This is a genomic window from Bradyrhizobium iriomotense, assembly GCF_030160715.1.
Classification (GTDB): Bacteria; Pseudomonadota; Alphaproteobacteria; order Rhizobiales; family Xanthobacteraceae; genus Bradyrhizobium; species Bradyrhizobium iriomotense.
On the sequence record NZ_BSOW01000014.1, the window covers coordinates 56,366 to 168,692 of the forward strand.

General features: G+C 64.4%; 103 protein-coding genes, 1 tRNA gene and 1 pseudogene (2 of these 105 cut by a window edge). 61 read left to right on the forward strand and 44 right to left on the reverse strand.

The genetic code is table 11. From position 1 onward, the window contains the following. The 6 genes from QQL28_RS20590 to QQL28_RS20615 form a co-directional block, all read left to right on the forward strand. Positions 1 to 585, forward strand: the 3' portion of a protein-coding gene (locus QQL28_RS20590; protein WP_284268188.1) for a metal ABC transporter permease. 282 nt of this gene lie to the left of the window's left edge; only the last 585 of its 867 coding nucleotides appear in the window; its start codon lies beyond the left edge, outside the window; it ends in the stop codon at positions 583 to 585. Continuing rightward, positions 585 to 1,454, forward strand: coding sequence for a metal ABC transporter substrate-binding protein (locus QQL28_RS20595; RefSeq protein ID WP_284268190.1), 870 nt, complete (start codon positions 585 to 587; stop codon positions 1,452 to 1,454). Before QQL28_RS20590 ends, QQL28_RS20595 begins: the two co-directional genes overlap by 1 nt. 54 nt (positions 1,455 to 1,508) lie before the next feature. Then, positions 1,509 to 2,570: a CobW family GTP-binding protein gene (locus tag QQL28_RS20600; RefSeq protein ID WP_284268192.1), complete on the forward strand. Its 1,062-nt coding sequence runs from the start codon at positions 1,509 to 1,511 to the stop codon at positions 2,568 to 2,570. Then, the gene (locus tag QQL28_RS20605) at positions 2,570 to 3,589 is read left to right on the forward strand and encodes a WD40 repeat domain-containing protein (RefSeq protein WP_284268194.1); all 1,020 of its coding nucleotides are present in this window, start codon (positions 2,570 to 2,572) and stop codon (positions 3,587 to 3,589) included. Before QQL28_RS20600 ends, QQL28_RS20605 begins: the two co-directional genes overlap by 1 nt. A gap of 30 nt (positions 3,590 to 3,619) precedes the next feature. After that, positions 3,620 to 4,336, forward strand: a complete 717-nt coding sequence (locus tag QQL28_RS20610; RefSeq protein WP_284268195.1) for an MgtC/SapB family protein — start codon at positions 3,620 to 3,622, stop codon at positions 4,334 to 4,336. Positions 4,337 to 4,417: 81 nt separating this feature from the next. Beyond that, positions 4,418 to 4,750 (forward strand): hypothetical protein, encoded by a 333-nt coding sequence (locus tag QQL28_RS20615; protein ID WP_284268444.1) that lies wholly within the window; start codon positions 4,418 to 4,420, stop codon positions 4,748 to 4,750. Between the two features lie 103 nt (positions 4,751 to 4,853). Here the strand turns inward: QQL28_RS20615 and QQL28_RS20620 are convergent, their stop codons facing one another. The 5 genes from QQL28_RS20620 to QQL28_RS20640 all read right to left on the reverse strand — a co-directional run bounded on the left by QQL28_RS20620 (position 4,854) and on the right by QQL28_RS20640 (position 8,854). Continuing rightward, a complete protein-coding gene (locus tag QQL28_RS20620; RefSeq protein ID WP_284268197.1) occupies positions 4,854 to 6,296 on the reverse strand; it encodes a homospermidine synthase in 1,443 nt (480 codons plus the stop codon). Positions 6,297 to 6,344: 48 nt separating this feature from the next. Beyond that, positions 6,345 to 6,731 (reverse strand): RidA family protein, encoded by a 387-nt coding sequence (locus tag QQL28_RS20625; protein ID WP_284268199.1) that lies wholly within the window; start codon positions 6,729 to 6,731, stop codon positions 6,345 to 6,347. A gap of 88 nt (positions 6,732 to 6,819) precedes the next feature. Continuing rightward, entirely contained in the window at positions 6,820 to 6,990 is a 171-nt protein-coding gene (locus QQL28_RS20630; RefSeq protein WP_284268201.1) for a hypothetical protein, read from the reverse strand. Positions 6,991 to 7,000: 10 nt separating this feature from the next. Continuing rightward, the gene (locus QQL28_RS20635; RefSeq protein WP_284268203.1) at positions 7,001 to 7,585 is read right to left on the reverse strand and encodes a GNAT family N-acetyltransferase; all 585 of its coding nucleotides are present in this window, start codon (positions 7,583 to 7,585) and stop codon (positions 7,001 to 7,003) included. A 126-nt stretch (positions 7,586 to 7,711) separates the two neighbouring features. Continuing rightward, positions 7,712 to 8,854: a type III PLP-dependent enzyme gene (locus QQL28_RS20640; protein ID WP_284268205.1), complete on the reverse strand. Its 1,143-nt coding sequence runs from the start codon at positions 8,852 to 8,854 to the stop codon at positions 7,712 to 7,714. On the opposite strand from QQL28_RS20640, the gene QQL28_RS20645 reads away from it, so the two are divergent. Continuing rightward, a complete protein-coding gene (locus QQL28_RS20645) occupies positions 8,853 to 9,041 on the forward strand; it encodes a hypothetical protein (protein WP_284268207.1) in 189 nt (62 codons plus the stop codon). The genes QQL28_RS20640 and QQL28_RS20645 overlap by 2 nt on opposite strands. Before the next feature lie 489 nt (positions 9,042 to 9,530). Here QQL28_RS20645 and QQL28_RS20650 read toward each other — a convergent pair whose 3' ends face one another. Beyond that, on the reverse strand, positions 9,531 to 9,785 hold the full coding sequence (locus tag QQL28_RS20650) for a hypothetical protein (RefSeq protein WP_284268209.1): 255 nt from the start codon (positions 9,783 to 9,785) through the stop codon (positions 9,531 to 9,533). Positions 9,786 to 9,920: 135 nt separating this feature from the next. Here QQL28_RS20650 and QQL28_RS20655 point away from each other — a divergent pair, with 135 nt between their 5' ends. The 3 genes from QQL28_RS20655 to QQL28_RS20665 are packed head-to-tail and all read left to right on the forward strand — an operon-like array spanning position 9,921 to position 13,761. Then, positions 9,921 to 12,011 (forward strand): M3 family metallopeptidase, encoded by a 2,091-nt coding sequence (locus QQL28_RS20655; RefSeq protein WP_284268211.1) that lies wholly within the window; start codon positions 9,921 to 9,923, stop codon positions 12,009 to 12,011. After that, positions 12,011 to 12,649 (forward strand): DUF1007 family protein, encoded by a 639-nt coding sequence (locus QQL28_RS20660; RefSeq protein ID WP_284268214.1) that lies wholly within the window; start codon positions 12,011 to 12,013, stop codon positions 12,647 to 12,649. Before QQL28_RS20655 ends, QQL28_RS20660 begins: the two co-directional genes overlap by 1 nt. After that, positions 12,640 to 13,761 (forward strand): nickel/cobalt transporter, encoded by a 1,122-nt coding sequence (locus tag QQL28_RS20665; RefSeq protein WP_284268216.1) that lies wholly within the window; start codon positions 12,640 to 12,642, stop codon positions 13,759 to 13,761. The genes QQL28_RS20660 and QQL28_RS20665 overlap by 10 nt, the downstream gene beginning before the upstream one ends. Before the next feature lie 153 nt (positions 13,762 to 13,914). Here the strand turns inward: QQL28_RS20665 and QQL28_RS20670 are convergent, their stop codons facing one another. Further along, the gene (locus QQL28_RS20670; protein WP_284268218.1) at positions 13,915 to 14,313 is read right to left on the reverse strand and encodes an MAPEG family protein; all 399 of its coding nucleotides are present in this window, start codon (positions 14,311 to 14,313) and stop codon (positions 13,915 to 13,917) included. 84 nt (positions 14,314 to 14,397) lie between these two features. Between QQL28_RS20670 and hemH the strand changes: the two genes are divergently transcribed. The 5 genes from hemH (at position 14,398) to QQL28_RS20695 (ending at position 18,132) form a co-directional block, all read left to right on the forward strand. Next, positions 14,398 to 15,432 carry a ferrochelatase gene (gene hemH, locus QQL28_RS20675; protein ID WP_284268221.1) on the forward strand — a complete coding sequence of 345 codons (1,035 nt, stop codon included), beginning with the start codon at positions 14,398 to 14,400 and terminating at the stop codon, positions 15,430 to 15,432. A gap of 10 nt (positions 15,433 to 15,442) precedes the next feature. Further along, the gene (locus QQL28_RS20680; protein ID WP_284268222.1) at positions 15,443 to 15,919 is read left to right on the forward strand and encodes an ABC transporter substrate binding protein; all 477 of its coding nucleotides are present in this window, start codon (positions 15,443 to 15,445) and stop codon (positions 15,917 to 15,919) included. After that, on the forward strand, positions 15,892 to 16,425 hold the full coding sequence (locus QQL28_RS20685; protein WP_284268224.1) for an ABC transporter substrate-binding protein: 534 nt from the start codon (positions 15,892 to 15,894) through the stop codon (positions 16,423 to 16,425). Before QQL28_RS20680 ends, QQL28_RS20685 begins: the two co-directional genes overlap by 28 nt. Positions 16,426 to 16,620: 195 nt before the next feature. Further along, positions 16,621 to 17,613: an SPFH domain-containing protein gene (locus QQL28_RS20690; RefSeq protein WP_284268226.1), complete on the forward strand. Its 993-nt coding sequence runs from the start codon at positions 16,621 to 16,623 to the stop codon at positions 17,611 to 17,613. A gap of 75 nt (positions 17,614 to 17,688) precedes the next feature. Further along, positions 17,689 to 18,132: an NfeD family protein gene (locus tag QQL28_RS20695; protein WP_284268228.1), complete on the forward strand. Its 444-nt coding sequence runs from the start codon at positions 17,689 to 17,691 to the stop codon at positions 18,130 to 18,132. A 227-nt stretch (positions 18,133 to 18,359) separates the two neighbouring features. Here QQL28_RS20695 and QQL28_RS20700 read toward each other — a convergent pair whose 3' ends face one another. Beyond that, positions 18,360 to 19,367: a KpsF/GutQ family sugar-phosphate isomerase gene (locus QQL28_RS20700; RefSeq protein ID WP_284268230.1), complete on the reverse strand. Its 1,008-nt coding sequence runs from the start codon at positions 19,365 to 19,367 to the stop codon at positions 18,360 to 18,362. Between the two features lie 201 nt (positions 19,368 to 19,568). Here QQL28_RS20700 and QQL28_RS20705 point away from each other — a divergent pair, with 201 nt between their 5' ends. After that, the gene (locus QQL28_RS20705) at positions 19,569 to 21,314 is read left to right on the forward strand and encodes an outer membrane beta-barrel protein (RefSeq protein WP_284268233.1); all 1,746 of its coding nucleotides are present in this window, start codon (positions 19,569 to 19,571) and stop codon (positions 21,312 to 21,314) included. A 200-nt stretch (positions 21,315 to 21,514) separates the two neighbouring features. On the opposite strand, the gene QQL28_RS20710 is transcribed toward QQL28_RS20705, so the two are convergent. Next, positions 21,515 to 22,966 carry a glutamate synthase subunit beta gene (locus QQL28_RS20710; RefSeq protein WP_284268235.1) on the reverse strand — a complete coding sequence of 484 codons (1,452 nt, stop codon included), beginning with the start codon at positions 22,964 to 22,966 and terminating at the stop codon, positions 21,515 to 21,517. 150 nt (positions 22,967 to 23,116) lie between these two features. Beyond that, the gene (gene gltB, locus QQL28_RS20715) at positions 23,117 to 27,844 is read right to left on the reverse strand and encodes a glutamate synthase large subunit (RefSeq protein WP_284268237.1); all 4,728 of its coding nucleotides are present in this window, start codon (positions 27,842 to 27,844) and stop codon (positions 23,117 to 23,119) included. 492 nt (positions 27,845 to 28,336) lie between these two features. Between gltB and QQL28_RS20720 the strand changes: the two genes are divergently transcribed. Continuing rightward, on the forward strand, positions 28,337 to 29,110 hold the full coding sequence (locus QQL28_RS20720; protein ID WP_284268239.1) for a hypothetical protein: 774 nt from the start codon (positions 28,337 to 28,339) through the stop codon (positions 29,108 to 29,110). 216 nt (positions 29,111 to 29,326) lie between these two features. On the opposite strand, the gene QQL28_RS20725 is transcribed toward QQL28_RS20720, so the two are convergent. Together QQL28_RS20725 and QQL28_RS20730 are read right to left on the reverse strand one after the other, a co-directional pair. Then, positions 29,327 to 30,097 carry an alpha/beta fold hydrolase gene (locus QQL28_RS20725; RefSeq protein ID WP_284268240.1) on the reverse strand — a complete coding sequence of 257 codons (771 nt, stop codon included), beginning with the start codon at positions 30,095 to 30,097 and terminating at the stop codon, positions 29,327 to 29,329. A 167-nt stretch (positions 30,098 to 30,264) separates the two neighbouring features. Continuing rightward, positions 30,265 to 30,729 (reverse strand): Hsp20 family protein, encoded by a 465-nt coding sequence (locus tag QQL28_RS20730; RefSeq protein WP_284268242.1) that lies wholly within the window; start codon positions 30,727 to 30,729, stop codon positions 30,265 to 30,267. 207 nt (positions 30,730 to 30,936) lie between these two features. Here QQL28_RS20730 and QQL28_RS20735 point away from each other — a divergent pair, with 207 nt between their 5' ends. Then, the gene (locus tag QQL28_RS20735) at positions 30,937 to 31,884 is read left to right on the forward strand and encodes an alpha/beta fold hydrolase (protein WP_284268244.1); all 948 of its coding nucleotides are present in this window, start codon (positions 30,937 to 30,939) and stop codon (positions 31,882 to 31,884) included. Between the two features lie 33 nt (positions 31,885 to 31,917). Here QQL28_RS20735 and QQL28_RS20740 read toward each other — a convergent pair whose 3' ends face one another. Further along, positions 31,918 to 34,668, reverse strand: coding sequence for a di-heme-cytochrome C peroxidase (locus QQL28_RS20740; RefSeq protein WP_284268246.1), 2,751 nt, complete (start codon positions 34,666 to 34,668; stop codon positions 31,918 to 31,920). Between the two features lie 185 nt (positions 34,669 to 34,853). Next, the gene (locus tag QQL28_RS20745; protein ID WP_284268248.1) at positions 34,854 to 36,650 is read right to left on the reverse strand and encodes an adenylate/guanylate cyclase domain-containing protein; all 1,797 of its coding nucleotides are present in this window, start codon (positions 36,648 to 36,650) and stop codon (positions 34,854 to 34,856) included. Between the two features lie 220 nt (positions 36,651 to 36,870). Between QQL28_RS20745 and QQL28_RS20750 the strand changes: the two genes are divergently transcribed. After that, complete coding sequence (locus QQL28_RS20750; protein WP_284268250.1) at positions 36,871 to 37,506, forward strand: LysE family translocator; 636 nt, start codon at positions 36,871 to 36,873, stop codon at positions 37,504 to 37,506. Here QQL28_RS20750 and QQL28_RS20755 read toward each other — a convergent pair. Further along, complete coding sequence (locus tag QQL28_RS20755) at positions 37,503 to 38,255, reverse strand: sulfite exporter TauE/SafE family protein (RefSeq protein ID WP_284268252.1); 753 nt, start codon at positions 38,253 to 38,255, stop codon at positions 37,503 to 37,505. The genes QQL28_RS20750 and QQL28_RS20755 overlap by 4 nt on opposite strands. Before the next feature lie 93 nt (positions 38,256 to 38,348). Between QQL28_RS20755 and QQL28_RS20760 the strand changes: the two genes are divergently transcribed. After that, a complete protein-coding gene (locus QQL28_RS20760; protein ID WP_284268254.1) occupies positions 38,349 to 39,239 on the forward strand; it encodes a LysR substrate-binding domain-containing protein in 891 nt (296 codons plus the stop codon). Positions 39,240 to 39,358: 119 nt separating this feature from the next. On the opposite strand, the gene QQL28_RS20765 is transcribed toward QQL28_RS20760, so the two are convergent. From QQL28_RS20765 to QQL28_RS20775, 3 genes are all read right to left on the reverse strand, one after another. Next, positions 39,359 to 40,324, reverse strand: a complete 966-nt coding sequence (locus tag QQL28_RS20765; protein WP_284268256.1) for a Bug family tripartite tricarboxylate transporter substrate binding protein — start codon at positions 40,322 to 40,324, stop codon at positions 39,359 to 39,361. A 29-nt stretch (positions 40,325 to 40,353) separates the two neighbouring features. Next, on the reverse strand, positions 40,354 to 41,136 hold the full coding sequence (gene hisN / locus QQL28_RS20770) for a histidinol-phosphatase (RefSeq protein WP_284268258.1): 783 nt from the start codon (positions 41,134 to 41,136) through the stop codon (positions 40,354 to 40,356). Positions 41,137 to 41,692: 556 nt separating this feature from the next. Beyond that, positions 41,693 to 42,583 carry an N-formylglutamate amidohydrolase gene (locus QQL28_RS20775; RefSeq protein WP_284268260.1) on the reverse strand — a complete coding sequence of 297 codons (891 nt, stop codon included), beginning with the start codon at positions 42,581 to 42,583 and terminating at the stop codon, positions 41,693 to 41,695. Between the two features lie 314 nt (positions 42,584 to 42,897). Between QQL28_RS20775 and cpdR the strand changes: the two genes are divergently transcribed. The 3 genes from cpdR (at position 42,898) to QQL28_RS20790 (ending at position 44,447) form a co-directional block, all read left to right on the forward strand. Continuing rightward, complete coding sequence (gene cpdR, locus QQL28_RS20780; RefSeq protein ID WP_254105854.1) at positions 42,898 to 43,257, forward strand: cell cycle two-component system response regulator CpdR; 360 nt, start codon at positions 42,898 to 42,900, stop codon at positions 43,255 to 43,257. A gap of 75 nt (positions 43,258 to 43,332) precedes the next feature. Next, positions 43,333 to 43,407, forward strand: a tRNA-Val gene (locus tag QQL28_RS20785). A gap of 650 nt (positions 43,408 to 44,057) precedes the next feature. Beyond that, on the forward strand, positions 44,058 to 44,447 hold the full coding sequence (locus QQL28_RS20790; RefSeq protein WP_284268262.1) for a hypothetical protein: 390 nt from the start codon (positions 44,058 to 44,060) through the stop codon (positions 44,445 to 44,447). 77 nt (positions 44,448 to 44,524) lie between these two features. Here the strand turns inward: QQL28_RS20790 and QQL28_RS20795 are convergent, their stop codons facing one another. After that, a complete protein-coding gene (locus tag QQL28_RS20795) occupies positions 44,525 to 44,974 on the reverse strand; it encodes a hypothetical protein (protein ID WP_284268264.1) in 450 nt (149 codons plus the stop codon). Between the two features lie 701 nt (positions 44,975 to 45,675). Then, positions 45,676 to 46,224 (reverse strand): annotated as a pseudogene (locus QQL28_RS20800) (helix-turn-helix domain-containing protein); the annotation flags it as partial. A 38-nt stretch (positions 46,225 to 46,262) separates the two neighbouring features. Here QQL28_RS20800 and QQL28_RS20805 point away from each other — a divergent pair. From QQL28_RS20805 to QQL28_RS20810, 3 genes are all read left to right on the forward strand, one after another. Next, positions 46,263 to 46,544, forward strand: a complete 282-nt coding sequence (locus QQL28_RS20805; protein ID WP_283038083.1) for a LexA family protein — start codon at positions 46,263 to 46,265, stop codon at positions 46,542 to 46,544. 430 nt (positions 46,545 to 46,974) lie between these two features. Then, a complete protein-coding gene (locus QQL28_RS46145) occupies positions 46,975 to 47,250 on the forward strand; it encodes a helix-turn-helix domain-containing protein (protein WP_431309622.1) in 276 nt (91 codons plus the stop codon). Between the two features lie 474 nt (positions 47,251 to 47,724). Continuing rightward, positions 47,725 to 48,114 carry a hypothetical protein gene (locus QQL28_RS20810; protein WP_284268267.1) on the forward strand — a complete coding sequence of 130 codons (390 nt, stop codon included), beginning with the start codon at positions 47,725 to 47,727 and terminating at the stop codon, positions 48,112 to 48,114. Between the two features lie 23 nt (positions 48,115 to 48,137). On the opposite strand, the gene QQL28_RS20815 is transcribed toward QQL28_RS20810, so the two are convergent. The 3 genes from QQL28_RS20815 to QQL28_RS20825 all read right to left on the reverse strand — a co-directional run bounded on the left by QQL28_RS20815 (position 48,138) and on the right by QQL28_RS20825 (position 50,190). Beyond that, positions 48,138 to 48,602 carry a hypothetical protein gene (locus QQL28_RS20815; protein ID WP_284268269.1) on the reverse strand — a complete coding sequence of 155 codons (465 nt, stop codon included), beginning with the start codon at positions 48,600 to 48,602 and terminating at the stop codon, positions 48,138 to 48,140. Positions 48,603 to 48,628: 26 nt separating this feature from the next. After that, entirely contained in the window at positions 48,629 to 49,000 is a 372-nt protein-coding gene (locus QQL28_RS20820; protein ID WP_284268271.1) for an ElaB/YgaM/YqjD family protein, read from the reverse strand. 77 nt (positions 49,001 to 49,077) lie between these two features. Beyond that, positions 49,078 to 50,190: an AI-2E family transporter gene (locus QQL28_RS20825; protein ID WP_284268273.1), complete on the reverse strand. Its 1,113-nt coding sequence runs from the start codon at positions 50,188 to 50,190 to the stop codon at positions 49,078 to 49,080. A gap of 209 nt (positions 50,191 to 50,399) precedes the next feature. On the opposite strand from QQL28_RS20825, the gene QQL28_RS20830 reads away from it, so the two are divergent. Then, positions 50,400 to 51,203, forward strand: a complete 804-nt coding sequence (locus QQL28_RS20830) for a L,D-transpeptidase (protein WP_284268274.1) — start codon at positions 50,400 to 50,402, stop codon at positions 51,201 to 51,203. A gap of 1 nt (position 51,204) precedes the next feature. Beyond that, the gene (locus QQL28_RS20835; RefSeq protein WP_284268276.1) at positions 51,205 to 51,852 is read left to right on the forward strand and encodes a DUF2865 domain-containing protein; all 648 of its coding nucleotides are present in this window, start codon (positions 51,205 to 51,207) and stop codon (positions 51,850 to 51,852) included. A 144-nt stretch (positions 51,853 to 51,996) separates the two neighbouring features. On the opposite strand, the gene QQL28_RS20840 is transcribed toward QQL28_RS20835, so the two are convergent. Then, the gene (locus QQL28_RS20840; protein ID WP_284268278.1) at positions 51,997 to 54,093 is read right to left on the reverse strand and encodes a methyl-accepting chemotaxis protein; all 2,097 of its coding nucleotides are present in this window, start codon (positions 54,091 to 54,093) and stop codon (positions 51,997 to 51,999) included. A gap of 289 nt (positions 54,094 to 54,382) precedes the next feature. After that, entirely contained in the window at positions 54,383 to 56,476 is a 2,094-nt protein-coding gene (locus QQL28_RS20845; protein ID WP_284268280.1) for a methyl-accepting chemotaxis protein, read from the reverse strand. 266 nt (positions 56,477 to 56,742) lie between these two features. Between QQL28_RS20845 and QQL28_RS20850 the strand changes: the two genes are divergently transcribed. Beyond that, positions 56,743 to 56,898 carry a Thivi_2564 family membrane protein gene (locus QQL28_RS20850; RefSeq protein ID WP_063694217.1) on the forward strand — a complete coding sequence of 52 codons (156 nt, stop codon included), beginning with the start codon at positions 56,743 to 56,745 and terminating at the stop codon, positions 56,896 to 56,898. Between the two features lie 158 nt (positions 56,899 to 57,056). Here the strand turns inward: QQL28_RS20850 and QQL28_RS20855 are convergent, their stop codons facing one another. The 3 genes from QQL28_RS20855 to cysD form a co-directional block, all read right to left on the reverse strand. Further along, complete coding sequence (locus QQL28_RS20855; RefSeq protein WP_284268283.1) at positions 57,057 to 59,222, reverse strand: malate synthase G; 2,166 nt, start codon at positions 59,220 to 59,222, stop codon at positions 57,057 to 57,059. A 412-nt stretch (positions 59,223 to 59,634) separates the two neighbouring features. After that, a complete protein-coding gene (gene cysC, locus QQL28_RS20860; RefSeq protein WP_284268285.1) occupies positions 59,635 to 61,551 on the reverse strand; it encodes an adenylyl-sulfate kinase in 1,917 nt (638 codons plus the stop codon). Positions 61,552 to 61,573: 22 nt separating this feature from the next. Then, complete coding sequence (gene cysD, locus QQL28_RS20865; RefSeq protein WP_080134972.1) at positions 61,574 to 62,368, reverse strand: sulfate adenylyltransferase subunit CysD; 795 nt, start codon at positions 62,366 to 62,368, stop codon at positions 61,574 to 61,576. 244 nt (positions 62,369 to 62,612) lie between these two features. On the opposite strand from cysD, the gene cysG reads away from it, so the two are divergent. The 12 genes from cysG (at position 62,613) to QQL28_RS20925 (ending at position 73,918) form a co-directional block, all read left to right on the forward strand. Then, complete coding sequence (gene cysG / locus QQL28_RS20870; protein ID WP_284268287.1) at positions 62,613 to 64,040, forward strand: siroheme synthase CysG; 1,428 nt, start codon at positions 62,613 to 62,615, stop codon at positions 64,038 to 64,040. Then, positions 64,037 to 64,354 carry a DUF2849 domain-containing protein gene (locus QQL28_RS20875; RefSeq protein ID WP_284268289.1) on the forward strand — a complete coding sequence of 106 codons (318 nt, stop codon included), beginning with the start codon at positions 64,037 to 64,039 and terminating at the stop codon, positions 64,352 to 64,354. The genes cysG and QQL28_RS20875 overlap by 4 nt, the downstream gene beginning before the upstream one ends. 10 nt (positions 64,355 to 64,364) lie before the next feature. Further along, the gene (locus QQL28_RS20880) at positions 64,365 to 66,020 is read left to right on the forward strand and encodes a nitrite/sulfite reductase (protein ID WP_284268291.1); all 1,656 of its coding nucleotides are present in this window, start codon (positions 64,365 to 64,367) and stop codon (positions 66,018 to 66,020) included. After that, on the forward strand, positions 66,007 to 66,522 hold the full coding sequence (locus QQL28_RS20885; RefSeq protein WP_284268293.1) for a DUF934 domain-containing protein: 516 nt from the start codon (positions 66,007 to 66,009) through the stop codon (positions 66,520 to 66,522). Before QQL28_RS20880 ends, QQL28_RS20885 begins: the two co-directional genes overlap by 14 nt. After that, positions 66,519 to 67,250 (forward strand): phosphoadenylyl-sulfate reductase, encoded by a 732-nt coding sequence (locus QQL28_RS20890; RefSeq protein WP_284268297.1) that lies wholly within the window; start codon positions 66,519 to 66,521, stop codon positions 67,248 to 67,250. Before QQL28_RS20885 ends, QQL28_RS20890 begins: the two co-directional genes overlap by 4 nt. 124 nt (positions 67,251 to 67,374) lie before the next feature. Then, positions 67,375 to 68,364 carry a sulfate ABC transporter substrate-binding protein gene (locus tag QQL28_RS20895; protein WP_284268300.1) on the forward strand — a complete coding sequence of 330 codons (990 nt, stop codon included), beginning with the start codon at positions 67,375 to 67,377 and terminating at the stop codon, positions 68,362 to 68,364. Positions 68,365 to 68,402: 38 nt separating this feature from the next. Further along, entirely contained in the window at positions 68,403 to 69,239 is an 837-nt protein-coding gene (gene cysT / locus QQL28_RS20900; protein ID WP_284268302.1) for a sulfate ABC transporter permease subunit CysT, read from the forward strand. A gap of 10 nt (positions 69,240 to 69,249) precedes the next feature. Next, a complete protein-coding gene (gene cysW, locus QQL28_RS20905; protein ID WP_284268303.1) occupies positions 69,250 to 70,161 on the forward strand; it encodes a sulfate ABC transporter permease subunit CysW in 912 nt (303 codons plus the stop codon). Beyond that, complete coding sequence (locus tag QQL28_RS20910) at positions 70,151 to 71,185, forward strand: sulfate/molybdate ABC transporter ATP-binding protein (RefSeq protein ID WP_284268304.1); 1,035 nt, start codon at positions 70,151 to 70,153, stop codon at positions 71,183 to 71,185. The genes cysW and QQL28_RS20910 overlap by 11 nt, the downstream gene beginning before the upstream one ends. 177 nt (positions 71,186 to 71,362) lie before the next feature. Further along, positions 71,363 to 71,866 carry a CAP domain-containing protein gene (locus tag QQL28_RS20915; protein WP_284268306.1) on the forward strand — a complete coding sequence of 168 codons (504 nt, stop codon included), beginning with the start codon at positions 71,363 to 71,365 and terminating at the stop codon, positions 71,864 to 71,866. An 80-nt stretch (positions 71,867 to 71,946) separates the two neighbouring features. Beyond that, the gene (locus tag QQL28_RS20920) at positions 71,947 to 73,128 is read left to right on the forward strand and encodes a DUF3734 domain-containing protein (RefSeq protein WP_284268307.1); all 1,182 of its coding nucleotides are present in this window, start codon (positions 71,947 to 71,949) and stop codon (positions 73,126 to 73,128) included. A gap of 1 nt (position 73,129) precedes the next feature. Then, the gene (locus QQL28_RS20925; protein WP_284268309.1) at positions 73,130 to 73,918 is read left to right on the forward strand and encodes a 3-hydroxybutyrate dehydrogenase; all 789 of its coding nucleotides are present in this window, start codon (positions 73,130 to 73,132) and stop codon (positions 73,916 to 73,918) included. A gap of 235 nt (positions 73,919 to 74,153) precedes the next feature. Here the strand turns inward: QQL28_RS20925 and QQL28_RS20930 are convergent, their stop codons facing one another. The 3 genes from QQL28_RS20930 to QQL28_RS20940 all read right to left on the reverse strand — a co-directional run bounded on the left by QQL28_RS20930 (position 74,154) and on the right by QQL28_RS20940 (position 77,650). Then, complete coding sequence (locus QQL28_RS20930) at positions 74,154 to 74,978, reverse strand: sulfite exporter TauE/SafE family protein (protein ID WP_284268311.1); 825 nt, start codon at positions 74,976 to 74,978, stop codon at positions 74,154 to 74,156. A 336-nt stretch (positions 74,979 to 75,314) separates the two neighbouring features. Next, a complete protein-coding gene (locus tag QQL28_RS20935; RefSeq protein ID WP_284268452.1) occupies positions 75,315 to 76,691 on the reverse strand; it encodes an oligosaccharide flippase family protein in 1,377 nt (458 codons plus the stop codon). 119 nt (positions 76,692 to 76,810) lie between these two features. Then, on the reverse strand, positions 76,811 to 77,650 hold the full coding sequence (locus QQL28_RS20940) for a protein-disulfide reductase DsbD domain-containing protein (protein ID WP_284268312.1): 840 nt from the start codon (positions 77,648 to 77,650) through the stop codon (positions 76,811 to 76,813). Between the two features lie 157 nt (positions 77,651 to 77,807). On the opposite strand from QQL28_RS20940, the gene QQL28_RS20945 reads away from it, so the two are divergent. Further along, complete coding sequence (locus QQL28_RS20945; RefSeq protein WP_284268313.1) at positions 77,808 to 78,548, forward strand: YqgE/AlgH family protein; 741 nt, start codon at positions 77,808 to 77,810, stop codon at positions 78,546 to 78,548. A gap of 131 nt (positions 78,549 to 78,679) precedes the next feature. Here QQL28_RS20945 and QQL28_RS20950 read toward each other — a convergent pair whose 3' ends face one another. Together QQL28_RS20950 and QQL28_RS20955 are read right to left on the reverse strand one after the other, a co-directional pair. After that, positions 78,680 to 79,567, reverse strand: coding sequence for a TauD/TfdA dioxygenase family protein (locus QQL28_RS20950; RefSeq protein WP_284268315.1), 888 nt, complete (start codon positions 79,565 to 79,567; stop codon positions 78,680 to 78,682). 108 nt (positions 79,568 to 79,675) lie between these two features. After that, complete coding sequence (locus QQL28_RS20955; protein WP_284268316.1) at positions 79,676 to 80,455, reverse strand: SDR family NAD(P)-dependent oxidoreductase; 780 nt, start codon at positions 80,453 to 80,455, stop codon at positions 79,676 to 79,678. Between the two features lie 99 nt (positions 80,456 to 80,554). Here QQL28_RS20955 and QQL28_RS20960 point away from each other — a divergent pair, with 99 nt between their 5' ends. After that, positions 80,555 to 81,289: an SDR family NAD(P)-dependent oxidoreductase gene (locus tag QQL28_RS20960; RefSeq protein WP_284268317.1), complete on the forward strand. Its 735-nt coding sequence runs from the start codon at positions 80,555 to 80,557 to the stop codon at positions 81,287 to 81,289. 65 nt (positions 81,290 to 81,354) lie between these two features. After that, on the forward strand, positions 81,355 to 81,729 hold the full coding sequence (locus QQL28_RS20965) for a CsbD family protein (protein WP_284268318.1): 375 nt from the start codon (positions 81,355 to 81,357) through the stop codon (positions 81,727 to 81,729). 152 nt (positions 81,730 to 81,881) lie between these two features. Here QQL28_RS20965 and QQL28_RS20970 read toward each other — a convergent pair whose 3' ends face one another. Together QQL28_RS20970 and QQL28_RS20975 are read right to left on the reverse strand one after the other, a co-directional pair. Further along, positions 81,882 to 83,585, reverse strand: coding sequence for an SGNH/GDSL hydrolase family protein (locus QQL28_RS20970; RefSeq protein WP_284268320.1), 1,704 nt, complete (start codon positions 83,583 to 83,585; stop codon positions 81,882 to 81,884). Between the two features lie 150 nt (positions 83,586 to 83,735). Further along, positions 83,736 to 85,079, reverse strand: a complete 1,344-nt coding sequence (locus QQL28_RS20975; RefSeq protein ID WP_284268322.1) for a lytic murein transglycosylase — start codon at positions 85,077 to 85,079, stop codon at positions 83,736 to 83,738. A 233-nt stretch (positions 85,080 to 85,312) separates the two neighbouring features. On the opposite strand from QQL28_RS20975, the gene QQL28_RS20980 reads away from it, so the two are divergent. Next, positions 85,313 to 86,188, forward strand: coding sequence for a UTP--glucose-1-phosphate uridylyltransferase (locus QQL28_RS20980; protein ID WP_284268324.1), 876 nt, complete (start codon positions 85,313 to 85,315; stop codon positions 86,186 to 86,188). Between the two features lie 224 nt (positions 86,189 to 86,412). Here the strand turns inward: QQL28_RS20980 and QQL28_RS20985 are convergent, their stop codons facing one another. Further along, entirely contained in the window at positions 86,413 to 87,912 is a 1,500-nt protein-coding gene (locus QQL28_RS20985) for a GGDEF domain-containing protein (RefSeq protein WP_284268326.1), read from the reverse strand. A 145-nt stretch (positions 87,913 to 88,057) separates the two neighbouring features. On the opposite strand from QQL28_RS20985, the gene QQL28_RS20990 reads away from it, so the two are divergent. Further along, positions 88,058 to 88,321, forward strand: a complete 264-nt coding sequence (locus tag QQL28_RS20990; RefSeq protein WP_284268327.1) for a DUF7662 domain-containing protein — start codon at positions 88,058 to 88,060, stop codon at positions 88,319 to 88,321. A 104-nt stretch (positions 88,322 to 88,425) separates the two neighbouring features. On the opposite strand, the gene QQL28_RS20995 is transcribed toward QQL28_RS20990, so the two are convergent. From QQL28_RS20995 to QQL28_RS21005, 3 genes are all read right to left on the reverse strand, one after another. Next, positions 88,426 to 89,103, reverse strand: coding sequence for a phytanoyl-CoA dioxygenase family protein (locus tag QQL28_RS20995; RefSeq protein ID WP_284268328.1), 678 nt, complete (start codon positions 89,101 to 89,103; stop codon positions 88,426 to 88,428). A gap of 51 nt (positions 89,104 to 89,154) precedes the next feature. Beyond that, the gene (locus QQL28_RS21000) at positions 89,155 to 92,031 is read right to left on the reverse strand and encodes an EAL domain-containing protein (RefSeq protein WP_284268329.1); all 2,877 of its coding nucleotides are present in this window, start codon (positions 92,029 to 92,031) and stop codon (positions 89,155 to 89,157) included. A gap of 141 nt (positions 92,032 to 92,172) precedes the next feature. Then, positions 92,173 to 93,171 carry an NAD(P)H-quinone oxidoreductase gene (locus tag QQL28_RS21005; protein ID WP_284268331.1) on the reverse strand — a complete coding sequence of 333 codons (999 nt, stop codon included), beginning with the start codon at positions 93,169 to 93,171 and terminating at the stop codon, positions 92,173 to 92,175. 104 nt (positions 93,172 to 93,275) lie between these two features. On the opposite strand from QQL28_RS21005, the gene QQL28_RS21010 reads away from it, so the two are divergent. After that, positions 93,276 to 93,467: a DUF1192 domain-containing protein gene (locus QQL28_RS21010; protein WP_284268332.1), complete on the forward strand. Its 192-nt coding sequence runs from the start codon at positions 93,276 to 93,278 to the stop codon at positions 93,465 to 93,467. A gap of 516 nt (positions 93,468 to 93,983) precedes the next feature. Next, positions 93,984 to 94,493, forward strand: a complete 510-nt coding sequence (gene rcdA / locus QQL28_RS21015) for a protease adaptor protein RcdA (RefSeq protein ID WP_284268334.1) — start codon at positions 93,984 to 93,986, stop codon at positions 94,491 to 94,493. A gap of 124 nt (positions 94,494 to 94,617) precedes the next feature. Here rcdA and rpmE read toward each other — a convergent pair whose 3' ends face one another. Continuing rightward, positions 94,618 to 94,845, reverse strand: coding sequence for a 50S ribosomal protein L31 (gene rpmE / locus QQL28_RS21020; protein WP_284268336.1), 228 nt, complete (start codon positions 94,843 to 94,845; stop codon positions 94,618 to 94,620). A gap of 199 nt (positions 94,846 to 95,044) precedes the next feature. Between rpmE and QQL28_RS21025 the strand changes: the two genes are divergently transcribed. Then, positions 95,045 to 96,895, forward strand: a complete 1,851-nt coding sequence (locus QQL28_RS21025) for an ABC transporter ATP-binding protein/permease (RefSeq protein ID WP_284268338.1) — start codon at positions 95,045 to 95,047, stop codon at positions 96,893 to 96,895. Positions 96,896 to 97,156: 261 nt separating this feature from the next. On the opposite strand, the gene QQL28_RS21030 is transcribed toward QQL28_RS21025, so the two are convergent. The 3 genes from QQL28_RS21030 to QQL28_RS21040 all read right to left on the reverse strand — a co-directional run bounded on the left by QQL28_RS21030 (position 97,157) and on the right by QQL28_RS21040 (position 99,811). Continuing rightward, positions 97,157 to 97,600: a GNAT family N-acetyltransferase gene (locus QQL28_RS21030; protein ID WP_431309623.1), complete on the reverse strand. Its 444-nt coding sequence runs from the start codon at positions 97,598 to 97,600 to the stop codon at positions 97,157 to 97,159. After that, positions 97,600 to 98,628, reverse strand: coding sequence for a peptidoglycan -binding protein (locus QQL28_RS21035; RefSeq protein ID WP_284268340.1), 1,029 nt, complete (start codon positions 98,626 to 98,628; stop codon positions 97,600 to 97,602). The genes QQL28_RS21030 and QQL28_RS21035 overlap by 1 nt, the downstream gene beginning before the upstream one ends. Positions 98,629 to 98,791: 163 nt before the next feature. Next, positions 98,792 to 99,811 carry a flagellar motor protein MotA gene (locus QQL28_RS21040; protein ID WP_284268342.1) on the reverse strand — a complete coding sequence of 340 codons (1,020 nt, stop codon included), beginning with the start codon at positions 99,809 to 99,811 and terminating at the stop codon, positions 98,792 to 98,794. Here QQL28_RS21040 and QQL28_RS21045 point away from each other — a divergent pair. The 12 genes from QQL28_RS21045 (at position 99,810) to QQL28_RS21100 (ending at position 111,760) form a co-directional block, all read left to right on the forward strand. Further along, positions 99,810 to 99,938, forward strand: a complete 129-nt coding sequence (locus QQL28_RS21045; RefSeq protein WP_284268344.1) for a hypothetical protein — start codon at positions 99,810 to 99,812, stop codon at positions 99,936 to 99,938. The two genes, QQL28_RS21040 and QQL28_RS21045, sit on opposite strands and share 2 nt — an antisense overlap. Before the next feature lie 56 nt (positions 99,939 to 99,994). Then, entirely contained in the window at positions 99,995 to 100,813 is an 819-nt protein-coding gene (locus tag QQL28_RS21050; RefSeq protein WP_284268346.1) for a DUF1295 domain-containing protein, read from the forward strand. Beyond that, on the forward strand, positions 100,810 to 101,853 hold the full coding sequence (locus QQL28_RS21055) for an SAM-dependent methyltransferase (protein ID WP_284268349.1): 1,044 nt from the start codon (positions 100,810 to 100,812) through the stop codon (positions 101,851 to 101,853). The genes QQL28_RS21050 and QQL28_RS21055 overlap by 4 nt, the downstream gene beginning before the upstream one ends. 151 nt (positions 101,854 to 102,004) lie before the next feature. Beyond that, entirely contained in the window at positions 102,005 to 102,529 is a 525-nt protein-coding gene (locus QQL28_RS21060) for a hypothetical protein (RefSeq protein WP_284268351.1), read from the forward strand. 113 nt (positions 102,530 to 102,642) lie between these two features. Then, a complete protein-coding gene (locus QQL28_RS21065; RefSeq protein ID WP_284268352.1) occupies positions 102,643 to 103,032 on the forward strand; it encodes a c-type cytochrome in 390 nt (129 codons plus the stop codon). Between the two features lie 314 nt (positions 103,033 to 103,346). Further along, positions 103,347 to 103,628, forward strand: coding sequence for a hypothetical protein (locus tag QQL28_RS21070; RefSeq protein ID WP_284268354.1), 282 nt, complete (start codon positions 103,347 to 103,349; stop codon positions 103,626 to 103,628). Between the two features lie 34 nt (positions 103,629 to 103,662). Beyond that, positions 103,663 to 103,893 carry a hypothetical protein gene (locus tag QQL28_RS21075; protein WP_284268355.1) on the forward strand — a complete coding sequence of 77 codons (231 nt, stop codon included), beginning with the start codon at positions 103,663 to 103,665 and terminating at the stop codon, positions 103,891 to 103,893. 451 nt (positions 103,894 to 104,344) lie between these two features. Continuing rightward, entirely contained in the window at positions 104,345 to 104,518 is a 174-nt protein-coding gene (locus tag QQL28_RS21080) for a hypothetical protein (protein WP_284268356.1), read from the forward strand. Between the two features lie 56 nt (positions 104,519 to 104,574). Beyond that, the gene (locus QQL28_RS21085; RefSeq protein WP_284268357.1) at positions 104,575 to 105,246 is read left to right on the forward strand and encodes a hypothetical protein; all 672 of its coding nucleotides are present in this window, start codon (positions 104,575 to 104,577) and stop codon (positions 105,244 to 105,246) included. Positions 105,247 to 105,992: 746 nt separating this feature from the next. Beyond that, on the forward strand, positions 105,993 to 107,186 hold the full coding sequence (locus tag QQL28_RS21090) for an efflux RND transporter periplasmic adaptor subunit (protein ID WP_284268358.1): 1,194 nt from the start codon (positions 105,993 to 105,995) through the stop codon (positions 107,184 to 107,186). A gap of 165 nt (positions 107,187 to 107,351) precedes the next feature. Then, on the forward strand, positions 107,352 to 110,510 hold the full coding sequence (locus QQL28_RS21095; protein ID WP_284268359.1) for a multidrug efflux RND transporter permease subunit: 3,159 nt from the start codon (positions 107,352 to 107,354) through the stop codon (positions 110,508 to 110,510). Positions 110,511 to 110,632: 122 nt separating this feature from the next. Next, positions 110,633 to 111,760: an AAA family ATPase gene (locus QQL28_RS21100; RefSeq protein WP_284268361.1), complete on the forward strand. Its 1,128-nt coding sequence runs from the start codon at positions 110,633 to 110,635 to the stop codon at positions 111,758 to 111,760. Between the two features lie 434 nt (positions 111,761 to 112,194). Here QQL28_RS21100 and QQL28_RS21105 read toward each other — a convergent pair whose 3' ends face one another. Beyond that, positions 112,195 to 112,327 carry the final stretch of an inositol monophosphatase family protein gene (locus tag QQL28_RS21105; RefSeq protein WP_284268363.1) on the reverse strand. Its footprint extends 659 nt past the window's final position, so only the last 133 of its 792 coding nucleotides appear in the window; the start codon falls outside the window, past its right edge; its stop codon occupies positions 112,195 to 112,197.

Genomic DNA, 112,327 nt, shown 5'->3' on the forward strand with positions numbered 1-112,327 from the left:
AAGGAGGACGCCTCGCTCGCGACCTTTTATCTGGCTTCGCTGGCGCTCGGCGTCACCATCGTCTCGATCAAGGGCACCAATATCGACCTGCTGCACGTGCTGTTCGGCAACATCCTCGCGATGGACGACCAGACGCTGCTGGTGGTGGCGTTCAACGCCACGATCACGCTTCTTGTGCTTGTGGTGATCTACCGTCCGCTGGTGATCGAGAGTGTCGATCCGCTGTTCCTGCGCACAGTGAGTCGCGCGGGAGGACCTGCGCATCTCGCCTTCCTCGCGCTCGTCGTCATCAACCTCGTCAATGGGTTTCAGGCGCTCGGCACCCTGCTTGCGGTCGGGCTGATGATCATGCCCGCCGGCATCGCGCGGTTCTGGTCGCGCGATCTCACCGCGATGATCTGCATCGCCGTCATCGCCGCTGCGGTGTCGGGCTATGTCGGGCTCGTGCTGTCGTTCCAGACGCGGATTCCCTCAGGGCCGGCGATCATCCTGGTGGCGACCGCATTCTATGTCGTCTCCGTGCTGTTCGGCAGCGTCGGCGGGCTGGTCCGGCAGATGTTTCCCGGCCGGCATCTGGAGGCGTGATGCGCCGCCTCCTGCCGCTCGTCGTTGCGTCGCTCTTGATCGCCTCGCCGCTTCAAGCAGCGGAGCGGCTCAACGTGGTCGCGAGCTTCTCGATTCTCGCCGATTTCGTCCGCAACGTCGGCGGCGACCGCGTCAACCTCACGACGCTCGTCGGCGCGGACAGCGACGTCCATGTCTATACGCCAGCGCCGGGGGATGCGAAGCGGATCGCGGACGCAAGGCTCGTCATCGTCAATGGCCTGGGCCTCGAGGGCTGGCTGCCGCGGCTCGTGCAATCCTCGGGCAGCAAGGCGACCGTCGTGACGGCGAGCGCCGGCATCGCGCCGCTCAAGCTCGGCTCGGATTCCGATCCGCATGCCTGGCAATCGATCCCCAACGCGAAAGCCTACGTGACCAACATCGCGGGCGCGTTGGCTGCAGCCGCGCCCGAGGATGCCGAGTTCTTCCGCGCCCAGGCCGAGGCCTATCTGGACAAGCTCGAAACGCTCGACCGCGAGGTGCGCGAGGCGATTGCAAAGATCCCGCCGGAGCGGCGCAAGGTGATCTCGACCCACGATGCCTTCGGCTATTTCGCCGCCGAATACGGTATTCAGTTCATCGCTCCGCTCGGCGTGTCCACCGAAACCGAGCCCAGCGCCCGCGATATCGCCGGCATCATCAGCCAGATCCGGGCCCAGAAGATCCCGGCGGTTTTTCTCGAAAATATCAGCGACGACCGGCTGATCCGGCGGATTGCCGCCGAGACCGGCTCAAAGGTCGGCGGGACCCTGATTTCGGACGGTTTGACGGGCGAAAAGGGGCCTGCCCCCACTTACATTGACATGGTCAGGCACAATATAAAGGCCCTGACCAGCGCGCTTGAGCATTAGGGCAGGGGCCACCCCGCCTCGCGTCGCGCGAAAAAGCCCGATTTCGGAGTAGTTATGTCTGAAGTGACCTCCCCCAAGATTCCTGAAAAGATTCCCGTAACGGTCCTGACCGGCTATCTCGGGGCCGGCAAGACCACGCTGTTGAACCGCATCTTGTCGGAGAACCACGGCAAGAAATACGCCGTCATCGTCAACGAGTTCGGCGAGATCGGCATCGACAACGACCTCATCATCGGCGCCGATGAGGAAGTGTTCGAGATGAACAATGGCTGCATCTGCTGCACCGTGCGCGGCGATCTCGTGCGCATCATGGACGGCCTGATGAAGCGCAAGGGCAAGTTCGACGCCATCATCGTCGAGACCACGGGTCTTGCGGACCCTGCGCCCGTCGCCCAGACCTTCTTCGTCGACGAGGACGTGCAGAAGAACGCGCGGCTCGATGCGGTCGTGACGGTGGCCGATGCCAAATGGCTCTCCGACCGGCTGAAGGACGCGCCCGAGGCCAAGAACCAGATCGCGTTTGCCGACGTCATCGTGCTGAACAAGACCGACCTCGTCTCCAAGCCCGAGCTCGCCGAGGTCGAGGCCCGCATCCGCGGTATCAACCCCTACGCGAAGCTCCACCGCACCGAGCGCTGCTCGGTGGCGCTCGCCGACGTGCTCGACCGCGGCGCCTTCGACCTCGACCGCATCCTCGACATCGAGCCCGACTTTCTGGAGGCCGATGATCATGACCACGACCATGATCATCACCACCATCACGGTCATGACCATCATCACCACGATCACGGCCACGGCCTGAAGCACTATCACGACGAGGAGATGCAGTCGCTCTCGCTCAAGACCGACAAGCCGCTCGATCCCAACGTGTTCATGCCCTGGCTCCAGAACCTCGTGCAGGTCGAGGGCCAGAAGATCCTGCGCTCCAAGGGCATCCTCGCCTTCCACAATGATGACGACCGCTACGTCTTCCAGGGCGTGCACATGATGCTGGAGGGCAATCACCAGCGGAAGTGGAAGGAGGGCGAGCCGCGCGAGAGCCGTCTCGTCTTCATCGGTCGCGAATTGCCGGAACGGGCCATTCGCGAGGGTTTTGAGAGCTGCATCGTCTCGTGATGAAAGAGTTTACGCCGGCCGCCGATTCACCCTCGATCGTCTCCGTCACCGACCGCGTCAAGCCGGTCGCGCTCGGCATGGCGGTGACCTCGGTGCATTTCCTTGGCTCGCGCGCTGCGTTCGTCGGCGGCGAGGAGAACGTTGGGCTGGTTGATGCCAAGGGTGAGGTCAGCACCGTCGCCGTTCACAGCGGCGGCATTCTCTCCACCGCCAGCGACGGCAAGCACCTGGTCTTGGGCGGCGATGACGGCAAGGTCGTCTCGCTCGACGCCAAGGGCGAGGTGACGCTGCTTGCGACCGATCCCAAGCGGCGCTGGATTGACGCGGTGGCGCTGCATCCGGACGGTGCCTTCGCCTGGTCGGCCGGCAAGTTTGCCTTCGTCAAGAGCGGCAAGAACGAAGAGAAGTCGATCGAGGTGCCCTCGACCGTCGGCGGACTCGCGTTCGCGCCTAAGGGGCTGCGGCTCGCGATCGCGCATTACAACGGCGCGACGCTGTGGTTTCCGAACATGGCGGGATCAGCCGAATTCCTGCCCTGGGCCGGCTCGCATCTCGGCGTCAGCTTCAGCCCGGACAACAAGTTCCTGGTCACCGCGATGCATGAGCCGGCGCTGCACGGCTGGCGCCTCGCCGATAACAGGCACATGCGCATGACCGGCTATCCCGGCCGCGTCCGCTCGATGTCCTGGAGTGCCGGCGGCAAGGCGCTGGCGACCTCGGGCGCCGACACCGTGATCCTGTGGCCGTTCGCGAGCAAGGACGGCCCGATGGGCAAGGAGCCGGCGATGCTCGCGCCCTTGCAGGCGCGCGTGTCAGTGGTCGCCTGCCACCCGAAGAGCGACATCTTCGCCGCCGGCTATAGCGATGGCACCGTGCTGATGGTGCGGCTGGAGGACGGTGCGGAGATCCTGGTCCGCCGCAACGGCACCGCGCCGGTCGCGGCGCTGGCCTGGAACGCCAAGGGGACGCTGCTCGCATTCGCCGACGAAAATGGGGACGGCGGCCTCCTCGAGCTTTGATCTGTCATGGTTCTCACCGTATAGGGGGCCATGCGGTTTCTGACGACCTTCCAGTTTGCTGACTTCGCCGACACGCTGATCAGCCTGTTCGCGGCCTTCGTGTTCGGCACGCTGATCGGTGCCGAGCGGCAGTATCGCCAGCGCACGGCGGGCCTGCGCACCAACGTGCTGGTCGCGGTCGGTGCGGCCGCCTTCGTCGATCTCGCCATGCAACTGACCGGCGCCGACGGCGCAGTGCGGGTGATCTCCTACGTCGTCTCCGGCATCGGCTTCCTAGGGGCCGGCGTCATCATGAAGCAGGGCATGGACGTGCGCGGGCTGAACACCGCGGCGACCCTGTGGGCCTCGGCCGCGGTCGGCTCCTGCGCCGGCGCCGACATGGTGGCGCAGGCCGCCGCGCTGACCGTGTTCATCATCGCCGGCAATACGCTGCTGCGGCCGCTGGTCAACGCCATCAACCGCATCCCGCTCAACGAGAAGACGTCGGAAGCGACCTATTACTTCAAGGTCGCGGTGACGACCGAGGCCTTGCCCGACATCCGCGACCGACTGGTCGAGAAGCTGGAAGCTGCGAAATATCTGGTGGCCGATGTCGACGTGGTCGAGATCGGCGACGATATCCCGGAGATCGTCGCAAAGCTGGTCGCGACCGCGGTCGATCCGAACGAGCTGAACGCCGTGGCGGTCGACCTCCAGCGCCAGCCCGGCGTCCGCCACGCCACCTGGGAAGTCAGCACCACCGACTGAGCCCGGTTCCGGGAGGCTGGCCTCCCGGAACTGCGGCCCCGCCATTTCGTTGATATCGCGAATGGACTCGTGGTGATCGAGATGGCCGGTAACGACAAGCGCAGACTTCAACGCGACCTGCTGATCGCCTGCCTGCTGTTCGCGTCGGGCGTCGTGATCTCCGGCCTGTCGCTCGCGCAGATCCGGGCCGAGAGCCGCATGCAGACCGCGCAGGCAACTCAGCCGCTGCAAGGCACGCCGGCGCCGGATGGTCAGAGCAAGATGCCTGCGGAATCAAAGCCCGGCGGCGACCGCCCCACCACCCCGGCGCCCGAGCCGGCGCGCCCCGATCCGCAGACTCAAGGCGCCGCCAAGCCGGTGCTGCCGCCGGCACCGCCTGAGAAGATTGCGCCGCCGATCAAGGAAAAGCAGTAGCGCCGCCACTTGCGTGGCATCACCCCCCGCGAAGCCGGAAGTCGCCGACTCCTTTGCATGGGGTTGTTTTCGATATTTTGGGGCGTCCAAGCGTAGTGCCGCCTCAGCGCACCAGGATGTTCCGGAACTGCCAGGGATCGCTCGTATCGATATCTTCCGGAAACAGGCCCGGACGATCCGTCAGCGGCGTCCAGTCGGTGTAGAAGCCCTTCACAGGGCCGAGATACGGCATCTGGATTTCCAGCAGGCGATCGAAATCCATCTCGTCGGCTTCGACGATGCCTTCGTTCGGGTTTTCCAGCGCCCACACCATGCCGCCGAGCACGGCGGAGGTCACTTGCAGGCCGGTGGCGTTCTGATAGGGCGCGAGCTTGCGGGTCTCTTCGATGGAGAGCTGCGAGCCGTACCAGTAGGCATTGTTGTCATGGCCGAACAGCAGCACGCCGAGTTCGTCGATGCCATCGACGATTTCGTTCTCATCGAGGATGTGGTGCTTTTCCTGCATCTTCGCGGCGCGGCCGAACATTTCATGCAGCGACAGCACGGCATCGTCGGCCGGATGATAGGCATAGTGGCAGGTCGGCCGATAGATCGCCGTGCCCGATGCGTCACGCACCGTGAAGTAATCGGAGATCGAGATCGACTCGTTGTGGGTGACGAGGAAGCCATATTGCGCGCCGCGGGTCGGGCACCAGGTACGCACGCGCGTGTTGGCGCCGGGCTGCATCAGATAGATGGCGGCGCCGCAGCCAGCTTCGTGGGTACGCGCATTCTCGGGCATCCATTTTTCATGGGTGCCCCAACCGAGTTCGGACGGCTGCACACCTTCCGACAGGAAACCTTCCACCGACCAGGTGTTGACGAAGACATCCGGCTCTTTCGGCGATTTGGAGCGCTGGGTGTCGCGTTCGGCGATGTGGATGCCCTTGACACCAGCCTGCCGCATCAAGTCCGCCCATTCGGCCTTGCTCTTCGGCCTGGGGGCATTGAGCTTCAGATCAGCGGCGACATTGAGCAGCGCCTGCTTGACGAAAAAGGAGACCATGCCGGGATTGGCGCCGCAGCAGGAGACGGCCGTCGTCGAGCCGGCGGGGCGCGCCCTCTTGGCGGCCAGCGTCACTTCGCGAAGGGCGTAGTTGGAGCGTGCTTCCGGGCCCTTCGAGGCATCGAAATAGAAGCCGAGCCAGGGCTCGTTGACGGTGTCGATATAGAGAGCGCCAAGCTCGTTGCAGAGCTCCATGATGTCGGTCGAGCCGGTATCGACCGAGAGATTCACGCAAAAACCCTGGCCGCCGCCTTCAGTGAGCAGCGGGGTCAGCAATTCGCGATAATTGTCCTTGGTCACGGCCTTCTGGATGAAGCGCACGTTCTGCTTCTCGCAATGGGCCTTGCGGCCCTCGTCCTTGGGGTCGATCACGGTGACGCGCGACTTGTCGTAATCGAGATGCCGCTCGATCATCGGCAACGTGCCTTTGCCGATGGAGCCGAAGCCGACCATGACGATGGGGCCGGTGATCTTCGCGAAGATCTGCGAGGTGGGGCTCATGGGATGGTTTCTCCAGAAAGTGCTGGCGGACAAATGGTGAGGGGGTGGTCAGGTGCGGCGCTTCGCGGTCACTTCGATCTCGACCTTCATCTCGGGCTTGTAGAGCCCGCTCACGATCAGAAGCGTCGCCGCCGGACGGATGTCGCCGAGCACCTCGCCACAAACGGCGAAATGCGCATCGGCCTCGCTGGCGTCGGTGAGGTAGTAGGTCGCGCGAACGATGTCGGCCATCTCGAAACCACCCTCCTTCAGGGTGGCCTCGATGGTCTTGAAGCAGTTCCGTGACTGGCTCGTGACATCGGCGGGCATTGTCATCGTCGTGTAGTCATAGCCGGTGGTGCCGGCGACGAAGGCGAAGTCGCCCTCGATCACGGCACGGCTGTAGCCGGCGGTCTTCTCGAACGGCGAGCCGGTGGAAATCAGGCGACGGGACATCTGATCGACCTCGACTGAAGGGGTGTTTGGCGGGGTTAAAGGGCCTTTCGCGGCCCTGCGCAACCCCCGAGCGCCCGGTGAAGGGAGCTCAGCGGGGCTGCTGCGTCGTATCCTGCGACGGCGGCGGCGAGCCGCTCCACCGCCGCACCAGGATGTCCCTGACGATCATGATCGCGATCAGGACGAACAGCACCGATGTGATCAGGCTGCGCAGGCGCGGGCGGGCATCGCCGCTGGATGCGGCCGGGGTCTTCGCCATGACGTTCCCCTCAGGCCGCGTGCGCGTGCGGACGCGCTGCGCGCCGTTTGGGCAGCGTCGCGCCGGTCGCGACGATCAAGCCGCTAGCGCCGTCCAGCGCACCGGCCTCGAATTCGAGGCCGAGCAGCCGCTCGCGCTCGAACGGGCCGGGCAGCGAAAGCGCGCCGGTCTTCTCGGCCGAGAAGCCGAAGCGGGCGTAGTAGGGGGCATCGCCGAGCAGGATCACGGCGGCATGCCCGCGCGCCCGGGCGGCGGCCAGCGCTTGAAGCATCAGCGCGGCGCCGATCCCGAGCTCGCGGCAGGCAGGATCGACCGCGAGCGGTCCGAGGACCAAAGCGGGCCTGCCTCCGGCGCTGACGTGCCACAGCCGCACGGTTCCCACGAGGTGTCCTTCGCGCACCGCAGCCAGCGCGAGGCCGGCGGCCGGGGCGCGTCCGTCGCGCAGGCGCTGGCAGGTGCGGCCATGGCGGTTCTCGCCAAAGCAGGCATCGAGCAGCGCTTCACGCGTCGCGACGTCGGCAGCACGCTCCGCACGGATCGCGAACGGAGCGGCTTTCGAGGTGAGGGCGACTTGTGGCTTCCGAAGAGCAGTCATGACACGTCAGTCCTCGCTTGGACCCGCGCACAAGCGTCCGCGGTCAAGCGTCGTCAGAAATCGAAATGTCAGGGAGGGAGCCGGCGGACCGGCTCCCGATTCATCAGGCCTCGACGGCGAGGCGGATCAGATGTGGTAGGTCCTGAGCGGCGGAATGCCGTTGAACGCCACCGACGAGTAGGTCGACGTATAGGCCCCGGTGCCTTCGATCAGCACCTTGTCGCCGATCTCGAGCGTCACCGGGAGCGGATACGGGTTCTTCTCGTACAGCACGTCGGCGGAATCGCAGGTGGGCCCAGCGAGCACGCACGGCGTCATATCCGCCCCGTCATGCGGGGTGCGGATGGCGTAGCGGATCGACTCGTCCATGGTCTCGGCGAGACCGCCGAACTTGCCGATGTCGAGATACACCCAGCGCACCTCGTCCTCGTCGCTCTTCCTCGAAATGAGCACGACCTCGGACTCGATCACCCCGGCGTTGCCCACCATGCCGCGGCCCGGCTCGATGATGGTCTCGGGGATCTGGTTGCCGAAGTGCTTGCGCAGCGCGCGGAAGATCGACCGGCCGTAGGTCACCACGGGCGGCACATCCTTCAGGTACTTGGTCGGGAAGCCCCCGCCCATGTTGACCATCGAGAGGTTGATGCCGCGCTCGGCGCAGTCGCGGAACACCTGCGAGGCCATCGCCAGCGCGCGGTCCCAAGCCTTCACCTTGCGCTGCTGCGAGCCGACATGGAAGGAGATGCCGCACGGCTCCAGGCCCAGACGCTTGGCGAGGTCGAGCACCTCGACCGCCATCTCCGGGTCGCAGCCGAACTTGCGCGACAGCGGCCATTCGGCGCCGGCGCAGTCATAGAGGATGCGGCAGAACACCTTCGCAGCCGGCGCGGCACGGGCGACCTTCTCGACCTCGGCGGCGCAATCGACCGCGAACAGCCGAATGCCGAGCGCGAAGGCGCGCGCGATGTCGCGCTCCTTCTTGATCGTGTTGCCGAAGGAGATGCGGTCGGGCGTCGCACCCGCGGCCAGCGCCATCTCGATCTCGGCGACCGTTGCGGTGTCGAAGCAGGAGCCCATGGAGGCGAGCAGCGCCAGCACTTCCGGCGCCGGGTTCGCCTTGACGGCATAGAACACGCGGCTGTCGGGGAGCGCCTTGGCAAAGCTCTGGTAGTTGTCGCGCACGACCTCGAGGTCGACGACGAGGCACGGCTCGGTGTCGAGGCCATCCTTGCGGCGGTTGCGCAGGAATTCCTGGATACGTTCGGTCATGGCACTCTCCAACGGTCCCAGCGACGGGATCCGCATCAACGTGACGTCGGATAAGAGTGCTCCGGCCACATCGCGCGATGGAGGCGCAACGAAGCCAAAAGACTCAAACCAGACTGTGCTGCCGTGGATTGGTTGGGAGAGTTTCCCGCCCGCACACCTGGCAATGAAGGACAAGCCTTTTCAGTAGCCCGCGCCGGCGTTGGAATGCCGGTAGAGACCAAAAAAGCCCGATCCGTCGTTGCTTTAAGTCGCGTCCCCCGTTGAGAGCGGGGTGCGCCGGTTCGCCTCCGGCTGCCAGTCACGGTTGCAAAAAGTGAAGTCACCTTCGACAAGGCATCTCTTGAGAGAGATGCTGGACGCTCCGGGTTTGCCTTCAGTCTTCAGACCTCAGTCTTCCGACTTCTGCACTTCCGAAGAGCCCCTCGGCTTCTTCACCCCTTGGCGGCTGTCCGGCCTCTTGTCCGGATACCTACCGACTGACACACGACCACAGGCACGTGCGAAATTGGGCAAGAACGCACATAAGCGTTTTGACTCTGCTTCGCAAGAAATTTTTTAGGCTGAGAGCAGAATTGCCTAACGACTGCTTGCGCGGTGCTGCGCGAGCGACGTGCGAAGATGAACGGCTGTTAAGTTTGTGCGGGCTTGCGCGCGCCTCGTGCTCGCGCGCATCGCTTCACGCGCGCTTCGTGAACGGCTCGACGCGTTGAGCCGCACGGATGAACGCTGTCATGACGAGGACGCCGAGCGCGAACAGCACGGCTTGCACGATGTGCGCGCCGGTGTCGTCGAGTCCGAACAGAATCGCGAGCGCCCAGCCGCCGGCAAACGCCGCGCCGAACACCTCGGCGCCGATCAGGATGGCGGCGCTGATGACGGTGATGACGCTCGGCCAGACGATCTGGCGGGAGGAAGAGGCAGGCGCGTTCATGAGCTGGGTCCGTGGTCTTTGAGGGCCGCAATCTCCCCGAAAAGGGGCCCGGGAGCAAGGCCAAATGGCGCAAAAAAGCCCCATCGCGTGCTATAGCTGGCCCCCAACAAACCAGCTCAAAAATCGGGGCAAGCGATGTCAGAAACCCGCCAGACTACCGACGCTCCGCCGGCCGAGACGAACCCGCTGTTGCAGGCCTGGGTCACGCCGTTTGCGACCCCGCCATTCGACGCGATCAGCCCGGAGCACTTCCTCCCGGCCTTCGAGCAGGCCTTCGCCGACCACTCGGCCGAGATCGCCGCGATCGTCCACGACCCGGCGACACCCGACTTCGCCAACACCATCACGGCGCTGGAGCGCTCGGGCAAGCTGCTGACCAAGGTCGCGGCCGTGTTCTACGACCTCGTCTCCGCGCACTCCAATCCGGCGATCCTGGAGATCGACAAGGAGGTCTCCTTGCGGATGGCGCGGCACTGGAATCCGATCATGATGAACGCGGTGCTGTTCGGCCGCGTCGCCCAGCTCCACGAGAACCGCACCGCGCTGAAGCTCACGCCGGAGCAGCTGCGCCTGCTCGAGCGCACCTACACCCGCTTCCACCGCGCCGGCGCCGGGCTCACCGAGGAGGCCAAGGCGCGGATGGCCGAGATCAACGAGAAGCTCGCCCAGCTCGGCACCACCTTCAGCCATCATCTGCTCGGCGACGAGCAGGAGTGGTTCATGGAGCTCGGCGAGGACGACCGCGAGGGCCTGCCCGAGAGCTTCGTCGCGGCTGCCAAGGCTGCGGCAGAAGATCGCGGCATGGCCGGCAAGGCCATCGTCACCCTGTCGCGCTCCTCGGTCGAGCCGTTCCTGAAGGGCTCGGCGAGGCGCGACCTGCGCGAGAAGGTCTACAAGGCCTTCACGGCGCGCGGCGACAATGGCAACGCCAACGACAACAACGAGACCATCGTCGAGATCCTGAAGCTGCGCGAGGAGAGCGCCAAGCTGCTGGGCTATCCGACCTTCGCGGCCTACCGGCTCGAGGACTCCATGGCCAAGACGCCGGACGCGGTGAGGGGCCTCCTGGAGCGGGTCTGGAAGCCGGCCCGCGCCCGCGCGCTCGCCGACCGCGACGAGATGCAGGCGCTGATCGCGGCCGAGGGCGGCAATTTCCAACTCGCGCCCTGGGACTGGCGGTACTACGCCGAACAGCTGCGCCTTCAGCGCGCCAATTTCGACGACGCCGCGATCAAGCCATATTTGACCCTCGACCACATGATCGCGGCGGCCTTCGACTGCGCCACGCGGCTGTTCGGCATCACCTTCGAGGAGCGCAAGGACGTCCCGGCCTGGCATCCGGACGTCCGGGTCTGGGAGGTGAAGGGGCCGGACGGCAAGCACAAGGCGCTGTTCTACGGCGACTACTATGCCCGGCCGTCGAAGCGCTCCGGCGCCTGGATGACCTCGCTGCGCGACCAGCAGAAGCTCGACGGCGAGATCGCGCCCCTGATCATCAATGTCTGCAACTTCGCCAAGGGCGCCGGCGGCGAGCCCTCGCTGCTGTCGCCCGACGACGCCCGCACCCTGTTCCACGAGTTCGGCCACGGCCTGCACGGCATGCTCTCCAACGTGACCTATCCGTCGCTGTCGGGCACCTCCGTATTCACCGACTTCGTCGAGCTGCCCTCGCAGCTCTACGAGCACTGGCAGGAGCGGCCCGAGGTGCTCCAACAGTTCGCCCGCCACTATCAGACCGGCGAGCCGCTGCCCGACGACCTGCTCCAGCGCTTCCTCGCGGCGCGCAAGTTCAACCAGGGCTTTGCCACGGTCGAGTTCGTCTCCTCGGCCCTCGTCGACCTCGAATTCCACACTCAGCCGGCGGCAAGCGCGCAGGACGTGCGCGCCTTCGAGAGGCAAGAGCTCGAGAAGATCGGCATGCCCGACGAGATCGCGATGCGGCACCGGCCCACGCAATTCGGGCACATCTTCTCCGGCGATCACTACGCCGCCGGCTATTACAGCTACATGTGGTCGGAGGTGATGGACGCCGACGCCTTCGGCGCCTTCGAGGAAGCCGGCAACATCTTCGATCCGGCGGTAGCAAAGCGCCTGCACGACGACATCTACTCCACGGGCGGATCGGTCGATCCGGAAGCCGCCTATGAGGCTTTCCGCGGACGCCCGCCGGAGCCGGATGCGCTGCTTCGCCGCCGCGGCCTGCTCGACGACGCGAAGGCGGCCTGATGCGCATGCGCCGCCTGTTCGGCCTGCTGCTCGCCGCCGGCCTCACGCTTGCGGCGGGCGGGGTGCAGGCGCATCCGCATGTCTGGATCACCGCAACCAGCGAGCTGATCTACGCGGAGGACGGCTCGATCACCGGCGTCCGCCACGCCTGGACGTTTGACGACATGTTCTCGGCCTATGCGACGCAGGGGCTCGAGGGCAAGACCAAGGGCAGCTACACGCGCGAGGAGCTGGCTCCGCTCGCCCAGACCAACGTCGAGTCGCTGAAGGAATATGCCTACTTCACCTTCGCCAAGGCCGACGGCAAGAAGGAGCGCTTCAATGAGCCGGTCGACTATTTCCTCGACTACAAGGACCAGGTGCTGACCCTGCACTTCACGCTGCCGCTGAAGGCGCCGCTGAAGCCCAAGCAGCTCGTGCTGGAAGTGTTCGACCGCTCCTTCTTCATCGACTTCCAGATGGCCAAGGACAACCCGGTCAAGCTGGTCGGCGCGCCCGCCGGCTGCCAGATGAAGCTGGAGCGGCCGAATGACGGCACCGCGAGCGCTCAGAAGCTCAACGAACAGACCTTCATGAATGGCGAGAACTCGAACTTCGGCATGATGTTCGCCAACAAGATCACCGTGGATTGCCAGTGACCTCGCTGCTTCGTTCTCCGCTTGCGCGTGCGCTCGGCACCGGCGCGGCCGTTCTTGTCGCCGTTTGGGCCGTCGACGCCGGGCTTCACGATCTCCTGGCGCAAAACCCGTTCGGCGGGCCGCGCCCCGCGGCCGAGCCGGAGGCCGGCGGTATCATCGGCTGGCTGCTGGCCAAGCAGTCGGAACTCTACCGCGAGATGTCGGTGACCATCCGCGCCGCGAAATCCGACGGCTCGGCGGTGTGGACGCTGCTCGCGATCTCCTTTGCCTACGGCATCTTCCATGCCGCCGGCCCCGGCCACGGCAAGGCGGTGATCTCGTCCTACCTCGTCGCCAACCAGGAAACGGCGCGGCGCGGCATCGTATTGTCCTTTGCCTCGGCGCTGATGCAGTCGCTGGTCGCAGTCCTCATCGTCGGCATCGCGGCCTGGGCGCTGAATGCGACGGCCAAGACCATGTGCAGCGCCGAGAAGGTGATCGAGATCGCCAGCTACGCCCTGATCGCGGCCTTCGGGCTGCGCCTCGTCTGGGTCAAGGGCGGCGCCTTCATCCGCGCGCTCCAGGCCTCCCAGCCAGTGCCAGCGATCGCCGGCGTGCCGCATCACCACGATCACGGCCACCATCACCATCATGACGAGCATGGTCATGGTCACGATCACCATGACCACCATCATGGCCATGACCATCACGGCCACGCCCATGCCCATGATCATGTCCATGACGAGCATTGCGGCCATTCCCACGGCCCCGCGCCGAGCGAGCTTGCCGGCCCCGGCGGCTGGCGGCGCGGACTGGCCGCGATCCTCACCGTCGGCATCCGCCCCTGCTCGGGCGCGATCCTGGTCCTGGTGTTCGCGCTCGCCCAGGGCCTGTTCTGGGCCGGCATCGCCGCGACCTTCCTGATGGGGCTCGGCACTGCGATCACGGTTGCGACCATCGCGGTCATCGCCGTCTCCGCCAAGGACGTCGCCCGGCGCCTGAGCGCTGGCCGCGACGGCGGCGGCGCGCTTTTCATGCGCGGCATCGAATTCGCCGCTGCCGGCCTCGTACTGCTGTTCGGCGCGGGCCTGCTGTTCGGCTACCTCGCCGCCGAACGGACGACGTGTTTTTGAGGTGAATTCCCGTGCCCCGGACGCAGCGCAGCGTCCCTTCGACGATGCGCTGCAGAGCCGGGGCCCATATCTCCGCGTTGTCTTTCTCGGTCCCGGCTCTGCGGAGCAGCGCAAGAGCGCTGCACCGCGTCCGGGACACGGCAGAGAGAAACCTCACACCGGCAGAAACCGCTTCAAGGCGGGCATGAAGAAGATCGCGACGTTGATCGCAAAGCCGATGCTCCAGAGGATGGAGCGCAGCGTCGGGCGGTTGCCGAGATAGGTGAAGACGTAGGCGATCCGCACGATCAGGAAGAGCGCGGCGAGCTCGTCGACCAAGCGCTGCGGGGACTCGCGGAATTCGGCGAGCAGCACGGCAATCGCGAAGAACGGGAAGGTCTCGATGCCGTTCTGGTGCGCACCCAGCGCGCGCTGGGAGATGGCATCCTCATAGAAGGCCGGGTCGCGCGGCTTCGCATTGTCGAAACGACCGAACCTGATCCATTTGATCGAGGCGATCGTCGCCAGATAGAGCAGCAGCGCTCCAAATATGCACCATTCCGCGAGCGTCATGGTTCCTTCCCCCTGCACCCCGAAATCCTAGCGAAGTCGCCCCAATCTTGACAAGTTCGGCCCAACGCGCGAACCCGTTGGACCATGACGCGCGTTCTCCCGATCGACACATCGAAGGCCACCGCAGCGCCTGGCGCGCGTGTCGGCGTGCTGCTCGTCAATCTCGGGACGCCCGACACCGCGGATGCCGCGGGCGTGCGCGTCTACCTCAAGGAATTCCTGAGCGATCGGCGCGTCATCGAGGACCAGGGCCTGGTCTGGCAGTTCGTGCTGAATGGCATCATCCTGCGCAAGCGCCCGCGCACCAAGGCGCTCGACTACCAGAAGATCTGGAACACCGAGAAGAACGAGTCGCCGCTCAAGACCATTACCCGCTCGCAGGCCGACAAGCTCGCCGCCGCGCTCGCCGATCGTACCCATGTTGTGGTGGATTGGGCGATGCGCTACGGCAATCCGTCGATCAAGTCCGGCATCGATGCGCTGATCGCACAAGGCTGCGACCGGATCCTGGTGGTGCCGCTCTATCCGCAATATTCGGCCTCGACCTCCGCGACTGTCTGCGACGAGGTGTTTCGCGTGCTCGCCCGCTTGCGCGCCCAGCCGACGCTGCGGGTGACGCCGCCGTACTACGAAGACGAGGCCTATATCGAGGCGCTCGCGGCCTCGATCGAGGCGAGCCTGGCGAGCCTGCCGTTCAAGCCGGAGCTGATTGTCGCCTCCTTCCACGGCATGCCGAAATCCTATGTCGAGCATGGCGATCCCTATCAGGGCCACTGCGTGGCGACGACCGAGGCGCTGCGCCGGCGGCTCGGCATGGACGCCTCAAAGCTGCTGCTCACCTTCCAGTCGCGCTTCGGCAATGATGAATGGCTCCAGCCCTATACGGACGCGACCATGAAGCGCCTGGCGCAGGACGGCGTGCGGCGCATCGCGGTGGTGACGCCGGGCTTTGCCGCCGACTGCCTGGAGACGCTGGAGGAGATCGCGCAGGAGAACGCCGAGATATTCCGGCATAATGGCGGCGAGGCGTTTGCCGCAATCCCCTGCCTGAACGACAGCGAGCCCGGCATGGACGTGATCCGCACCCTCGTGCTGCGCGAGCTGCAGGGCTGGATCTGAGGGGCGTCCCATGAAACGGCGCGACCTCCTGGCACTTCTCGGCGGCGCTGCCCTGTTGCCGCTGCCGGCGGTCGCGCAGCTGGCGCCGGCCGCGATGCGCCGGCTCGGCGTGCTCACGGTGACGGCGGCCGATGACGCGATCGGGCAGATGCGCGCGACGATCCTGACCGATGCGCTCGCAACGCTCGGTTGGAAGGAACAGGACAATCTGCGGATCGACTGGCGCCATGGTGGTGGCGATCGGGCGCTGATCGCGCGGCAGGCCGGCGAGCTGGTTGCGCTCAATCCTGACATCCTGCTCGCCATAGGCACTCCGTCGGTCGAGGAATTGCGCAAGCGCGCCGCGGCAACACCGATCGTGTTCGCCGTCGTCACCGATCCCGTCGGCCAGGGTTTTGTCAAAACCCTTTCGCATCCGGGCGGCAACACATCACCGGCTTCACCGATTACGACGGGCCGATGGCCGGCAAATGGCTGGAGATGCTGACGCAGATCACGCCAAAGGTCTCCCGCATCGCCGTGGTCTACAATCCGGTGACGGCGCCGTTCGCCGGCCTCATGCTGCACGCGATCGAACAGGCGGCGCGCGCGCTCGGCGTGTCGGTCGAGCCGGCGCCGGTCCATGACGAGGCTTCGATCGCGGCGCTCGCGGCCCGCAAGGGCGAAGGCCTGCTCGTCCTGCCTGATTTCTTCACGCTGGCAAACCGCGCGCGCCTCCAGGCGGCGGTCGCCGAGGCACGCTTGCCGGCGGTCTACTGGAGCCGGACTTTCGTCGATGAGGGGGGCCTGATGTCCTACAGCACCGACAGCGCCGAGCAGGTGCGGCGCGCCGCCGCCTATGTCGACCGCATCCTGAAGGGCGCAAGGCCGGCCGATCTTCCGGTGCAAAACCCCACCAAATTCGAGCTTGCGATCAATCTGCGGACCGCACGAGCGCTCGGCGTCACCATCCCGCCGGCGATGCTTGCGATCGCCGACGAGGTTATCGAATAGGGTGCGTCCCCGCTAGGTTGGCGCCGCCCCGTTTCAAGAGCCTCCCCGCCAATACTTAATGGCCGTCGTTCCGGCTTCGTGCGTCTTGTGAAATGATCGCAAGAGGCCGACGTAAAGCGTGCCGCTGAACCGGTCGGGACGGGAATCCGACCAATGAACGGCGCGGGAAAAGCCTTTTCCCGCCTTGGAGGAGCTATGAGCGGTTTCGATATTTTTGCAATTGCACTGGTGCTGCTGGTCATCGTCACGCTGCTTGCCGGCGTGAAGACGGTGCCGCAGGGCTATGACTGGACCATCGAGCGGTTCGGCAAATACACCCAGACGCTGTCGCCGGGGCTCAATCTGATCGTGCCCTATTTCGATCGCGTCGGGCGCAAGATGAACATGATGGAACAGGTGATCGACATCCCCGAGCAGGAGGTGATCACCAAGGACAACGCGACGGTGAGCGTGGACGGCGTCGCCTTCTACCAGGTGTTCGACGCCGCGAAAGCCAGCTACGAGGTCGCCAATCTGAACAATGCGATCACTGTGCTGACCATGACCAACATCCGGTCGGTGATGGGCTCGATGGATCTCGACCAGGTGCTGTCGCATCGCGACGAGATCAACGAGCGCCTGCTGCGCGTCGTCGACGCCGCGGTCTCGCCCTGGGGCGTCAAGGTCAACCGCATCGAGATCAAGGACATCGTGCCGCCGGCCGATCTCGTCGAGGCCATGGGCCGGCAGATGAAGGCCGAGCGCGTCAAACGCGCCGACATTCTGGCCGCCGAAGGTCAACGCCAGTCCGAGATCCTGCGCGCCGAGGGCGCCAAGCAGGGCCAGATCCTCCAGGCCGAAGGCCGCCGGGAAGCCGCGTTCCGCGACGCCGAAGCGCGCGAACGTCTGGCCGAAGCCGAGGCCAAGGCGACGCAGATGGTGTCGGAGGCGATCGCCAAGGGCGACGTCGCCGCATTGAACTATTTCATCGCCGACAAATATATCAAGGCGTTCGGAGAGTTTGCGGACGCGCCGAACCAGAAGATCATCATGCTGCCGATGGAAGCTACGAGTCTGCTCGGTTCGCTGGCCGGCATCGGCGAGATCGCCAAGGCGACGTTCGGGGAGAGTGCGGCGTCCGCTACCGCCGCCGCCCGCCGCGGCTCGGTGCCGCCGGCAGGAAGCTCGCCGCCGGTAGTCCCGCAGTAGGACTCGGCGCATGACCCGGAAAAGTGGATACCGGTTTTCCGATAAGGTCATGCGCCAACTTAAAGAGGTCGTGTCATGACCGACATGTTCGTCACCCTCGGCACCTGGAACTGGCTGATCTTCGGCTTCATCCTGATGGCGCTGGAGGTGTTCGCGCCGGGCGTATTCCTGTTCTGGTTGGGGCTCGCCGCGCTGCTGGTTGGATTGGTGTCGTTCGTTGTCCATCCCTCATGGCAGGCGCAGCTCGTGATGTTCGCGCTGTTCGCCGCCGCCGCAGTGCCAGTGTGGCGGCGCCTGGCGCGCGGCAGGATCGACACGAGCGCGAGCCCGTATCTGAACAAGCGCACCGAGGCGCTTCTCGGCCGCGAGTTCACGCTGGAGAAGCCGATCATCGACGGAAGCGGCACCGTCCGCATCGGCGATACCGTCTGGCGCGTCGCCGGCCCCGATACACCGGCCGGCACGCGGGTGAAGGTGGTGCAGGTGGATGGTGCCAACCTGACGGTGGCGGCGGCGTAGCTCCGGTGTCATTGCGAGCGAAGCAATCCAGAATCTTTCCGCAGCAATAGTCTGGATTGCTTCGCTTCGCTCGCAATGACGTGGAGGCAAACAGGCGTCCGCCAAACCCTCAGCGTCATTCCGGGGCGCGACGAAGTCGCGAGCCCGGAATCCATAACCACCATCGTGAGTATGGATTCCGGGGCGCCGAAGTCGGCGCGCCCCGGAATGACGATAAGAGAGACGGCTTACGCCACGCCCGCCCGTAACAGATCGTGCAGATGCACGATGCCGACGGGCTTGTTCGCTTCGCTCACGATCAGCGTCGTGATCTTCCGTGTGTTCAGCACCTCCAGCATCTCAGTCGCGAGCATGGAGGGCGGCACGGTCTTCGGCTCTGTCGTCATGATGTCGTCGACGGTCGCGGTCAGGAGATCGGGCCGCATGTGGCGGCGCAAATCGCCGTCGGTGATGATGCCGGCGATCTCGCCCGTGGGACTGACGATGCAGACGCAGCCGAGGCCCTTGGCCGACATCTCGACCACAGCCTCCGACATCATCGTGCCAAGCGGCTTGACGGGGATCTCCGCGCCGGTGCGCATGTAGTCGCGGACGAATTTCAGCATCGCGCCGAGTTTGCCGCCGGGGTGGAAATGCGCGAACTCCAGCGCAGTGAAGCCGCGGCCTTCGAGCAGCGCGATCGCGATGGCATCGCCGATCGCGGCCTGCATCAATGTCGAGGTGGTCGGCGCCAGATTGTGCGGGCAGGCCTCGCGCGCCTTGGGCAGCTCGATCACGATATCGGCGGCCTGTCCGAGCGCAGAGCCAGCGTTCGACGTCACCGCGATCATCGGGATCGCAAAGCGTGCCGAATAATTCACGAGGTTTTTCATCTCCGGCTGCTCGCCGGACCAGGACAGCGCCATGATGACGTCGTCGGTGGTGATCATGCCGAGGTCGCCATGGCCTGCCTCGGCGGCGTGGACGAAGAAGGCGGGCGTGCCGGTCGAGGCCAGGGTCGCTGCGATCTTGCGCGCCATGTGGCCGGACTTGCCGAGCCCGGTGACGACGACGCGGCCCTTGGCGTTGCGGATCTTGTCGATCGCCGCCGTGAAGCTCGTAGCCAACGGGCCCTTCAGCGCAGTCGCGAGCGCGCCGATGCCGCCGCTCTCCGTCTCCAGCGTGCGCAGCGCGGATTCGATGTCGGGGGATACGGGGCCGGATGATGGGGTCATCAGCGGTTTCGAGCTCGGCATATTTTGATCCAGGGGAGATATCGGCAAACCCGGTTTTGCCGTGGCCGCCTGCTTAGCACGGCCGCGGCGGGGAGGCGACGCGCGTACGCCCGCCCTCAACGGCTCATTAACCATAATTGTTTTAACTCCATTAACGATGGTTCCCGCGCGCCCGCGGGAGCCGTCGCGAAAGTGACTGAATTCGTTGGAGTTTTTCACATCGTGGGGTCGTCTCCAGGCAGGGGCCGGAGCAAACGCGCGCACGTCGTGCGCGCCGTCTTGCCATGCCTTGTGCTGACCGTGCTGGAGAGCGCGCCCGCGGCCGCCCAGAGCGTCACGCCGGACCTCTTCAATCCGAACCGCGGCGGCTTCGTCTCGCCGGACACGTTGCCAACGCGCCGCACGGCCACGACCACCTTTGCGCAGCCCGCGTCGGATGCCTTGCCGGCGCTGCCCGATCCCAGTGCCGATCCGCGCAAGAGCAAGGATGCACCGGCGCCCTCGCGCGTCGGTCAAGTGCCGACCTATGGCCTGCCCGCCGCCAACGGCTCCGGCGCCTCGGGCTACGACTCGCTCAATCGCAAGCGGCAGCAGCCAAAACTTTATCCGGGGCAGCCGAAGCCGAAGCGCGCGCCGGGTCCCGGCACGCCGCCGCCAAGCGCTCCCGCGCCGGGCATCGGCCAGCCGCGCATCGCGCCGCCGCCATCGGAGACCGCCAACAAGACGCCGGTGCCGGCGGCGATGGCCGGCACCGCGCCCGGTCAGCCGTTGCGCCGGCGCCTCAAGCTCGACGACGATCCCTTCGGCCCCGTCGGCGACTACGCCGGCAGCTTCCTGATCAAGGGGGGGCTCGAGCTCTCCGGCGGCTACGACACCAACCCGGCGCGCCTCAACAAGCCGATCGGCTCGCCGGTCTATGTCGTCGCGCCCGAACTCGTCGTGATGTCCGACTGGGAGCGCCACGCGCTGGTCGCAGACCTCCGCGGTTCCTTCACCGGTTATGGCAACCAGTTGCCGGCAACAATCGACGGCGTCGCCTCGCCCGCGCCCGTCGAGATCAATCGCCCCGATTTCACCGGCCATGTCGACGGCCGCCTCGACGTCGACCGCGATCTCAAGCTGACCTCGCAGCTGCGCCTGCGGCTTGCCACCGACAATCCCGGCAGCCCGAACATCCAGGCGGGCCTGCAAAAATATCCGATCTACGCCACCTACGGCACGACGCTCGGCGTCGACCAGACCTTCAACCGTTTCGAAGTCGCGGCCGGCGCAACGGTCGATCGTACGGCCTACACCAACTCCAAGCTCACCGATGGCGAGACCTTCAGCAACGACGATCGCAATTTCAACCAGTATGGCGGCGTTGGCCGCTTCTCCTACGACCTCAAGCCGGGCTTGAAGCCGTTCGTGGAGATCGAGGGCGACACCCGCGTGCACGACCAGGCCGCCGACCGCAACGGCTACTTCCGCGATTCAAACGGTGGCTACGCCAAGGTCGGCACCTCCTTCGAATTCACGCGCATCCTCACCGGCGAAATCTCGGTCGGCTATGCCGCGCGCAACTATGTCGACCCGCGGCTCAGCCAGCTTTCAGGCTTCCTGACCGCGGGCTCGCTGGTCTGGAACGCGAGCGGGCTGACCACCGTGAAATTCAATTCCGACACACAGATCCTCGAGACGACGCTTGTGGGCTCTCCGGGCATCCTGGTGCACACTTACGCCGTTGAAGTCGATCACGACTTCCGCCGTTGGCTGACTGGCATCGGCAAGTTCACCTACGGCACGTACGACTATCAGGACAACGTGCGTAAGGACAAAACGTACTCGATCGAAGGCGACATCATCTACAAGCTCAACCGCAACCTCTGGATCAAGGGTTCGCTGCGCCACGACATTCTGGATTCGAACGTCCCGCTGTCGAGCTCGCAGGCGACCGTGGTGATGCTGGGGGTGAGGCTGCAGAATTAAACAGGAGACGGACAACCGCTATGCGCGAGAGCTCAGATAGGGCTGCTTGCTCTCACCCTCACTCCGCCGTCATGCCCCGCGAAGGCGGGGCATCCAGTACGCCGCGGCCTACCCGTATACGACTGACGTCTCGGGACAACTGGATCGCCCGCTTTCGCGGGCGATGACAGCTTCTGTAAATCTAGCAGAGGAGCGAATAGCTACCGCGGCAGGTCCGTCTTCCCCATCAGGAACGTGTCGATCGACCTTGCGCACAGACGGCCTTCGCGGATCGCCCAGACCACCAGCGATTGGCCTCTCCGCATGTCGCCGGCCGAGAACACGTTCGGGCGCGAGGTCTGGTAGTCGAGCGTGTTGGCGCGGACGTTGCCGCGCGGGTCGAGCTCGACCGAGAGCAGCTTCAAGAGGCCCTCGTGCACGGGGTGCACGAAGCCCATCGCGAGCAGCACGAGCTCGGCGTCGAGATCGAACTCGGTGCCGGCCATCGGCTTGAACTTGTCGTCGACGCGCACGCAATGCAGCTTCTTGACCTTGCCGTTCTCGCCGGAGAACTTTTGCGTCAGCACGGCGTATTCGCGGATCGCGCCTTCGGCCTGGCTCGAGGACGTCCGCATCTTGAGCGGCCAGTTCGGCCAGGTCAGGCCCTTGTTTTCGCGCTCGGGCGGCGCCGGCATGATCTCGAGCTGGGTCACGGTCTTGGCGCCCTGGCGCAGCGAGGTACCGATGCAGTCGCTGCCGGTGTCGCCGCCGCCGATGACGACGACATGCTTGCCGCCGGCGAGGATGTCGGTGACGCCGCCCAAGGGCTCTTCGGAGTTGCGACGGTTCTGTTGCGGCAGGAAGTCCATCGCGTAGTGGATGCCGTCGAGGTCGCGGCCGGGGATCGGCAGGTCGCGCGGCGCTTCCGCGCCACCGGTCAGCGCGATGGCGTCGTACTCGTTGAGCAGCTCGCGCGGATCGACGCTGCCGGTTGCACCGACATGGCTGTTGTAGTGGAAGGTGACGCCCTCCGCCGCCATCTGCGCGACACGGCGGTCGATGATGTCCTTCTCCATCTTGAAGTCGGGAATGCCATAACGCAGAAGGCCGCCGGCCTTGGCGTACTTCTCGTAGACGTGCACGTCATGACCGGCGCGCGCGAGCTGCTGCGCGCAGGCCATGCCCGCGGGGCCCGAGCCGATCACCGCGACCTTCTTGCCGGTCTTCTCAGTGTTGATCTCGGGCTTCAGCCAGCCGTTCTCCCAGGCGCGGTCGACGATTGCGCATTCGATGGTCTTGATGGTGACCGGGTTGTCGTCGATGTTGAGCGTGCAGGAGGCTTCGCACGGCGCCGGGCAGATGCGGCCGGTGAACTCCGGGAAGTTGTTGGTCGAGTGCAAATTGCGCGCGGCCTCTTCCCAGTTGCCCTGATAGACGAGGTCGTTGAAGTCGGGGATCTGGTTGTTGACCGGGCAGCCCGCCGTGCCCGGTGCGACCGAGCCGGTGCCGTGGCAATAGGGAATGCCGCAGTTCATGCAGCGCGCGGCCTGGTCGCGCGTTTCCTTCTCGGAGAGTGGAACGACGAACTCCTTGAAGTGCGTCAAGCGCTCGGCGACCGGGGTGTACTTGCGATCGTGCCGTTCGATTTCGAGAAAACCCGTGACCTTGCCCATTAAACCCGTAGTCCCTGCCGCTCGTTTTTCGTTTCGCCCCTCATCCTGAGGAGCGGCGCTTTGCGCCGCGTCTCGAAGGATGAAGGCCCGGATGGTGGCCTCATGGTTCGAGACGGCGCTTCGCGCCTCCTCACCATGAGGGGGTTAGACTTACGCCCCGATCGCGATTTTCGGCTCGGCGTCCGCGTTGGCCGCCATTTCGCGCAGCGCGCGCCGGTACTCGACCGGCATCACCTTGCGGAATTTGGGCAGCCATTCCTTCCAGTTCGCGAGGATCTCGATTGCACGCCTGGAACCGGTCGCCTTTTCATGGCGCGAGATCAGGACGTGCAAGCGTTCGACGTCGGAATCGAGCAGGTTCTCGAACACGTCGACCCGGCCATGCGCCTCGAGGTCACCGGAGTGGTTGTAGGTGCCGGCGTTGATCAGCTCTTCCGACAGCACCGGCTCGAGCTCGACCATGCTGAGGTTACAGAGCTTGTCGAAGTCGCCGGCCTCGTCGAGCACATAGGCGATGCCGCCGGACATGCCGGCTGCGAAGTTGCGCCCGGTCTTGCCGAGCACGACCACGATGCCGCCCGTCATGTATTCGCAGCAATGATCGCCCGCACCCTCGACCACCGCGACCGCGCCCGAGTTGCGCACGGCAAAACGTTCGCCGGCGATGCCGCGGAAGTAGCATTCGCCCTCGATCGCGCCGTACATCACGGTATTGCCGACGATGATGCTCTCTTCCGGCACGATGCCGCCGTTGCGCGGCGGCTTGACGATGATCTTGCCGCCCGACAGGCCCTTGCCGACATAGTCGTTGCCTTCACCCTCGAGCTCGAAGGTGACGCCGTGGGCGAGCCACGCGCCGAAGGCCTGGCCGGCGGTGCCCTTGAGGCTGACATGGATCGTGTCATGCGGAAGCCCGGCATGGCCGTAGATCTTGGCCACCGCGCCCGACAGCATCGCGCCGGCGGAACGATCGGTGTTGTTGATCTCGGCTTCGACCTTCACCGGCGCACCGCGGTCGAGCGCGGGCGTTGCCTTCTCGATCAGCTTGCGATCGAGCACGGCCTCCAGATGATGGTTCTGGCGCTCCGAGTGATAGATCTTCTGGCCCTTCTCTTCCTTCTGCTTGACGAACAGCTTCGAGAAATCGAGGCCCTTGGCCTTCCAGTGCGCGACCAGACGGGTCTGGTCGAGCATCTGGGTCTGGCCGACCATCTCGTTGAAGCTGCGGAAGCCGAGGCTCGCCATGATCTCGCGAACCTCTTCGGCGACGAAGAAGAAGTAGTTGATCACGTGCTCGGGCTGGCCGGTGAAGCGCTTGCGCAGGACGGGGTCTTGCGTCGCAACGCCGACCGGGCAGGTGTTGAGATGGCACTTGCGCATCATGATGCAGCCGGCCGCGATCAGCGGCGCGGTCGCAAAGCCGAACTCGTCCGCGCCGAGCAGCGCGCCGATCACGACGTCACGCCCGGTGCGGAAGCCGCCGTCGACCTGGACCGCGATGCGGCTGCGCAGCCGCTCACGCACCAGCGTCTGGTGGGTTTCAGCGAGCCCGATCTCCCAGGGCGAACCTGCATGCTTGATCGAGGTCAGCGGCGAAGCGCCGGTGCCGCCCTCGAAGCCGGCGATGGTGACATGGTCGGCGCGCGCCTTGGCGACACCGGCCGCGACCGTGCCGACGCCGATCTCGGAGACGAGCTTGACCGAGACGTCGCCCGTTGGGTTGACGTTCTTGAGGTCGTAGATGAGCTGCGCCAGATCCTCGATCGAGTAGATGTCATGGTGCGGCGGCGGCGAGATCAGGCCGACGCCCGGCGTCGAATGCCGGACCTTGGCGATGGTCGCATCGACCTTGTGGCCGGGCAACTGCCCGCCTTCGCCGGGCTTGGCGCCCTGCGCCATCTTGATCTGCATCATGTCGGAGTTGACGAGATACTCCGTCGTCACGCCGAAACGGCCCGAGGCCACCTGCTTGATCGCCGAGCGCATGGAATCGCCGTTCGGCAGCGGCTTGAAGCGGTCGGCCTCCTCGCCGCCTTCGCCGGTGTTCGACTTGCCGCCGATCCGGTTCATGGCGATCGCGAGCGTCGTGTGCGCCTCGCGTGAGATCGAGCCGAAGCTCATCGCACCCGTGGCGAAACGCCTGACGATGTCCTTGGCCGGCTCGACCTGGTCGACCGGTATGGGCTTGCGCTTCTCTTCCTCCGCGCTCTTGATCCGGAACAGACCGCGCAGCGTCAACAGACGCTCCGACTGCTCGTTGAGGATCTTTGCGAAGGCGCGGTAGCGCTCCTGCGAATTGCCGCGGGCGGCGTGCTGGAGCAGCGACACCGACTCGGCCGTCCAGGCATGGTCCTCGCCGCGGGTGCGGTAGGCATATTCGCCGCCGACGTCGAGCGCGCTCTTGTAGACCTGTGCGTCGCCAAACGCGTCGGCATGGCGCCGCACCGCCTCTTCCGCGATCTCGGCGAGACCCACGCCCTCGATGCGGGTGTGCGTACCGGCGAAGAACTTCGAGACGAAGTCTGCCTTCAGGCCGACCGCGTCGAAGATCTGCGCGCCGCAGTAGGACTGGTAGGTCGAGATGCCCATCTTGGACATCACCTTGAGAAGGCCCTTGCCGATCGACTTGATGTAGCGCTTGACGATCTCGTAGTCGTCGAGTGCGGCCGGCAGGCGGTCCTTCATCGCGATGATGGTCTCGAACGCGAGATAGGGATTGATCGCTTCCGCGCCGTAGCCGGCAAGGCAGGCGAAGTGATGCACTTCGCGCGGCTCGCCGGATTCGACGACGATGCCGACCGAGGTGCGCAAGCCGACGCGGATCAGGTGATGATGAACGGCGGCGCAGGCGAGCAGCGCGGGGATCGGCACCCGGTCGGTGCCGACCATGCGGTCGGACAGGATGATGATGTTGACGCCTTCGCGCACCGCGGCTTCCGCACGCGCGCAGAGCTCATCGAGCACCTGGTCCATGCCGGCAGCACCGAGGCCGGCGTGGAAGGTGGTGTCGAGCGTGCGCGACTTGAAATGGGAATCGCCGAGATCGGCGATCGACCGGATCTTTTCGAGATCCGCGTCGGTCAGGATCGGCTGGCGCACTTCGAGGCGCTTGGTCGTGGCAAGGCCTTGCAGGTCGAACAGGTTCGGCCGCGGCCCGATGATCGAGACCAGGCTCATCACCAGCTCCTCGCGGATCGGGTCGATCGGAGGGTTGGTGACCTGCGCAAAGTTCTGCTTGAAGTAGGTGAACAGCGGCTTGGGCTTGGCCGACAGCGCCGAGACCGGCGTGTCGTTGCCCATCGAGCCCGTGGCTTCCTCGCCGGTGGAGGCCATCGGCGTCATCAGGATGTTGATGTCTTCCTGGCTGTAGCCGAACGCCTGTTGCCGGTCGAGCAGCGACAGGTTCGAGCGCACGCCGGTGGTCGGCGCCTTCGGCAGCTCCTCCAGCACGATCTGGGTGCGGCTCAGCCACTCCTTGTAGGGATGGCTCTTGGCAAGCTCGGCCTTGATCTCGTCGTCGGGAATGAGGCGACCCTGCTCGAGGTCGACCAGCAGCATCTTGCCGGGCTGCAAGCGCCACTTGGTGACGATCTGGTCCTCCGGGATCTTGAGCACGCCCATTTCGGACGCCATCACGATGCGGTCGTCCTTGGTCACGAGATAGCGCGCGGGCCGCAGGCCGTTGCGGTCGAGCGTCGCGCCAATCTGGCGGCCGTCGGTGAAGGCGATCGCGGCGGGGCCATCCCATGGCTCCATCAGGGCGGCGTGATATTCGTAGAAGGCGCGGCGCTTCTCATCCATCAGCGGATTGCCGGCCCACGCCTCCGGGATCATCATCATGACCGCGTGCGGCAGCGAGTAGCCGCCCTGCACCAGGAATTCGAGCGCGTTGTCGAAGCAGGCGGTGTCGCTCTGCCCTTCATAGGAGATCGGCCAGAGCCGGCTGATGTCCTTGCCGTAAAGCTCGGAGCTCACGGAAGCCTGACGCGCCGCCATCCAGTTGACGTTGCCGCGCAGCGTGTTGATCTCGCCGTTATGCGCGATCATCCGGTAGGGATGCGCCAGCGACCAGGTCGGGAAGGTGTTGGTCGAGAAGCGCTGATGCACGAGCGCGAGCGCGCTCTCGAAATCCGGCTCCTGCAAATCGGGATAGTACTTGCCGACCTGGTCGGCGAGGAACATGCCCTTGTAGATCACCGTGCGGCAGGACAGCGAGCAGGGGTAATAGCCGGCGAGCCCGCGATCCCGGCGCTGGTAGATTGCCTGCGAGATCGACTTGCGCAGGATGTAGAGCTTCCGCTCGAATTCGTCCTCGGTCTTGGCGGCGCCGTTGCGGGCGATGAACACCTGCATGCAGGCGGGTTCGGTCGGCTTGACGGTCTCGCCCAGCGAAGAATTGTCGGTCGGCACGTCGCGCCAGCCGAGCAGCTTCAGGCCCTCGGCCTTGATCTGGTCGGCGATGATGCTCTTGATGACGTTGCGCCAGGCGGTGTCGCGCGGCATGAACAGCGCGCCGATCGCATATTCACCCGGCGCCGGCAGCGTGAAGCCGAGCGCCTTGGTCTTGCGAACGAAGAAGGCGTGCGGGATTTGCACCAGGATGCCCGCGCCATCGCCGGCGCGCGGATCGGCGCCGACCGCGCCGCGATGCTCGAGGTTGCAGAGGATGTTGAGCGCGTCCGAGACGATCTCGTGCGACTTCTTGCCCTTGATGTTGGCGATGAAGCCGACGCCGCAGGAGTCCTTCTCCATGCTCAGGTCGTACAGGCCTTCGGCGGGCGGACGGAACGTATGCTCGCGGTCGGTCGTTTTCGAGGCGACCGTCGCCGACAGCTCTTCTGCCACGAAGTTTGCGCGCTCGAATTGCGACCCGTTCATTGTTCCTGTCCTCTCCATGCGGCAAGCTGCCTCACCGCTATCTTCGGCGCACCTTGGGCGTTCCGCGGGCACCCTCTCTCGGGCCACCGCTCGTCCGTTGCGAGCCGCATTTTCTTAAATTCAGGCCTGGGCGTTCCACGTCCCCGAGAACGGCTTTGGCCTGCATCTTCTTGGCGCTCGAGAGCACCGCTTTTCGTTGCAATCCCTGTGCCGGGATCACAAGCAAAATTAAGACAGCTTTCCTGTCCTAACCATCACCTTGCCAAAATTTTGTCTAGCACACAAGCACGCAAAAGTCCCGATTCCCAAGGTGTCAATCACGCGCTTTCCCGCATCAGGCGTCCCCGATTTGAGGCAAACGCGCCGCGATCCGGCCCTGAGGCCGTCGGAATCCCGGGGGAAGCTTCCGATCAGCCCTTCGAAAGGCGCGCCATGGCTGAACAAGCGAACGAGCGCATGCCGCCCCTAGGGCCTGACAGGAGCGTTCCGACCATGAAGTTGTTCACAGGATGGGTGGCTGCCGCCGCATGTGTGCTGGCGGTATCTGCTGCCGACGCGCAGGGGCTGGGGAACGGAGGACTGCGCGGGCCCACCACCGCGGTCTCGGATTTCGACGGGCCCTATGGTCCGCTCGAAGCGCCGCCGCGCCCCTATGGCTATGGGTACGGCTACGAGTATGAGCGCGGGCCCGCGCCGGCGTTGCTGCCGGCGACCGAGGTCTACGCCGTGCTGCGCGAAAACGGCTTCTCGCCGCTCGGCATCCCGCGCCTGCGTGGGCTGGTCTACACCATCGCGGTGGTCGACCGCCGCGGCGACGACGGCCGGCTCGTGATTGACGCCCGAGACGGGCGGATTTTACGTTTCGTGCCGGCCTTCGGGCCAGGTTTCGGCATGGGGCCGGCCTATGATGAAGGTGCGGTAGCCCCTTACGGGCCGCAGGGCGCGCTGCCGCCGCCGACCGTGATCCGCAGCGCCGCGCCGCGGCCGCCGGCGTCGATCCCGCATGTCGCAAGCCGCACCGTCCCGATTCCGAAGGCAGCCCCGCCGCGCGGCGAGACGCCTGTGGCCACCGCCAGGCCGGCGCCATCCGAGGCCGCACCACACCAGGCCCAAGCGCAGCAGCCGCAAGCTTCACAGCAAGCCGCCGCCGCGCAGGCCAAGCCCGCCGAGGCGCCGCAGTCCGCGGCTCCAACCGTCGGCCAGGCCAAGCCCGCCCCGACGATTTTGCCGACGCAGGAGATGCCCGCGGCGCAGGGGCTGGAGTAGGGCGCGCCGCATCTTGATCGTTCGATCTGCGCTGCGCGCCCCACTCACCGTGTCGTCCCGGCGAAGGCCGGGACCCATACCGCGAGGTCTATCGATGGGCTCGGTGCGAATACCGAACGACGAATCTTCGCCGAACTTCTCCCTGTGGATATGGGTCCGGGCCTGCGCCGGGACGACGTTTGGGGAGGGAGCTGCGCAAAACAAGAAAGTACGCGCTCAGCTCGGCCCGTAGCCCGCCGCCTGCAGGATCAGACTCGCCACTTCCTTCGGACGTGACACCAGCGACAGGTGGCCGGCATCGAGCTCGACGGTGGTCGCGTGCATGCGCTTAGCAAGGAAACGTTGCAGGTCGGGGTTGATGGTGTCGTCATTCTTCGACACCGCGTACCAGCTCGGCTTCGCATGCCACGCGGCGTCCGTGGTGCGGCCGGCGAAGATCGAGGCCGCCGTCGGCCATTGCACGGCATAGAGCTCCTTCGCCTGCTGCGGCGCGACGCCATTGGCAAAATATTTCAGGAACGCGTCCTCGGAGAGCTTTGTGAAGCCGTCGCGCTCGACAATGCCGGCGCGCACCGGGCCGGTCGGGAATTGCTTCGACAGCGCCACGAAATCCTCGTTTGCATCCGGCGCACGCGCGGCGATGTAGACGAGACCGGTCACCTTCGGATCGGTGCCAACCTGGCTGATGACGGTGCCGCCCCAGGAATGGGCGACCAGCACGGTTGGGCCATCCTGTTCGGCCAGCGCGCGTTGGGTGGCCTCGACGGAATCGGAGAGCGACGTCAGCGGGTTCTGCACGGCCGTGACGTGCAATCCTGCCGCCTGCAGGATCGGGATGACCTCGGACCAGCTCGAGCCGTCAGCCCAGGCACCATGCACCAGCACGACATTCTTCGCCTTCACCGGCGCCGTTGATTGTGCATGGGCAAGGGTGATGGGCGCGGCCAGCAGGCTCGCCGCGACTAACAAGGTGCGCCAGACTTTCATGGTCACATTCTCCGTCTGTCTTGGTCCGATGCCAGGAAGGACGGATCGCCAGGCGGCCTTGTTACGCTCCTTCACCGCTCTGTGATGCAGTGCAAGACCAGACAAACAAAAACGCCCCGGGGCACCGGGGCGTTTTCGCAACTTGAAAGTCGAATGCTATGGACGCCTTAAGCGGCCGCCTTCTCGCCCTCGATCACCTGGGTGGCCGACGCGCTGGTGTTGATCGCGATCTGGCGCGGCTTCTTGGCCTCGGGAATTTCGCGCACGAGGTCGACATGGAGCAGGCCGTTCTCGAGCGAGGCGTCCTTCACCTGCACGAAATCGGCAAGCTGGAAGGCGCGCTCGAAGGCGCGTGCGGCGATGCCGCGATAGAGCACTTCGGACTTGCTGTTCTCATTGGCGACTTTCTCGCCCTTGATCGTCAGCGTGTTTTCCTTCGCGACGATGGACAGCTCGTCCTTGGAGAACCCGGAGACCGCAACGGTGATGCGGTAGGCGTTCTCGCCGGTGCGCTCGATGTTGTAGGGGGGATAGCCGGGGCTGCCGTCCGAAGTCGTCTGATCGAGCAGGCTGAAGAGACGGTCGAAGCCGACGGTGGAGCGATAGAAGGGAGTGAGGTCGTAGGTACGCATGGTTAGTCCTCCATTGAGCGACTGATCTGGTAACCCGCCCGCCAATCGGGCCGGGCTTTAGTCTGTGTGCAGCCTGATGCTCGGGTTCCCGAAGCACTGGTAGCGGCCTGCACGAAAATGATATGGGTGGGTCGAAACAGCGTTCAAGAGGGCGATAGCAGCGCCTTTTCGGCGCTCCCGCCCCTTGATTCCTGGCATTTCCTGCCCATGACGCTGGTCTCGATTCCCGCCAATCCCGTTCCCGAAAACGTCGTCAGCGGCACCATCAAAACGCCCGACGGCGCCGAGCTGCGCTTTGCGCGCTGGGCGCCGCCCGCGGGCCGCAAGGGCACGGTCTGCGTCTTCACCGGACGCAGCGAGCAGATCGAAAAATATTTCGAGACGGTGCGGGATCTGCGCGACCGCGGCTTTGCCGTGGCGATGATCGACTGGCGCGGGCAGGGCCATTCCTCGCGCCGCCTGCGCGATCCGCGCAAGGGTTATGTGCGGTCCTTCTCCGACTTCGAGATCGACGTCGAGACCTTCGTGCAGCAGGTGGTGCTGCCCGACTGTCCGCCACCCTTCTTCGCGCTCGCCCATTCCATGGGCGGTGCCGTGATGCTCAGGGTTGCACATTCGGGCAAGCGCTGGTTCGACCGCATGGTGCTGTCGGCGCCGATGATCGACTTGCCGGGCCGCGCCACCTCGTTTCCGTCACGGGTCCTGCTCAAGACCCTGCGGCTGCTCGGGCAGGGCGGCCGCTACATTCCCGGCGGCAACGATCGCATCACTGGCATGGATCCCTTCATCAACAATCCCCTGACCAGCGATCCCGTGCGCTATGCGCGCAATGCGGCGATCCTCGAGGAGGATCCGACGCTGGGCCTTGCCTCGCCGACGATCGCCTGGGCCGACACCGCGTGCCGCGCGATGCACACCTTCAAGGGCATGTCCTATCCGTCCGAGATCCGCCAGCCGATCCTGATGCTGGCGGCCTCCAACGACTCCATCGTTTCCACCGCTGCGATCGAGGAGTTCGCCTATCACTTGCGCGCCGGCTCCCACCTCGTGATCGCCGGCGCCAAGCACGAGATCCTCCAGGAGCAGGATCGCTACCGCGCCCAGTTCTGGGCGGCTTTCGATGCCTTCGTGCCAGGCACGCCGCTGTTCGGGTGAGGGGGCAGCGCGCCTCCAAGCTAAACGAACCGGCTACAATGTCTTCAGATACTCGATCAGGTCGTAGCGCTCGTCGTCGTCCCGGAAGCCGCGGCCGATCACGCCCGGCGGTCGTTGCGCACCTGCTTCGCCTTCGAAGGAATGGCCGCCGACGCTGTTGCCGTTGACTGCGGATCCGTCGGGCCAGGTCGTTGTGAACCGTGTTTCGCCCGTGGCGCACTTTTCACCGTCGACGACGGCAAAGCCCACCTGCTTGGGATCGTAATCACGCGCGCCCATGCAGAATGATTTCGGCCGTTCGGCCGCAGGCTTGAACAGCCAGTAGAGCGAGGGCACCGAGCCGTTGTGCAAGTACGGCGCCGTCGCCCAGATGCCGTCCAAGGGGCGCGTGCGATAGCGCGGCGGGGGAGACGCGGGGTTGGGGCAATTCTGACGCACGCCCCACCACGTCTTCTGCTGCTCGTCGGTCATCTTCGCCTCGCTCATCCATTTCCGCGCGACGAGGTCGACCACTGTCATCAGCGCGAGCGAGTAGGGCATCTCGGCCTTGTCAGCCAGGCCCTTGCATCCCCACCATTCGGTGAGCTGCTGCGCCGGCTTCACGTTCAGGAAGCCCGGCACCTCGACGGTGCGTTTCGTCAGCACGTCGGCCTGCGCCGGATCGGTCTTGATCTCGCTGACGGGAATCTGAACGGGATTGAGCACCTTGCTGCTGCCGCTGTCCTCCCAATGCGACGAGGACCAGAACATCTTTTGCGGATTGTCGTCATGGTACTCCGCATCGTTGATCGGTCCCAGATGACAGCCGGCGCACATCTCTCCATAGATCTTGCGGCCCTTCTCGACGCGTTTGCCCTCGATCTTCCAGGCGCTGTCGCCGAACAGCTGCGACGGCCATTTCGGCGCCTGGAGCCCGCTGAACTTCTTCTCGGCCAGCGTGTCCTTGCCGGCCACCAGATGCTCGATCCACTCCAGGTCCTGGAGCGCGACGGAGGAGCGGAACAGCTTGTCGGCGGCATAGTCGTTGGACAGGTTGAGCAGCGCGGTGACACCGAGGGCTTCGCCGGCGTTGCGGATCAGCGGCTGCTCGATCGAGGCATCGTATTGCGCGTATTTGAGCCACGGCACGGTCCAGATCGGCGGGAAGCTCACCGGCGCATCCTGGGCATGCAGGTTCTTCTCAAAACCGTCGAGGCCGCTGAGCGCAAAGTCCTGTGAGAACACCTGGTTGCCGATGCGGTTGAGCGCGTCGAGCCGGCCGAAACCCTCCTCGGTGTCCTTCTGCTTCTTGTCCCCGATCGTCTTGTCATATTTGCCCTGCCAATCGAGCAGGAACTGACCGACCTCGCCGAGCCTCTGCTTGAGCTCCTTGCGCTCGACGTCGCTGGCGCCAGGGCCGAGCACGCGATCGGCGAAGCGCTTGAAGCGGGTTGGCAGCTTCCAAGTGTAGACAATCGAAAGGCCGGTTACGAGCTCCAGCTTCTTCAGGTCGGTCATCGCTGGTCCGCCGTCGAAGCGCACGTCGACGCCCTTGTAGCGGATATGCCCGGTGTGGCACGCCGCGCAGGTGAGCCCGATCTTGTCGTCCTCGCGGCGGCCGGAGGCGGGATCGATGACACCGGTCAGTCGCGCGAAGCCGACCGGCAGGCCGTCGACGTTCTCGACTGGAGTCTTCCACTCGCCATAGGAGGCGGTCGCCGGCGTCGTGTCGTAAACGTTGGCATAGCCGTAGCGGCGCAGCGTGGTCTCGTCGGTGTGGATGGTCTGCGGGCTCGGGATGAAGCCGAAGCGCTCGAGATAGGCGCTGTCCTTCAGCATGCCGTTTCGGAAGAACAGGTTGAGGGTCGGCTGCTCCAGCGCGACGAACCAGGCGTAGGGCACCGGAAAGGTCGCAGTACCCTGACTGACGTGGTGGAACCAGTGCCGATCCTCCAGTGACCAGTTCTGGTCGAGCCAGTAGGCCGTATTGGTTTGCGGCAGGGCGGGCAGCGGCGGCGGCAATATGGCCTGCAATTTGGTGGGTAGGATCGCGCGGACCTGGTTGGGGAATTCGGCAACGGCCACGACGGCGGCGGCTACAAGGAGCGCAAGAACTGCGGCGGCCTTGGCGATGCCGCGGACCACGTGCTGGCCGCGCGACAGCACGGGCTGGTTGAGCAATCGCTGCACGATCCGGCTGGGGAATTGGCGCGTCTCGAACAGCGTCCTGACTTCGGCGACGCTGAGATAGCGGTTCTTGCGGTCGCCCTTGCCCATGATGCGCAGCAGCACCGGCCACTCGCCCTTCATCAGGATCGGATAGTACCAGCGCTTGTTGTCCGCGCGTTCGAAGTTTGCGCGCATATAGGTGGTGACCTCGCCCTCGTTGAGGCCGCGCTCGACGCCGCCGCAAGGATCGGGATAGTCGCGGCCGAAGCTCGCCAGGCGGTCGATCTCGCCAGGATGCACCTGCGCATGCTCATCGAGGATGCGCGAGCCGGCGCCGTGCTTGTCCAGCGGGCCGTTGCGCAAATGATCGAGCTGCGCGCCCGACCACCAGCTCTTGAGGAGGCGCCAGGGACTGAGACCGTTGGCGATCAGCGCGACCTGATAGATCTCGATCTGCGCCTTGACCTTCCGCCAGCCCACCTCGCCGCTCGCCGCCCCGATGGTCTTCGACAGCGTGCCGAGCGGCACGGTGCCGCCCTTGACGAAGCCTTCGGCGACGAGGCCGCGCAGGAACGGACACGGGTTGTCCGGCGACACCTCGATCGGCGGGGTGAACGGCTTTGCGGGTTCATCCATGGCGCAAAATCCTGAAAGTAACGAATCATGGAAAGGCAACGCGCCGATAGAGCGCAGAAAGTCCTAACAAAGAGAAAGCGCTGGACCGGCAGCTTATACTACTACAGCGTGCAACGAAGTGTGGCCGAATCACTGCGCTGTCAACAGAAGCGCGCGTGACGGCACCACCTGTCGCGGTTTGCCCTTCAGGAATCTGCGGCGCGTTTGACGTCGCTCTGGATGAGGCTGAGCTTGACGAGCGGGACGCCCGCTTTCAGCAGCCCTTCGCGGTAATGGGCGAGGTCCGAAGCCTGCTTCCAGTGAAAATTCCTCAGGTGCCGCTCGACCGTCAGGCTCGGGTAGTTGCTCATCAGCACCTCGGCGGCCTCAGTGGCTTCGTCGGCCCGCCCGAGCTGCGCCAGTGCCGCGGCGCGGATCGCGAGCGCCTGCATGTGGTTCGGATTGATGTAGAGCTGCTCCCGGGCCCACGACAACGTCGCGTCGTATTGGCCGAGCATATAATGGCTGAACGCGTTCAGCGCCGCCCATTGGTAGCGCGGATCGCTGTTGCCGCGCTGCGCCGCCATCGAGAACAGCTCGATCGCCTGGCGATGCTCGCCGATGACGAAGTGGCAGATGCCGAGCACGCCACGCGCGCCCATGTCGTAGGGGTTGAGCGCGACGGCGCGCTTGGCCGCGTCCATCGCAGCCTCGTAGTGCCCGTCCTGCGCATGAACCCAGGACAGGATCGAGAATGCGAAGGAGGAGCGCGGGTCGAGCCGGACGCTGGTCTCGGCCAGATGCATCGCCGCGACCCACATCTCGCGCGAGCCCTTGACCCAGCCGAACTGGATGCTCTGGAGCTGGATCGTCGCGAGATAGGCATGCGCGATCGACAGCTTCGAGTCGAGCGCGATTGCCTCCTTGAACAACGCGATGGCGGTGTCGAAGTCTTCCTTGGTCTGCCGGTAGTAATGTGACAGCCCCTTCAGGAATCGGTCCCAGGCCGTGACGTCGTTGGTCTGGCGCGCCGGAGCCGAGGCTTCGGCGCGAAAAATCTCGGTCGCGATCGCAGCCGACAGGTTGGTCGTGATCTCGTCCTGCATGGCGAAGAGATCGCCGATGTCGCGGTCGTAGCGGCCGGTCCAGAGCTGCTCGCCGGTCTCCGGCGCAATCAGCTCGGCTGTGACGCGGATCTTGCTACCGGCCCGCCGCACCGAACCCTGGATCAGGTAGGTCGCGTCGATCTCGCGCGCGATCAGGCGGGTCGAGAGGTTCTTGCCCTTGAAGGCGAAGGTCGAGTTGCGGCTGAGCACGCGATAGAAGGATTGCAGGGCCAGCGCGTGGATCAGATCCTCGGTGAGGCCGTCGGAGAAATATTCATCGCCCGCGTCGCTTAGGTTGGCAAAGGGCAGCACGCCGACGATCGCGGTGCGATATTGCTGCGGCAGCGCCGAGACCTCCTTGGTCTGGGCTGCCTGCGCAGACCTGCCGTCCGGCATCCAGGTGAAGACGCCGACCGGCTCCTTGATGTTCTTGAAGCGGTGCGCGCCGGCATCGGCCAAGGGCATGTTGAGATGCTTGCCTGCCTCGCCATAGGCCTTGGCCGAGATCGCGAACCCGCCGGGGTTTGCCACCGATTCGAGGCGGACGGCGATGTTGACGTCGTCGCCGAACACCTCGTCCTCGTCGGCAATGATGTCGCCCATGTGGATCCCGAGCCGGAACTGCATGGCGCGGTCGGCGGGCAGGTGCTCGTTGCGCTCCGCCATCAGCATCTGCATCGCGATCGCGGCTTCGGTGGCGCCGACGATGCTGGGGAATTCCAGCAGGAAGCCGTCGCCGGTGTTCTTCACGACGCGGCCGCCATGATTGAGGATGATGGGATGGATCGCGCTGCGATGGGCCTTGAAGGCGGCGTGGGTGCCTGCCTCGTCAGTGCCCATCATGCGGGAATAGCCGGCGACGTCGGCGCAGACGATGGCGGCCAGGCGTCTCTCCATATCCTCGCAGGCTCCAAGGGATCGGGCACCGGCCACCGACGTGGCGGTCGTCCGCGAATCCGTGCATTTCCAGAACCTAGTCCTTATAGAGCACGCGCAGGCAAGCGGAAGTGTGATCCGCATTGCAATTTCGTTGCAAATCCTACGCAAATCCGGTGGTGGACGCGAGCGACCGAACCGACTAAGCCGGCCGCTTGGGCGGCCTTGAGGGACGCGAGACATGCTCGGCATCCACGAACTCTGGCTCTTCATCCTGTCGGGCGTGGCTCTCAACATCACGCCGGGACCAGATACGGTCTATGTCATCGGCCGCAGCTTGCAATTGGGCTGGCGCGGCGGGGCCGCAGCGGCGTTCGGCATCAGTTGCGGCTGCTTATTCCACGTCACGGGTGCGGCAATCGGTCTCTCGGCGCTCTTGATGGCCTCGTCCACCGCGTTCGCGGTCGTGAAGCTGGTGGGAGCTGCCTATCTGGTGCTGACCGGCTTGCAGATGCTGTGGTCGCGGCCGGTGCTCGCGGGTTCCCTGACGGGTGAGGATGGGCGGACGCCGCTCCGGCGGGTTTTCCTTCAGGGCGTCTTCACCAACGCGCTCAATCCCAAGGTCGCGCTGTTCTTCCTGGCCTTCCTGCCGCAATTCGTCGCAGCCGATGCCCCGCACAAGCCGCTCGCCTTCCTGACGCTTGGCCTGATCTTCATCTGCACGGGCACCTTGTGGTCGCTGTTCCTGGCGGCGTTTGCCGCGAGGGCCGCGCTGCGGCTCCGGCGGTCCGACGGAATCATCGCCTGGATCAACCGCGCGCTCGGCGGGCTCTTCGTCTATCTCGGCTTCCGCGTCGCGATGCTGGAAGCGCGCTAAACAAACTCCTTCGCCAGTGCGCTACCGACGAGGTAGAGGCCGAGCAGGATCATCGCGATCAAAAACCAGCGGCGAAATGTTTCGGCCGGCATCTTCGAGCGCAGCGACTGGCCGATGAACATGCCGGCAAAGGCACAGGCCATGGCGACGATGCCCGGCACGGCGTTGGCCGGCGTGAGCAGCCCGCCTGCGGTGAGGTTGAAGGCGAGCGCGAGCGTTGCGACCGTGAAGAACACGCCGAGCGCCTGCACCAGTTCGTCCTTCTCCATGCCGATCGCCTGCATGAACGGCATCGACGGGATCACCTGCACGCCGGTGGAGGCCGAGATCACGCCGGTGACGACGCCGACGGCACCGCCGACCCATTTCTCGTTCTTCGGCGCGACGCGGAACTGGAACTTGTTCAACCCGATGATCGCGTAGATTACCAGCAACAGGCCAAGCACCACCGTGCCATAGCGCGCATAGGGGCCGGTCAGCGCGCCGGCATTGAGCCAGCTTCCGATCACGGTGCCGAGCATCAACGGCCATAGCCGCCTGAGGATGTCGAGCAGGTAAGGGCCGACGAAGGTCTGCCAGATGTTGGTGATGATCGCCGGCACGATGACGATGGCGATCGCCCGGCCCGGCGCCATGGTCACCGCGAGCAGGCCCATCGAGACGGTCGGCAGGCCGAGTCCGATCACGCCCTTGACGAATCCGGCGAGCAGAAAGACGGCGGCAATCAGAATGATGAGGGGGTCGATCATGCCGGCGACATTGACCGATCGTCGGGGAAGGCACAATCTGGAGGTTACGGAGCCAGCCTTCGTCCAGAACGAAGGCTAACGGAGATTTATCCCGTGCGATTTGACCTCGTCGACCTCCAGCTCTTCATCGCGGTGGCGGATCAGCGCAGTATCACCCGCGGCGCCGAGCGCTCGCATCTGGCGTTGGCCTCCGCGAGCGCGAGGATCAAGGGTCTGGAGGACGCGCTCGGCGTTGCGCTTCTGAAGCGCGGGCGGCGCGGCGTGGAGTTGACCGCCGCGGGCGAAAGCCTGCTCGACCATGCGCGGCTCGTCATCCACCAGGTCGAGGCGATGCGCGGCGATCTCGCGGGCTTTGCCAGTGGGGTCAGGGCGAGCGTGCATTTCCTCGCCAACACCTCGGGGCTGTCGGAGCATCTGCCGAAGGCGCTTGCCGGCTTCCTGCGCGATCACCGTGACGTCGCCATCGACATCGAGGAGCGCGAGAGCACCGACATCGCGGCCGCGATCACCGCGGGCGCCGCCGATCTCGGCTTCGCCGCCGAGCACGCGCTACCCGATCACATCGAGCGTTTCCCGTTCAGCGAGGACCGCCTGACGCTGGTGACCTCGCGCCGCGGCCCGTTCGCCGGCCGACGCCAGATCGATTTCCAGGAGGCGGGCAGTTGCGATTTCGTCGGACTGACAAGCGCCACCGCGCTCCAGGTCCATATCTCGAAACACGCCGCTCGGCTCGGCATGCGCCCGCATTTCCGTGCGCGCTTGCGTGATTTCGATGCGATCTGCCAGATGGTCGCCGCCGATGTCGGCGTTGCGCTGGTGCCGGAAGCGGCTGCCCGCCGCTACGCGAAAACGATGCCGATCGCCATGGTCCGCCTGCGCGATCCCTGGGCCAACCGCAAGCTCGTGATCTGCGCGCGGAGTTTCAGGACTCTGGCAAGGCCGGCGAAGATGCTGGTGGAGCATTTGCGCGCAGCGGCGATGTGAGGTGCGCGCAGCGCTGATGTGAACTTACAATGTGGCCGCATGCTCCGCTCTGCTCCCTCCTCCGCAAGGAGGAAGGGAACGCGCCTGTCTCGTGGCGGTATCTTGCGTCAAATCGTCCGCTACTTCGCCGTCTCGACGCCGGCGTCCTTGATCACCTTCGCCCATTTCGCGGTCTCGTCCGCGATGAACTGCCGAAAATGCTCGGGGCTGTCGCCGATGAGTGTCGCGCCTTGTGCAGCGAGCTTCTCCTTCACCGCCGCATCGGTCATCGCTTGCGTCGCGAGGCGGTGCAGCTTGTCGACGATCTCCTTCGGCGTGCCCTTCGGCGCCACCATGCCGTACCAGTTCTCGATCCGTAGGGCCGGAAAACCCGCTTCGGCCGTGGTCGGCACCTCGGGCGCGGTGGGTGCGCGGTCGGGCGAGCCGACGGCGATGGGTTTCAAGGCGCCTGCCTTGATCTGCGGCAGCAGCACGGGGAGATCGAGGAAGGTCATTTGCACCTGCTGGCCCAGCAAATCGTTCACCGCGGGCGCCGCGCCGCGATAGGGCACGTGGACGATGTCGATGTTCGCCGTCAGCTTGAACAATTCGCCGGCAAGATGCGGCAGGCTGCCGGGTCCCGAGGAGGCGAAGTTGAGCTTGCCCGCTTGAGCCTTCGCGAGCGCGACCAGCTCGCTCATGTTCTGCACCGGCACGTTGGTGGCGACGACCAGCATCTCCGGAACGGTTGCGACCAGCGTGACCGGCGTCAGGTCGGCGAGCGTGTCGTAGGCGACCTTCTCCATGCTCGGGCTGATCGCGAGCGCACCCGCGCTGGAAATCGCGATCGTGTAGCCGTCGGGAGCAGCCTTTGCGACCGCATCGGTGCCGAGCACGCCGCCCTGGCCGCCGCGATTGTCGATCACGACCGGCTGGCCGGCGATCTCGGACATGCGCTGGCCGATCACGCGGGCGATGATGTCGTTGGGGCCGCCGGCCGGGAACGGCACGATCAGCTTGATCGGCTTGGCGGGGAAATCCTCAGCCATCGCCAGCGATGGCAGGAGCAGCAGCAATCCAAGGAGAAGCCTGCGTGAGACGGTCATGCAAGCCCTCCGCTCGCTCTTGTTATTGGTTATTGGTTGAGAAGTTTCAGCGCTTCTTCGTGCACGCGGGGATCACCGGCGGCGATGATGCGGCCGCCGCCTTGCGCCGGCTTGCCCTCCCAGGTGGTGACGATGCCGCCGGCGCCGGTGACGATCGGGATCAGCGCCGCGATGTCGTAGGGTTTCAGCTCGGTCTCGACCACGAGGTCGACGTGACCGGCGGCCAGCATGCAATAGGAGTAGCAGTCGCCGCCATAGCGCGACAGCCGTGCGCCCCTCTCGATCCGACCGAAGATGGCGCGGTCGCGCTCGTTCATCAGGAGCGGGCTCGTGGTGTAGGTCGTCGCTTCGGCAAGCGAGGCGCAGCGGCGGACCTGCAGGCGGCGCTCGCCGGACGGGCCTTTATAATTGGCCGAGCCGTTGTCGCCGGAAAACCGCTCGCCGATGAAGGGCTGATGCATCATGCCGAATACCGGCGTGCCCCTGTGCAACAGCGCAATCAACGTGCCCCAGATCGGAAAGCCGCCGATGAAGGATTTCGTGCCGTCGATGGGGTCGAGCACCCAGACGTAGTCGGCGTCCTCCCGCTCATTGCCGAATTCCTCGCCGACGATGCCGTGCTGGGGGAAGTTGGCCTTGATCAGGCGCCGCATGACCGCCTCCGCGGCGCGGTCAGCCTCGGTGACGGGGTCGAAATCCTTGGTCTTGCTCTTGTCGTCGATGGACAGCGAGGTGCGAAAGAACGGCAGGATGGTTTCGCCGGAGGCGGTGGCAAGCCGTCCGATGAAGGCAGAAAAATCGATCACCGTCACAGGCCTGTCCTTGCACCAATCGAAAGCAAAACGAACGCGTGACTATTGCCTATCCCAAATCGCATCGGACGGGCAGCGCTCTCTTGAATTTGCTCCCCGGTATTTTGGATGCGGTCCCCGGTCTGTCCTTACGAGCCATCCACTGACCAAATATCGATCATGGGTTTGAGAGCTTAGTTCCGGGTATGCCTCGTTGGTATGCAAACAGTAATCAACCCATTGAAATTCCTTATCAAAGAAACTGAATCCGGGTTTCTGCGGAGACATTGGAGCCCTGTGTTTTTTGCATGGGAAACGGCTCAAAAGCCCTTGCACTTTGTGCAGCGCAGTCGCATATTGTTGCGGTGCGGTAGCGCCTCGCGTTACCGCTGCCCTCCTTGGGCGTTTCCTCCCTAGACTTGGGCCGCTTGCTCATAACAAGCGGCCCTTTTTTCTTGCCCGCTTTCCGGGTCGATCGTTTTCATTTCGATACGCGCATCAGCGCGAAGCGAAAATCGGATCGCGTGTTGATGCCGCGGCCGTCGCGACCTGCGATGAGCGCAAAAAATATTGAAGCTTATTCGGCCGCAGCCTGGAATGGGCCGAGATCACCGAACGGAATGGTCGTGGCGAGCACGTCCGACAGAATCGCGAAATCTCCCGCGACCTGGTCGAAGCGCGCGCCGCGCTCGCGCCGCCGCTCGTCCATGTAGATCGCGCGGTTGAGCTCGAGCTGCACCGCGTGCAGGCCGCTCGCCGGATTGCCGTAATGCTCGGTGATGAAGCCGCCGGCATAGGGCTTGTTGCGCCCGACCGAATAGCCGAGCCCGCTCAAGGTCTCCTCGACCCGGTCGGGAAGCAGCGGCGTGCAGCTCGTGCCGTAGCGGTCGCCGATCACCACGTCGGGCCGGCGCGGCTCGTCGCGGGAGACGCCGACCGAGGGCATGGAGTGGCAGTCGACCACCACCACGGTGCCGAACATCTGGTGCACCTTGTTGATCAGCCGCCTCAGCGCGCGGTGATACGGCTTGTAGAGCGTCTCGATTCGCGCCAGCGCGTCATCGACCGCGATCCGTTCGCGATAGATCTCCTGGCCGTCACCGACGACGCGCGGAATGGTGCCGAGCCCGCCCGCAACGCGCATCGAGCGGGTATTGGCAAAACTCGGCAGCCGGCCGGAGAACATCCGCGGGTCGAGCTCGTAGGGTTCTCTGTTCACATCGACATAGGAGCGCGGGAAATTGACGCGCACAACCGGAAAACCGCGCGTGCTCAAATGTCCGATCAGCTCGTCCATGAAGGAATCTTCCGAGCGGCGGAGCGTCGGCAGGTCGATGCGCGAGGCCGCCAGAAAATCGTCCGGATAGACCGAGCCGGAATGGGGCGAGTTGAAGATGATCGGCGCCCGCCACTCGGTAGGCTCGATGATCTCGAACGGTGGCGACAAGTCGCCGTCAAACCGGGTCATCTTGGTCAGTTTCGTCCCTCTATATCCGCGACAATCCGGATTGGACTCGAACAGGCCGGCAACGCGAGGCTCTTATGTGCGGTCATTGTCAGGAATCGCAACCATTCTGCCAAGTGAAAAGTACGGGTGCGGCGCTGGAACGTGTCTTAACCGTGCAAGCATCGCGTGTGCGGCCTTGATTGATTCGTGCCCCATTCCGGTTCACAAAGAGCGGGCCGCACGGGGGGGGAGGGGTGCATCTTTCACCCGAAATTTACCCTCTGTCGGGCTTACTGAACACTACCGTAGCCTCCGGGGATTCGACGTTTCCTGCCATGCCAAAAATCCTGCTCGCCGAAGACGACAACGACATGCGCCGCTTCCTGGTCAAGGCGCTCGAAAACGCCGGCTTCCAGGTTTCCTCCCACGACAACGGCATGTCGGCCTATCAGCGGCTGCGGGAAGAGCCGTTCGAGATGCTGCTGACCGACATCGTGATGCCGGAGATGGACGGCATTGAGCTCGCCCGCCGGGCCTCGGAACTCGACCCCGACATCAAGATCATGTTCATCACCGGCTTCGCCGCCGTGGCCCTGAACTCGGATTCGGAGGCCCCCAAGAACGCCAAGGTCCTGTCCAAACCGGTCCATTTGCGGGAATTGGTGAGCGAAGTGAACAAGATGCTGGCGGCCTAAGCCGGTCGCTTCCGTCCTTGCGCATGCTCCCCTGAGCCGTTATAGGGACCGCACCCGATTTTCTTTTGACCTTTAGGGCACGTAGCTCAGCGGGAGAGCACTACCTTGACATGGTAGGGGTCACAGGTTCGATCCCTGTCGTGCCCACCATTAACCCTTTGTTTTCTCAGCATTTCTGGAATCACCCTCGCCCCGATCGCCTGCAAATCCTTCTTCGTCAACAGTACGTCAACAGCAAATAGCCGCCTGGCGCAGTGCTGCTGGATCAGTGCGATTACGCAATCGGTAGCCAACGCGACGTCCGCGAGCATGTCCGGATCGTCTGACTCGTAGTTCGCCGTCGTGCGCGAGCCGTCACGCACGACGTGCCCCATCCACAATGAGCGCTGCTCCCGCGGCACATTCCGGAACAGCTTCTTTATTTGGTCGGCCATGAAATGGCGCAAGCTGTACTGCGAAAAGCCCATCAGTCCGAGCTCTGATCCGATACGTCGAAACGCGCGCTTCACGGTTGCGACACGTTTGCCCTTGTACACGATGAGTCCCAGCTCAGGAGGGGTTCGGTTCTCGGCAAGGGCGGCTGCTCGCCGAGCCTCATCCTCTTTGCTCCAGAGAGGTAGCCAGCCCGCGAGACACCCGGTGAGCGGTTGGCGGGGGCGGCGCTTCTTCGTAGGTACCCAACCGACCGGAGCGAGATCAATCACGCCCCCGTTCCAATCAACCTGAGTTGCCGGATCGAAATCGATGATGGCTTGTGGCCGAGCCCATGTGCACAGGCTCATTATCGCGAAACGGAAAAGATGGGGCGTTTTGAGCGAGTCCAGAACGGCGGCCATCTGCTCGACGGAGAGTGTTGCCGGCCGCGGCCGGCGTGCCGGGATTTTGAGTTCAGAAGCGATCGCCTCACGTTTCCACACTATTTTCGGCGCGTGGCTCATCAGCGCCGTCTCGACCTCATTACCGACAGCATCCAATCTGATTTTTGTGACGCAGGCGTCGTTGAATGCAGATCTCATCACATTGAACAACCGTTCGATGTAGCCGGCGGAATGTTGGTGTTTTTCGACGCACCATTTGGCCAACTTGAGCTGCCGGGCTGGCGTCCAAAAGGCGACGGGTGCATCAATCTTGCTTATGCTGGCGAGATAGTCCGTGAACAGCTCGACTGCCCGCTCGGCTGCATCCTCTGATGCAATGTGTGAGCCGCGTTCGTCGAGATACGCCTTGAGGGCGGCGACAGTGAGAACCTGATCGGGCCCGGGCGGTCCTATCCGGTTTGTGCTGGTGGGAGCGGACGCGACGAGCGCCGCGAGCCTAACTTTGGCGTCTTCGAAATCTGTTGTCTTAAGACTTCTGCGGCGGACTTGGCGAGTTCCGGGGTCATATCTGCAAGCGTACCAGAACCCGAGGTGCTCTGGATGGGGACGCTCGAGATAGTAGCCGCCAAGCTCGAATCTCCACTGCTGTTGACTGCTTGTGGAGTCATTTTGCCGTTTATCTGTGGGCATTCAAATTTCCTAAGATACGTACGGTCAATATAGCTCTGCACCTGCTCTGGGGTATAACGAGGCCCGCCGCTTTTCTTTCGGAAACTGTAGAACTCGATCCTTGGCGGGTTCGCTCGACGCGCGCGCCGCAGCTCCGCCTTGGTGAGCATAGGCCATCGCTCGAGCACTTCGTTTTCAAACAAGAAATCCGCCGGATCGATGACGCGCATCGAAAAATCTTCCTCACGGCCAATCGAGCAATGAGCTCGGGCGACCCATTACGGTCGCAGAGGGCTCACCCGAGGTGAACAAGTTATTGCTGAGGTCGTTGAATCGGCGGCTGCGTCGTGCGTATCGGTGGGTTGCTCCGAGTATCGTTGAGCTCAACTCCGCCTGTACGAGCCGCTGTGGAAGTACGTAACCGCTGGCGTCGTGATTGAGGGAGCCGTGGTGAAGTCCGTCGCCTAACACAAGCACTCTCCCCCGCAAACTCAAAACCAATCTGCCGAGGTCGATCAGCCTCGGCCGATCCGGGTGGACGAACCGATGGTCTGCATGGCCTCAAAAAGCCGCATCGAAGAATGGTCTCGTCCTCTCGAGCCTGCCCGCCGCAAGCGGAATGTTGGTGCAGTTGCCTCGCGCGACGACCGAATGTGAATTTGATCTGGCAAGTAAACCAGATTGCCAAAAACCGGCTCGACCTTGGATCGCCATCGAAAAAAGGAGTTATCTGGCCAGCCTACGCCCGACCACATCAGCCTGATGGCGTGCTCGATCAAGTCAAGGTCAAGCCGCTGCGCGGCGGCCCTATGGGCCGGCCTTGACTTGATCTGCGCGCGCCATCTCAAAAGCTCCAAGGTCGGGACGAAGAGCTGGCCTGCAATCGAACAAAGAGCTGACCAACCACCTTGACCACTCAATCCCCATATGAGCAGACCAGCGGCCGGGCGGGTTCCGGCGCCTCGGCGTAGAGGTCGAGCACGTCCTCCATGCGGGCGACGTATTCGCCGTCGACATGGGGAATGCACCACATGTCCCTGCGCCATGGCTTGAGGGCGTTCTCGGCCAGCCGGCGACGCACGGTCTCGCCCGACAGGCTGTCGTGATCGGTGAGCTTGACCATCGTGTCAGCCAGCAGCGTCAGCGTCCAGCGTTTGCGGCCGGCGGGCGGCTTGGCGCATGCCGTCGCCACCAGCAGGGCCTCCTCCTTTCCGGTCAGCTTGCGCTCTGCGCCCGGACGCGGCTCCTCGCTCAAGGCCCGCTCCAGATTGCCTTCCACGAAGCGGCGCTTGGTCCGGCCGACGCTGGACAGGCTGACCCGGACGGTTCGGACAATCTCCGCGTCGCAACTACCGGCATCAGCCGCCAGCAAAATCTGCGCCCGCTTGAGCTTGCGGGCGGCGCGCTTGCCGCCGCCGAGCATCGCCGTCAGTTCGTCCCGCTCGGCTTGGCTCAATTCGACCCGATAACGTACATTCATGCTTCGCCTCCTTGTCGGAGGCCGGGACGAATCCAGCGATGAGTCAAAAATCAGGCACGCGCTTCACGGAGAAGCAGGGGCACTACCTGGCCTTTATCTACACCTACGCGCACATGTTCGGACGCCCACCCGCCGAAACCGACATGCAGCGCCATTTCCGCGTCAGCCCGCCCTCAGTCCACCAGATGATCGTCACCCTCGAACGAAACGGCTTCATTCGCCGTCAGCCCGGTGTTCCCCGGAGCATCGAGATTCTTTTGCCACCCGAAAACTTGCCCATCCTCGAATGGCTCGGCATCAAAACGTCAAAATCACTGTGATGAACTACTAGTTGGTTTGCCGCGGTATTCTTTGCTTTCGGTCGTAATGCCTATGTGAGCGCTCTGATCTTGGCGCCGACGCATCTCTTTGTTGGGCACGATGGTCCGCTGGTGCTGGAACTTCGCTATGCCGAACTCGGAGCAGTAGTAACACAACGGCACCCATCCGTTGATCGGTCGGCGGCTGAACTGGTGCTCAGTATCCTATGCCGCATCCTTCTCGTCACCAAATGGCATTGTTGGAATGTGGAGGCCGATCTCGCGATCGCAGCAGCGAAGACCGAAAGAAGTTAGACCCGAAACAGCAAGCCGAACTTTTTCTAATCATCGCTGGTTTTCGCCACAGTACGCGGCGACGCTCATGTGTTCGCATTGACGTTTTTGGGCCGCTCAAGCAACTCTCGACGGTCGAGTCTGAGAGGCGGAGCCCATGCGTCGAGATCCGGGAGAACAAGTTGAGCAGGATCTCCCCGCCTCCAAACCTTCCGACCAAAGAAAGATACCGTTTGCCGAGCGGTTAACCTGTACGATTGATGAAGCGTGCCAAGCCACCGGCCTGGGGCGTACCAAGCTCTACGAGTTGATAGGCGCAGGAAAATTGGACACGAGGTCCGTCGGACGCCGGCGGTTGGTGCTTGTGTCTTCACTTCAAGCACTGCTCGACGTGAATTGTTCAAGCGCCAGCGGCAAGGAGAGGCTCGGTTAACGGCACCCAGGCCCGCGGTCTTTCAGCTTGACGGTATGCACTGGCCTGCGGCCGGGCTCGCGTTGATTTCCAAACTTGTGGCATCGCGCGCACAGCTCTCACTGCGTTCCTTCTACTCCGAAGGATTCCTGGCTTCACTCCACCGCGAGCGTAGTTCCAGATTCGCCCAAATGTACAATGGTGGGGCGGATGGTGGGGCGGCTTGCCAAGCGCCGCAGTTTTCCGCGGAAAAAAGTAAGGCGCGACTGGCATCACCACAGTCGCGCCCTACGTCGCCGGTTTATGGGGCAGGGGGGAATAACCGGCTGCCGAGATGACGCGTAGCCGCGGGAGTCGTTCCAGCGTGGCGAAAATTTTTTTGAACCGCCGCTCCCCATTTCTTTACACACGGTTAAGTGATCGCCGTCGCACAGAACTCCGGATATTCGGGCGGCGTTGTTCCATCGATCGCCATGGGGCGAGGGACGAACAACCATGTCACAGATCAGCAAAGCGTTTTTGGGCGCAGCCGCCATCTCGTTGACACTCGGTGCCGTGCAACTGGCGTCGGGTCACGATCTCGCCGATCGCTGGAAGGCGGTCGCTGACAAGCCGAGCCATATCGTCAATCGCGCCGGCAAGGCGGACCGCATCGTCGCTCCGCGGACCGCAGCCGTTCCGACGCGTACCGTTTCGATGCGCCTCAACGACCTCGCCGATACGTCAGTGTTGCTGCGTGTTCCCGCGACGATCGAGACCGGTAGTGCCAAGCCGCCCGTCCTGCTGCAAAGGCAGGGGCGCAAGCCCACGGTCGCCTGCGAGCCCGTCGTCAGCTCGCTGACCGAAGTCGCAAAGCTGCTCCAGCCCGGCCGCTGCGTGACCTGATCAGTTTGAATTTTTCTCGATGATTATTCGGCGGGTTCGGGCGAGACATCCTCTTCGGGTGTCTGGGCCCCGGCCCGGCTTGCCATGATCCCGAGCGCCACGCCGCCGATCGCAAGGATGGGAAGCAGCCGCTTGACGCCGATGGCACGGACGATCTGCAAGCCGGTCGCGATCAGCATGGGATCTGTGAGCACGCTTTGCGCTGCTGATCGTGCGGCTCTTTCCGCCGCCTGCCGTGCGCGCTTCTCGGTCTCCCGCTTGTAGGCGATGTAGCTGCCGGCAGCGGCGAGCGTGAGCAGGAAGAACATGCCGGCGCCGGCGAGGCATGCCTGCACCGGACCATAATTTTGCAGCACCAGGATGAAGACAGCAGCGCAGAGGAAGGCCGTGGTGATGAAGAGCGCAAGCGCCGCGGCTGCCGCCAGCGAGGTCAGCCGCAAGGTCGTCCCGGTCGAGGCGCTGATGCCGTCGATCATCCGCTGAAACATCGCCCTCGCTCCTCAATCCCCCTCGGCTAGCGCCGCCAGGCAATTCCGATCAGGAAGCCGATGCCGAGCGCCAGGCCCACGGTCGCGAGCGGACGCTGCGTGATGGCATCCTCGAGCGTCTCCTCCAGCGAGGTCGCTGCATCCTGCGCCGCATCCATCATCGCGCTGCCGCGCTCGGAGGCGTCATCCATCGCCGAATCCATCTGCTGGCGCGCCTGCTTGTAGCCGCGCCGGGCTTGCTTGCCCGCGGAGTTGGCAAAGGTGTTGAGGGCATCGGTGATCTGCTCGGTGAGGGCGGCAATATCGCTTTTCACGGCTTGGACATCCTTTTCGAGGCGCTCTCGGGTAGCTTTGTCGGTCCAGTCTCTCGTCCCGGTTTCGCTAGTGGTCGCTGACATCGAAAGCTCCGGATCATTGTCGGTGAGACAGCCAAAAAACGCTTCGCCGTGACGGAAGTTCCACTCCCGGAAACTGCTCAGTCGCCTGGTAGTTGCGGCGCATCGGCGGGAGCCAGATGCTCCTTCAGGATCAGCGCGACGATCAGAAGCGGCGACGACAGGAATGCGCCCATCGGGCCCCACAGCCAGGTCCAGAAGGCGAGCGCGAGGAATACCGCCAGTGCATTCAGTGCCAGCCGCCGGCCGATGATGGTGGGCGTGACGAAATGTCCCTCCAGGAAAGTGAGGCCGCCGAAGGCGAGCGCCGCCATCAATCCGCTGCCGATGGTCGGAAAGGCGACGAGGCCGACCACGACCAGCACGACGAACATGGCGACCGGTCCGATGATCGGGATGAAGTTCAGCGTCGCAGCCAGTGCGCCGAGCCCGGCCGGATTGGGCATGCCGGTCAGCGCACAGACGATGCCGGTGGCGATGCCGACGCCGATATTGATGACCGTCACCGTCAAGAGATAGTTGCCAAGATGGACCTCGATCTCGTTGAGGATCCGCAGCGTGCGCAGCCGCGCGTCGCGATCGCTGAAGGTCATGATCAGGGCGCGCCTCAGGTCGCGCCAGCTCGCGATGAACAGGATCAGGGTCGCGAAGAACAGCAGGAATTCGGTGAAGGTGGGCGACAGGAATTCCAGGGTCGGCTGCACCCATTCGAATTTCGGCATCTGGAAGCTCGGCAGGCCTCCCGAGCCGCCGACCATCGCTTGCAGCTCCTGCCACAGCGCGAGCGGCCGGTCGAAGACATGCAGCTTGTCCTTGAGCCGCGCGCCGAGCTCGGGCAGGCGCGTGCCCCATTCCATGACCGGTGAAGCGATCAGGGCGACGACGAAGGTGACCATCGCGGTGACCGTGATCACGATCAGCACCGCGGCCAGCGCGCGTGGCACCCGTTGCCGTTCCAGAAATGTCGCCGCCGGCGACAGCATGGTGCCGGTGACGAAGGCCATCACCACGGGAAGGAAGAACGGCTTGCCGACGAAGAGCACAGCCACGACGGCGATCAAAAGCATGCCCGCGAGCGACAAGGCGACGAATTCGGTGCGCCGGATTACCGGCGGCAGGTCGCTTTTGCTATCGGGAAGCGGCGCGCCTTCGCTGTCGTTGGAAAGCAGACGTTCACTGGGAAGGACGCGCACAGCCATTCTCCCGCACGGAGCTCACGCTCCGCGCGCGCAAGACTGCTCAAGAACGTGCCTCTGACCGGAAGGTTCCGTCGCGGACTCGTGAAGTCGGCTTCGCTTGACTGTGACCGGGAGGCCCCATGAGCGCGCGGAACTTGAGTCGTCGCAAGCGCGTTTGTTCAGACAGCATCACCCTGATGCACTTCTCGTGAACGGGGCAGCACATGACACAGTTATCTGCATCCCACCGCCGGCTTTCGCCGCGCGCCTTCACCTCTTTCGCCTTTGTGGCAGCATTGCTGACAATGCCATTCGGTGCCGCGAGCGCGCAGACGCTTCTCTTCGCGCCGATGCAGCCGCAGGCTTTTCCGCAAGGTTATTCGCAAGGCTATGTGCGCGAGCAGCCGCAGGCCTCGGACGATCCGGTAGCCTCGGATGATTCCGTCCTGCCCGAGCGGCTGCGCCGGCAGATCGTCAGTTTCGACGGCAGCCAGCCGGCCGGGACGATCGTGATCGATACCGGTAATACCGTGCTCTACTACGTGCTCGGCCAGGGCCGCGCGATCCGCTACGGCGTCGGTGTCGGGCGCGATGGCTTCACCTGGTCGGGCGTGCAGTCGATCAGCCGCAAGGCGGAATGGCCGGACTGGCATCCGCCGGCTGAGATGATCGCGCGCCAGCCCTACCTGCCACGCTTCGTCGCCGGCGGCCCCGGTAATCCGCTCGGCGCGCGGGCGATGTATCTGGGCGCGAGCGAGTATCGCATCCACGGGACCAATGATCCCACCACGATCGGAAAATTCGTCTCCTCCGGCTGTATCCGCATGACCAACGAGGACGTCGTGGATCTCTTCAACCGGGTCAATATCGGCACCAGGGTCGTGGTGCTCTCGAAGAACGCGCCGCTGCTGGCGCGCGACGGTGATCCGTTGCGCAGGCCGGCGCGCCCGGCCACGACGATACCGGCCTCGGGACGCCAGGCGCTCAATGTTTCGCCGGTCTCCCCGACCAGTGCGACGCCGAGGTAACATGATCAGGCGTTCGACACTCAAAGTGACGGGCGGGGCGGCGGTCTTGCTGTTCGCTTCGCTCAGCCTGGCGCTGACGCCGTCGGCGCGCGCGGAGGATTTCCTCTCGGCGCTGTTCGGCGCGTTCGGTGCCCGGCCGCCGCCACAGATCAGGATGCCGTTTCCCAGCGACGACATGCCGCGCTACGAGGCGCCGCGCGGGCGTTCCTATGGCGGCGGGCAGGCGTGGTGCGTACGCACCTGCGACGGACGCCACTTCCCGGCGCAAGGCACCGATAGCGAGAGCAAGGCGCAGAGCTGCAACAGCTTCTGCCCGGCGGCCGAAACCACGGTGTTCTATGGCAGCGAGATCGACGACGCGGTCACCGAGACCGGCCAGGACTATTCCGACCTGCCGAACGCCTACCGTTACCGCAACGAGCTCGTCGCGGGCTGCACCTGCAACGGCAGGGATCCCGTCGGCCTCGCCCCGGTCAAGGTCACGGACGATCCAACCTTGCGCAAGGGCGATATCGTCGCGAGCCCCGACGGATTGGTGGTCGCCAATCGCAACGCCAACGACAGGCGTGGCGTCGCCATGAACTTCTCGCCGCTGCCGGATTCGTTGCGGGCGAAATTCCGGCATCTGCCGGTGGTGGCGCGGGAGTGAGCGTTGGCTGGCTGCTTGCCAATCCACCGCTGTCATGCCCCGCGACGGCGGGGCATCCAGTACGCCGCAGTCTGTCCGTATCCTCGCACTGCCTCTGGAATACTGGATCGCCGCTTTCGCGGGCGATGACACCGAGAGCGCGGCCTACGCCGCGCGGATCTTGCCGAGGAAGTCGCTGACCTGATCGCCAAGCTGGCGGCTCTGCGCCTCGAGCAGTTCGGAGGCGTGCTTGACGTTGTCAGCGGCCGCGGCGGCCGCATCGGCATCGGTCTTCACGCCGGCGATGTTGTCCGAGACGTTCTTGGTGCCCTGCGCGGCAAATTGCGTGCTGCGGGTGATCTCCTGGGTCGCCGCGCCCTGTTCCTGTACGGCAGCCGCAATCGCGGTTGCGACTTCGTTGACCTCGCCGATGATGCCGCCGATCGCCTGGATGGCGGTGATGGCATCGCCCGCGACCTTCTGGATGCCGGCGACCTGCTCGGAGATCTCCTCCGTCGCCTTGGCCGTCTGGGTGGCCAGCGATTTCACCTCGGAGGCGACCACGGCAAAACCGCGGCCGGCATCGCCGGCGCGTGCGGCCTCGATCGTGGCGTTGAGCGCCAGGAGGTTGGTCTGCGCGGCAATCGTATTGATCAGGCCGACCACCTCGCCGATCCGGCTCGCGGAGGAGGCAAGCCCCTGCACGGTGCCGTCGGTGTCGCGTGCCTGGCTGACCGCGCGGCTTGCGATGCCCGCGGCGTGCGCCGCCTGCTGGCTGATGTCGTTGATCGACGCGCTGAGCTCCTCGGCCGCCGAGGTCACGCTGTCCACGCTCATCGAGGCATCACCCGAGGCCTTGCCCGCGACCTGGACGCGCTCGTTGGTCTGACGCGAGACCGCGGAGAGATCGCCCGAGGTCTTGCGCATCTCGCCGGAGGCCTGGCTCAGTTCGTCCAGCGTCCTGCGCACGACGCTTTCGAACTCGCCGACATAGGCCTCGGTCGCGCGCTGGCGTGCCGCTGTGCCCGCATTGCGCTCGCGCTCCTGGGCTTCGATCGCGAGCTTGTCGGCCGCCTGCTGCTTGAAGGTTTCGAGCGCGCCGGCGAGGGCGCCGATCTCGTCGCGGCGATCGAGATAGCCGCCATCGACGGAGAGATCGCCGCCGGCGACCTTGAGCATGGCGTCGCGAATGTTATGCAGAGGGCGGATGACGCGGCGGGTGACGCCGATCATCGCGCCGACGGTCAGCACGAGTGCGAGGGTCAGCATCGCGATCTGCACCGCGAGCGCGTGGCTTGCGGCCGAGTATTGGGCGGCGGCATAGTCCCGCGCTTCATCCAGCGCGCGCTCGGCGACCGCCACCGCAGTACCCATGCGCTGCGCCGTCTGCGGCGTCCACTGATCGGCGGTCAGCTCGGTCTTGGAGCCGACCATGATCTGGTCGATCAACCGGTCGCGCAGCGCCAGGTAGTCCGGGTTGAAATAGGCGGCCTTGGCGGCGCTCATGGCGTCCGCGAGCTGTGGCGAGAGCTGCATGCCGAGCGTTGCGGATTCCAGCCCGCTCCAGGAATTCTCGATCGCGCCGACCGATTTGGTGTAGGTCTGCTGCGCTTCCATCGGCAGGCTGCCGGTCGCCACGAGACCGGTCGCCACCAGGTCGGACGCTTCGCCGGCCGTGTTGCGGAGCAGCCATGCGGCCTGCTTGATCGACAGGAGCTGATCGATCAGCGGGTCGTTGTGATTGACGGCCGCCGTCAGGTTGGCGGAGATCTTTTCCAGCGTTGCCAGCAGCGCACCGGCGGCCTCGGTGTAGTCCTTTGCCAGATTCGGACGCCGCGCCTTCTTCGGCTTGCGCATGTCGTCCCAGGCATCGCTCTGGAGCGTGGTGAGCTTCTCGACCTCCCGGTTCAGCGCGCCCACCAGGGCCGCCTGCTCGGCAAACGGAATCGACGGCAGCAGCGCCGCTGCGGCGCGGATCGCCGGCATTTCGGCGTCGTGAATGCCGTGCAGGAATTTGTCGATCTCCGGCGAGACCGCGGCCTCGCCGTTGAGCACGCGCGGGGTCGACGAGCGGTCGGTGCGCAGATTGTGCATCGCCTTGAAGGCGTGGCTCGAAGCCTCGGCGACCGCCGCGATCTGGCTGGTTGCCCGCAGCCGCTCCCAGGATTGCCAGGCCGTTGTGACGAGTAGCCCGACGACGCAGGCTGCGAGCAAGGCGATGACGGACTGAAGCAGCGTCGAGACGCTCAAACGGCCAAGCATGACTGGAATCCCCCCGGAAGCCGCACATTCTTCGCAGAAGGGGATAAAGGAAGTTGTAACGCGCGGTGGTGGGTAGCCGGCGGGTTGTGGCGAGTTGGTCTGCGAGGCAAGGGCCGCGACGACCGGTTGGATGTTCATCTGCCGACCGTCGTCCTGGCGAAAGCCAGGACCCAACTCCGACTGCCAGCGTGGCGCGACGCTCGGACCAGCAGCCTGCCCATTGCAGAATTCGGTGGCTATGGTCCTGGCTTTCGCCAGGACGACTTCAAGGCTTGCAGTCCGTCGTCGCCTACGCCGCGCGGATCTTGCCGAGGAAATCCGTCACCTGGTTGCCGAGCTGCCGGCTCTGGGTCTCCAGCGTTTCCGAGGCGTGCTTGACGTTGTCGGCCGCGGCGGCGGCGGCATCTGCATCGGCTTTGACGCCGGTGATGTTGTCCGAGACGTTCCTGGTGCCCTGCGCGGCAAATTGCGTGCTGCGGGTGATCTCCTGCGTCGCCGCGCCCTGCTGCTGGACGGCGGCGGCAATCGCGGTGGCGACCTCGTTGACCTCGCCGATGATGCCGCCGATCGCCTGGATCGCGTTGATGGCATCGCCGGCGACCTTCTGGATGTCGGAGATCTGCTCGGAGATTTCGTCCGTCGCTTTCGCGGTCTGGCTCGCCAGTGACTTCACTTCGGAGGCAACCACGGCGAAGCCGCGGCCGGCTTCGCCGGCCCGCGCAGCTTCGATCGTGGCGTTGAGGGCGAGCAGGTTCGTCTGCGCGGCAATGGTGTTGATCAGGCCGACCACCTCGCCGATGCGTCCCGCCGATTTCGCCAGGCCCTGCACGGTGCCGTCGGTCTCCCGCGCCTGACCGACCGCGCGGCTGGCGATGCCCGCGGCGTGCGCCGCCTGCTGGCTGATGTCGTTGATCGAGGCACTGAGCTCTTCGGCAGCAGCGGCCACGCTGTCGACGCTCATCGAGGCGTCGTTGGAGGCCTTGCCGGCGACCTGGACGCGGTCGTTGGTCTGGCGCGAGACCGCGGAGAGATCGCCCGACGTCTTGCGCATTTCTCCGGAGGCCTCACCCAGCTCGCCAAGTGTCCTGCGGATGACGCCCTCGAACTCGCCGACATAGGTTTCGATCGCGCGCTGACGTGTCGCGGCGCCTGTATTGCGCTCGCGCTCCTGCGCCTCGATCGTCAGCTTGTCATTGGCCTGCCGCTTGAATGTCTCCAGAGCGCCGGCCAGCGCGCCGATCTCGTCCTGGCGGTCGAGATAGCCAGAGTCGACCGAGAGATCGCCGCCGGCGACCTTCAGCATGGCGTCGCGGATCGCATGCAGCGGGGTGATGACGCGGCGGGTCACCACCATGATCGCGCCGACGGCAAGGCCGATCGCGAGCACCAGAAGTGAGAGCTGCATGATGAGCGCATGTTGGGCTGCGGCGCGCTGGTCCAGCGTATGGCTCTTGGCCGCGTCGAGTGCGGTTTCGGCCACGGCAACGGCGCTGGCGAGGCGCCCCACCGTCACCGGTGTCCACTGGTTCGCCGTCATTTCAGCCTTCTCGCCATTGGCGAGCATATTGGCGAGGCGATCGCGAAGGGCCAGATATTGCGGATCGAAATAGGCGGCCTTGACTGCAGTCAAGGCCGAGGACAGGGCCGGCGGCAGTTGCATGCCCGACGCCGACAATTCCAGTGCCTTCCACATCGCGGTCGTGCCGCCGACATATTGGGTATAGGCGAGGCGGACGTCTGGCGTGATGCGACCGGCGTTGAGCCCGGTCGAGATGATCAGCGACGCCTCACCCGCGGTGTTGCGCAGCAGCCAGGCGTTTTGCTTGATCGACAGCAACTGGTCGATCATCGCGTCCTGGTGATTGACGGTTGCGGCCAGGACGTTCGATAGCTTGTCCAGCGTCTCCAGCAGGCTGCCCGTCGTTTCCATATATTCCTTGGCAAGGCCCGCGCGGCGTTGTTCCTTCGGCTTGGCCACCTCGTCCCAGAACTGCTTCTGCTCCTCGCCGAGCAGGTTGAACAGCCGCGCCAGCTCCGGCACCAGCGTGGCCGATTGCGCGAACTCCATGGTCGGCAGCAGGTCGAGCGCGCGCGCCATCGCCGGCATCTCGGTCTCGCGCAGCGAGCGCAGATATTTCTCGATCTCGCCGTCCATCGGCTCGGTCGCGCCCAAGAGGCGATTGGTGGTCGAGCGGTCGGTGCGCAGATTGTGCATCGCCTTGAAGAGATCGGCCGAAGCGTCGGCGATTTGCGAGATGCGGTTGGCGGTCTTGAGGCGGTCCCAGGACTCGAGGGCGGTGAGCGACAGGGCAATCACCACGCAGACCGACGTGCTCGCGATCACCGCCTTGAGCAGCGCGGATACGGTCAGACGGTTGAGCATCGAAGTCCCCCAATTCCCATTTCAAAGTTCGGGAAGCAGCGCCCCGACAATGGAGACAGGGAGCGGCGGTCCTCAAATCAGCAATGCCGCCTGCGGTGCGGCGCAAACGTTTCGGCATTTGGAAGCAAAAGGGTAAAGTTTTAACCAGTGGCTCTGTTGGTAGAAATACGTATTTACTAGAAGTTGTAATGGGTTGCTTGAATGGAACCGAAGCGGCGGGCACGGCGTTAGGAATTCGTTAGCAATTTGCCTGAAGGGGGCCTCCGATGCTCGTCGGCGTACTCGTTACTTTTCTCGTCATCATCCTCGTTCTTTATCTCATCAACATGCTGCCGATGGACGGCCGCGCGAAGCAGATCGCACGCGTCATCGTCATCATCATCGGCATCGTCTCGCTGCTGAAATATCTCGCGGTGTTCTAGGCGGGAAGCGTAGCCCGGATGAACGCAGCGATATCCGGGATGCCTCAATGACAGTCCCGGATCTCGCTTCGCTCATCCGGGCTACAGGCTACCGGACTTTGCAACGAGAAAGCCCCGGCGCTCGGCCGGGGCTTTCGGTGTTTCGACTGGTGCGGCTATCAGCCCGCAGCCTTGGCCTCGCGGCGACGTGCGGTGAGGATGTACTCGGTGTAGCCGTTCGGCTGCGTGCGGCCCTTGAAAACGAGGTCGCAAGCGGCCTTGAAGGCGACGCCGTCGAATGACGGTGCCATCGGCTTGTAGAGTGCATCGCCGGCATTCTGCTTGTCGACGACGACGGCCATGCGCTTGAGCGACTCCATCACCTGCCCTTCGGTGATGACGCCCTGATGCAGCCAGTTGGCGAGATGCTGGCTGGAGATGCGCAAGGTGGCGCGGTCTTCCATCAGGCCGACGTCGTGAATGTCAGGGACCTTGGAGCAGCCGACGCCCTGGTCGATCCAGCGCACGACGTAACCCAGAATGCCCTGGCAGTTGTTGTCGATCTCCTGCTTGACGTCATCGGGCGCCCAGTTCGACTTCGACACCGGAATGGTGAGAATGTCGGAGAGCTTTGCGCGGGGGCCACCCTTGGTGAGCTCCTGCTGGCGCGCGATGACGTTGACCTGGTGGTAGTGCAGCGCGTGCAGGGTCGCTGCGGTCGGCGAGGGCACCCAGGCGGTGGTGGCGCCGGCCTGTGGATGCGCGAGCTTCTGTTGCAGCATGTCCGCCATCTTGTCGGGCGCCGCCCACATGCCCTTGCCGATCTGGGCGTGGCCGGGCAGGCCGTCGATCAGGCCCATGTCGACGTTCCAGTCCTCATAGGCCTTGATCCAAGCCTGTGCCTTCATCTCGTTCTTGCGGATCATCGGACCCGCTTCCATCGAGGTGTGGATCTCGTCGCCGGTGCGGTCGAGGAAGCCGGTGTTGATGAAGACGATGCGCTTGGACGCCTGCTGAATGCAGGCCTTGAGGTTGACGGTGGTGCGTCGCTCCTCGTCCATGATGCCGACCTTGAGCGTGTTCTCCGGCAACGCCAGCATCTTCTCGACGCGGCCGAAGATTTCGCAGGTCAGCGCGACCTCGTCCGGGCCGTGCATCTTCGGCTTGACGATGTAGACCGAGCCGGTGCGGCTGTTCTTGCTCTTGGAGAGACCCTTGAGGTCGTGGATCGCAAGCAGGCCAGTGACGGCGGCATCGAGCAGGCCCTCCGGAATCTCCTCGCCCGACTCGTCGAGCACCGCGTCGGTGAACATGTGGTGACCGCAATTGCGGATCAAGAGCAGGCTGCGGCCATGCAGCTTCACGTCGCCCTTGCCGTCCGGCGTCTTGTAGCTGCGGTCGGTGTTGAGCGCGCGCGTCAGCGTCTTGCCGCCCTTCTCGAAATCCGCCGACAGCGTGCCGTTCATCAGCCCGAGCGTGTTGCGGTAGACAAGCACCTTGTCCTCGGCATCGACGGCTGCGACGGAGTCTTCCATGTCGAGGATGGTGGAGACGGCAGCCTCCATGATCATGTCGGCGACGCCGGCCGGATCGTCCTTGCCGATCGTGTTGCTGCGATCGACCTTCACCTCGACATGCAGGCCGTTGTTCACGAGCAGCACCGCGGACGGCGCCGCCGCGTCGCCCTGGAAGCCCGCGAACTGCGCGGCGTTCTTCAGCGCGGTGGCGTTGCCGCTCTTCAGCTTCACCGCGAGCTGGCCGGCGACCACGCTATAGGCGGTGACGTCGGTGTGGCTGCCGGTCGCGAGCGGCACGGCGGCATCGAGGAAGGCTTTCGCTTTTGCAATGACCTTGTCGCCGCGCGCCTTGCTGTAGCCCTTGGCGGTGTCGGCCGCGTCATGCGGGATCGCGTCGGTGCCATAGAAAGCGTCATAGAGCGAGCCCCAGCGCGCATTCGCAGCGTTCAGCGCGTAGCGCGCATTGGTGAGCGGCACGACGAGCTGCGGCCCGCAGATCTTGCCGATCTCCTCGTCGACATCAGCGGTCTCGACCTTCTGCGTTGAAGGCTCGGGCAACAGATAGCCGATCTCCTTCAGGAAGGCGGTATAGGCATTGATGTCGAACGGCTTGCCTTTGTTCGTGCGATGCCAATCGTCGATCTTGGCCTGCAAGCTGTCGCGAACCGCGAGCAGTGCGCGGTTCTTGGGACCCAGATCCTTCACGATCGCGGCAAGCCCGGCCCAGAACGTATCAGGCGCGATCCCCGTCTTCGGGGCCGCTTCCTTCGCGATGAAGTCGAAGAGAACAGGGGCGATCTTCAAACCATGGGCGTCGTGGCGTTTCATGAGGGGCTTTCTTGTTGGAAATGGCGTTTTTTGGCTGGTTTCGGGTCCGAAAGCAGCAAAATGCATCCGCCGCCGGCGGGTTTCGGGCCCCTATTAGCCTCAAAACCGGGGCCGTGAGAAGGCCCCTAAAGGTCTGTCAAAATGTCAAGGCGAGGTGTGGGACGCAGCTCGTTTTACACGATCGAGCCCGGCTCCGCGCCACGCGCACAGCAGCGCTCCCTCCCCCCTTGCGGGGGAGGGCGGGGGAGAGGGGTAGCCCAGGAAAAGGTGTGCCCGTAGTCGACGACGAAATCAGTTCGTGCTGATCGAGAGAGTCCTCGTGTGGACCCCTCTCCCTAACCCTCCCCCGCCAGGGGGGAGGGAACGCACTGCCCTGCGAGGATGCAGCGAGCGAGCCAGCGAAAGCAGCTGCTCAAATATTCGCGGCGAGATCCACGACTTCGTCGAACAGCACGCCGCTTGTCTTCAGCATCTGTTCGATCGCGTCCGTCGCATCCGAGACCGAGTGCGTCGAGGTGTCGATCGTCAGCTCGGCGCCTTGCGGCGGCTGGTAGTCGTTGCCGATGCCGGTGAACGACTGAAGTGCGCCAGAGCGGGCCTTGGCGTAGTGCCCCTTGGGATCGCGGCTCTCGCAGACTTCCGCAGGCGTCGCGACGTAGATCTCGCGGAACGTCGTGTCGGCGATGCGGCGTGCCGTGGCGCGGTCCTCGCGGGCGGGCGAGACGGCGGCGACGATCGCGATGTGACCGTTGCGCGCCAGGTGCGTCGCGACCTCGGCGAGGCGGCGGATGTTCTCGCTACGATCGGCGGAGGAGAAGCCGAGATCGCTGTTCAGGCCAGCGCGCAGCGTGTCGCCGTCGAGCAGGATCGGCGAGCCGCCATTGGTGAATAGACGGCGCTCGAGCGCTTTGGCCAGCGTCGACTTGCCTGAGGCGGGAAGGCCGGTGAGCCAGACCACGGCGCCGTTGTGCTGATAACGCGCGGAGCGCTCGTCGGGGCGGAGTGCGGACTCCACCGGCACGATGTCGACGGGTACGGCGCGCTGGCCGGCATCCACCGACAGCACGAGGCCGCCGCCGGCGATGCGGCCGGACACCTCGATGACGAGGCGGCCGGTGCGCGGGTTCTCGGTATAGGGATCGGTGGCAATCGGATTCGAAAGAGAAATGTCGATCTCGCCGACATGGTTGCGGCCGATCGCCTTGTTCTCGCTGCTTTCGAGCTCGCCGGGATCGACCGCCTTCTCGATGGCAACGACCGTAGCGCGGCTTTCCTTCGGCCCGCAGCGCACCAGGAGCTGATCGCCCTTGGCAAGCGGCTTGTCGTGCAGCCAGAAGATGCGCGCGCGCAGGCGGCGCGTCTCGCGCGGCGCTGCGCCCGCATGTGCGATGATGTCACCGCGCTCGATGAACAGCTCGCGGTCGAGCGTAATGCCGACCGAGCGGCCGGCGCCCTGCCGAGCGGCGACGGGCGTCACCGGCCAGCTTTCGACCGTCTTGATCTTGGCGATCTTGCCGGCGGGCATGATCACGATCTCGTCGCCGGCAACCAGGCTGCCGGACTCGATGCGGCCGGCGACGATGCGGCGATCGTCGAACTTGTAGATCGCCTGCACGGGCAGACGCAGCGCGAGGGCCTCCAGCGGCCGCGCCGGCTCGAGCCGGTCGAGCGCCTCGACGACGGTTGGGCCCTTGTACCAGCCGATGCGGTTGGTTCGCTCGGCGACACCGTCGCCGTCGCGCGCCGAAATCGGGATCACCGCCGTCGGCGTGACGCCAAGGCCCTTCAGATGCGCCGAAATCTCGTCGCTGATCTCCTTGAAGCGACCGGCGCTGAAATCGACGCGGTCCATCTTGTTGACGACGATCGCGACCTGCTTCACGCCGAGCAGATGGAGGAGATAGCCGTGCCGGCGGGTCTGGTCGCGCACGCCTTCCAGGGCGTCGATGATCAGCACCGCGCCGTCGGCCTGCGAGGCGCCGGTGATCATGTTGCGCAAGAATTCCGCGTGGCCGGGCGCGTCGATCAAAACGATGTCGCGCGAATTGGTGCGGAAGCGGATCTGCGTGGTGTCGATGGTGATGCCCTGGTCGCGCTCGGTCTGGAGCGCGTCGAGCAGGAACGACCATTCGAAGGGCATGCCGCGCCGCGCGCTGACGGCCTTGAGCATCTCGAGCTTGCCCTCGGGCAGGCTGCCGGTCTCATGCAGCAGGCGGCCGACCAGCGTCGACTTGCCGTGGTCGACATGGCCGACGATGACGATGCGGACCTGCGGACGCGTGGTGCCGTTCGGAGTTGCCGGCGTAGCAGAGGTGACGATCATGTTCATTGCCGCGTTGCGTCCTCAGGAATCAGAGATAGCCGGCGACCCGCAGACGCTCGAAGGCGTCCTCGGTCTCGTGGTCAAGTGCGCGGCCTGCACGCTCCGGCACCTTGGTCTGCTCGAGCTCGATCAGGATCTCGTCGATGGTCGACGCAGTCGAATTCACGGGGTTAGTGATGTCCTGATCGCCCAGCGAGCGGTAGCGCTTGCCGTTCTGCGACAGATAGAGCGGGATGATCGGGATGTTCTCGCGCTTGGTGTAGGCCCAGATGTCGGCCTCGGTCCAATGCAGGATCGGATGGATGCGCAAATGTGCGCCTTGCGGCGGCGAGGCATTGAAGTGGTCCCAGAACTCCGGCGGCTGGTCGCGCACGTCCCAATTGCCCTCTAGGCCGCGCGGCGAGAACACGCGCTCCTTGGCGCGTGTCGCCTCTTCGTCGCGGCGGATGCCGGCGATCAGGCCGTCGAAGCCGTATTTGGCGAGCGCCATCTTCAGGCCCTCGGTCTTGCGTGCGGCGGAGCGTGCGGCCGGCGGCAGCGTTGGATCGACGGCATCGATGGGCGGGCAGGGCTCGACGCGCAAGTCGAGGTCCCACTCCTTTCCGTAATGATCGCGGAAGCGATACATCTCCGGAAACTTCTTGCCGGTATCGACGTGGAGGGCCGGGAAGGGCATGCGGCCGAAGAAGGCCTTCCGCGCCAGCCAGATCATGACATTGGAGTCTTTGCCGAGCGACCATAGCAGGGCGATCTTCTTCAACCGGGCGAAGGCCTCGCGGAAGATGTAGATGCTCTGCGCTTCCAACTGGTCGAGATGATCCATGCCGGGGGCGAGATCAGCAGAAAATTCTTGCGCGCCCACGCGCCCGATGAGGGCCGGTCGGCTCACTCCGACAGCTGCGGAATCGTCCTTGAGAAGATGCATCTCTGCCACTTTGCGTTTGGAGCTGAAAATTCTATAGTTGCAGCGCGAAAGAGAAGAAAAAATTTTCTCTTTGCGCGCTCGAAACGAGACATATATAGAAAATAATTCCAGTCAACCCCGTAATTGGGGAAGCGAGTACCGTATGCGCTTCTTGCCGGTGTTTCTCGACATCAAGACCGGTCCGGTGGTCCTCATCGGCGCAGGCGAGCTGCTGCGCGCTAAATTGCGCGTGCTCGCGGCTGCCGGCGCGCGCATCCGCGTGCATGCGACGGATAACAATCATGACCTCAGCGGCGTCGGTGCTGACGATGCGGGGCGCATCACTTTCGTCAACGGCGATCCGCTGACCGCGGATCTGACCGGCGTCATCGCGATAGTATGTGCAGGCGCAGGTGACATTGGTGTGGCGATGTCGGCACGCGCGCGGTCGCTCGGGCTGCCTGTCAACGTCATGGACGATCTCGATCATTCGAGCTTCATCTTCCCCGCTATTGTCGACCGCGGCGATGTCGTGGTCGCCGTCGGCACGGGCGGCGCCTCGCCGGTCGTGGCGCGGCGCGTGCGCGAGAAGATCGAGGCGCTGCTGCCCGCTCGAATCGGCGATCTCGCCGAATTCATTGGCGGCTTCCGCAAATCCATTCACGCCGCGATTGCCGAGTTTCCGCTGCGCCGCCGCTTCTGGGAGCGCGTGATCGACGGTCCGATCGGCGCGCTGGTGCTCGCGGGCCGAAAGGCCGAAGCGGAAGCCGCGCTCAAGGCCGTCGCTGATCCCACCGCATTCGCGCTGGCCGACAAGCCGGCAGGCCAGGTCGCGCTGGTCGGCGCCGGCCCCGGCGATCCCGATCTCCTCACCATCAAGGCGCTGCGCGCGCTCCAGGATGCCGACGTCGTCTTCTATGACGAGCTGGTGTCAACTGAAATTCTCGACCGTATCCGCCGCGACACGGCGCGCATTCCGGTCGGCCGCCGTGTCGGCAAGTCGGGCATTGGCCAGGACGCCATAAACAAGCTGATGATCGAAGCCGCGCAGTCCGGCCAGCGTGTGGTGCGTCTGAAGGGCGGCGATCCCTTCGTGTTCGGCCGCGGTGGCGAGGAAGTCGAAGCGTTGCGCGCGGCCGGTGTCGCCTATTCGATCGTGCCCGGCATCACCGCCGGCCTCGGTGCCGCCGCGGATTTCGAGGTGCCGCTCACCTATCGTCACGAGGCGCTGCGCATCACCTTCCTCACCGCGCACAAGGCGCGCGATGCCGAAACCGTCGACTGGTCGACGCTGACCGACACCAGGATGACTGTCGTCGTTTATATGGGCATGACCGCAGCGCCCGCGGTGCGCGAGGGCCTTCTCGCCGCCGGCCGCTCGCCGGAAACGCCGGTCGGCGTGTTCGCCCGTGTCACGCGCCCCGATGCGCAAGGCGCGATCGGCCCGCTTGCCGATCTGCCCGAGCTCGTCAAACGCCTCGACGGCGGTCCCGCCATTCTCATCATCGGCGATGTGGTCCGGCATGCCGGCGCCTTTCGCCATCAATCCCCCAGGCAAATCATCTCTGAGCTATTGGAAGCTGCCCAATGACCTCTCCGCTTGAACAAAAGAAAATCAAGATCGCCGGCCCCTCGATCGTGACCGCCAACCGCACCTGGGATGGCATCGTGGTCTACCGCACCGCCGCCAAGGGCTGGTCCGCGGACCTGTCGGAGGCCGCGATCGTGCGCAACTCGGATGAGGCCAAGGCGTTGCTTGCAGAGTCGACGGCAGATGACGTCGGCGCAGTCGGCGCCTATATCGCACCCGTGCAGGTCGGAGAGGACGGCAAGATCCTCCCCGGAAACCTGCGCGAGCAGATCCGCCGCACCGGTGTGACCATCGGATCGCAGGCCCAGGTTTAAGGCACTCTCGATGTACGCTTACGACGAAATCGACCGCACGCTGGTCAACGAGCGGGTCTCGGAATTTCGCGACCAGGTGAAGCGCCGCCTCTCGGGCGAGCTCACTGAGGACGAGTTCAAGATCCTGCGCCTGCAGAACGGCGTCTATCTTCAGCTCCACGCATACATGTTCCGCGTGGCGATCCCCTACGGGACGCTGTCCTCGGAACAGTTGCGCCGGCTCGCGCATATCGCGCGCCGTTATGACCGCGGCTATGGGCACTTCACCACGCGGCAGAACATTCAGTTCAATTGGATCAAGCTCGCCGAGTTGCCGGATGCGCTCGCCGATCTCGCCGAGGTCGGCATCCATGCGATGCAGACCTCCGGCAACAACATGCGCAACGTCACCTCGGACCAGTGGGCCGGCGTCGCGCCGGGCGAGATCGAGGATCCCCGCATCTGGTCGGAGTTGCTCCGCCAGCACACCACGCTGCATCCGGAGTTCTCGTTCCTGCCGCGCAAATTCAAGATCGCGATCACCGCGTCCGATCATGACCGCGCCGCGATCAAGATCCACGACATCGGCCTGCGCCTCGTCAAGAACGAGAAGGGCGAGACCGGATTCGAGGTGCTGGTCGGCGGAGGGCTCGGCCGCACGCCGTTCATCGCCAAGACCATCAAGCACTTCGTGCATGGCCGCGACATCCTGAGCTATGTCGAGGCGATCCTGCGCGTCTACAACCAGTACGGCCGGCGCGACAACATCTACAAGGCCCGCATCAAGATTTTGGTGCACGAGCTCGGCATCGAAAAATTTTCGCGCGAGGTCGAGGAGGAGTGGCAGCACATCCGCAACTCCTCGCTCCAGATCGACGACGGTGTGATCGAGGACATCCGCTCGCGCTTTAGCTATCCGGCTTACGAGAAGCTGCCGCATATGCCCGACGAGCTTCGTCAGGCCGCGGCCGATTCCGACTTCGAGGCGTGGCGGAAGAACTCGGTGTTCCCGCACAAGGTCCAGGGCTACTCGATCGTCACGATCTCGCTGAAACCGACCGGCGGCCCTCCGGGCGATGCCACGGCCGAGCAGATGGACGCGCTCGCCGACCTTGCCGAGAAATACTCCTTCGGCGAGATCCGCGTCGGCCATGAGCAGAACCTGGCGCTGCCGCATGTCGCCAAGCGCGACCTGCCGGCCCTGTGGAAGGCGCTCGACAAGCTCGGGCTCGCCACGCCGAACGTCAACCTGATCACCGACATCATCGCCTGTCCGGGTCTCGATTATTGCTCGCTGGCGAATGCGCGCTCGATCCCGATCGCGCAGGAGTTGACGCGGCGCTTTGCCAATCACGAGCTCGCCAACCTGATCGGCCGGCTGCACATCAACATCTCCGGCTGCATCAATGCCTGCGGTCACCACCATGTCGGCCATATCGGCATTCTCGGCGTCGAGAAGAACGGCGAGGAGGTCTACCAGATCACCATCGGCGGCCGCGCCGACGAGAACGCGGCGCTTGGGTCCCTGATCGGGCCCGGCGTGAAGTTCGACGAGGTCGCCGACGTGATCGAGGATGTCGTCGAGGCTTATCTGGCGCTGCGCGAGCGGCCGGAAGAACTCTTTATCGATACGGTGAAGCGCCTCGGCGTCGAACCATTCAAGGAGCGGGTTTATGCCACTCGTTAAGGGCGGAAAGATCGTCGAGGATAGTTTCGTCAAGCTCGATGTCGATGCGCCGCTGCCCGCCGCCGGCGATATCCTGGTGCCTGGCGATCGCTTCCTGAAGGATGCGGACGCCTTGCTCGCGCGTCCCGGCAAGGTCGGCGTGATCTGGCCCAACAATCGCGACATCGACGCGCTGGTGCCGTATCTCGGCAAGCTTGCCGCGGTCGCGCTGGTGTTCCCGACGTTCCGTGACGGCCGCGCCTACAGCCAGTCGCGGCTGCTGCGCGAACGCCACGACTATCGTGGCGAACTGCGCGCCACGGGCCAAGTGCTGCGCGACCAGTTCGTGTTCATGCTGCGCGCCGGCTTCGACAGCTTCGAGGTCAAGAAGCAGGCCGATGCGGAGGCTTTTACGCAGACCGTGAAGCGCTATTCGGTGTTCTACCAGCCGACCGGCGACGGCCGCATCACGGCGCTGCATCGGCGCATGCAACTGCGCCATTCGGAAGGTGTCGGCACATGAGCGCGATTGCGCCCGGCGGTTCATTGTCACCCGCGCCCGTGCTGCCGTCCGTCGGCGAGCTCGATCGCGCGTTGCGCGATGCTTCGCCCGGGGAGGTCGTTGCTGCGGCGTTGAAGGTCGTGGGGCGCGAACAATTGGCGGTCGTGTCGTCGTTCGGCACGGAGTCGGCCGCGCTGCTCAAGGTGGTGGCCGACGTCGATCCGGCCATTCCGGTGGTGTTCCTCGATACCGGCTGGCTGTTCGAGGAGACGCTCGCCTATCGTGACACGCTGATCGCAACGCTCGGCCTGACGGATGTGCGCTCGATCACGCCACTGGAAGAAACGTTGACGCGCGAGGATCCCGACCGTGATCTCTGGTTCTCCAATCCCGACGCCTGCTGTCGTATCCGCAAGGTCGAGCCCCTGGCGCGGGCGCTGAAACCGTTCGCCGCATGGATCAACGGCCGCAAACGTTTTCAAGGCGGCGTGCGCGCCGAGATTCCGGTCGTCGAGGATGACGGCGCGCGGTTGAAGTTCAATCCGTTCGCCAATGTCTCGCGCGACGACATCAAGGCGATCTTCGCGCGTGCCAAATTGCCGCAGCATCCGCTTCAGGCCTCAGGTTTCCTGTCGGTTGGGTGTATGCCTTGCACCAGTCGTGCTGCCGAGGGCGAGGACGAGCGGGCCGGCCGGTGGCGCGGTCGTGCCAAGACAGAATGCGGCATCCACACGATGAAGATTTCGTAGCACAGCCGCGCTACGTCGCCGCAAACAAGAAAATCCGGTTCCGTTGACTTAAGGCGATTTCGACCCGAGTTATGCCCGCATGCCATCGATGACGCCGATGTCGTCGAGGTAATTGGAGATGGACATGATCCGCCGTATCGTTCCGCTCGCGGCAGGCCTCCTCTGGGCAAGCTCGGCTCTCGCCGCTGACATCAACCTCTTGAACGTGTCGTACGATCCGACGCGTGAGCTCTATGTCGAATTCAACAAGGCGTTTGCGAACGCCTATCAGAAGGAAACCGGCAAGAGCGTCGAGATCAAGCAGTCGCATGGCGGCAGCGGATCGCAGGCCCGCGCGGTGATCGACGGATTGCAGGCCGACGTGGTGACACTCGCGCTCGCCTATGACATCGATGCGATCGCGGCCAAGGGGCTCGCTGCCGCCGATTGGCAGACGCGCTTGCCGCAGAACTCCTCGCCCTACACCTCGACCATCGTGTTCCTGGTGCGCAAGGGCAATCCCAAGGGCATCAAGGACTGGGACGATCTGGTCAAGCCGGGCGTCGCCGTCATCACGCCGAACCCGAAGACCTCGGGCGGCGCGCGCTGGAACTATCTGGCAGCCTGGGGCTATGCGCAGAAGAAGTTCGGCTCCGTCGACAAGACCAAGCAATTCATCGCAAATCTCTATCAAAACGTGCCTGTGCTCGACACCGGCGCCCGCGGCTCGACCGTGACCTTCGTCGAGCGCGGCGTCGGCGACGTGCTGCTCGCCTGGGAGAACGAGGCGTTTCTGGCGCAGAAGGAGTTCGGCGCCGACAAGTTCGAGATCGTGGCGCCGCCGCTCTCGATCCTCGCAGAGCCGCCGGTCACGATCGTCGACAAGGTTGCCGACAAGAAGGGTACGCGCAGCGTGGCCGATGCCTACCTGCAATATTGGTATACCAAGGAAGGTCAGGAAATCGCTGCGCGCAATTTCTATCGTCCGCGCGATCCGGACGTCGCGAAGAAATACGAGAATGCCTTCGCGAAGGTCGAGCTGTTCACGATCGACGACGTTTTCGGCGGGTGGACCAAGGCACAGAAGGAACATTTTGCCGACGGTGGCGTCTTCGATCAGATCTACAAGAACTGATCGAGCGCTGTCGCAGGAGGCTTTAAGCAGGGGACCTCGTGAGCGCAATCGCAGCACGACGACGAACATTGCCGGGCTTCGGTCTCACGATGGGACTGACGCTGTCCTGGCTGTCGATCATCATCCTGATTCCGCTGGCAGGCCTCTTCCTGCGCACGCTCGAGCTCAGCCCCGAGCAGTTCTGGGCGATCCTCTCCAGCCGCCGGACGCTGAACGCGTTGCGCGTGTCCTTCGGGCTCGCCTTCGCAGCGGCCTGCGTCAATCTTGTGATGGGCAGCATCATTGTCTGGGCGCTGGTGCGCTACCGTTTCCCCGGTCGGCGGCTGTTCGACGCCATCGTCGACGTGCCCTTTGCGCTGCCGACTGCGGTCGCCGGCGTTGCGCTGACCTCGCTGTTTGCCGAGAAGGGCTGGCTGGGTGCGCCGCTTGCTGCACTCGGCATCAAGGTGGCTTTCACGCCGCTCGGCATCTTCATCGCCATGATCTTCATCGGTATCCCCTTCGTGGTGCGCACCGTGCAGCCGGTGCTGCAAGACCTCGATCCCGAGATCGAGGAGGCCGCGGGCAGTTTAGGGGCCAGCCGCTGGCAGACCATCATCCGCGTGATCCTGCCCTCTCTTGGGCCGGCGCTGCTGACGGGCTTGGCGCTTGCCTTCGCGCGCGCGGTCGGCGAATACGGCTCGGTGATCTTCATCGCCGGCAACCTGCCCAATGTCTCGGAGATCGCACCGCTCCTCATCGTGATCCGGCTCTCCGAGTTCCGCTACGCCGATGCGACCGCGATCGCGGTCATCATGCTCGTCGTGTCCTTCGTCATCATCTTCGCCGTCAACCGGTTGCAGCGCTGGGCGCAGAACCGGATCCCGGTGCATTGAGGCCCAAACGATGACGATGCAGATCGCCGATTCAGTTTCGCTCTCGACGCCCGACGCGAAGGCGCGCCGCCATGCGGTCGCCGCCGGCGAAAACCTTCGCACCGAGCCGAGGGCGGTGCGCATCGCGATCATCTCCGTCGCGGTCCTCTTCCTCACGGTTTTCGTCGTGCTGCCGCTGGTCGTCGTGTTCGCGCAGGCCTTCTCCAGGGGCATCATGGCCTATGTCGCGGCGCTGTCGGAGCCCGAGGCGCTGGCCGCGATCCGGCTGACGCTGCTGGTGGCGGCGATCTCGGTTGGCCTCAATCTCGTGTTCGGTCTGGTCGCGGCCTGGGCGATCGCCAAATTCGAGTTCAAGGGCAAGACCTTCCTGATCTCGCTGATCGACCTGCCGTTCTCGGTGAGCCCGGTGATCTCGGGCCTCGTCTTCGTGCTGCTGTTCGGCGCGCAGGGCTATTTCGGCGGATGGCTGCGGGACCACGACATCCAGATCCTGTTCGCTGTGCCTGGCATCGCGCTTGCGACCACGTTCGTGACCTTCCCCTTCGTGGCGCGCGCATTGATCCCGCTGATGCAGGAGCAGGGCACGCAGGAGGAAGAGGCCGCGATCTCGCTCGGCGCCTCGGGCCTGCAAACGTTCTTCCGTGTGACCTTGCCCAATATCAAATGGGGCGTGCTCTACGGCGTCCTGCTCTGCAATGCGCGCGCGATGGGCGAGTTCGGCGCGGTCTCCGTCGTCTCCGGCCATATCCGCGGCGAAACCAACACCATGCCGCTGCTGGTCGAGATCCTCTACAACGAATACCAGTTCGTCGCTGCGTTTGCGATCGCCTCGCTGCTCGCGATGCTGGCGCTGATCACGCTGATCGCCAAAACCATTCTCGAACGTCATCTGGACGAAGGACACGACTCCCGTGACCATTGAAGTCAAGAATCTCGTCAAGAAATTCGGGACCTTTGCCGCGCTCGACGGCGTCGACCTCAAGGTCGACAATGGCGAGCTCGTGGCGCTGCTCGGACCGTCGGGCTCCGGCAAGACGACGCTGCTGCGGATCATCGCCGGCCTGGACTGGCCGGATTCCGGTGAAGTCTCCTTCAACGGCGAGGACGCACTCGCGCAGGGCGCGCGTGAGCGTAATGTCGGCTTCGTGTTCCAGCACTATGCGCTGTTCCGCCACATGACGGTGTTCGAGAACGTGGCCTTCGGCCTGCGTGTTCAGCCGCGTGCAGTTCGGAAGGACGAGTCCTCTATCCGCGCGCGTGTCAAGGAGCTGCTCGATCTCGTGCAGCTCGACTGGCTCGCCGACCGCTATCCGAGCCAGCTCTCCGGCGGCCAGCGCCAGCGTATCGCGCTGGCGCGCGCACTCGCGATCGAGCCGCGGATTCTGCTGCTCGACGAGCCCTTCGGCGCGCTGGATGCGAAGGTGCGCAAGGAGCTGCGCAAATGGCTGCGCTCGCTGCATCACGAGATCAACGTCACCTCGATCTTCGTCACGCACGACCAGGAGGAGGCGCTCGAGGTCGCCAACCGCGTCGTGGTGATGGACAAGGGCAAAATCGAGCAGATCGGCTCTCCCAATGATGTCTATGAGAGACCGGCGACCGCCTTCGTTCACGGCTTCATCGGCGAATCCATCGAGCTGCCTGTTCAGGTCGCCGACGGTGTGGTTCGGCTCGGCGACCGGCCGCTCAGGCTCGCCGCCGAGGGCGTAGCGTCTGGCGCGTCAAAACTGTTCGTGCGACGACATGACATGTTGGTCGGGGCGCCCGGCAGCGGCGCCTTCGAGGGCGCCGTGCGGCATGTCCGGAACTTCGGACCCGTCCAGCGGGCGGAGGTCGCGCTGTTCGACGGTGAAACCATCGAGATCGACGCTCCTCGCGACAAGGAGCTGAGCGTCGGCGAAAGGGTCGGCCTGGATCCGCGCCGCTATCGGATATTTACAGCCTAACTTGTCATTCCGGGGCGATGCGCAGCATCGAACCCGGAATCTGGATGTTGTGGCACGAGATTCCGGGTTCGCGCTCGCGCGCGCCCCGGAATGAACATCGGCATAATTCCGCAAAATTCACCTTTCAGCCACGGTTGGTATGCAACAACGGCCCGTCTTTTTTGGGGGCCCTGATTCATGCGCGCTGCGGCCGCAATTGTCATCGCTTTGCTTCTCGCCGGCTGCGCGGGCAACGAAGCGCCGGTCGAACAGCCGTCGATGTATGCCGACATGGCCGTATCAGGCGCGCGGCTCGATGCGCAGGCTGCGGCCGTGATGATCTCGCAGTACCGCCAGAACAACAGCCTCGGCACCGTCATCATCGATCCCGACCTGATGAGACTGGCGGAATCCCAGTCACAGGCAATGGCGGCCGCCAACAAGATGGACCACGACGTCCGCGCGCCGCTCGCCAGGCGGCTCGCCGCCGGCGGCTATCCGGCAACCGTCGCGGTTGAGAACATCTCGGCCGGCTATCATACCCTGGCGGAAGCATTTTCCGGCTGGCGCGACTCGCCCCCGCACCGGGCGAACATGCTCAAGAGCGGTGTCACAAAATTGGGCATAGCGGCGAGCTATGCTCCGAACACCAAATACAAGGTGTTCTGGACGATGATTTTGGCATCTACCGAGCCCCGATAAGCCAGTCTTGATCCCCAAAACATTGACGCCGCCGTGAACTGGGGTCACGGTGGGCGGCCCTCAGTCCAATTGATCCCGTCATGACCGATCATCAAGGCCCGGCATCGAACAGAATCCCCGCCAATGCGCAGCGCGTCCTGGTGCTCCAGGGCGGTGGTGCGCTCGGTTCCTATCAGGCGGGCGCCTATCAGTCGCTGTGCCATTTCGGCTTCGAGCCGGAATGGGTCGCGGGAATCTCGATCGGCGCGGTCAACGCCGCCATCATCGCCGGCAATGAGGGCCAGACCCGCATCAAGCGGCTCAAGGAATTCTGGGAGATGGTGTCGGCGCCGGTGCCGTGGAAGCCGATCGGCAAGAGCGATCACAGCCGCGAGCTGTTCAACTCCACCAGCGCCGCGCTGATCGCGACCTTCGGCGTGCCGGGCTTCTTCACCCCGCGCATTCCGCCCGCGCCGCTCTGGCCGCCGGGGCATCCGGAAGCGGAGAGCTATTACGACACCGCGCCCCTGAAGAAGACGCTGGAGCGGCTGGTCGATTTCGATCGCATCAACGATCTGAAGACGCGCCTGTCGGTCGGCGCGGTCGGCGTCACCTCCGGCAATTTCCGCTACTTCGACAATTACGAGTTCAAGAAGCTCGGCAAGAAGATCGGCCCGGAGCACATCATGGCATCCGGCGCACTGCCGCCGGGTTTTCCCTCCGTCATCATCGATGGCGAGCACTATTGGGATGGCGGTATCGCCTCCAACACGCCGCTCGACTATGTGCTCGACGCCGAAATCGATCGAGACATGCTGATCTTCCAGGTCGACCTGTTCAGCGCGCGCGGCGATTTGCCGGCGTCGCTGCTGGACGCCGCCGAGCGTGAGAAGGACATCCGCTATTCCAGCCGCACGCGGATGAACACCGATAAGAACAAGCAGATCCACAATGCCCGCAGGGCGGTGCGCGACCTGATCAGCAAATTGCCGGATTACCTGAAGAACGATCCCTCGGTCGAATTCCTCGCCAAGGCGGCGCGCGAAAGCACCGTGACCGTCGTGCACCTGATCTATCGCACCAAGAACTACGAATCTTCATCGAAGGATTACGACTTCTCGCATGTCGCCATGGTCGAGCATTGGGAAGCCGGCGTGCGCGACGTGCATCTGTCGATGCGGCACAAGGATTGGCTCGAGCGGCCGCAGTCCGGCGAGACCATGGTGACCTACGATCTCACGGGGGACGTTACCGCACCCCCGGCCTCAACCAGGAGCGAATGATATGGGTAGCTTGTCAGGCAAGAACGCCGTCGTGACCGGATCGACCAGCGGCATCGGGCTCGCTTATGCGCGTGCCTTTGCTGGCGCCGGCGCCAACGTCGTCATCAACGGCTTCGGCTCGCCCGAGGATATCGAGAAGGAGCGTGCCAAGATCGAGGCCGACTTCAAGGTGAAGGCGATCTATTCGCCCGCCGATATGACCAAGCCGACCCAAATCGCGGAGATGATCGCGCTCGGCGAGAAGACGTTCGGCTCGGTCGACGTCCTCGTCAACAATGCCGGCATCCAGTTCGTCTCGCCGATCGAGGAGTTCCCGATCGAGAAATGGGACCAGATCATCGCGATCAACCTGTCTTCGGCCTTCCATGCCATTCGCGCCGCCGTGCCCGGCATGAAGAAGCGGAGTTGGGGCCGCATCATCAACACGGCTTCGGCGCATTCGCTGGTCGCTTCGCCCTTCAAGTCGGCCTACGTCTCGGCCAAGCACGGCATTGCCGGTCTCACCAAGACCGTAGCGCTCGAGGTTGCGACCCACAAGATCACCTGCAACTGCATCAGCCCCGGTTATGTCTGGACGCCGCTGGTCGAGAAGCAGATCCCGGACACGATGAAGGCGCGCAATCTGACGCGCGAGCAGGTCATCAACGACGTTCTGCTCGACGCGCAGCCGACGAAGGAGTTCGTGACCTCCGAGCAGGTGGCGTCGCTGGCGCTGTTCCTGTGCAGCGACGACGCTGCGCAGATTACCGGCACCAATCTCTCGATCGACGGCGGCTGGACGGCGGAGTAGTTCGGGTCGACCTAATAACTCTCGGTCATGCCCCGCGAAGGCGGGGCATCTAAAGCATGATCCGGAAAAGTGTGAAGCGGTTTTCCGGAAAGATCATGCGCAAACAACAACCTAAAGCGCGATGACGATTCATCCTAATCTCATCGCGCTTTAGTACGCCGCGGCTTCTCGGTTAGTCACAGCCGTCTCGGAGTACTGGATCGCCCGCCTTCGCGGGCGATGACGGGGAGGGCGTTCAATGCGTCCAGGCCAGTGCGGTGACGATCGCCGACGACAGGTTCAACTCCGCAAACATGATCTTGCCGGCGACCACGAAGAGGACGCTGGCAAGCGTCAGGCGCAGCACCGTCTCCGGCACGCGCGTCGCACTGTAGCTGCCCAGGACGATGCCGGGCAGCGAGCCCATGAGCAGCACGCCCATCAGGGCCCAATCCACGTCGCCAAGCGCCCAGTGCCCTGTGCCCGCCACCAGCGTCAGCGGGACGGCGTGCGCGATGTCGGAGCCGACGATGGTCGCCATCGGCAGGCGCGGGTAGAGCAGGAGAAGCACGGTCACGCCGACCGCGCCGGCGCCGACCGATGAAATCGAGACCAGCACGCCGAGTACGGCACCGGTGACCACGGTCGCGATCGCCGTGGTGCGGTCATCGACGCCTTCGAGCGTTCTGCGATAGCGCTCCATGATCGCCTTGCGGAAGATCAGGGAGGTTGCGGTGAGCAGCAGCGCGAAGCACAGCACCAGATTGACCAGGCCGCGCTCGGTATCGCTCTTGAGATCGAGTTTCCACAGCACGAACAGCGTCAGCGCGCTCGCCGGAATGCTGCCGCAGGCCAGCCGCAGGACCGCGGGCCAATGCACGCTGCGCGACCAGCCATGCACCACGCTGCCGCCGGTCTTGGTGCCGGCGGCGTAGAGCAGGTCGGTGCCGACCGCGGTCGAGGGATGGACGCCGAACAAGAGGATCAGCAGCGGCGTCATCAGCGAGCCGCCGCCAACGCCGGTCATCCCGACCAGCAGGCCGACACCGAATCCTGAAGCAACGTAGAGCGGGTCAATCATGCGCGGGGGAATCTAGGTTCATCTCGTTGGTCACGCAATACGACGTAGAATAAACCTACTCCTGACGGCAATGGAGTGCGGGGAAATAAGAAGAAATTATGCGTCGACTGGAAATTGGTAGCCATTTTTACCCAATTGTCCCCCTCCCGCGAAATGACCATTTTGCGGCCGCGGGCCAACTCAAACGCAAAGGAGCCCAAAAGGTTCCGGGTCGGGCAGCGAATTTTATCGGCGGCCTAAAGCATGATCCGGAAAAGTGTGAAGCGGTTTTCCGGAAAGATCATGCGCAAACAACAACCTAAGCGCGATGATGATTCATCCTAGTCTCATCGCGCTTTAGCGCCCGAACGCCAGCACGTGCAGGCCGAGCCGCTGCCGCACGATCCAGAACAACAGCACGGTCTCGAAGGTGAGTGAAATCGAGGTCGCGGCGGCTGCGCCGTGACCGCCGAAGCGCGGCACCAGGGCGATGCACAGGATGACGTTCATCACGAAGGCCAGCGCGTAGGCGAGCGCGCAGATCTTCTGGTGACCGAGCATGTTGAGGAGGCGCTCGACCGGCCCGATCGCGGCGCGCACCACGAGCCCGACCGCGGCAATGAACATGATGTCGTAACCGATCACGAATTGCGGTCCGAACAGCCAGAGCAGCGGCTTGCCGAGTGCCAGCAGCACGGCGGTCGCGGCGAGCGAGGGCCAGAACGTCCAGTTGATGGCGTGCGCGACATAGGCCGACAGGCGGGTCTTGTCGCCGAGTGCGTTGTATTCGGCAAAGCGATGCGCCGTCGTCGCCGACATCGCGTAATGAATGAAGGACACCAGCGCCAGCGTCTTCACCACGGCGAAATAGACGCCGACCTCGTCGGAAGGGCGGAATTGCTGGAGCACCAGCACGTCGGTGTAGGACAACAGCAGGTAAAAGCTCTCGACCAGCAGGATCGGCAGCGAGATCGCAAGCCAGCCGCCGACGTCGTAGGCCTTGGGACCGTGTTCGACATGGCCCGCGAGCTTGCGGTTGAGCACCACCATCTGGCCGGTCATTGCGATCCACACCGCGCCTGCGCTTGCGACCATCGCGGCGATCGCGCCGAGATGAAAGCCGAGCAGGAAGGCTGACGCGGTGATGCCGATGATCAGCGCCTGGCGGATGATGAATTGCGGCATCAGGCCGAGCTGCATCCAGTCATGCGCGCGGGCGATGCCGTCCTGGGTGTTGGCGACGACGAAGGCCGGCAGCGTCATGCAGCCGATATAGAGCGGCAGCCGCGCGGCCGGATCGATCCATGGCGAAAGCAGGAGGACGACGCCGGCCATTGCAAGCGAAACGACGGTCGAGACGATGAAGGTCAGCCAGCGGCTGCCGGAGAGAAAGCCGCGCAGCAGTGCTTGCTCGCCGCTGGTACGGTATTCCGGAATGATCTTCTGCGCGGAGGCCGAGATGCCGAAATCCATCATGCTGCCGAGCAGCAGCACCCAGGTCCAGACATAGACATAGACGCCGTAGTCGGACGTGCCCATCCAGCGCGCCAGCAGGATCTGCGAGAGATAGGCAAGACCTGCGCTGATCACGCGGATGAGGAAGATGGTGCCGGCTAGCCGCCGTGTCAGCGATGCTTCGCTCGTCCCGCCCCCAGCGCCGGTCAGCTTCGCGCGCAATCGCGCGAAAAGGCCGACGGGCTCACTCGCTGCGGGTTGTGCGTCCATCACGGCCACGTCGAAGATCCCCTGCGCCCCCGCAAGATGCGGCAGGTTGGACGTAGCAACCATTCGTTAAGAAACGGTTGGGTGGTTCCTCCTGGTCGTCCTGGCATTCGCCAGGACGACGGCGAAAACTAATTCAGATTGATATTGAACTCGTACGACTTCTCCGGCCCCACCAGCGTGAACTTCAACGCGGCGCCGTCGGGCTTGGCGCCGGGCGGCAGGCCGTCGAGCTCGAAGGCGAAGCGCTTGACGCCCGCCGGGCTGTGCTCGACCGGCGAGGGGATCGGCAGCGCCCAGTCGGGCGTCGGCCCCTCCACGAACAGGTTGACGTCGCGTCCATCGGGCGTGGCCACGTCGACCAGCACCTTCGTCGCGCCCTCGCGCTTGACGTCGCGGATGGTCAGCGGGGTGGGATCGCCGATGTTGGCGGGCTTGGGCACGGTGTCGAGTGCCGCGAACAGCGCGCCGTCCTCGGTCGAGGCGACGTTGTTGAAGCCGAGCTCGGCGCTGGCCTCGACGGGGATACAGAGCTTTTCGCAGACCGCGTAGTTGATCTCGACGCGCAGGGTGACCGGCTTGTCCGGGGCCTTGGCGACGATGCGCAGCGGTAGCACGATCTGGTCGTGATAGCCGATCGAATGACCGCCGGCGCCGTCGTCGAACTTCAGCGGCGCCGGCCACAGCACGGTCACAGCTTCGACGTTTTCGGACTTTGAGAAGTCGAACCGCGGCGGAACGCCGGAATCGCCGGGCATGCGCCAATAGGTCTTCCAGCCGTGCTGAAGCTGGAATGCGATGCCGCCGAGCAGCACCGGGCCGCTGCGCGATCCCGCCAGAAGGCGCACGGCCGAATGGCCGTCGCGCTGCCAGGGCGAGGCGTCGTCGGCACGGACCCGCGAGGGTTGCGCCGACACGAGCAAGGTTGCGGCGACGATGGTCGCAGCATGTTTGGGAACTATGGTGAGCATAGCACGTCTTTACAGGGTCGGTCCGGCGCAAACCATTGAATTGCTTGTGATGGATGCATCGGAAATACAGCCCGGGGAAACCGCCGGCCGCAAGCCTTGATTTGACAGCCGTCGGGCCCGACATCAGGATAGAAATGCAACGCGGAGGGCTTCACCGATGGCTCCTGAAGGCAAGAAGCCTCCTGGCTCCAGTCACGAAGGTGGCGGCGCGGACCACGAGTCTCCATCCAGGGGAGAATTCCGCGAGCGGCGCGACAGCAAGGCCGATGACGTCCGGTTTGTCGGCGGTAAACCCTCGACCAGCCACCCTGAAAGTACCATTGGTTACCTCGACGGGCGCCTCCTGATAGCCATGCCGGTCATGGGCGACCCCCGTTTCGAGCGATCGGTGATCTATCTCTGCGCCCATTCGGCCGAAGGCGCGATGGGCATCATCGTCAACCATCCGGCCGGGAGCATCGATTTCCCGGAGTTGCTGGAGCAACTCGGCATCATCAAGAAGGGCGCGCAGATCAAGCTGCCGGAGAACGCCGAGAGCATGAAGGTACTGCGCGGCGGCCCGGTCGATACGGGGCGCGGCTTCGTGCTGCATTCCAGCGACTTCTACATCGAGAACGCCACGCTGCGGATCGACGACGGCGTCTGCCTCACCGCGACCGTCGACATCCTGCGCGCGATCGCCAACGGCTCCGGCCCGAAGCATGCCATCCTCGCGCTCGGCTATGCCGGCTGGGCGCCGGGTCAGCTCGAGACCGAGATCCAGAGCAACGGCTGGCTGCATTGCGATGCCGATGCGGATCTGATCTTCGGCGACGACGTCGAGGACAAGTACGCGCGTGCCTTGCGCAAGATCGGCATCGACCCCGGCATGCTCTCGAACGAGGCGGGGCACGCGTAGGTCGCTGGCTGTCATGCCCCGCGAAAGCGGGGCATCCAGTATTCCAGAGGCTTCGAGATTCACAACGACCGCTGCGGCGTACTGGATCGCCCGGTCAAGCCGGGCGATGACCACCGTCGGCGGCCAAAGCGCTACTCCGCCGCCTGCTGCTGCACCGTCGGCTCAGTGCCGGCGACCGTCGCGCGGCGCATGTCGCGCGGTTGCGACTGGTCGTAGCGGCGGACGCGGTGCATGGTCTGCCGGTTGTCCCACATCACGAGGTCATGCAGCGTCCATTTGTGCACGTAGACGAATTCTCCTTGCGTCGCGTGCTCGTTGAGATCGCGCAGCAGCAGCCGGCCCTCGGGCACGCTCATGCCGACGATCTTGCCGGCATGTGAGGACAGGTACAGCGACTTGCGGCGATGCACCGGGTGCCTGCGCACCAGGCGCTGCAACACCGGCTTGAACATCGTCTTTTCCTCATCGCTATATTCCGTGAAGCCGAGCGAGCTGCGCGAATACATCAGCGAATGCTCGCAGATCAGATCCTCGATCTCCGTCTTGGTCTCGTCGTCGAGCGCATCATGGGCCGCGCGCATGTCGGCGAATTCGGTGTTACCGCCCTTCGGGTTCACCACGCGCGCCGACAGCAGCGAGAATTTTGCGGGGATGGGACGGAACGAGCTGTCGGAATGCCAGAGGCAATTGCCGAGATTGAACAGATGCGTCCGGCTGTCCTTTGCCAGCGGCTTGCCGTCCTTGCCGAGATTGCTGACATCGTTCAGACCCGAAGAGAGGCGGTAGTCCTTCTCCTTGGTGACGGTGCCGCCGCGCGCATCCTCGCGCTGGCCGAAATTCAGCGCGAAGGCCATCTGCTGCTCGTCGGTGATGTCCTGGTCGTGAAAAACCAGCACGGCGTATTTGTCCATCGCAGCCTCGATCTGGCGCGCTTCATCCGCTGTGAGCGGCTGGCGCAGATCGAGGCCCGCAACCTCGCCGACAAAATGCTTCTGAAGCTGCCGGATGGCGATCGTCATTGCGATTCTCCTGGCGTTCTCCCGGGGCCTTACGAGCGGTTTGCCCGCTCTGTTGGTGAAAAGGCTACCCGCGCGCCTGCCGATGTCAACGCTGTGCGCGCATGGCTCTCACGCGTTCCGCGCCATGAGGCCGCCGTCGACCGGGATCACCGCGCCGGTCAGGAACGATGCCGCCGGCAGGCACAGGCTCAAGGTCATGTGCGCGACCTCCTCGGGATCGCCATAGCGGCCGAGTGCGGTGCGGCGCCTGGCGTAGATCGTCTTGTGCTCTTCCGGAATCCGGTCGGTGATCGCGGTGCGGATCGGTCCCGGACAGATGCAGTTCACGGTGATGCCCTCGCGGCCAAGCTCGACGGCGAGTGAGCGCGTCAGGCTCGCAACGCCGCCCTTGGCGGCCGAATAGGGGCTGTGCAGCGCGGTGGCGCCGAGCGCCTCGGTGGATGCGATGTTGACGATGCGCGGGCTCTTCGATTTGCGCAGGTGCGGCAGGGCCGCGCGGATGATGCGCGGATGCGCTGTCAGCATCACCGCGATGCCTTTGGCCCAGGCGTCTTCGTAGCTCTCGTCGTCGATCGCGACGCGCACGGAAATGCCGGCATTGTTGACGACGATGTCGAGCCCGCCGAAATGCGCGGCGACGTCATCGACCACGCGGCTGATCTCCTTGGCGTCGGCAACATCGAGCTTCCACGCTTGGGCAGAGCCGCCGCTCGCGGTGATCTCCCTGGCGACGGCTTGCGCGCCATCCGGGTCGTAGTCGGTCACAGCGACATTGGCGCCTTCCGCGCCGAACACGCGTGCGGTCGCGCGACCCATGCCGCTTGCCGCGCCTGTGACGAGGACGGTCGATCCTCTGACGGACCGGCTGAGCTGCTTGAACTCCGGCATGCTGCTTCCTCGCGCCTGCTCGTTTATTGTTGTGCGATTGACAAGGCTGGCATCGATCCGCACACACGTCAAACAAAGCAAGAGCAAAGGGAGGCCGCGATGGACGAGCTCGATTTCTCAAGCAAGCAGGTGCTGGTCGTCGGCGGTTCCAGCGGCATCGGTAACGGCATCGCGCAGGCATTCCGTGCCAAGGGCGCGAAGGTTGCGGTCTGCGGCACCCGCTCACATGCGAAGGATTACGCGCCGGAAGAAGGCTCGGATCTCACCGGTCTTGCTTACGCCCAGCTCGATGTCAGCGATGCCAGGGCGATCGAAGCGTTCAAGCCGTCCTTCGAACGTCTCGACGTGCTGGTGCTGGCACAGGGCGCAGTGATCTATCGCCGCGGCGAGTTCGAGATGGCCGGCTTCCGCAGGGTCCTCGAAGTCAATCTCATGAGCCTGATGGCCTGCGCCACGCGCTTTCATCCCATGCTGCGGGATTCCCGGGGATCGCTGATCATCGTCTCGTCGACTGCGGCCTATCACTCCACGATGGGCAATCCGGCCTACAATGCCTCGAAGAGCGGCGCGGTCGGATTGACGCGGACGCTGGGCGAGGCCTGGGCCGAGGACGGCATCCGCGTCAACGGCATCGCGCCGGGGCTCGTCGACACCAAGATGACCAAGGTCACGACCTCCAATCCCCAGCGGCTCGAGGGCGCGCTGTCACGCATTCCGCTGCGGCGATTGGGCACGCCGGCTGATATGGCCGGCGCAGCCTTGTTCCTGGCCTCGCCGTTGTCGTCCTACATCATCGGCCAGACCATCGTCGTCGACGGCGGGCTCATTCTCTGAGCAGTGACACGGAACTGCGCCGCGGCTGGTCGGTTACTTGGGCTGACCCCTCGAGGAGGACCAACATGGACAACGATCGGATTGCCGGATCAGCCAAGGAGTTTGCCGGACGCGTCGAAGGTGCGGTCGGTGAGATGGCGGGAGACGCGAAGACGCAGGCCTCGGCCAAGGCGCGCGAAGCGGCCGGCACCGTGCAGAACCTGTACGGCCAGGCGAAGGATGCCGCGCGCGATGCCACGGATACCGCTGCCGGTTACGCGAAGGACGCCTATGAAACTGGCCAGGATACATTCCGCGACGGGACGCAGGCCCTTGCAAAGAGAGTGCAGGACAACCCGCTCGGCGCGCTGCTGGTCGCAGGCGGCATCGGCTTTGCGCTCGCGCTGTTGATGTCGCGGCCAGCCCGCCGCCCGCCGCCGCGTTGGCGCTATTACGGCTAAAGCATGATCCGGAAAAGTGTGAAGCGGTTTTCCGAAAAGATCATGCGCAAACAACAACCTAAAGCGCGATGACGATTCATCCTAATCTCATCGCGCTTTAGCTCGCTTCAGCCTCGTGCCCCGGACGCAGCACGCCGCGTCCGGATACCGGATCACCGCCAGGGATTAAGCGTGAATTCCGCCGAGCGTCCAACATTGCCCGGCGGGCGCGGTACCGCAGGGTTGGGGTTGCGCGGCGCCGGGGCCATTTGACGCGGCGGCGATGGCGAGCCGAAGCTGAAGAAATCGCGCAGCGACGGCGTTGCCTGCGCCGGTTGCTGCACCGGCGGCTTCTTCGGCGCGAGCTTTGGCGGCGCAATCGCGGCGGCAGCATTCGGCGCAGTCCCCGCATTTGGATTGGCGGCGCCGCCCTCAGGCGTCGTCGTCGCGACCGGCGTATCACCTTTGGCCTGCTCGCGACCGACTTCGCGCCGTGGCCAGGCATAATCGTCGGCGCGGCCTGCCGGCGGCGACAATGGCTCGCCCTTCACCAGCGTCTTGGCAGCGAGTGCATCGACGGCGGCCGGACGCGATCCCGGTCCGCCCAGCAGCTGGTCGGTCGAGATCGAGGCTGCCACCAGCGGCACGATCGGCCCCGCAAGCGGCCGCGGCGCGGGCTTGCCGGGCTCGGCGCTGGTATCGGGCGTTGCCGGCTCGCTCGGCAATGCGATCGGGCCCGAGCGCCCCGCCAGCAGACGCGTAATCTCGCGCTCGACATAGTGTGCGAGCTTGCGGGCGCCGGCCTTGGTGAAATAGACGCCATCAGACGTGCGGAGCTGACGGATCTGGCCTTCGAAGTCGGGGCCCTTCTGGAGGAAGCGGCCCGCTTCGTCGACAAAGCCGTCCCAGACGTCGACATAGGTGATGCCGGCCTTGGCCGCGCCTTCGCGATAGAGCGAGTCCAGGAACAGCATGTCCGCCGTGCCCTTCGGACCGCGGATCGCGGGCAGGCCGACCCAGAGCACCGGCACGCCCTTGGCCTTGAGCACGCCGATCAGCTCCTCGATCTTCTTGCCGTAGAGCTCGACCCAGCGGTCGTCGCGGAATTCATAGAGCCCGTTCGGCGAGCGCGCGGTCTTTTCCGGCGCCGCGCTCTGCGGCGCATCGGCATTGTCGGCGTCGTCCTGCGGCAGGTCGGTGTCTGCCGGCTTGTCGTCGGGTTTGGCGGCATCCGTGCCCGGTTTGGTGTCGGTCTTCGCATCACCCGGCTTGCCTTGCGGCTTGGCGCGCGCGCCCTTGTCGTTCTTCTTGTCCGCAGGCTTGTCGGATTTGTCCGGCGCGGATTCGCGGATCGCCAGGCGGTCGTTCAGGCCGAGCATGACGACGATGGCGTCGGGCTTCTCGGTCTCGAGGATGCCCTTGGCCGCGGCCGCCCAGTCCGAGGGCTCACCCTTCGGCTGGTACTTGATCAGGCCAGACGTCGTCTTGTGCTTGCGGATCACGCCCATGTCGGGCTGCTCGGTGTAGGCGTCCTCCAGACCATAGGCGAGCCAATCCGCCATGGAGTCGCCGATCACGAGCACGTTCTTCTCGGGGATCGTATCGCGCTTGGCCGGCGCCGGTGCGCGCGAGAAATCCTGACGCGGCGCCTGCTGCTGGGGTTGCTGGAATGGCGCGAAGAAGTCGCCGCCGAACCAGCCGCCGCCTCCGCTGCGCGGCGGAGCCGACCGCTGCGGCGGCCCGCCGAAGCCGGGGAAGTTGAAGAACTGCGCCGACGCAGGGCCGGCCACCGACACCATGATCGCAAGCGCCGTCCCCAGCGCGATCAACGGGCCGGTCTCGGTCAACGCCTTGAAGAATGATTTCGGCTTCGACATGCGGTTCTAAAGGGGCGCGCCACGGTTTTTCGAATTGGTCCAGTATAATAGCGGAATCGGGCCGCAAACAGGCAGATTTGATTGCGCCATACATCGGGGAACCGCCGCCGGAGGCCGGATTTCGTGCTCAGGGTTACTTTCGGGGCGGATTTAGCGCCCGCGCAGCCGTTCCAGCATGTCGGAGGAGGCAAATCCATCCGCGGGAGCCCCGATCGAGGCCTGGAAGTTGCGCAAGGCGTCCCGGGTCTGGCCGCCGAACTGGCCGTCGGGCGTTCCCTTGTAGAAGCCACGCTGGGCCAGGAGCTGCTGCAATTCCAGCCGCTCGGCGCGGGACAGCTCCCGCTCCTGCCGCGGCCAGGGCTGCACGAAGGGCTGGCTGCCCCGTAAGCGGTCGGCGAAATGGCCGATCGCCAGCGCATAGGCCTCGGCCGGGTTGTACTTCATGATCACACGGAAATTCTGCAGCATGAGGAAGCCCGGCCCCGCGGCGCCGGCGGGCGCCAGCAGATAGGCCTTGTCGGTCGGCTGCGGGAAGGGCTGCCGGGTGGCGCGGGTGATCCCGAGCTTCTCCCACTGCGCGATCGTCATTGCCTTGGCCCGGTCCGCCAGCATGTAGTTGAAGCCCTGGGGCACCACGACCTCGTAGCCCCAGCTCGCGCCGCTCTGCCAGCCATCCTTCTTCAGATTGTTGGCGGTGGAGGCGATCAGGTCGGCCGGATTGTCGACGACGTCGCGCCTGCCATCGCCATCGGCATCCACCGCAAAGCGCTTGAACGCGGTCGGCATGAATTGCGTCGGGCCGAACGCGCCGGCCCAGGAGCCGCGCATCTGTTCGGGCTGCAGATCGCCGCGGTTCAGGATCTCCAGCGCGGAGAGGAATTCATCCTTGAAATAGGCCTGGCGGCGGCCAATGCAGGCCAGCGTCGCCGTGGATTGCAGCACGCTGCGGTCGCCCATCTGGGTCGAGTAGTTGGATTCGATGCCCCAGATCGCCGCGATGATATAGCGGTCGACGCCGTAGGCCTTCTCGGTGGCGTCGAACTGCGCCTTGTACTTGGCAAGGATCTCCTTGCCCTTGGCGAGGCGGTTGTCGTTCACGAGGATGTCGAGATAGTCCCAGATCGACTTGGTGAATTCCGGTTGCGAGTCCAGGAGGTCCATGATGCGCAGGTCCGGCGCGAGCCCTGCGGTGAAGCGTTGAAAGTTCTCCTGGGTGATGTTGCGACGTGCGGCATCGGGCCACATCGAAGCAACGCAATTGTCAAAATTGCCGGCGGCCTCCCGGATCGCGGCTGCGGTCATCAGGGGATGGCCGGAGGCGCCGTCCTCTCCGCTCCAGGGTTGAGCACCACCCGGACCGGGCGCGGGTTGCGCGGGCGACGGGCTCGAGCCGGAGAAGATGCCGCCGAACAGGTTGGACAGGCCGTTTGAGCTCTGGGCGTGCGCTTGAAGCGGGCACAGGAGGGTGACCGCAACCAGGGTTGCGCCGGTCATTCCTGCAAGTCCTGCCATCGATCGCGTCATGTCCCACCTGTGCGGCCAAAATCCGGCTGCAGGAGGCCCCTGTTACGGTTGCCAATATCTTAACAGAGGTGAAATTTTGTAGACGGCCTTTTCCTCAGATCTAAGGGGCGGGGGCCCAACATCCGCCTTTGTTACCGGCTGCAAACCGGCTAGCAAGATGTCATTGCTCCAGGCCCGCACGTCCAAGGTGTTCGATCAATCCCATGAAAATCCGCAAAGCCGTCTTCCCCGTCGCCGGCCTCGGCACGCGTGTGCTGCCCGCCACCAAGGCGATGCCCAAGGAAATGCTCACCATCGTCGACAAGCCGCTGATCCAGTACGTCTATGACGAGGCCAGGGAGGCCGGGATCGAGCATTTCGTCTTCGTCACCGGGCGCAACAAGGCCGTCATCGAGGACCATTTCGACCGCATGTTCGAGCTCGACTCTACGCTTGCCGCGCGCGGCAAGAAGGCCGAGCAGGAGGTCCTGGCGCAGAACCAGCCGGAGGCCGGCGCGGTCAGCTTTACCCGCCAGCAGGCGCCGCTTGGACTCGGACACGCCGTCTGGTGCGCGCGCGACATCGTCGGCAACGAACCCTTTGCGGTCGTGCTGCCCGACGAGCTCGTGCTCAACACGCCGGGCTGCCTGAAGCAGATGATCGAGGCCGCAAGCCAGCTTGGCGAGAAGTCAAACGTGCTCGCGGTCGAGGCCGTGCCGGACCATCTCACGCATCAATACGGCATCTGCGGCGTGGGAAAACGCACCGGCAAGATCTTCGAGGTCGACGGCATGGTGGAGAAGCCGCCGAAGGGCACCGCACCCTCCAACCTGTCGATCACCGGCCGCTACATTCTCCAGCCCGAGATCTTCAAGATCCTGGAGACCCAGGAGCGCGGCGCCGGCGGCGAGATCCAGCTCACCGACGCCATGATCGGGCTTGCCAAGTCGCAGAAGTTCTACGGCGTCGAGTTCGAAGGCGAGCGCCATGATTGCGGCTCCAAGGCCGGCTTCCTGCGCGCCAACATCGCCTACGGCCTGAAACGCCCCGAGCTGCGCGACGGCCTGCTCGCGGAGATGAAGAAGTATCTGGGGTCGTAGCGTAGGCTATTTCGCCACGTCATTGCCGTATCGACGACGGCTCCAAACTCTCCGATGTCGTCCCGGCGAAGGCCGGGACCCAACCACAGGGAGTAGTTTTGCGAAGACTCGTGGTTTGGTACTCCTGACATTCGCAATCGATAGATTCCGCGGTATGGGTCCCGGCCTTCGCCGGGACGACACCGAAGATGTGGTGCGTGACATCGACGAATGATGAGCCGACTTCACGCCACCAGCGACAGTTTCGGAATGTTCGCGACCACGGACTGGTTGCGGCCGCCGGCCTTGGCGGCGTAGAGCGCCTTGTCGGCGGCGGTCACGAGGATGGACCAGTCCATTCCTGCCGCGGGGACGAGGCTTGCGATGCCGCAGGAGACCGTCGTGCTCGCCTGGTCGTCGGACCAGCCCTGCACCTTGCAGCGGATCGTCTCGGCGATCTTGAACGCGTTGGCTTCCGAAGTGTCCGGCAGCAGCACCGCAAATTCCTCGCCGCCATAGCGCGCAGGGCAATCGCCGGCGCGGCGCACGGAATCGGAGATGCAGATGGCGATGCCGACCAGCACCTGGTCGCCGGCCTGGTGGCCGAACGTGTCGTTGTAGGCCTTGAAGTGATCGGCATCGATCATCAAGAGCGCGACCGGCGTCTTCTGCCGCATCGCGCGCCGCCATTCGACGTCGATCACCGAATCGAACTTGCGGCGGTTGCGCAGGCCGGTGAGAGCGTCGGTGGTCGCCATCTCCTCGAGCTTGTTCTCGGCCTTGGCGCGCCGGCCGATCTCGCGCGCCAGCACTGCCGTCGAGCCCAGCACGAACAATGCGAGCACCAGCACCACCGCGCCGATGCGCAGGGCTTCCTTCTGCCAGAGCTCGAATACGGCGCCGAGCGGCTTGCCGGCGACGACGAACAGGGGTGTGGCGGTGCTGCCGCTGCGGACATAGAGGCGCGGCGTCGCGTCCACCGGGCCCTGTCCCGCGAAAGAACCGCCTTCCTTCAGATTGTCCGCCCTCCAGTTCTGCCGGTCGCTCAGATTCTTGCCGATCACGTCGAGATCGAACGGCCGCCGCATCATGATGGTGCGGTCGCGCTTGAGCACGGTGATGGTGTCCTGGGGGTCGAGGTTCAGCCGCTCGAACAGCTCGTGGAAATAGCTGAAGCGGATCGAGCCGGCGACGACGCCCATGAAGCCGCCGTCCTGGTCGCTGACCCGCCGGCTCAGCACGATGGCATAGGCGCCGCGAAACAGCATCGGCCGGCTGATGAACAGTCCTGCATTGGGGTTGTCGCGATGAACCCTGAAATACTCCTCGTCGGCACGGTTCTCCGGGAGCGGGTCGAGCGTGGATGCGTCGATGGTCAGCTTGCCGTCGGCGTCGAACACCTGAATGGCGCCAAAATGCCTGGCGGTCGTGGCGTGGTCGAACAGGATCAGCTGCCGGATCGATTTGCTGACCGTCCCGATCTCGGGCAGCAGCATGTTGCTGGCCACCGCCTTCAGCGACAGGTCGTAGATCTCGATGTTGCGGCTGATGTCGGCCTCGATGGTCGTGGCCAGGTTTTCCAGGGTTTGGCGGGCGAGCGCTTCCTCGCCATGGCGCATGTCCAGCATCACGTTGACGCAAATGGCGGAAAAGCCGATCACCGTCACGACCGACGAGATGATCAGCAGCTTCGCCGAGATCCGCCACGGCCGCCGGGCCGTGCCTTCGCGCCATCCAGCCAGCATCACTTGCTCCCGACACTAGTGGATGCGCCCGAAATCTTGAGTAGTCTTTAAGCTGGGACGCCGGCGCTGCAATCAGTTAAGAAACGGTTTCCGGGGCTAGCGTTTTTCGGCAAGGTCGGGCCCCGATGAACGATCGAGGACGACGGTGAACGACTACGACGCCTTGCGCGATTACCTGAAGCGGCAGAAGCAGATGGAGCTCGTGCTGAGCTTTGACCAGATCGAGGAGATCATCGGCGCAGCCCTGCCGCGTGCGGCGCAGCGCGCCTCATGGTGGGACAGCCTGCGCAGCCCCGATATCCAGATGCCGCAGCGCGAAGCCTGCCTCGCCGCCGGCTTCGCGGCGACGCGGATGCCGGACGGCAAGAGCGTGCGGTTCAGGAAAATGCCGAGCGAGCGGCGGCGCTAGCAGCGTGGTGCCGTCCCTTCTCCCCTTGCGGGAGAAGGTGGCGCGAAGCGCCGGATGAGGGGTTTCTCTCCGCAAGACAGTCTTTGCGAGCTGATAGAGACCCCTCAGACACCCAGCCACTCCAGGCCGCGGGGAAGCTGTTCGACAGAAAAGTCCACTTGCAATACGCGACGGTGCACGGGCGCGACGGCGGCTTCCGAGGCATGAAGAATGGGTGTCGCATAAAGCCAGATGTCGCCAGGTTCGGCCAAGCACGCAACCGTGCCGCAACGCCGAACAACTTCACGAACATCAGCTTCCGCAACCCGTCCGAGCTTATGAGATCCGGGAGCGATCAATAGCGGTGCATTGCTCGCCGGTACCGGATCGATATGGACCCGCAAGGTCACCATGCCGGACAGTAGCTCAAAGGGTGGTTCGACATGCAGCATTCCGCTCTTGACGCTCCAGGTCCCAAAACCGTCAACGGGGACGCGCTGTTTCACGGCGATCGTGCGGTCCTGATGCCAGCCCAAGGCCCAGTTCGTTTCGGCTGTCTTGTCGAACAATATAGCTCTGACGGGCCGGCAGTCGCCGCCAAGCGCCGAGGCGGCGCAGCCGCCTATTTGTCCCGTTGACGCCAAGAAAGGCGCAAGTCCCTCAACGCCTCTCAGCCTGAGCCCGGCGTGATTGCGGGGTAAACGGGAGAGAACTGCTTCAAGCAGGTTCAACTGATCGCACGTGAGCGCCGCTCGGAACAGCTGCGCGCCGTCGCGAGAAAAGGTCAGGTTACCGAGCTGCATTGCCGGACTCTAACAGAGATGTTCGTAGGGAAGGCAGCGCATGTATTGAGATCAGCTCGCCGCTTCGAGCCGCACTTCGGTGAGCAGCCGCATCGCGGCGTCGGCGTCCATCGGCTCGCCGAAGGCGAAGCCCTGGGCGTATTCGCAGCCCAACTGGTAGAGCTCGACCGCATCGGAATCGGTCTCGGCGCCTTCGGCCACCACGTCCATGCCGAGGTCATGCGCCAGCGCGATGATCGATTTCAGGATCACGGGGCGGGTGCCGCGGCTCGTGGTGCGCACGAAGGACTGGTCGATCTTGATGGTGTCGAAGGGGAAGCGCTGGAGATAGGCCAGCGAGGAATGGCCGGTGCCGAAATCGTCGAGCGACAGCCCGGTGCCGAGCTCGCGGATCCGCGTCAGCATCTGGGCCGCGTGCTCCGGATTCTCCATCACCAGCGATTCCGTCAATTCCAGCTTCAGCGTGCCGCGTGCGACCGAGGAGCGCGACAGCACCGTGCGGATGTCGTGGATGAGGTCGTGGCGGAGCAATTGCCGCGAGGAGACGTTGACGGATGCGAAGATCGGCTCGCGTGAGCGCATCGCGCGCTGCCAGACCGAAAGCTGCTTTGCGGTCTGGTCGAGCACGAACAGGCCGAGGTCGACGATCAGCCCGGTCTCTTCCGCAATCGTGATGAATTCCGACGGCGACATCCGCCCGAGTTTTGGATGATCCCAGCGCGACAGCGCCTCGAAGCCGGCGATCGAACGGTCTTCCAGCCGCACGATCGGCTGGTAGAGGATGGTGAGCTCCTGCCGCTCGATGGCGCGGCGGAGCTCGCTCTCCAGCGTCAGGCGGTCGGTTTTTCGCGCGCGCATCGCGGGCTTGTAGACGTCGATGCGGTCGCCGCCGATGCGCTTGGAATGATACATCGCAAGCTCGGCGTCCTTGATGATCTCGTCCGTCAATTGGGTCTGCGGATCGGAGAGCGCGAGGCCAATCGAGGCGGTGAGGAAGATCTCGCGGTCGTTGAAGGCGATCGGCGCGCGGATGGTCTTGCGGATGGTCTCGGCAAAGGCGGTGATGCGGGCGGAATCCTGCTCCGACAAGAGGATCAGGCCGAACTGGTCGCCGGCGAGCCGGGCCAGCGTATCCTGCGGCTTCAGGATGCGGGTGAGGCGGCGGGCGAGCGTGAGCAGGATGGAATCGCCGACCGCGATGCCGACGGAATCATTGACCTGCTTGAAGCGGTCGAGATCGATCACCATCAGAGTCGGCCGCAGCGTCGGCATGGTCTTGGCGAAATTCGCGACGGCGCCGAGGCGGTCCATGAACAGCTTGCGGTTGGGCAGGCCGGTCAGGTTGTCATGCACGGAATCGTGCAGCAGGCGCTCTTCGGCGTTGCGCAGCTCGGTGACGTCGGTGAGCGTGCCGACGACGCGCGAGACCTCGCCGTCGGAGCCGACCACGGGCCGTGCCTTCAGCGCGAACCACATGAAATGACCGTCCGGGGTGCGCAGGCGAAAATCCTGCACCAGGCGGCCGCGGCGTTGGTCGAGCACGCTGTCGAGCGCGGCGCGGAAACGATCCTGATCGAGTGGGTGCAGCACCTCCAGCCAGGTCGCAGCCGGCCCTTCCAGCGTGCCGCGTTTCAGGCCGAGCAGCGCTTCGGTCTCGGGGCTGGTGAACACCTTGTCGGCGGAGACGTCCCAGTCCCAGATCAGATCGCCGGAGCCGGCGAGCGCGAGCGCCCGCCGCTCGATGTCGGACACGACGCCGGTGGTGGCCCCGCCGCCCGCGAACGCGTGCTGCATGACGGTGAAGCCGATCAGCATCACGATCAGCACGAGGCCGCCGAGCAGCGCAGGCCCGACGATGTCGTTGGTCACGGAGCCCGCCACCGTCATGCCGGCCGCGACCACCCAGATCACGAGCAGGAACCAGGTCGGGATCAGCAGCACCGCGCGGTCGAAGCCGTGGGTCGAGAGATAGACGATCAGCGCAAAGCCGGCGAAGGCGATCAGCACCAGCGACATGCGCGCGATGCCGGAGGCGACGGCCGGATCGAACAAAGCGAGCGCGACGAGCGAGCCCAGGAAGGCGAGCCAGCCCACGGTGATGTGCGAATAGCGCACGTGCCAGCGGCTGAGGTTGAGATAGGCGAACAGGAACACCAAGAGCGTCGCGGCCAAGATCGCTTCGCCCGCCGCGCGCCAGATGCGCTCGGCGTTGTTCGACATGTCGAGCACCTTGCCCCAGAAGCCGAAATCGACGCCGATATAGACCAGCACCGCCCAAGCAAGCGCCGCGGCGGCCGGGAACATGATGCTGCCCTTCACCACGAACAGAATGGTGAGAACGAGAGCCAGGAGCCCGGAGATGCCGATCACGATGCCCTGGTAGAGCGTGAACGAGTTGACCTTGTCCTTGTAGGCCTCGGGCTCCCACAGATAGAGCTGCGGCAGCTTGTCGGTGCGCAGTTCCGCGACGAAGGTGACGACGGAGCCGGGATCGAGCGTGATGCGGAAGACGTCGGCGGTCGCGCTTTCCTGGCGCTCGGGCCGGTCGCCGACCGACGGCGTGATGGTCGCGATGCGCGACAGCCCGAGGTCGGGCCACAACAGGCCGGACGAGACGATGCGATAATGCGGCGCGACGATCAGGCGGTCGAGCTGGTCGTCGGTGTTGTTGGCGAGCGCGAACACCACCCAGTTCTGGCCACCCTCACGTGCCCGCACCTCGATGCGGCGGACGATGCCGTCGGTGCCGGGCGCGGTGGACACCTGGATGCGGTCGGCGTCGCTGCGCTGGTGCTCGAGTACAGCGGTAAGGTCGATCGCGGGCGCGTCGCTGCGGACGCTGACGGCGTCAAGCGCGCGTGAAGGCTGCGCGGCGAAAAGAATCATGAGGCCCAGCGCTATGGGCGCGAGGCACCTGATCAGACGCAAGGTCAGTTCTCCGCGTTCGACGCAAACTCTTCAGTGCTAAGTGCATTTCCGAACGGAACGAGATGGTTCGGCGCTTCGCGATAGATGCCACGAAAGCGAGGAAAATCAAAGGGTTTCCACCTCGCTTGCGGGTCGTGCGGGCTAGACCTCCAACACAATTTTGCCAATATGTGCGCTCGTCTCCATGCGCCGGTGCGCCTCCGCCGCCTTTTCCAGCGGGAAACTGCTGTCCATCAGCGGTTTGACGCGGCCTTCGCGCAAGAGCGGCATCACCTTGGCCTCGATCGCGGCCACCATCGCCGCTTTGTCCGCATTACTACGGGGGCGCAAGGTCGAGCCGGTATGGGTCAGGCGCTTCACCATGACCTTGGCAATGTTGACGGTGACCTTGGGGCCGTTGAGGGTTGCGATCTGCACGATGCGGCCGTCGACCGCGGCGGCATCGTAGTTGCGGTCGACATAGTCGCCGGCGACCATGTCGAGGATCAGATTGGCGCCGGCATTGCCGGTCTCCGCCTTGACCACGGCGACGAAGTCTTCGTTCTTGTAGTTGATCGCGCGGTCCGCCCCTAACTTGAGGCAGGCATCGATCTTGTCCTGCGAGCCGACGGTGACGATCACCTTCGCACCGAACGCTTTCGCAAGCTGGATCGCCATGGTGCCGATGCCGGAGGAGCCGCCATGGATCAGCAGCGTCTCGCCCGCCTTCAGCCCGCCGCGCTCGAACACGTTGTGCCAGACCGTCATCAGGGTTTCCGGCAGCGCACCGGCTTCCTTGATCGACAGCGCCGGCGGCACGCTCATCGCCTGCGCGTCCTGGGCGATGCAGTACTGCGCATAGCCACCGCCGGCGACGAGCGACATCACCTTATCGCCGATCTTGTGCCGCTTGGCGTTGCTGCCGACCGCGACCACTTCCCCCGCAACCTCGAGGCCCGGCAAGTCGCTGGCGCCTGGCGGCGGCGGATAGGCGCCGGAGCGCTGCGCCACGTCTGGCCGGTTCACGCCGGCGGCCATCACCTTGATCAGGATTTCGTCGGGACCTACTTGCGGCAGCGCACGCTGCTCGGGCACCAGCACCTCCGGACCGCCGGGCTTGGAGATGGCGACCACCGTCATTTGCGCAGGCAGCTTTTCCATGATTTGTCCTTGCCAAAAGGTGCGGGATTGAACGAGGCACTTGATTAGCCAGCGGGCCACGCGCTGGCAACCGCTTGGGCCTCGGTTGTGATGGAGGAGCGACGATGGCGATGGATGACGACGACCGGCCGCGCAAGAAGGTCAGCCACGAGATCGGACAGGACCTCTCACTGTTATCGGTCGAGGAATTGACCGAGCGCATCGCGCTGCTGCAATCCGAGATCGCAAGGCTCGAGGAAGCGGCAACCAAGAAGCGCGCCTCGCGCGACGCCGCGAACAGCATTTTCAAGTCGTAGCAGCCTCACAATAGCTGTCGTCCCGGACAAGCGACGCGTAGCGGAGCGTCGATCCGGCACCCATAGCCACAGGATTGAGTTTGGCGAACGCTAGGGCCACATCGTCGCGCCATAACACAACCCTGTGGTTATGGGCCCCGGCCTTCGCCGGGGTGACGTGTGGAGAGTTTTGTTCTGCCGTCGGCTCGGCCAATGGCCGACATGGCTAACGAACCCTCAAAAAAATCGCTCGTTTACGCTCGATTAAGCTTTCGCGTTTATGACTGGAACCGTCCTCGTTTGGACACCGAGTGGCTCCTGTCCACTCTGTTTGACGCCTCCCTGTTATCAACTTTCAAAGCCGCCGGTCTCCGGCGGCTCTTTTTTTTGCGCTGCGTGTCCCGCCTTGGCGCAACGAGGCGCGGAAACCATAAACGCGGTTGCTGCTGGACTTCGCGCCGCCCTCGCGCAATGATTTGTTCATCATAAGCCGGCGCCAAAGCCGGATGGTAAACAGTTGCGTAAGGGGCGCTATCCATGGAACGTTTGCAGGTCGACGGCGCTCTCGTTCAACTCAGCGAACGATTCACCAATTCGGCGGCGTTCGGCGCCTTGTTCCGCGAAGGCATGGACCTGGTCGAGGAGACCGCCGCCTATCTCGACGGCGCCGGGCGTACCGAGGCCAAGGCGCTCGACCGCGCCGTCAGCCTGACCTACGCGACCGAAAGCATGCGTCTCACCACCCGCCTGATGCAGCTGGCATCCTGGCTGCTGCTGCACCGCGCGGTAAAGGAAGGCGAGATGACGCTGGTCCAGGCCAACCGCGAAAAGACCAAGGTCAAGCTGACCGCGGCCGATCCCGGCCCCGCCGACACGATCGAGAAGCTGCCGCAGCAATTGCAGGACCTGATCACCCGCTCGATGAGCCTGCAAACGCGCGTGCGACGCCTCGACACCAGCATCCACACCCCGCCGGCGGACCGCATGCCGATCGGCAATCCCCTGGTGCCCCAGCTCAACGCGCTCAAGGCTGCGTTCGAGGGGTAGGCTCTATACCAACTCTCTTCGTCATTCCGGGGCGCCCGAAGGGCGAGCCCCGAATGACAGCTTACAAAACAAAAACGCCCCTGGTCTCCCAGGGGCGTTTTTCGTCGCGGCCTGATCGGCCGGATCAATCCTTCTTGAGGAAGCCCGAGAACTTCTTCTGGAACCGGGAGACGCGGCCGCCGCGGTCCATGATCTGGGCGGAGCCACCGGTCCAGGCCGGGTGCGACTTCGGGTCGATGTCGAGCTGAAGCCTGTCGCCTTCCTTGCCCCAGGTGGAGCGGGTCTGGTACTCGGTACCGTCGGTCATCACGACGGTAATCGTATGATAATTCGGGTGAATCTCGGCTTTCATGGCAATTCCTCGGCGCCCCGGCGCCTCATTGAGTGGCTAGCGAATGACGGATTTGGGCGGCTCTATACCCCACGAACCCTCGCAAAACAAGCCATTGCGGGGACTGGCTAACCGGGCTTGCCCCTAAGGGACAGCCCGGATTTGCCACCATCCTTGCCCCGGCCTATTGGGAGCGGAGCAATCCAATGGGTCGGATCTCATGAGCGCAGTGGAACGGCTTGATGACCGGGACGTCGATCAGCCCGAGATGAACGCCGCGGACACCCCATCGATCGAGGCCGAGCTGATCGAGCAGCCGGCCAAGAGCCGGGCAAAGCTGCGCCCGCTGATGGCGCTTGCGCCCTATGTGGCCCGCTATCGCGGCCGCGCGGCGCTTGCGTTCGTCGCGCTGACGATTGCCGCGCTGACCACGCTGCTGGTGCCGGTCGCTGTGCGGCGGATGATCGATTTCGGCTTCACGCCGGAAGGCATCGCGCTGATCAACAGCTATTTTGCCGTGATGATCGCGGTCGTCGCGGTGCTCGCCCTGGCAAGCGCGGCGCGCTACTACCTCGTGATGACGATCGGCGAGCGCATCGTCGCCGATCTCAGGCGCGACGTGTTCAGCCATCTGCTCTCGCTTTCGCCGACCTTCTTCGATGCTGCGCGCAGCGGCGAGCTGGTCTCGCGGCTCACCGCCGACACCACCCAGATCAAGTCCGCGGTCGGCGCCTCGGTGTCGATCGCGCTGCGCAACATGATGATGTTTCTGGGCGCGGTCGCGATGATGGTGATCACGAGCCCGCGGCTCTCCGGCTTCGTGCTGCTCGCCATTCCCTTGATCGTGCTGCCGCTGGTCGCCTTCGGACGCTGGGTGCGGCGGCTGTCGCGCAACGCGCAGGATACGCTCGCGGACGCTTCGGCCTACGCCTCCGAGCTGGTCGGCGCCATTCGCACCGTGCAGGCCTATACCAGCGAGCAGCTCGCCGGAAAGCGCTTCGGCGGCGAGGTCGAGCAGGCCTATGAAGCGGCACGCACCTCGACACAGGCGCGCGCGGTGCTGACCGCCATCATCATCTTCATCGTGTTCACCAGCGTGGTCGCGATCCTCTGGATCGGCTCGCATGACGTCCTGATCGGCTCCATCACGCCCGGCCGTCTCGGCCAGTTCGTGCTCTATACGGCTTTCGCGGCCGCCGGCCTCGGCCAGCTCAGCGAAGTCTGGGGCGAGGTCGCGGCGGCCTCCGGTGCTGCCGAGCGCCTGTTCGAGATCTTGCATGTGCAGCCCGAAATCACCGCGCCGGCGATGCCGCGTGCGCTGCCACAGCCTGCGCGCGGCGAGGTCGGCTTCGACAAGGTGAGCTTCGCCTATCCGGCGCGGCCCGACGTCAAGGTGCTCGATGGCGTCTCGCTCAACGTGCGCCCCGGCGAGAAGGTCGCGATCGTCGGCCCGTCCGGTGCCGGCAAGAGCACGCTGTTTCATCTCCTGCTGCGGTTCTACGATCCGAAGCTGGGCGCTATCTCGCTCGACGGCGTGCCGGTCAAATCGGCCGATCCGCGCGAGCTGCGAGCGCGCATCGCGCTGGTGCCGCAGGACTCGGTGGTGTTCGCCGCCACCGCGCGCGAGAACATCCGCTTCGGCCGGCCCGATGCGACCGATGCCGAGGTCGAGCGCGCCGCCGAGCTTGCGCATGCCGCCGAGTTCATCCGCCGCCTGCCGGAAGGTTTTGAGACCCCGCTCGGCGAGCGCGGCGTGACGCTTTCGGGCGGCCAGCGCCAGCGTATCGCGATCGCGCGCGCGATCCTGCGCGACGCGCCGCTGCTGCTGCTCGACGAGGCGACCTCGTCGCTGGATGCGGAGAGCGAGACACTGGTGCAGACCGCGCTGGAAGAGCTGATGAGCCATCGCACCACGATCGTGATCGCACACCGCCTCGCGACGGTGCTGTCATGCGACCGCATTTTGGTGATGGACCAGGGCCGGATCGTCGAGCAGGGCTCGCATGCCGAGCTGGTGGCTGCGAACGGGCTTTATGCGCGGCTGGCAAGGTTGCAGTTCGAGGGGGCGTGAGGCGTCCCGACTGCTACCTCGTTCACGGTGTCATCACCCGCGAAAGCGGGTGATCCAGTATTCCAGAGACAGTGCGAGGATACGGAGAGGCCGCGGCGTACTGGATGCCCCGGTCGAGCCGGGGCATGACTGCGGAGAGGGCCCGGATTGCTCAGCTACGCCCGCAAATGATTGAGTTTGAGACACTTACGTCCCGGCGCCGACGATGGCGGCGCTACTTTGCATGGGGTTGTTTTCGACATTTTGATTGGGAGGCCTGCCTTACGGCTTCCATTCCATCCGCAGCACCGGTCGGCCCGAGGTCGGGTTCACGTCGTCGCCGGCATGGGCAAAGCCGTTGCGCTCGTAGAAGCGGATGGCGCGGGTGTTGTCCTTATTGACGAGCAATGTGACGCGAGTGGGCGAGAGGCGCTTGGCCTCGTCGACCAGAAGCCGCGCGGCATCCGAGCCCCATTGTCCGGGGTCGACCACGAGCTGGTCGAGATAGCCTTCGCCGTCGATGGTGACGAAGCCGATCAGCGCGCCGTCCTGCTCGACGACGACAATCGAGGCCTTCGGCACCAGATCCTTGCGCCAGCGCTCGCGCCACCAGTCCAGCCGCGCCGCGAAGTCGATCTGCGGATAGGCCTGCTGCCAGGTGCGATGCCACAGCTCGATGGCCGCCGCCTCGTCCTCGGCGCGATAGAGGCGGAGGTCGAAGCTCACTATCGCTCCGTCAGCTTCAGCTCGATGCGGCGGTTTCGCTTGAAGGCGTCTTCCGTGTTGCCGGTATCGAGCGGCTGGAATTCGGCAAAGCCGGCCGCGACCAGGCGCTCGGCGGGCACGCCGAGCGAGATCAGATACTGCACCACCGAGATGGCCCGGGCCGAGGACAATTCCCAGTTGGACTTGAAGTTGGCGCCGCTGACCGGCCGCACGTCGGTGTGGCCGTCGACGCGCAGCACCCAGGCGATCTCGTTCGGGATCTTGTTGTTCAGCTCGATCAGCGCGTTCGCCACCGTGTCGAGCTCGGCGCGGCCCTCGGGCAACAGTGTCGCCTGGCCGGTGTCGAAGAACACTTCGGACTGGAACACGAAGCGGTCGCCGACGACGCGGATGTCGGGTCGGTTGCCGAGGATGGCGCGCAGGCGTCCGAAGAATTCCGAGCGGTAGCGCGACAATTCCTGCACGCGCTGGGCCAAAGCAACATTCAAGCGAGAACCCAGATCGGCAATCCGGGTCTGCGATTCCTTGTCACGCTTCTCGGAGGCGTCGAGCGCTTCCTCGAGCGCAGCCAGTTGCCGCCGTAGCGCGCTGATCTGCTGGTTCAGCACCTCGATCTGCGCCAGTGCCCGCGCGGACACCTGCTTCTCGGAGTCCAATGCCTTGCTGAGCTCGGTCGTCTTGCCCTGCGCGTCGTTGCCGGCATTCGCGAGCCCCTCATAGAGGCCCTTCAGGCGGTTCCGTTCGGTCTCGGCGGAGGCGAGCCCGGCCTTGAGCTGCGCGACCTGGTCGTCGAGGCTGAGCTTGCCGAGCTTTTCCAGCGACAGCAGCTCGTTGAGCTGCGCGATCTTGGCGTTGAGCTGCTCCAGCGCCTTGTCCTTGCCGGTGACCTCCTGCGACAGGAAGAACTGCACGACCAGGAAGACCGAGAGCAGGAACACGATCGACAGCACCAGCGTCGACAGCGCATCGACGAATCCGGGCCAGTAGTTGAAGGGGCCTTCGCTGCGGCGGGCGCGGGCAAGAGGCATCTCGTCTGTCTCCACTTTCGTATCCCGGACGCGGTGCAGCGCCTTGGCGGTGCACCGCAGAACCGGGACCCAGTGCTTCACGCGTAAGGTACTGGGCCCCGGCTCAGCAGCGCATCACTGCGTGCTGCGCTGCTGAGCCGGGGCGCGATACCTCAATTAGTCCTCAACTCTTCTCCGGCTGGCGGGCGAGGCGCTCGAGCAGGCGGCGGATCTCGCGGTTCTGCTCGCCCTGGCCGTCGGCCCATTCGCGGATCATCTGTTGCTCGGTGCGCATGTGCGAGACCAGCGCCTGGATGGCCTCGGCAAGGCTTGCCATCGCCGCGGTCGTGCCGCGGCTGGCATTGCCTTCCTCGAGCACCGAGCGCAACCGTTCGACCGCCGCCTGGAGCTCGCCGGAGGCGACCCCGCCGCCGTTGGCGACGGCCGCCACCTCGCCGCTGCCATATTCGCGCACGGTGGTGGCGAGCCAGTCTTCGAGGTCGGTGTAGAACCGGTTTTGGGCCTGGCTCGATTGCAGGTCGAGGAAGCCGAGGATCAGCGAGCCGGCAAGGCCGAACAAGGAGCTCGAGAACGAGATGCCCATGCCGCCGAGCGGGGCGGCGAGGCCTTCCTTGAGGGTGTCGAACAAAGCGCCGGCGTCGCCGCCGACCTTCAGCCCGTCGATCACTTTGCCGACCGAGCCCACGGTCTCGATCAGGCCCCAGAAGGTGCCGAGCAGGCCGAGGAAGACGAGCAATCCGGTCATATAGCGGGAGATGTCGCGGGCCTCGTCCAGGCGGGTCGCGATTGAATCGAGCAGGTGCCGCATGGTCGTCTGGGTGATGCTCATCCGCCCGGAGCGCTCGCCGCCGAGGATTGCCGCCATCGGCGCCAGCAGTCTCGGGTGGCGCGAGGGCGCCAGGCCGGGATCGGCGATGCGGAAATTGTTGACCCAGGAGACCTCGGGATAGAGCCGGATCACCTGGCGGAAGGCCAGGATGATGCCGATGAACAGCACGCCCCCGATCAGGGCGTTGAGGCCGGGATTGGCGAAGAAGGCGGTGATGATCTGCTTGTAGAGCACCACGCCGACCAGCGAGCAGAGCACCAGAAACACCAGCATCCGCACCAGGAACACGCTGGGGGAGGACAGTTTGATGAACTCGATGTCCATGTGGGAGCGGGGCGAAGTGCCAGGCGGCATGGCCGATGTCATCCGTGCGAAACCTCAAATTGCGGCCCGCACTATGGCACAGCGCGAGCGCAAAAAAAGCTGGGAGGGGCCGATTTCGGGGCAGGACAGGGAACCCAAAGCTGAAACCGGGCTTTGAAGCTTACGTATCTTGCAAGACTTCGGCGTTTCACAGGCTCAAGTCGGATTTTTTGCATGACGACCTATCTCGGGGCGCTTGCCATCATCGCGCTGTCGCTCGCGCTTCTGATGGCGCTTGCCTGGGTCGTGCGCGAACGGACCGGCAATTCCGGCTGGGTCGATACTGTCTGGACGTTTTCCGTCGGGCTGGTCGGCGCCGGCAGCGCGCTCTGGCCGGTCTTTGGCCATGCGCCCAACGCACGACAATGGCTGGTCGCGGGGCTGGTGGCGCTGTGGTCAGTTCGGCTCGGCACGCATATCGCGATCCGCACCAAAGGCATTTCCGACGATCCGCGCTATGCCGCGTTTGCGAAGGAGTGGGGGTTTGATGCGCCGCGGCGGATGTTCATCTTCCTCCAGAACCAGGCGCTCGGCTCGGTGCCGCTGGTGTTTGCGGTCTTCGTTGCCGCGCATGTCCCAGAGCCCGCCTTGCGCGTCCAGGACTTTCTGGGCGCGGCCATCCTGTTGATCGGCATCCTCGGCGAAGGGCTGGCGGATGCGCAGTTGCGGTGGTTCAGGCAGGACCCGGTCAACGCAGGCCAGGTCTGCGATGTCGGCCTGTGGCGCTGGTCGCGCCATCCCAACTACTTCTTCGAATGGTTGTGCTGGCTCGCCTATCCCGTGATCGGCCTTGCGACCGGCTACGCATGGGGCTGGGCGAGCGTGCTCGCGCCGGTCTTCATGTACTGGATCCTGGTCCACGTCACCGGCATCCCCCCGCTGGAGCAGCAGATGCTGCGCTCGCGCGGCGAGCGCTATCGGGCCTACCAGGCGCGAACCAGCGCCTTCTTTCCATTGCCGCCCAAAGCCATGGTCAAGGGAGTGACCGCATGAGCTTCGTCTCCGCCATCATCGGCACCGCCGAGCGCGTGCCGCTGCCGGACGTCGTCGTCCGCGCCGCGATCCAGCGGCTGTGCTCGCGTACCGCGACCCGCCTTGCCGGCCACACCGCGGCGGATGACACGGCGTTCGTCGGCCAGATGATGCTGCGGCCGATCGCCGAGCATGCCGATACCGCCAACACCCAGCACTACGAGGTGCCATCCGCCTTCTTCGCATCCGTGCTCGGCCCCAACCGCAAATACTCGTCCTGCTTCTACAAGACGGCTGCGACCACATTGCAGGAGGCGGAAGAGGAAGGCTTGCGCCAGACCGTCGCGCATGCCGACCTCGCCGATGGGCTGTCGATCCTCGAGCTCGGCTGCGGCTGGGGTTCGCTGTCGCTCTGGATGGCGCGGCAGTTCCCGCATGCCGAGGTGACGGCGGTCTCGAACTCGCATTCGCAGCGCGACTATATCGAGGAGGAGGCGCGGCTGCGCGGCCTCAAAAATCTTCGCGTCGTTACGTCCGACATGAACGTGTTCGCGCCCGACCGCCGGTTCGATCGCATCGTCTCGGTGGAGATGTTCGAGCACATGATGAACTGGCGCAAGCTGCTGACGAACGTCCGCTCCTGGCTCGATGCCGACGGACGCTTCTTCATGCACATCTTCACCCATCGCTCCGGCTCGTATCTGTTCGACCGCACCGACCGCGACGACTGGATCGCGCAGCATTTCTTCACCGGCGGCGTGATGCCGAGCCATCACCTCGTCAGGCAATATGGCGACCTGTTCGAGGTCGAGAAGGAATGGTGCTGGAGCGGCACGCATTATCAGCGCACCGCGAACGACTGGCTGGCCAATTTCGACCGCAACCGCGAGGCGATCGAAGCGGCCCTGCGCCCGGTCTATGGCCATGAGACCGCGCTGTGGATGCGGCGCTGGCGCTGGTTCTTCCTCGCCACCGCTGGCCTGTTCGGTCACGCCGACGGCACCGAATGGGGCGTCAGCCATTACCGGTTGAAGGCTGCGGGACAGGGCGGGTTCTCATAATCTCGCGCGCGACGGTTCAGCGTATGCATGAGGTCCGCTACGCCGGCGACAGCCGACGTTACCAGCGGTCCGAATTGGGCCACCAAGCAGACGAAGGTACGAGGCGGCTTCCAAAAATCCGGGAGATCGTGGACGTGCTTGAAGCATCAGCATGACCGAAGGGATCACCAGCGTAGCGGGAATTGAAATACCTTCCACCGATCCAATCTTTCTGGGCGCAGTGGGCGTTCATGTCCTGCTGGGGCTTGCCTGCACGGTCGCGGGTGCCATTGCCATGCTCAGTCAGAAACGTCCCGGTCGCCATCCCCGCTACGGAACCATTTATTTTTGGTGCTTGGCTGGGGTCTTCCTGACGTCGAGCAGCTTGGCCGCGGTGCGTTGGGCAGAGGACTACCATCTGTTTATTCTCGGAGCGCTGGCTTTTGCGGCGGCGCGTCTGGGCCGCCGGGCCCGGCGGAAGCGTTGGCGCTATTGGGTGAGACTGCATATTGCTGGCATGGGAGCATCTTACGTTTTGCTCCTGATCGCTTTCTACGTGGACAACGGAAAGCAGCTGCCGATTTGGAAAGACCTGCCCCACTTCACCTATTGGCTGGTGCCAGCGGCGATCGGAGTTCCCCTCATCATCCGCGCGCTGTTGTGGCATTCGCTGGTAAACCGGCCGAGAGTGCCCTGACCGAAAGGGTCTACCCTAACGTACGGAAAACTAGATTCACTATTGTCCAAGGCGAACTTGTGGCCCTGGCACATGTTGTTTCACGGTGGAGGCGCACGATGCGGGCATGCAAAATGCAATGGCAGATCTCCGTGATGGCGGTAGGCGCTGTGATGGCCTCATGCATCTACCAGACGTCGCTCTCGCAGGCTCGCGCGGACGATACACCCGAACAACTGTTCAACAACGCATGTCGAACGTGCCACACGATCAAGGAGGGCGACAATCGAATGGGGCCAAATCTTTTCAACATCATTGGAAGAAGAGCGGGGTCACTGTCGGGGTATGGCTATTCCAGTGCAATGAAGGACGCCGACTTCGCTTGGGATGAGGCAAAGCTCGCGCGCTTTATCGCCAGTCCAGACGAGGTCGTGCCTGGCAACAATATGAAGCCCTATAGCGGGCTCGGATCCGGCGATACAAAAAGGATTGTAGCCTTCTTGCTGTCGATCAGCGCTCGATAAAGGCGCCGTCGCCCTCCAGCTTGCGGAGCCTCAACAAGAACCCGACGGCGGGGCGCGAGGTTCTGAATTCGTCGCGCTGATCAGACCGAATTGGGCTCCAGAACCGGAAGTCGCGCACGTTCTGCAGCCTCATTTTCCTGGGAACACGCTCACGGGTCATTCGTGATCGATTGTGCCATGAACGTCGCCGACCGCAGCGCCGATATCGCCCGCGCGCAAATACCTTGCGGCGCAGCTACGGAACACCATCACGCCTGACAAATTCGCGGAACGAAACGGCTCGTCAATCTTTCTCTGGCTTTCGGGAGGTGCTCATGACTTCTCAATCCATAGAAGGCGCGTGTGCGTTCGCTTGGCGGAACTACTTGCTGCTCCACAGCGGCATCAGCGAGAACGATAGCACGCGTTCCGCCCTCTATCGCTACGTCACCAATCTTAGTGATACCGGCGAGTATGATTTCGATCTCTTGCAAATAGCTGCAGTCGCTTATTTGAAGCAACTGGACGAATTGCACGACGATCGAAGTGCGAGGCTCGCGGCGGATCAAATCTTGGCCGAGTGTTTGGAATCGCGCACTGCAAAATCCAACACTTAGCTTTGGCAACAACAGAGCAGAAGGAGCGAACAGCATGATGGACAAGACCCCTAACGCAAACCGAATCGCCAGCGACTCACGAAGGCGGATCACCGCAGCGACGGCAATCGGCATGAATGCCCTGAAGCCAATAATGCACTTTCAGGTCTCAGTGCTGAGGATGTGGGCCGACAGCATCGAGAGGTTCGCCGGCAATTACGAAAAGGGTATGGAAGAAACCGCGGGCGCTGTCGGGGAGCAGTCAGACAAGGAACGCGCCGCGTAAGTTAACGCGAAGGGTTAGCCGGAGTCCGATTTGGGTCACGAGCGTTTTCGATGAAGCCACGATCTTGGTATTAGGCGCCCCCGTAAATATCCCAACTGTCGAGCGCTGCACGGATCGGGTAAGCGCTGCAATTGCAATGCGATCCAACAAAAACCCTCAGCGAACTCCCGTGTGCGAGAAGTGCGAGTGCGAAATGACGTTCCTCGGACGACTGCCCGCGATTGCAGATCGCAAGGCCGTACAAGTCTACCGGTGCCTTCCCTGCCAGCGGATCGCCACGACACCTGTTCAGGACTAAAGGCGCGCGCTACCTGCTCCAAATTGTGCGACGCAGAGATGATCTTCGCTGTCCACTGTTGCCCGTAATGGTACGGGCATTGCGTGTTCGGTATCTTTGGCATCTACTTCAGAATCAAATTTGATGACGATCTGATTTTCGGACGGAGCTCCCGTGAGCGTCAAAGCCATGATGGCGGCGATCCTCCAGAACCAAATGATGTTACGCGGCGTGCATTCACTGACGCCAACTGACTACGAAGAGATCGTGGAGTTGATGATCGAGCGGCTCAAAGAGCTGGATCTTCACTTGGCCGCACGAGAAAAAACCGGCAAGGACAAGACGTAGCAGCAGGCGGAAAGGTTGGAGACCGCGCCGTTTGGCGATCAGCTGGGGCCTTCGTGATGCGCCTGCAAAACCTGCCTTATGATGATTGGCTGGAGCACGCATTTGGACGCGAGGTTCGCTTTCAGCAGGCTCCCTGGTACTTCGATCCGGACCATGATTGGTGGGATCCGCCACCGATGGAGGCCGTGTCTCATCTCACTCGACTGTTTGAAGACCCGGAGCCGGCATTGCGGGGATTTGCCGACAGCCAGATTGCACAAGGTTTGACCTACCTCGTGAATACGAGCGCTAGCGGCGATAACAGATGGCTTTGTTCAATTGATGTGCCGATCAAAGACCGGCTCCGCTGCATAAGCTCCATCGCTACTCTCTTTGCGAAACTGTTCGAGCCTCGTTGCACGCCTGGTCTGTCTCACCTGAGCGAAGCCGATGCTGGAACATTGAACTGTGTTTGCTACATGTGGTGGGACGTGTTTCCGAGCCTGGCGCTTGCCGGCGATCCAGATTTGCCAACTCTCCATGATTGCGCGCTGAGTACCATGGAGCGCGTCCTTCAGCTCGACTCGATTGCTTGCCAGGAGAGCGCTTTACATGGGCTGGGGCATTGGCAACGGGACTACAGCGAGAAAGCCATCCGGATCATAGACCGCTTTTGCGAAGCGCATTCCAAGGCCGACCCCCGGCTCTTGGCTTATGCCCAATCGGCCCGCTGCGGATGCGTGCTGTGATCTTTGGCCTATGCGCTTGCCCGTCCCCGAAAATGCCGGACTGCACCACCCGGTGGCCCGTGATGCCAGCGATGTGACCAATCGTGAAGCCGTTGTTCGTTGGGACGGCGCGGCCTGAGCCTTAGTTTAACCGGCGTGGCGGGGTCGATTGGAGAAATGCAATGCGTCCTATTTTGGCCTTGAGCCTTTTGGTCACCCTGTTTGGCTCTGCAAACGCGGCTACGGTGCATCATGCGCACCAGCGGCACGCTATTGTTCGTCCCGATCCGGGCATGATCGCCTCAGACCCCGCTTCGGGTTTTGCCTACGCGCCAGCTGGGCCGCTGCCCCATTACCGGTCGGCACCGTACAGTGGTTACGATGGGCCGTATCCGGGAGCTTCCCAGGGTTACGCGCCTGGCGAACGCGAAGAATTTCTCGACAGTGTGAGACAGGGTGGTTAGACCCGCTTCGCCTTCAGCAGCGGCAGATCATTTGCGTCGTCGCGGGCGTACGTCTCTGGCTCGCAACGTTTCCTTGCGTTGTTCTGTCGCAGCAAGCAGCCGTGGAACCGGACTCACAATCCGGTGAATCCCAAAAACGGGCGAAAACTCAGCACGATAGGTCGTGTGACATTGAGCCGCCCGAGCGACGCGTTGCGTCGCAGCACATCCATTCTATTTTGAGCCGCAAGCCACGGAGGTTTCGCCCGCACAGGGGCAACCATGCGGCGTGTGAATTTGGACAACATCGGGGCACCCCACTTCATGTCAGGACTTCGAGCGCGATCGGCATGCGTTGCAATGATGCTCGCGGCCTTTGCGCCGCTGCTAGCGGGCTGTGATGAATCCAGCTCCGCGGTTTCCGCCACTCAGCCTTCCGAACCCGATGTCAGCATCGTCGTCGTCAAGCAGCAAGCCCGCGCCGTTGTGCGCGAGCTGCCCGGCCGGATCGCGCCGACGCGCGTCGCGGAGGTGCGGCCGCGCGTCTCCGGCATCGTCGTCGAGCGCCTGTTCCGCCAGGGCAGCGAGGTCAAGGCGGGCGATCCGCTCTATCGCATCGATCCGCGGCCGTTCGAGGTCGAGGTGATGGCGAGCGAGGCGGGGCTTGCCAAGGCCGAGGCCGCGCTGATGCAGGCGCAACAGCAGGCGCGCCGCATCGCCATGCTCACCAGCCAGCGCGCGGCGCCCGAAGCCGAGAACGAGAAGACGATCGCCGCCGAGCGCCAGGCCCAGGCCGAGGTCGAGGGCCGCAAGGCGGAACTCGCGCGCGCCAAGCTCAACCTCGATTACGCCACCGTGCGCGCGCCGATCGACGGCGTCGTCGGCGCGGCCATCGTCAGCGAAGGCGCGCTCGTGGTGCAGAACGAGACCAATCTGGCCACCGTGCAGCAGCTCGATCCGATCTACGCCGACTTCACCCAGTCGGTCACCGAGCTGAACCAGCTTCGCCGTGCCTTCGAGAACGGCGACCTCGACCGCATCGCGGCCGACGCCGCCAAGGTCCGCCTCGTGCTCGACGACAACACGACCTATTCGCTCGACGGCAAGCTGCTGTTCTCCGACGCCAAGGTCGACGCCCATACCGGCCAGGTGACGCTGCGCGGCGAGTTCCGCAATCCCAAGCGCGAATTGCTACCCGGCATGTATGTCCGCGTCCGTATCGACCAGGGCATCGATTCCGATGCGATCGCGGTGCCGCAGCAGGCGATCCAGCGCAATGGCGGCGGCGGCAGCGAGGTGTTCGTCGTCAAGGACGACAACCGCATCGCGGTGCAGCCGGTGCGCACCGGCTCGGTACAGGACGGCATCTGGTTCGTCACCGACGGACTCAAGGCCGGTGACAAGGTCGTGGTCGAAGGCTTCCAGAAGTTCGCCGCCGGCGACAGGGTCAAGCCGCAGTCCTGGGCCGAGGCCGACGCGACGGCGGATGCTCAGCACGCTCAGCGAGTCACGCGGTAACGCCAAAGCGTCGCAAGGGTCTTTGTCCCTCATCCTGAGGAGCCCGCTGGAAGCGGGCGTCTCGAAGGATGGCCGCAGGAGAGAGCCGGGTCTTCATGGTTCGAGACGCGCGTTCCGCGCTCCTCACCATGAGGGACTAATGAAACAACGAGGGTAAAGCGGCAAATGCCGAGCTTCTTCATCGACAGGCCGATCTTCGCCTGGGTGGTCGCGCTGTTCATCTGCTTGGTCGGCGCGATCTCGATCCCGCTGTTGCCGGTCGCGCAGTATCCGATCATCGCGCCGCCCTCGATCTCGATCTCGACCAGCTATCCCGGCGCCTCGCCGGAGAACCTCTACAACAGCGTCACGCGGCTGATCGAGGAGGAGCTCAACGGCGCCTCCGGCATCCTCAATTTCGAGTCCACCAGCGACTCGCTCGGCCAGGTCGAGATCATCGCCAACTTCGTGCCCGGCACCGACACCGGCGCGGCTTCCGTCGAGGTGCAGAACCGCATCAAGCGCGTCGAGGCACGCCTGCCGCGCGCGGTGATCCAGCAGGGCATCCTGATCGAGGAAGCATCCAGCGCGGTGCTCCAGATCATCACGCTGAACTCGACCGACGGCAGCCTGGACGAAGTCGGGCTCGGCGACTTCATGATCCGTAACGTGCTCGGTGAGATCCGCCGCATCCCCGGCGTCGGCCGCGCCACGCTCTATTCGACCGAGCGCTCGCTTCGCGTCTGGATCGATCCGGCAAAGCTCGTCGGCTACGGGCTGACGGCGGATGACGTCAACAAGGCGATCACCGCGCAGAACGCGCAGGTGGCTTCGGGCAGCATCGGCGCCGAGCCGTCGACCGCGGACCAGCGCATCTCCGCGCTGGTGCTGGTCAAGGGCCAGCTCTCCTCGCCGGACGAATTCGGCGCCATCATCCTGCGCGCCAATCCGGACGGTTCGACCGTCCGCCTGCGCGACGTCGCGCGCGTCGAGGTCGGCGGCCTCAGCTACCAGTTCAACACCCGCCTGAACGGCAAGCCGACCGCGGGCCTCTCGGTGCTGCTGTCGCCGACCGGCAATGCGCTGGCGACCGCCAGCGCGGTCGAGGCTAAGATGAAGGAGCTGTCGCGCTTCTTCCCGGCCAACATCTCTTACGAGATCCCCTACAACATCACGCCGGTCGTCGAGGCCTCGATCAAGAAGGTGCTGTCGACGCTGGTCGAAGCCGTGGTGCTGGTGTTCGTGGTGATGTTCCTATTCTTGCAGAACATCCGCTACACCATCATTCCGACCATCGTCGTGCCGGTAGCGCTGCTGGGGGCCTGTACCACGCTGCTGCTTGCCGGCTACTCCATCAACATGCTCTCGATGTTCGGCATGGTGCTGGCGGTCGGCATCCTCGTCGACGACGCCATCGTCGTGGTCGAGAACGTCGAGCGCATCATGGCCGAAGAGGGGCTGCCGCCGAAGGAAGCGACGCGCAAGGCGATGTTGCAGATCACCGGCGCCATCATCGGCATTACGCTGGTGCTGATGGCGGTGTTCGTGCCGATGGCGTTCTTCCCGGGTTCGGTCGGCATCATCTACCGCCAGTTCTCGGTGACGATGGTCGCCGCGATCGGCTTCTCCGCCTTCCTCGCGCTATCGCTGACGCCGGCGCTGTGTGCCACACTGCTCAAGCCCGTCGCGGCCGGCCACGGCCATGCGAAGAAGGGTGTGTTCGGCTGGTTCAACCGCATGCTCGAAGGCGGCAAGGAAGGCTATTCCCGCACCGTCGGCTTCTCGCTGAAGCGCACGGGACGGCTGATGCTGGTCTATGCCGCGCTGCTCGTCGGCCTGTCCTGGGCCTTCGTCAACCTGCCCGGCGGCTTCCTGCCGGTCGACGACCAGGGCTTCGTCACCACCGACGTGCAGGCGCCGTCGGATTCGTCCTATGCCCGGACCGAGGCGGTGATCGAGAAGGTCGAGAAATATCTCGCCGAACGTCCCGGCGTGAAGGACGTCACCTTCCTCACCGGCTTCAGCTTCTCCGGCCAGGGCATGAACACCGCGCAGGCCTTCATCACGCTGAAGGACTGGTCGGAGCGCGGTCCGAAGGACTCGGCAGCCGCGATCGTCTCCGACATCAACCGCGACCTGTCGTCGATCCGCGACGCAAAGATCTCGGCGTTGCAGCCGCCGCCGATCGACAATCTCGGCAACTCCTCCGGCTTCTCGTTCCGCCTCCAGGACCGCGGCCAGAAGGGCTATGCGGCCTTGATGCGCGCCGCCGACCAGTTGATCGCGGAAGCCAATGCGAGCCCGGTGCTGCAAAAGGTCTATGTCGAGGGCCTGCCCGAGGCGGGCGTGGTCAATCTCGTGATCGACCGCGAGAAGGCCGGCGCCTTCGGCGTCACCTTCGAGGACATCAACAACACGATCTCGACCAGTCTCGGCTCGAACTACATCAACGACTTCCCGAACCGCGGCCGCATGCAGCGCGTCGTGGTGCAGGCCGACGCGCGCGACCGCATGAAGACCGAGGACATCCTCAACTACAACGTCAAGAACAGCCACGGCCAGCTGGTGCCGTTCTCCTCCTTCGCGACGGTCGAATGGTCGCGCGGACCGACGCAGATCGCGGGCTTCAACTATTATCCGGCGGTGCGCATCTCGGGCGAGGCAAAGCCCGGCTTCACCTCGGGCGATGCGATCGCCGAGATGGAGCGGCTCGCCGGCAAGCTGCCGCGCGGCTTCGGCTATGAATGGACCGGGCAGTCGCTCCAGGAAAAACTGTCGGGCTCGCAGGCGCCGTTCCTGCTGGCGCTCTCGGTGTTCGTGGTGTTCCTGTGTCTGGCCGCGCTCTATGAGAGCTGGACCATTCCGCTCGCGGTGCTGCTCACCGTTCCGCTCGGAATCGTCGGCGCGGTGATCGCGGCGATGCTGCGGGGGTTGCCGAACGACGTCTATTTCACCGTCGGCCTGATCACCATCATCGGCCTTGCGGCGAAGGATGCGATCCTGATCATCGAGTTCGCCAAGGACCTGCGGAAAGAGGGCAAGCCGCTGGTGGAAGCCACCATCGAGGCCTGCCGCCTGCGCTTCCGCCCTATCCTGATGACCGGCCTTGCCTTCATCTGCGGCGTGCTGCCGATGGCCATCGCCCACGGCGCCGGCGGCGCCAGCCAGCAGTCGCTGGGCAGCATTGTGATGGGCGGCATGATCGCGGTGGTGATCCTGGCGCTCTTGATGGTGCCGGTATTCTTCGTCTCGGTGCAGCGCGTGCTGGCCGGAGATCGGGAGCCGAAGGCGGCGAGGGACGGCGAGGCGTACGGGCCGCCCGCACCGGCAAAAGCCGGCCACTGAGCGCCGGATCGGTCGGCTTGCTTTCTCGGGGGCGTCAATCCAGACTGCAGCTCTGGATTGAAGGGGCATGCATTCGCACCGCAGTACCAATGCATAGCCACCCCGCCGATTGAGAGCATGTGATGCGTCCGACCGACGTTGCGATCTCCAATTATCGCTCCATTCGCCAGCTCTCGATACCCATTCACCCCTTGTCCGTGTTTGTGGGTGAGAATGGTGTCGGCAAATCCAATCTCTACAAGTCCTTGTCATTGTTGCGCGACGCGGCGGCAGGTCGAATCACACGCACGATCGCCGAGGAAGGCGGATTGAATTCCGTCTGCTGGTCCGGCCTTCGCAAGCGAGGCGAAGATGGGCGACTGCGTTTGTCGGCCAGGTTCGATCGTCTCAGATATTCCATTGAGCTCGGATTTCCCGGCCCGGTTGAGGCGGCATTTTCCGGCGAGCCGATGATCAAGGCCGAAAGCATCGAGGCGACGCAAGGCAGTCGAACGGTTCGACTCATGGAGCGGAAAAATTCGCTCGTCAGCGTCCGCGGCGAGAGCGGTGTCTGGAACAGCCACAAGGATGCGGTGCTGCCGTCAGAGACGGCGCTTGCGGGTTTTTCCGACGGCAAGGAATGCCCTGAAATCGACCTGATCAGAAACGCGATGCTGGGCTGGCGATTCTATCATGACTTTCGCACCGATCCGGCGTCGCCGATACGAAAGCCGTGTCTGGCGATCACAACGCCCTCGCTCAGTGCCGATGGAAGCGATTTGGCTGCCGCCCTTGCGACCCTCTATTCCATTCGGGAGGACGCCACCGACCTGCAGGACGCGATCCAGGATGCATTCCCGGGCGCCGAGCTGCGCGCATGGGCAGAAAATGGCTGGTGTGAATTTGATTTGCAGCTGGCGGATATGCCGCGGCCATTCAAGGCTCACGAGTTGTCCGATGGGACGCTGAAATACATCTGCCTGCTCGCGGTATTCATGGGCTATCGGCTGCCGCCCTTCATCGCGCTGAACGAACCGGAGAGCAGCCTGCATCCGTCGCTGCTGGCGCCATTGGCGCGGCTGGCCGCCAAGGCATCGCGCCGCGCGGACATCTGGATTGTCACGCATTCGGAACAACTGATGGAGGCATTGCGAAGCGAGAGTTCGATCCCGCTTCGCCGGGTGATCAAGCAGAAAGGCGCCACCACCATCGAGGGCCTGACCCTCGGCGGTGAGTATCGCGACGAGGAATCCGACGATGACGACGCTTAGTTGTTGCAGATCGAGCCGCTCTGCCGACCCAACGGTTTCGGAAGGAGCAAGTGATCCATGAGAAGCGTGGCCGCCATTGCGATCGCTTACATACTTACGGGCGCTCTCTACGTTTGGCGTGATTTCCGAAAGCCGATCGATGAGCAACCCAGCTATGTCAAGTGGGGCGGCATAGGGACCACACTGTTTATCGTGCTCTACTGGCTCCCCGGAACGCTGTCTGCGGCCTGTCGGGGCGGCGTCTTGCGAGACTTAGCCGTTCCATGGGTAATCTTTGCTGCCCTCACCGTCGCGGGGCTTTACTTCTCAAGTATATAGCTCGCCGCAGGCGGAGCATCCAGTACGCCACGGCCGTTCCGTATCCAACTGACGTCTCTGAAATACTGGATCATCCGCCTTCGCGGATGATCACAGCGTGAGGCTTGGCTCTTACCTTACGCCGACTTCCGCAAAATCTTCACCAGTTCGCCGTGCACGAACTCGTTGCCGCATACGACGTGGCCGGTCACCAGCGCATCGCCCGGGGTTTCGATGTCGCTGACGGTGCCGCCCGCTTCGCGGACCATG

Bases quoted from the DNA above. Each gene is read 5' to 3' on its own strand.
- QQL28_RS20595 (WP_284268190.1), top strand. From the start codon at position 585: ATGCGCCGCCTCCTGCCGCTCGTCGTTGCGTCGCTCTTGATCGCCTCG.
- QQL28_RS20600 (WP_284268192.1), top strand. From the start codon at position 1,509: ATGTCTGAAGTGACCTCCCCCAAGATTCCTGAAAAGATTCCCGTAACG.
- QQL28_RS20605 (WP_284268194.1), top strand. From the start codon at position 2,570: ATGAAAGAGTTTACGCCGGCCGCCGATTCACCCTCGATCGTCTCCGTC.
- QQL28_RS20610 (WP_284268195.1), top strand. From the start codon at position 3,620: ATGCGGTTTCTGACGACCTTCCAGTTTGCTGACTTCGCCGACACGCTG.
- QQL28_RS20615 (WP_284268444.1), top strand. From the start codon at position 4,418: ATGGCCGGTAACGACAAGCGCAGACTTCAACGCGACCTGCTGATCGCC.
- QQL28_RS20620 (WP_284268197.1), bottom strand. From the start codon at position 6,296: ATGAGCCCCACCTCGCAGATCTTCGCGAAGATCACCGGCCCCATCGTC.
- QQL28_RS20625 (WP_284268199.1), bottom strand. From the start codon at position 6,731: ATGTCCCGTCGCCTGATTTCCACCGGCTCGCCGTTCGAGAAGACCGCC.
- QQL28_RS20630 (WP_284268201.1), bottom strand. From the start codon at position 6,990: ATGGCGAAGACCCCGGCCGCATCCAGCGGCGATGCCCGCCCGCGCCTG.
- QQL28_RS20635 (WP_284268203.1), bottom strand. From the start codon at position 7,585: ATGACTGCTCTTCGGAAGCCACAAGTCGCCCTCACCTCGAAAGCCGCT.
- QQL28_RS20645 (WP_284268207.1), top strand. From the start codon at position 8,853: ATGGCACTCTCCAACGGTCCCAGCGACGGGATCCGCATCAACGTGACG.
- QQL28_RS20640 (WP_284268205.1), bottom strand. From the start codon at position 8,854: ATGACCGAACGTATCCAGGAATTCCTGCGCAACCGCCGCAAGGATGGC.
- QQL28_RS20650 (WP_284268209.1), bottom strand. From the start codon at position 9,785: ATGAACGCGCCTGCCTCTTCCTCCCGCCAGATCGTCTGGCCGAGCGTC.
- QQL28_RS20655 (WP_284268211.1), top strand. From the start codon at position 9,921: ATGTCAGAAACCCGCCAGACTACCGACGCTCCGCCGGCCGAGACGAAC.
- QQL28_RS20660 (WP_284268214.1), top strand. From the start codon at position 12,011: ATGCGCATGCGCCGCCTGTTCGGCCTGCTGCTCGCCGCCGGCCTCACG.
- QQL28_RS20670 (WP_284268218.1), bottom strand. From the start codon at position 14,313: ATGACGCTCGCGGAATGGTGCATATTTGGAGCGCTGCTGCTCTATCTG.
- hemH (WP_284268221.1), top strand. From the start codon at position 14,398: ATGACGCGCGTTCTCCCGATCGACACATCGAAGGCCACCGCAGCGCCT.
- QQL28_RS20680 (WP_284268222.1), top strand. From the start codon at position 15,443: ATGAAACGGCGCGACCTCCTGGCACTTCTCGGCGGCGCTGCCCTGTTG.
- QQL28_RS20685 (WP_284268224.1), top strand. From the start codon at position 15,892: ATGGCCGGCAAATGGCTGGAGATGCTGACGCAGATCACGCCAAAGGTC.
- QQL28_RS20690 (WP_284268226.1), top strand. From the start codon at position 16,621: ATGAGCGGTTTCGATATTTTTGCAATTGCACTGGTGCTGCTGGTCATC.
- QQL28_RS20695 (WP_284268228.1), top strand. From the start codon at position 17,689: ATGACCGACATGTTCGTCACCCTCGGCACCTGGAACTGGCTGATCTTC.
- QQL28_RS20700 (WP_284268230.1), bottom strand. From the start codon at position 19,367: ATGCCGAGCTCGAAACCGCTGATGACCCCATCATCCGGCCCCGTATCC.
- QQL28_RS20710 (WP_284268235.1), bottom strand. From the start codon at position 22,966: ATGGGCAAGGTCACGGGTTTTCTCGAAATCGAACGGCACGATCGCAAG.
- gltB (WP_284268237.1), bottom strand. From the start codon at position 27,844: ATGAACGGGTCGCAATTCGAGCGCGCAAACTTCGTGGCAGAAGAGCTG.
- QQL28_RS20720 (WP_284268239.1), top strand. From the start codon at position 28,337: ATGAAGTTGTTCACAGGATGGGTGGCTGCCGCCGCATGTGTGCTGGCG.
- QQL28_RS20725 (WP_284268240.1), bottom strand. From the start codon at position 30,097: ATGAAAGTCTGGCGCACCTTGTTAGTCGCGGCGAGCCTGCTGGCCGCG.
- QQL28_RS20730 (WP_284268242.1), bottom strand. From the start codon at position 30,729: ATGCGTACCTACGACCTCACTCCCTTCTATCGCTCCACCGTCGGCTTC.
- QQL28_RS20735 (WP_284268244.1), top strand. From the start codon at position 30,937: ATGACGCTGGTCTCGATTCCCGCCAATCCCGTTCCCGAAAACGTCGTC.
- QQL28_RS20740 (WP_284268246.1), bottom strand. From the start codon at position 34,668: ATGGATGAACCCGCAAAGCCGTTCACCCCGCCGATCGAGGTGTCGCCG.
- QQL28_RS20745 (WP_284268248.1), bottom strand. From the start codon at position 36,650: ATGGAGAGACGCCTGGCCGCCATCGTCTGCGCCGACGTCGCCGGCTAT.
- QQL28_RS20750 (WP_284268250.1), top strand. From the start codon at position 36,871: ATGCTCGGCATCCACGAACTCTGGCTCTTCATCCTGTCGGGCGTGGCT.
- QQL28_RS20755 (WP_284268252.1), bottom strand. From the start codon at position 38,255: ATGATCGACCCCCTCATCATTCTGATTGCCGCCGTCTTTCTGCTCGCC.
- QQL28_RS20765 (WP_284268256.1), bottom strand. From the start codon at position 40,324: ATGACCGTCTCACGCAGGCTTCTCCTTGGATTGCTGCTGCTCCTGCCA.
- QQL28_RS20775 (WP_284268260.1), bottom strand. From the start codon at position 42,583: ATGACCCGGTTTGACGGCGACTTGTCGCCACCGTTCGAGATCATCGAG.
- cpdR (WP_254105854.1), top strand. From the start codon at position 42,898: ATGCCAAAAATCCTGCTCGCCGAAGACGACAACGACATGCGCCGCTTC.
- QQL28_RS20790 (WP_284268262.1), top strand. From the start codon at position 44,058: ATGGGGCGTTTTGAGCGAGTCCAGAACGGCGGCCATCTGCTCGACGGA.
- QQL28_RS20795 (WP_284268264.1), bottom strand. From the start codon at position 44,974: ATGCGCGTCATCGATCCGGCGGATTTCTTGTTTGAAAACGAAGTGCTC.
- QQL28_RS20805 (WP_283038083.1), top strand. From the start codon at position 46,263: ATGAGTCAAAAATCAGGCACGCGCTTCACGGAGAAGCAGGGGCACTAC.
- QQL28_RS46145 (WP_431309622.1), top strand. From the start codon at position 46,975: ATGCGTCGAGATCCGGGAGAACAAGTTGAGCAGGATCTCCCCGCCTCC.
- QQL28_RS20810 (WP_284268267.1), top strand. From the start codon at position 47,725: ATGTCACAGATCAGCAAAGCGTTTTTGGGCGCAGCCGCCATCTCGTTG.
- QQL28_RS20815 (WP_284268269.1), bottom strand. From the start codon at position 48,602: ATGTTTCAGCGGATGATCGACGGCATCAGCGCCTCGACCGGGACGACC.
- QQL28_RS20820 (WP_284268271.1), bottom strand. From the start codon at position 49,000: ATGTCAGCGACCACTAGCGAAACCGGGACGAGAGACTGGACCGACAAA.
- QQL28_RS20830 (WP_284268274.1), top strand. From the start codon at position 50,400: ATGACACAGTTATCTGCATCCCACCGCCGGCTTTCGCCGCGCGCCTTC.
- QQL28_RS20835 (WP_284268276.1), top strand. From the start codon at position 51,205: ATGATCAGGCGTTCGACACTCAAAGTGACGGGCGGGGCGGCGGTCTTG.
- QQL28_RS20840 (WP_284268278.1), bottom strand. From the start codon at position 54,093: ATGCTTGGCCGTTTGAGCGTCTCGACGCTGCTTCAGTCCGTCATCGCC.
- QQL28_RS20845 (WP_284268280.1), bottom strand. From the start codon at position 56,476: ATGCTCAACCGTCTGACCGTATCCGCGCTGCTCAAGGCGGTGATCGCG.
- QQL28_RS20850 (WP_063694217.1), top strand. From the start codon at position 56,743: ATGCTCGTCGGCGTACTCGTTACTTTTCTCGTCATCATCCTCGTTCTT.
- QQL28_RS20855 (WP_284268283.1), bottom strand. From the start codon at position 59,222: ATGAAACGCCACGACGCCCATGGTTTGAAGATCGCCCCTGTTCTCTTC.
- cysC (WP_284268285.1), bottom strand. From the start codon at position 61,551: ATGAACATGATCGTCACCTCTGCTACGCCGGCAACTCCGAACGGCACC.
- cysD (WP_080134972.1), bottom strand. From the start codon at position 62,368: ATGGATCATCTCGACCAGTTGGAAGCGCAGAGCATCTACATCTTCCGC.
- cysG (WP_284268287.1), top strand. From the start codon at position 62,613: ATGCGCTTCTTGCCGGTGTTTCTCGACATCAAGACCGGTCCGGTGGTC.
- QQL28_RS20875 (WP_284268289.1), top strand. From the start codon at position 64,037: ATGACCTCTCCGCTTGAACAAAAGAAAATCAAGATCGCCGGCCCCTCG.
- QQL28_RS20880 (WP_284268291.1), top strand. From the start codon at position 64,365: ATGTACGCTTACGACGAAATCGACCGCACGCTGGTCAACGAGCGGGTC.
- QQL28_RS20885 (WP_284268293.1), top strand. From the start codon at position 66,007: ATGCCACTCGTTAAGGGCGGAAAGATCGTCGAGGATAGTTTCGTCAAG.
- QQL28_RS20890 (WP_284268297.1), top strand. From the start codon at position 66,519: ATGAGCGCGATTGCGCCCGGCGGTTCATTGTCACCCGCGCCCGTGCTG.
- QQL28_RS20895 (WP_284268300.1), top strand. From the start codon at position 67,375: ATGATCCGCCGTATCGTTCCGCTCGCGGCAGGCCTCCTCTGGGCAAGC.
- cysW (WP_284268303.1), top strand. From the start codon at position 69,250: ATGACGATGCAGATCGCCGATTCAGTTTCGCTCTCGACGCCCGACGCG.
- QQL28_RS20915 (WP_284268306.1), top strand. From the start codon at position 71,363: ATGCGCGCTGCGGCCGCAATTGTCATCGCTTTGCTTCTCGCCGGCTGC.
- QQL28_RS20920 (WP_284268307.1), top strand. From the start codon at position 71,947: ATGACCGATCATCAAGGCCCGGCATCGAACAGAATCCCCGCCAATGCG.
- QQL28_RS20925 (WP_284268309.1), top strand. From the start codon at position 73,130: ATGGGTAGCTTGTCAGGCAAGAACGCCGTCGTGACCGGATCGACCAGC.
- QQL28_RS20930 (WP_284268311.1), bottom strand. From the start codon at position 74,978: ATGATTGACCCGCTCTACGTTGCTTCAGGATTCGGTGTCGGCCTGCTG.
- QQL28_RS20940 (WP_284268312.1), bottom strand. From the start codon at position 77,650: ATGCTCACCATAGTTCCCAAACATGCTGCGACCATCGTCGCCGCAACC.
- QQL28_RS20945 (WP_284268313.1), top strand. From the start codon at position 77,808: ATGGCTCCTGAAGGCAAGAAGCCTCCTGGCTCCAGTCACGAAGGTGGC.
- QQL28_RS20950 (WP_284268315.1), bottom strand. From the start codon at position 79,567: ATGACGATCGCCATCCGGCAGCTTCAGAAGCATTTTGTCGGCGAGGTT.
- QQL28_RS20955 (WP_284268316.1), bottom strand. From the start codon at position 80,455: ATGCCGGAGTTCAAGCAGCTCAGCCGGTCCGTCAGAGGATCGACCGTC.
- QQL28_RS20960 (WP_284268317.1), top strand. From the start codon at position 80,555: ATGGACGAGCTCGATTTCTCAAGCAAGCAGGTGCTGGTCGTCGGCGGT.
- QQL28_RS20965 (WP_284268318.1), top strand. From the start codon at position 81,355: ATGGACAACGATCGGATTGCCGGATCAGCCAAGGAGTTTGCCGGACGC.
- QQL28_RS20970 (WP_284268320.1), bottom strand. From the start codon at position 83,585: ATGTCGAAGCCGAAATCATTCTTCAAGGCGTTGACCGAGACCGGCCCG.
- QQL28_RS20975 (WP_284268322.1), bottom strand. From the start codon at position 85,079: ATGACCGGCGCAACCCTGGTTGCGGTCACCCTCCTGTGCCCGCTTCAA.
- QQL28_RS20980 (WP_284268324.1), top strand. From the start codon at position 85,313: ATGAAAATCCGCAAAGCCGTCTTCCCCGTCGCCGGCCTCGGCACGCGT.
- QQL28_RS20985 (WP_284268326.1), bottom strand. From the start codon at position 87,912: ATGCTGGCTGGATGGCGCGAAGGCACGGCCCGGCGGCCGTGGCGGATC.
- QQL28_RS20995 (WP_284268328.1), bottom strand. From the start codon at position 89,103: ATGCAGCTCGGTAACCTGACCTTTTCTCGCGACGGCGCGCAGCTGTTC.
- QQL28_RS21005 (WP_284268331.1), bottom strand. From the start codon at position 93,171: ATGGAAAAGCTGCCTGCGCAAATGACGGTGGTCGCCATCTCCAAGCCC.
- QQL28_RS21010 (WP_284268332.1), top strand. From the start codon at position 93,276: ATGGCGATGGATGACGACGACCGGCCGCGCAAGAAGGTCAGCCACGAG.
- rcdA (WP_284268334.1), top strand. From the start codon at position 93,984: ATGGAACGTTTGCAGGTCGACGGCGCTCTCGTTCAACTCAGCGAACGA.
- rpmE (WP_284268336.1), bottom strand. From the start codon at position 94,845: ATGAAAGCCGAGATTCACCCGAATTATCATACGATTACCGTCGTGATG.
- QQL28_RS21025 (WP_284268338.1), top strand. From the start codon at position 95,045: ATGAGCGCAGTGGAACGGCTTGATGACCGGGACGTCGATCAGCCCGAG.
- QQL28_RS21035 (WP_284268340.1), bottom strand. From the start codon at position 98,628: ATGCCTCTTGCCCGCGCCCGCCGCAGCGAAGGCCCCTTCAACTACTGG.
- QQL28_RS21045 (WP_284268344.1), top strand. From the start codon at position 99,810: ATGGCCGATGTCATCCGTGCGAAACCTCAAATTGCGGCCCGCACTATG.
- QQL28_RS21040 (WP_284268342.1), bottom strand. From the start codon at position 99,811: ATGCCGCCTGGCACTTCGCCCCGCTCCCACATGGACATCGAGTTCATC.
- QQL28_RS21050 (WP_284268346.1), top strand. From the start codon at position 99,995: ATGACGACCTATCTCGGGGCGCTTGCCATCATCGCGCTGTCGCTCGCG.
- QQL28_RS21055 (WP_284268349.1), top strand. From the start codon at position 100,810: ATGAGCTTCGTCTCCGCCATCATCGGCACCGCCGAGCGCGTGCCGCTG.
- QQL28_RS21060 (WP_284268351.1), top strand. From the start codon at position 102,005: ATGACCGAAGGGATCACCAGCGTAGCGGGAATTGAAATACCTTCCACC.
- QQL28_RS21065 (WP_284268352.1), top strand. From the start codon at position 102,643: ATGCAATGGCAGATCTCCGTGATGGCGGTAGGCGCTGTGATGGCCTCA.
- QQL28_RS21070 (WP_284268354.1), top strand. From the start codon at position 103,347: ATGACTTCTCAATCCATAGAAGGCGCGTGTGCGTTCGCTTGGCGGAAC.
- QQL28_RS21075 (WP_284268355.1), top strand. From the start codon at position 103,663: ATGATGGACAAGACCCCTAACGCAAACCGAATCGCCAGCGACTCACGA.
- QQL28_RS21085 (WP_284268357.1), top strand. From the start codon at position 104,575: ATGCGCCTGCAAAACCTGCCTTATGATGATTGGCTGGAGCACGCATTT.
- QQL28_RS21090 (WP_284268358.1), top strand. From the start codon at position 105,993: ATGTCAGGACTTCGAGCGCGATCGGCATGCGTTGCAATGATGCTCGCG.
- QQL28_RS21095 (WP_284268359.1), top strand. From the start codon at position 107,352: ATGCCGAGCTTCTTCATCGACAGGCCGATCTTCGCCTGGGTGGTCGCG.
- QQL28_RS21100 (WP_284268361.1), top strand. From the start codon at position 110,633: ATGCGTCCGACCGACGTTGCGATCTCCAATTATCGCTCCATTCGCCAG.